106 protein-coding genes (2 of these 106 cut by a window edge) are annotated in these 115,343 nt (G+C 44.9%); 46 read left to right on the top strand and 60 right to left on the bottom strand.

The window, feature by feature from the left end:
• The 4 genes from AQULUS_RS12230 to AQULUS_RS12215 form a co-directional block, all read left to right on the top strand.
• Nucleotides 1-556 carry the end of an MATE family efflux transporter gene (locus AQULUS_RS12230; RefSeq protein WP_148340550.1) on the top strand. 809 nt of this gene lie to the left of the window's left edge, so the window shows 556 of its 1,365 coding nt (coding positions 810-1,365); its start codon lies off the left edge, out of view; the stop codon is at nucleotides 554-556.
• A gap of 187 nt (nucleotides 557-743) precedes the next feature.
• Nucleotides 744-1,685 (top strand): isocyanide synthase family protein, encoded by a 942-nt coding sequence (locus tag AQULUS_RS12225; RefSeq protein ID WP_148340549.1) that lies wholly within the window; start codon nucleotides 744-746, stop codon nucleotides 1,683-1,685.
• 9 nt (nucleotides 1,686-1,694) lie between these two features.
• The gene (locus tag AQULUS_RS12220; RefSeq protein ID WP_148340548.1) at nucleotides 1,695-2,477 is read left to right on the top strand and encodes a TauD/TfdA dioxygenase family protein; all 783 of its coding nucleotides are present in this window, start codon (nucleotides 1,695-1,697) and stop codon (nucleotides 2,475-2,477) included.
• A gap of 7 nt (nucleotides 2,478-2,484) precedes the next feature.
• Nucleotides 2,485-3,702, top strand: coding sequence for a cytochrome P450 (locus AQULUS_RS12215; RefSeq protein ID WP_148340547.1), 1,218 nt, complete (start codon nucleotides 2,485-2,487; stop codon nucleotides 3,700-3,702).
• Nucleotides 3,703-3,795: 93 nt separating this feature from the next.
• Here AQULUS_RS12215 and AQULUS_RS12210 read toward each other — a convergent pair whose 3' ends face one another.
• The gene (locus AQULUS_RS12210; protein ID WP_148340546.1) at nucleotides 3,796-4,401 is read right to left on the bottom strand and encodes a class I SAM-dependent methyltransferase; all 606 of its coding nucleotides are present in this window, start codon (nucleotides 4,399-4,401) and stop codon (nucleotides 3,796-3,798) included.
• A gap of 230 nt (nucleotides 4,402-4,631) precedes the next feature.
• Between AQULUS_RS12210 and AQULUS_RS12205 the strand changes: the two genes are divergently transcribed.
• Nucleotides 4,632-5,099, top strand: a complete 468-nt coding sequence (locus AQULUS_RS12205; RefSeq protein WP_232051924.1) for a glycine-rich domain-containing protein — start codon at nucleotides 4,632-4,634, stop codon at nucleotides 5,097-5,099.
• Between the two features lie 41 nt (nucleotides 5,100-5,140).
• Here the strand turns inward: AQULUS_RS12205 and AQULUS_RS12200 are convergent, their stop codons facing one another.
• Complete coding sequence (locus AQULUS_RS12200) at nucleotides 5,141-5,506, bottom strand: winged helix-turn-helix transcriptional regulator (protein ID WP_148340545.1); 366 nt, start codon at nucleotides 5,504-5,506, stop codon at nucleotides 5,141-5,143.
• A 597-nt stretch (nucleotides 5,507-6,103) separates the two neighbouring features.
• On the opposite strand from AQULUS_RS12200, the gene AQULUS_RS12195 reads away from it, so the two are divergent.
• From AQULUS_RS12195 to AQULUS_RS12180, 4 genes are all read left to right on the top strand, one after another.
• Nucleotides 6,104-7,219 (top strand): NAD/NADP-dependent octopine/nopaline dehydrogenase family protein, encoded by a 1,116-nt coding sequence (locus AQULUS_RS12195; protein ID WP_148340544.1) that lies wholly within the window; start codon nucleotides 6,104-6,106, stop codon nucleotides 7,217-7,219.
• Nucleotides 7,216-8,667: an MFS transporter gene (locus AQULUS_RS12190; protein WP_172622878.1), complete on the top strand. Its 1,452-nt coding sequence runs from the start codon at nucleotides 7,216-7,218 to the stop codon at nucleotides 8,665-8,667. The genes AQULUS_RS12195 and AQULUS_RS12190 overlap by 4 nt, the downstream gene beginning before the upstream one ends.
• A 113-nt stretch (nucleotides 8,668-8,780) precedes the next feature.
• Entirely contained in the window at nucleotides 8,781-10,238 is a 1,458-nt protein-coding gene (locus AQULUS_RS12185; RefSeq protein WP_148340542.1) for a hypothetical protein, read from the top strand.
• 49 nt (nucleotides 10,239-10,287) lie between these two features.
• Complete coding sequence (locus tag AQULUS_RS12180; protein ID WP_148340541.1) at nucleotides 10,288-11,106, top strand: class I SAM-dependent methyltransferase; 819 nt, start codon at nucleotides 10,288-10,290, stop codon at nucleotides 11,104-11,106.
• A gap of 14 nt (nucleotides 11,107-11,120) precedes the next feature.
• Here AQULUS_RS12180 and AQULUS_RS12175 read toward each other — a convergent pair whose 3' ends face one another.
• The 3 genes from AQULUS_RS12175 to AQULUS_RS12165 all read right to left on the bottom strand — a co-directional run bounded on the left by AQULUS_RS12175 (nucleotide 11,121) and on the right by AQULUS_RS12165 (nucleotide 15,115).
• Nucleotides 11,121-11,963 (bottom strand): nucleoside phosphorylase, encoded by an 843-nt coding sequence (locus AQULUS_RS12175; RefSeq protein WP_148340540.1) that lies wholly within the window; start codon nucleotides 11,961-11,963, stop codon nucleotides 11,121-11,123.
• 144 nt (nucleotides 11,964-12,107) lie between these two features.
• Nucleotides 12,108-14,432, bottom strand: a complete 2,325-nt coding sequence (locus AQULUS_RS12170; RefSeq protein WP_148340539.1) for an ABC transporter permease — start codon at nucleotides 14,430-14,432, stop codon at nucleotides 12,108-12,110.
• Nucleotides 14,426-15,115, bottom strand: coding sequence for an ABC transporter ATP-binding protein (locus AQULUS_RS12165; RefSeq protein ID WP_148340538.1), 690 nt, complete (start codon nucleotides 15,113-15,115; stop codon nucleotides 14,426-14,428). Before AQULUS_RS12165 ends, AQULUS_RS12170 begins: the two co-directional genes overlap by 7 nt.
• Here AQULUS_RS12165 and AQULUS_RS12160 point away from each other — a divergent pair.
• The 7 genes from AQULUS_RS12160 to AQULUS_RS12130 all read left to right on the top strand — a co-directional run bounded on the left by AQULUS_RS12160 (nucleotide 15,114) and on the right by AQULUS_RS12130 (nucleotide 23,727).
• Nucleotides 15,114-15,734 (top strand): arylesterase, encoded by a 621-nt coding sequence (locus tag AQULUS_RS12160; protein ID WP_148340537.1) that lies wholly within the window; start codon nucleotides 15,114-15,116, stop codon nucleotides 15,732-15,734. The genes AQULUS_RS12165 and AQULUS_RS12160 overlap by 2 nt on opposite strands.
• A 152-nt stretch (nucleotides 15,735-15,886) precedes the next feature.
• On the top strand, nucleotides 15,887-16,834 hold the full coding sequence (locus AQULUS_RS12155; RefSeq protein WP_148340536.1) for a hypothetical protein: 948 nt from the start codon (nucleotides 15,887-15,889) through the stop codon (nucleotides 16,832-16,834).
• Complete coding sequence (locus AQULUS_RS12150) at nucleotides 16,789-17,622, top strand: hypothetical protein (RefSeq protein ID WP_148340535.1); 834 nt, start codon at nucleotides 16,789-16,791, stop codon at nucleotides 17,620-17,622. Before AQULUS_RS12155 ends, AQULUS_RS12150 begins: the two co-directional genes overlap by 46 nt.
• Nucleotides 17,623-17,857: 235 nt before the next feature.
• A complete protein-coding gene (locus tag AQULUS_RS12145; RefSeq protein ID WP_148340534.1) occupies nucleotides 17,858-18,232 on the top strand; it encodes a glycine zipper domain-containing protein in 375 nt (124 codons plus the stop codon).
• Nucleotides 18,233-18,291: 59 nt separating this feature from the next.
• Nucleotides 18,292-19,125, top strand: coding sequence for a universal stress protein (locus tag AQULUS_RS12140; RefSeq protein WP_148340533.1), 834 nt, complete (start codon nucleotides 18,292-18,294; stop codon nucleotides 19,123-19,125).
• Nucleotides 19,122-21,836 carry a cation-transporting P-type ATPase gene (locus tag AQULUS_RS12135; protein WP_197737350.1) on the top strand — a complete coding sequence of 905 codons (2,715 nt, stop codon included), beginning with the start codon at nucleotides 19,122-19,124 and terminating at the stop codon, nucleotides 21,834-21,836. Before AQULUS_RS12140 ends, AQULUS_RS12135 begins: the two co-directional genes overlap by 4 nt.
• Before the next feature lie 208 nt (nucleotides 21,837-22,044).
• Nucleotides 22,045-23,727 (top strand): hypothetical protein, encoded by a 1,683-nt coding sequence (locus AQULUS_RS12130; RefSeq protein WP_148340532.1) that lies wholly within the window; start codon nucleotides 22,045-22,047, stop codon nucleotides 23,725-23,727.
• Between the two features lie 88 nt (nucleotides 23,728-23,815).
• Here AQULUS_RS12130 and AQULUS_RS12125 read toward each other — a convergent pair whose 3' ends face one another.
• The 3 genes from AQULUS_RS12125 to AQULUS_RS12115 form a co-directional block, all read right to left on the bottom strand.
• The gene (locus tag AQULUS_RS12125) at nucleotides 23,816-24,742 is read right to left on the bottom strand and encodes a universal stress protein (protein WP_148340531.1); all 927 of its coding nucleotides are present in this window, start codon (nucleotides 24,740-24,742) and stop codon (nucleotides 23,816-23,818) included.
• Between the two features lie 238 nt (nucleotides 24,743-24,980).
• On the bottom strand, nucleotides 24,981-26,114 hold the full coding sequence (locus tag AQULUS_RS12120; RefSeq protein ID WP_148340530.1) for a phospholipase D-like domain-containing protein: 1,134 nt from the start codon (nucleotides 26,112-26,114) through the stop codon (nucleotides 24,981-24,983).
• Nucleotides 26,115-26,146: 32 nt separating this feature from the next.
• Nucleotides 26,147-26,848 (bottom strand): endonuclease/exonuclease/phosphatase family protein, encoded by a 702-nt coding sequence (locus AQULUS_RS12115; protein ID WP_172622876.1) that lies wholly within the window; start codon nucleotides 26,846-26,848, stop codon nucleotides 26,147-26,149.
• A gap of 299 nt (nucleotides 26,849-27,147) precedes the next feature.
• On the opposite strand from AQULUS_RS12115, the gene AQULUS_RS12110 reads away from it, so the two are divergent.
• Nucleotides 27,148-27,708 carry an NADPH-dependent FMN reductase gene (locus AQULUS_RS12110; protein ID WP_148340528.1) on the top strand — a complete coding sequence of 187 codons (561 nt, stop codon included), beginning with the start codon at nucleotides 27,148-27,150 and terminating at the stop codon, nucleotides 27,706-27,708.
• A 120-nt stretch (nucleotides 27,709-27,828) separates the two neighbouring features.
• Here the strand turns inward: AQULUS_RS12110 and AQULUS_RS12105 are convergent, their stop codons facing one another.
• On the bottom strand, nucleotides 27,829-28,110 hold the full coding sequence (locus AQULUS_RS12105; RefSeq protein WP_148340527.1) for a DUF3175 domain-containing protein: 282 nt from the start codon (nucleotides 28,108-28,110) through the stop codon (nucleotides 27,829-27,831).
• A gap of 388 nt (nucleotides 28,111-28,498) precedes the next feature.
• Between AQULUS_RS12105 and AQULUS_RS12100 the strand changes: the two genes are divergently transcribed.
• Nucleotides 28,499-28,873 carry a hypothetical protein gene (locus AQULUS_RS12100; RefSeq protein WP_148340526.1) on the top strand — a complete coding sequence of 125 codons (375 nt, stop codon included), beginning with the start codon at nucleotides 28,499-28,501 and terminating at the stop codon, nucleotides 28,871-28,873.
• Here the strand turns inward: AQULUS_RS12100 and AQULUS_RS12095 are convergent.
• The 3 genes from AQULUS_RS12095 to AQULUS_RS12085 form a co-directional block, all read right to left on the bottom strand.
• Nucleotides 28,866-29,363 (bottom strand): Mpo1 family 2-hydroxy fatty acid dioxygenase, encoded by a 498-nt coding sequence (locus AQULUS_RS12095; protein WP_172622875.1) that lies wholly within the window; start codon nucleotides 29,361-29,363, stop codon nucleotides 28,866-28,868. The two genes, AQULUS_RS12100 and AQULUS_RS12095, sit on opposite strands and share 8 nt — an antisense overlap.
• A 78-nt stretch (nucleotides 29,364-29,441) precedes the next feature.
• On the bottom strand, nucleotides 29,442-31,037 hold the full coding sequence (locus AQULUS_RS12090; protein ID WP_148340524.1) for an FAD-dependent monooxygenase: 1,596 nt from the start codon (nucleotides 31,035-31,037) through the stop codon (nucleotides 29,442-29,444).
• 196 nt (nucleotides 31,038-31,233) lie between these two features.
• Nucleotides 31,234-31,761, bottom strand: a complete 528-nt coding sequence (locus tag AQULUS_RS12085) for a L,D-transpeptidase (protein ID WP_148340523.1) — start codon at nucleotides 31,759-31,761, stop codon at nucleotides 31,234-31,236.
• Nucleotides 31,762-32,040: 279 nt separating this feature from the next.
• Between AQULUS_RS12085 and AQULUS_RS12080 the strand changes: the two genes are divergently transcribed.
• Together AQULUS_RS12080 and AQULUS_RS12075 are read left to right on the top strand one after the other, a co-directional pair.
• Entirely contained in the window at nucleotides 32,041-32,940 is a 900-nt protein-coding gene (locus tag AQULUS_RS12080) for an aminoglycoside phosphotransferase family protein (protein ID WP_172622874.1), read from the top strand.
• 214 nt (nucleotides 32,941-33,154) lie between these two features.
• Complete coding sequence (locus AQULUS_RS12075) at nucleotides 33,155-35,623, top strand: HAD family hydrolase (RefSeq protein ID WP_148340521.1); 2,469 nt, start codon at nucleotides 33,155-33,157, stop codon at nucleotides 35,621-35,623.
• On the opposite strand, the gene AQULUS_RS12070 is transcribed toward AQULUS_RS12075, so the two are convergent.
• Nucleotides 35,624-36,976, bottom strand: coding sequence for a chloride channel protein (locus tag AQULUS_RS12070; protein ID WP_172622873.1), 1,353 nt, complete (start codon nucleotides 36,974-36,976; stop codon nucleotides 35,624-35,626).
• A 438-nt stretch (nucleotides 36,977-37,414) separates the two neighbouring features.
• Between AQULUS_RS12070 and AQULUS_RS12065 the strand changes: the two genes are divergently transcribed.
• The gene (locus AQULUS_RS12065; RefSeq protein ID WP_148340519.1) at nucleotides 37,415-39,880 is read left to right on the top strand and encodes an HAD family hydrolase; all 2,466 of its coding nucleotides are present in this window, start codon (nucleotides 37,415-37,417) and stop codon (nucleotides 39,878-39,880) included.
• Here the strand turns inward: AQULUS_RS12065 and AQULUS_RS12060 are convergent.
• Nucleotides 39,871-40,296, bottom strand: a complete 426-nt coding sequence (locus AQULUS_RS12060; RefSeq protein ID WP_148340518.1) for a DMT family transporter — start codon at nucleotides 40,294-40,296, stop codon at nucleotides 39,871-39,873. The two genes, AQULUS_RS12065 and AQULUS_RS12060, sit on opposite strands and share 10 nt — an antisense overlap.
• 239 nt (nucleotides 40,297-40,535) lie before the next feature.
• On the opposite strand from AQULUS_RS12060, the gene AQULUS_RS12055 reads away from it, so the two are divergent.
• Nucleotides 40,536-41,240 carry a hypothetical protein gene (locus tag AQULUS_RS12055; protein ID WP_148340517.1) on the top strand — a complete coding sequence of 235 codons (705 nt, stop codon included), beginning with the start codon at nucleotides 40,536-40,538 and terminating at the stop codon, nucleotides 41,238-41,240.
• 29 nt (nucleotides 41,241-41,269) lie between these two features.
• Here the strand turns inward: AQULUS_RS12055 and AQULUS_RS12050 are convergent, their stop codons facing one another.
• From AQULUS_RS12050 to AQULUS_RS11975, 16 genes are all read right to left on the bottom strand, one after another.
• The gene (locus AQULUS_RS12050) at nucleotides 41,270-42,271 is read right to left on the bottom strand and encodes a KpsF/GutQ family sugar-phosphate isomerase (RefSeq protein ID WP_148340516.1); all 1,002 of its coding nucleotides are present in this window, start codon (nucleotides 42,269-42,271) and stop codon (nucleotides 41,270-41,272) included.
• Entirely contained in the window at nucleotides 42,268-44,325 is a 2,058-nt protein-coding gene (locus tag AQULUS_RS12045) for a class I SAM-dependent methyltransferase (RefSeq protein WP_148340515.1), read from the bottom strand. Before AQULUS_RS12045 ends, AQULUS_RS12050 begins: the two co-directional genes overlap by 4 nt.
• A 78-nt stretch (nucleotides 44,326-44,403) precedes the next feature.
• The gene (locus tag AQULUS_RS12040) at nucleotides 44,404-45,120 is read right to left on the bottom strand and encodes a sigma-70 family RNA polymerase sigma factor (protein ID WP_148340514.1); all 717 of its coding nucleotides are present in this window, start codon (nucleotides 45,118-45,120) and stop codon (nucleotides 44,404-44,406) included.
• A complete protein-coding gene (locus AQULUS_RS12035) occupies nucleotides 45,108-45,974 on the bottom strand; it encodes a MinD/ParA family ATP-binding protein (RefSeq protein ID WP_148340513.1) in 867 nt (288 codons plus the stop codon). The genes AQULUS_RS12040 and AQULUS_RS12035 overlap by 13 nt, the downstream gene beginning before the upstream one ends.
• Complete coding sequence (locus tag AQULUS_RS12030) at nucleotides 45,961-47,199, bottom strand: flagellar biosynthesis protein FlhF (RefSeq protein ID WP_148340512.1); 1,239 nt, start codon at nucleotides 47,197-47,199, stop codon at nucleotides 45,961-45,963. Before AQULUS_RS12030 ends, AQULUS_RS12035 begins: the two co-directional genes overlap by 14 nt.
• Nucleotides 47,200-47,213: 14 nt before the next feature.
• Entirely contained in the window at nucleotides 47,214-49,304 is a 2,091-nt protein-coding gene (flhA, locus tag AQULUS_RS12025) for a flagellar biosynthesis protein FlhA (RefSeq protein ID WP_197737368.1), read from the bottom strand.
• A gap of 31 nt (nucleotides 49,305-49,335) precedes the next feature.
• Nucleotides 49,336-50,466 carry a flagellar type III secretion system protein FlhB gene (gene flhB / locus AQULUS_RS12020; RefSeq protein ID WP_148340510.1) on the bottom strand — a complete coding sequence of 377 codons (1,131 nt, stop codon included), beginning with the start codon at nucleotides 50,464-50,466 and terminating at the stop codon, nucleotides 49,336-49,338.
• A gap of 1 nt (nucleotide 50,467) precedes the next feature.
• Entirely contained in the window at nucleotides 50,468-51,253 is a 786-nt protein-coding gene (locus AQULUS_RS12015; protein WP_172622872.1) for a flagellar biosynthetic protein FliR, read from the bottom strand.
• A gap of 2 nt (nucleotides 51,254-51,255) precedes the next feature.
• Nucleotides 51,256-51,525: a flagellar biosynthetic protein FliQ gene (locus tag AQULUS_RS12010; protein WP_148340508.1), complete on the bottom strand. Its 270-nt coding sequence runs from the start codon at nucleotides 51,523-51,525 to the stop codon at nucleotides 51,256-51,258.
• Nucleotides 51,518-51,961, bottom strand: coding sequence for a hypothetical protein (locus AQULUS_RS12005; RefSeq protein ID WP_148340507.1), 444 nt, complete (start codon nucleotides 51,959-51,961; stop codon nucleotides 51,518-51,520). Before AQULUS_RS12005 ends, AQULUS_RS12010 begins: the two co-directional genes overlap by 8 nt.
• A gap of 15 nt (nucleotides 51,962-51,976) precedes the next feature.
• Nucleotides 51,977-53,332 (bottom strand): FliI/YscN family ATPase, encoded by a 1,356-nt coding sequence (locus tag AQULUS_RS12000; RefSeq protein ID WP_148340506.1) that lies wholly within the window; start codon nucleotides 53,330-53,332, stop codon nucleotides 51,977-51,979.
• Complete coding sequence (locus AQULUS_RS11995; protein ID WP_148340505.1) at nucleotides 53,325-54,020, bottom strand: FliH/SctL family protein; 696 nt, start codon at nucleotides 54,018-54,020, stop codon at nucleotides 53,325-53,327. Before AQULUS_RS11995 ends, AQULUS_RS12000 begins: the two co-directional genes overlap by 8 nt.
• Before the next feature lie 14 nt (nucleotides 54,021-54,034).
• Nucleotides 54,035-55,018, bottom strand: coding sequence for a flagellar motor switch protein FliG (locus tag AQULUS_RS11990; protein ID WP_148340504.1), 984 nt, complete (start codon nucleotides 55,016-55,018; stop codon nucleotides 54,035-54,037).
• A gap of 3 nt (nucleotides 55,019-55,021) precedes the next feature.
• Nucleotides 55,022-56,596: a flagellar basal-body MS-ring/collar protein FliF gene (gene fliF, locus AQULUS_RS11985; RefSeq protein WP_148340503.1), complete on the bottom strand. Its 1,575-nt coding sequence runs from the start codon at nucleotides 56,594-56,596 to the stop codon at nucleotides 55,022-55,024.
• 21 nt (nucleotides 56,597-56,617) lie between these two features.
• Nucleotides 56,618-56,983, bottom strand: coding sequence for a flagellar hook-basal body complex protein FliE (gene fliE / locus AQULUS_RS11980; RefSeq protein ID WP_172622871.1), 366 nt, complete (start codon nucleotides 56,981-56,983; stop codon nucleotides 56,618-56,620).
• A gap of 18 nt (nucleotides 56,984-57,001) precedes the next feature.
• The gene (locus tag AQULUS_RS11975) at nucleotides 57,002-58,210 is read right to left on the bottom strand and encodes a sigma-54 interaction domain-containing protein (RefSeq protein WP_197737349.1); all 1,209 of its coding nucleotides are present in this window, start codon (nucleotides 58,208-58,210) and stop codon (nucleotides 57,002-57,004) included.
• A 298-nt stretch (nucleotides 58,211-58,508) separates the two neighbouring features.
• On the opposite strand from AQULUS_RS11975, the gene AQULUS_RS11970 reads away from it, so the two are divergent.
• Nucleotides 58,509-59,891 carry a sigma-54 interaction domain-containing protein gene (locus tag AQULUS_RS11970; RefSeq protein ID WP_148340501.1) on the top strand — a complete coding sequence of 461 codons (1,383 nt, stop codon included), beginning with the start codon at nucleotides 58,509-58,511 and terminating at the stop codon, nucleotides 59,889-59,891.
• Between the two features lie 49 nt (nucleotides 59,892-59,940).
• On the opposite strand, the gene flgL is transcribed toward AQULUS_RS11970, so the two are convergent.
• The 9 genes from flgL to flgB are packed head-to-tail and all read right to left on the bottom strand — an operon-like array spanning nucleotide 59,941 to nucleotide 68,200.
• Complete coding sequence (gene flgL, locus AQULUS_RS11965; protein ID WP_148340500.1) at nucleotides 59,941-61,185, bottom strand: flagellar hook-associated protein FlgL; 1,245 nt, start codon at nucleotides 61,183-61,185, stop codon at nucleotides 59,941-59,943.
• Between the two features lie 2 nt (nucleotides 61,186-61,187).
• Entirely contained in the window at nucleotides 61,188-63,143 is a 1,956-nt protein-coding gene (gene flgK / locus AQULUS_RS11960; protein ID WP_148340499.1) for a flagellar hook-associated protein FlgK, read from the bottom strand.
• Nucleotides 63,144-63,173: 30 nt separating this feature from the next.
• Complete coding sequence (locus AQULUS_RS11955; protein ID WP_148340498.1) at nucleotides 63,174-63,863, bottom strand: flagellar basal body L-ring protein FlgH; 690 nt, start codon at nucleotides 63,861-63,863, stop codon at nucleotides 63,174-63,176.
• Between the two features lie 2 nt (nucleotides 63,864-63,865).
• Nucleotides 63,866-64,654, bottom strand: coding sequence for a flagellar basal-body rod protein FlgG (gene flgG, locus AQULUS_RS11950; protein WP_148340497.1), 789 nt, complete (start codon nucleotides 64,652-64,654; stop codon nucleotides 63,866-63,868).
• 15 nt (nucleotides 64,655-64,669) lie between these two features.
• Nucleotides 64,670-65,404, bottom strand: a complete 735-nt coding sequence (gene flgF, locus AQULUS_RS11945; protein WP_148340496.1) for a flagellar basal-body rod protein FlgF — start codon at nucleotides 65,402-65,404, stop codon at nucleotides 64,670-64,672.
• Between the two features lie 23 nt (nucleotides 65,405-65,427).
• Complete coding sequence (locus AQULUS_RS11940) at nucleotides 65,428-66,621, bottom strand: flagellar hook protein FlgE (protein ID WP_148340495.1); 1,194 nt, start codon at nucleotides 66,619-66,621, stop codon at nucleotides 65,428-65,430.
• A gap of 54 nt (nucleotides 66,622-66,675) precedes the next feature.
• Nucleotides 66,676-67,359, bottom strand: a complete 684-nt coding sequence (locus tag AQULUS_RS11935; RefSeq protein ID WP_148340494.1) for a flagellar hook assembly protein FlgD — start codon at nucleotides 67,357-67,359, stop codon at nucleotides 66,676-66,678.
• 11 nt (nucleotides 67,360-67,370) lie between these two features.
• Complete coding sequence (gene flgC / locus AQULUS_RS11930; RefSeq protein ID WP_148340493.1) at nucleotides 67,371-67,817, bottom strand: flagellar basal body rod protein FlgC; 447 nt, start codon at nucleotides 67,815-67,817, stop codon at nucleotides 67,371-67,373.
• Between the two features lie 2 nt (nucleotides 67,818-67,819).
• Entirely contained in the window at nucleotides 67,820-68,200 is a 381-nt protein-coding gene (flgB, locus tag AQULUS_RS11925; RefSeq protein WP_148340492.1) for a flagellar basal body rod protein FlgB, read from the bottom strand.
• A 363-nt stretch (nucleotides 68,201-68,563) separates the two neighbouring features.
• Between flgB and AQULUS_RS11920 the strand changes: the two genes are divergently transcribed.
• Nucleotides 68,564-68,923 carry a hypothetical protein gene (locus AQULUS_RS11920; RefSeq protein ID WP_148340491.1) on the top strand — a complete coding sequence of 120 codons (360 nt, stop codon included), beginning with the start codon at nucleotides 68,564-68,566 and terminating at the stop codon, nucleotides 68,921-68,923.
• Between the two features lie 143 nt (nucleotides 68,924-69,066).
• Here the strand turns inward: AQULUS_RS11920 and AQULUS_RS11915 are convergent, their stop codons facing one another.
• The 5 genes from AQULUS_RS11915 to AQULUS_RS11895 all read right to left on the bottom strand — a co-directional run bounded on the left by AQULUS_RS11915 (nucleotide 69,067) and on the right by AQULUS_RS11895 (nucleotide 73,666).
• Entirely contained in the window at nucleotides 69,067-69,378 is a 312-nt protein-coding gene (locus AQULUS_RS11915; protein ID WP_148340490.1) for a hypothetical protein, read from the bottom strand.
• A gap of 18 nt (nucleotides 69,379-69,396) precedes the next feature.
• Nucleotides 69,397-69,774 (bottom strand): flagellar export chaperone FliS, encoded by a 378-nt coding sequence (gene fliS, locus AQULUS_RS11910; RefSeq protein ID WP_148340489.1) that lies wholly within the window; start codon nucleotides 69,772-69,774, stop codon nucleotides 69,397-69,399.
• 13 nt (nucleotides 69,775-69,787) lie between these two features.
• Entirely contained in the window at nucleotides 69,788-71,236 is a 1,449-nt protein-coding gene (gene fliD / locus AQULUS_RS11905; protein ID WP_148340488.1) for a flagellar filament capping protein FliD, read from the bottom strand.
• Nucleotides 71,237-71,318: 82 nt separating this feature from the next.
• Entirely contained in the window at nucleotides 71,319-72,146 is an 828-nt protein-coding gene (locus AQULUS_RS11900; RefSeq protein WP_148340487.1) for a flagellin N-terminal helical domain-containing protein, read from the bottom strand.
• A gap of 128 nt (nucleotides 72,147-72,274) precedes the next feature.
• The gene (locus tag AQULUS_RS11895) at nucleotides 72,275-73,666 is read right to left on the bottom strand and encodes a flagellar hook-length control protein FliK (protein ID WP_148340486.1); all 1,392 of its coding nucleotides are present in this window, start codon (nucleotides 73,664-73,666) and stop codon (nucleotides 72,275-72,277) included.
• 136 nt (nucleotides 73,667-73,802) lie between these two features.
• Here AQULUS_RS11895 and AQULUS_RS11890 point away from each other — a divergent pair, with 136 nt between their 5' ends.
• The 13 genes from AQULUS_RS11890 to AQULUS_RS11830 all read left to right on the top strand — a co-directional run bounded on the left by AQULUS_RS11890 (nucleotide 73,803) and on the right by AQULUS_RS11830 (nucleotide 84,208).
• Nucleotides 73,803-75,011 carry a flagellar basal body P-ring protein FlgI gene (locus tag AQULUS_RS11890; RefSeq protein WP_232051923.1) on the top strand — a complete coding sequence of 403 codons (1,209 nt, stop codon included), beginning with the start codon at nucleotides 73,803-73,805 and terminating at the stop codon, nucleotides 75,009-75,011.
• Nucleotides 75,012-75,023: 12 nt separating this feature from the next.
• Nucleotides 75,024-75,992 (top strand): flagellar assembly peptidoglycan hydrolase FlgJ, encoded by a 969-nt coding sequence (flgJ, locus tag AQULUS_RS11885; protein WP_172622870.1) that lies wholly within the window; start codon nucleotides 75,024-75,026, stop codon nucleotides 75,990-75,992.
• A 97-nt stretch (nucleotides 75,993-76,089) separates the two neighbouring features.
• On the top strand, nucleotides 76,090-76,386 hold the full coding sequence (locus AQULUS_RS11880) for a flagellar biosynthesis anti-sigma factor FlgM (protein ID WP_172622869.1): 297 nt from the start codon (nucleotides 76,090-76,092) through the stop codon (nucleotides 76,384-76,386).
• Nucleotides 76,387-76,392: 6 nt separating this feature from the next.
• Complete coding sequence (locus tag AQULUS_RS11875) at nucleotides 76,393-76,857, top strand: hypothetical protein (RefSeq protein ID WP_148340483.1); 465 nt, start codon at nucleotides 76,393-76,395, stop codon at nucleotides 76,855-76,857.
• A 63-nt stretch (nucleotides 76,858-76,920) separates the two neighbouring features.
• The gene (flgA, locus tag AQULUS_RS11870; RefSeq protein ID WP_148340482.1) at nucleotides 76,921-77,643 is read left to right on the top strand and encodes a flagellar basal body P-ring formation chaperone FlgA; all 723 of its coding nucleotides are present in this window, start codon (nucleotides 76,921-76,923) and stop codon (nucleotides 77,641-77,643) included.
• 43 nt (nucleotides 77,644-77,686) lie between these two features.
• Complete coding sequence (motA, locus tag AQULUS_RS11865; protein ID WP_148340481.1) at nucleotides 77,687-78,568, top strand: flagellar motor stator protein MotA; 882 nt, start codon at nucleotides 77,687-77,689, stop codon at nucleotides 78,566-78,568.
• Nucleotides 78,561-79,508 (top strand): flagellar motor protein MotB, encoded by a 948-nt coding sequence (gene motB, locus AQULUS_RS11860; RefSeq protein WP_148340480.1) that lies wholly within the window; start codon nucleotides 78,561-78,563, stop codon nucleotides 79,506-79,508. The genes motA and motB overlap by 8 nt, the downstream gene beginning before the upstream one ends.
• A 189-nt stretch (nucleotides 79,509-79,697) precedes the next feature.
• Nucleotides 79,698-80,633, top strand: coding sequence for a FliM/FliN family flagellar motor switch protein (locus AQULUS_RS11855; protein ID WP_148340479.1), 936 nt, complete (start codon nucleotides 79,698-79,700; stop codon nucleotides 80,631-80,633).
• Between the two features lie 18 nt (nucleotides 80,634-80,651).
• Nucleotides 80,652-81,005, top strand: a complete 354-nt coding sequence (fliN, locus tag AQULUS_RS11850) for a flagellar motor switch protein FliN (RefSeq protein ID WP_148340478.1) — start codon at nucleotides 80,652-80,654, stop codon at nucleotides 81,003-81,005.
• Nucleotides 81,006-81,013: 8 nt separating this feature from the next.
• Nucleotides 81,014-81,349: a flagellar biosynthetic protein FliO gene (gene fliO / locus AQULUS_RS11845; protein ID WP_148340477.1), complete on the top strand. Its 336-nt coding sequence runs from the start codon at nucleotides 81,014-81,016 to the stop codon at nucleotides 81,347-81,349.
• Between the two features lie 47 nt (nucleotides 81,350-81,396).
• A complete protein-coding gene (gene fliP / locus AQULUS_RS11840; protein WP_148340476.1) occupies nucleotides 81,397-82,170 on the top strand; it encodes a flagellar type III secretion system pore protein FliP in 774 nt (257 codons plus the stop codon).
• 132 nt (nucleotides 82,171-82,302) lie between these two features.
• On the top strand, nucleotides 82,303-83,721 hold the full coding sequence (rpoN, locus tag AQULUS_RS11835) for an RNA polymerase factor sigma-54 (RefSeq protein WP_148340475.1): 1,419 nt from the start codon (nucleotides 82,303-82,305) through the stop codon (nucleotides 83,719-83,721).
• A 7-nt stretch (nucleotides 83,722-83,728) separates the two neighbouring features.
• The gene (locus AQULUS_RS11830) at nucleotides 83,729-84,208 is read left to right on the top strand and encodes a cyclic nucleotide-binding domain-containing protein (RefSeq protein ID WP_172622868.1); all 480 of its coding nucleotides are present in this window, start codon (nucleotides 83,729-83,731) and stop codon (nucleotides 84,206-84,208) included.
• An 8-nt stretch (nucleotides 84,209-84,216) separates the two neighbouring features.
• On the opposite strand, the gene AQULUS_RS11825 is transcribed toward AQULUS_RS11830, so the two are convergent.
• From AQULUS_RS11825 to pilM, 12 genes are all read right to left on the bottom strand, one after another.
• Nucleotides 84,217-84,573 carry a PilZ domain-containing protein gene (locus AQULUS_RS11825; protein WP_172622867.1) on the bottom strand — a complete coding sequence of 119 codons (357 nt, stop codon included), beginning with the start codon at nucleotides 84,571-84,573 and terminating at the stop codon, nucleotides 84,217-84,219.
• Between the two features lie 10 nt (nucleotides 84,574-84,583).
• Complete coding sequence (locus tag AQULUS_RS11820; RefSeq protein WP_148340800.1) at nucleotides 84,584-84,997, bottom strand: type IV pilin protein; 414 nt, start codon at nucleotides 84,995-84,997, stop codon at nucleotides 84,584-84,586.
• 8 nt (nucleotides 84,998-85,005) lie between these two features.
• Complete coding sequence (locus AQULUS_RS11815) at nucleotides 85,006-86,220, bottom strand: type II secretion system F family protein (RefSeq protein WP_148340472.1); 1,215 nt, start codon at nucleotides 86,218-86,220, stop codon at nucleotides 85,006-85,008.
• 10 nt (nucleotides 86,221-86,230) lie between these two features.
• Nucleotides 86,231-87,928 carry a type IV-A pilus assembly ATPase PilB gene (pilB, locus tag AQULUS_RS11810; protein ID WP_197737348.1) on the bottom strand — a complete coding sequence of 566 codons (1,698 nt, stop codon included), beginning with the start codon at nucleotides 87,926-87,928 and terminating at the stop codon, nucleotides 86,231-86,233.
• Between the two features lie 134 nt (nucleotides 87,929-88,062).
• A complete protein-coding gene (locus tag AQULUS_RS11805; protein WP_148340471.1) occupies nucleotides 88,063-88,485 on the bottom strand; it encodes a pilin in 423 nt (140 codons plus the stop codon).
• Nucleotides 88,486-88,767: 282 nt separating this feature from the next.
• Nucleotides 88,768-89,841: a type IV pilus twitching motility protein PilT gene (locus AQULUS_RS11800; RefSeq protein WP_456298088.1), complete on the bottom strand. Its 1,074-nt coding sequence runs from the start codon at nucleotides 89,839-89,841 to the stop codon at nucleotides 88,768-88,770.
• Between the two features lie 28 nt (nucleotides 89,842-89,869).
• Nucleotides 89,870-90,547 carry a type IV pilus biogenesis/stability protein PilW gene (gene pilW / locus AQULUS_RS11795; protein WP_148340470.1) on the bottom strand — a complete coding sequence of 226 codons (678 nt, stop codon included), beginning with the start codon at nucleotides 90,545-90,547 and terminating at the stop codon, nucleotides 89,870-89,872.
• 2 nt (nucleotides 90,548-90,549) lie between these two features.
• Nucleotides 90,550-92,181, bottom strand: coding sequence for a type IV pilus secretin PilQ (locus tag AQULUS_RS11790; protein WP_148340469.1), 1,632 nt, complete (start codon nucleotides 92,179-92,181; stop codon nucleotides 90,550-90,552).
• A gap of 2 nt (nucleotides 92,182-92,183) precedes the next feature.
• On the bottom strand, nucleotides 92,184-92,690 hold the full coding sequence (locus AQULUS_RS11785) for a pilus assembly protein PilP (protein WP_148340468.1): 507 nt from the start codon (nucleotides 92,688-92,690) through the stop codon (nucleotides 92,184-92,186).
• A gap of 1 nt (nucleotide 92,691) precedes the next feature.
• A complete protein-coding gene (locus AQULUS_RS11780; RefSeq protein ID WP_148340467.1) occupies nucleotides 92,692-93,288 on the bottom strand; it encodes a type IV pilus inner membrane component PilO in 597 nt (198 codons plus the stop codon).
• Between the two features lie 6 nt (nucleotides 93,289-93,294).
• The gene (locus AQULUS_RS11775) at nucleotides 93,295-93,873 is read right to left on the bottom strand and encodes a PilN domain-containing protein (protein ID WP_148340466.1); all 579 of its coding nucleotides are present in this window, start codon (nucleotides 93,871-93,873) and stop codon (nucleotides 93,295-93,297) included.
• 1 nt (nucleotide 93,874) lies between these two features.
• The gene (pilM, locus tag AQULUS_RS11770; RefSeq protein ID WP_172622865.1) at nucleotides 93,875-95,011 is read right to left on the bottom strand and encodes a type IV pilus biogenesis protein PilM; all 1,137 of its coding nucleotides are present in this window, start codon (nucleotides 95,009-95,011) and stop codon (nucleotides 93,875-93,877) included.
• A 315-nt stretch (nucleotides 95,012-95,326) separates the two neighbouring features.
• Between pilM and AQULUS_RS11765 the strand changes: the two genes are divergently transcribed.
• On the top strand, nucleotides 95,327-95,866 hold the full coding sequence (locus AQULUS_RS11765) for a DUF4124 domain-containing protein (RefSeq protein WP_148340464.1): 540 nt from the start codon (nucleotides 95,327-95,329) through the stop codon (nucleotides 95,864-95,866).
• Between the two features lie 22 nt (nucleotides 95,867-95,888).
• On the opposite strand, the gene acnA is transcribed toward AQULUS_RS11765, so the two are convergent.
• Entirely contained in the window at nucleotides 95,889-98,573 is a 2,685-nt protein-coding gene (gene acnA / locus AQULUS_RS11760) for an aconitate hydratase AcnA (RefSeq protein WP_232051930.1), read from the bottom strand.
• A gap of 366 nt (nucleotides 98,574-98,939) precedes the next feature.
• On the opposite strand from acnA, the gene AQULUS_RS11755 reads away from it, so the two are divergent.
• Complete coding sequence (locus AQULUS_RS11755) at nucleotides 98,940-99,626, top strand: hypothetical protein (RefSeq protein WP_148340462.1); 687 nt, start codon at nucleotides 98,940-98,942, stop codon at nucleotides 99,624-99,626.
• 89 nt (nucleotides 99,627-99,715) lie between these two features.
• Here the strand turns inward: AQULUS_RS11755 and sixA are convergent, their stop codons facing one another.
• Nucleotides 99,716-100,180, bottom strand: a complete 465-nt coding sequence (sixA, locus tag AQULUS_RS11750; RefSeq protein WP_148340461.1) for a phosphohistidine phosphatase SixA — start codon at nucleotides 100,178-100,180, stop codon at nucleotides 99,716-99,718.
• Between the two features lie 172 nt (nucleotides 100,181-100,352).
• On the opposite strand from sixA, the gene AQULUS_RS11745 reads away from it, so the two are divergent.
• Nucleotides 100,353-101,969, top strand: a complete 1,617-nt coding sequence (locus tag AQULUS_RS11745) for a cation:proton antiporter (RefSeq protein WP_172622864.1) — start codon at nucleotides 100,353-100,355, stop codon at nucleotides 101,967-101,969.
• Nucleotides 101,970-101,984: 15 nt separating this feature from the next.
• On the opposite strand, the gene AQULUS_RS11740 is transcribed toward AQULUS_RS11745, so the two are convergent.
• Entirely contained in the window at nucleotides 101,985-103,046 is a 1,062-nt protein-coding gene (locus AQULUS_RS11740; protein ID WP_148340459.1) for a nucleoside hydrolase, read from the bottom strand.
• A gap of 328 nt (nucleotides 103,047-103,374) precedes the next feature.
• Here AQULUS_RS11740 and AQULUS_RS11735 point away from each other — a divergent pair, with 328 nt between their 5' ends.
• The 5 genes from AQULUS_RS11735 to AQULUS_RS13155 all read left to right on the top strand — a co-directional run bounded on the left by AQULUS_RS11735 (nucleotide 103,375) and on the right by AQULUS_RS13155 (nucleotide 110,547).
• Nucleotides 103,375-104,418, top strand: a complete 1,044-nt coding sequence (locus tag AQULUS_RS11735) for a 1,9-bis(guanidino)-5-aza-nonane synthase (RefSeq protein WP_148340458.1) — start codon at nucleotides 103,375-103,377, stop codon at nucleotides 104,416-104,418.
• A gap of 138 nt (nucleotides 104,419-104,556) precedes the next feature.
• Nucleotides 104,557-106,446 (top strand): biosynthetic arginine decarboxylase, encoded by a 1,890-nt coding sequence (gene speA / locus AQULUS_RS11730; RefSeq protein WP_148340457.1) that lies wholly within the window; start codon nucleotides 104,557-104,559, stop codon nucleotides 106,444-106,446.
• Nucleotides 106,447-106,450: 4 nt separating this feature from the next.
• Nucleotides 106,451-107,521, top strand: coding sequence for an agmatine deiminase family protein (locus AQULUS_RS11725; protein ID WP_148340456.1), 1,071 nt, complete (start codon nucleotides 106,451-106,453; stop codon nucleotides 107,519-107,521).
• Nucleotides 107,518-108,417 carry a carbon-nitrogen hydrolase gene (locus tag AQULUS_RS11720; protein WP_148340455.1) on the top strand — a complete coding sequence of 300 codons (900 nt, stop codon included), beginning with the start codon at nucleotides 107,518-107,520 and terminating at the stop codon, nucleotides 108,415-108,417. The genes AQULUS_RS11725 and AQULUS_RS11720 overlap by 4 nt, the downstream gene beginning before the upstream one ends.
• A gap of 351 nt (nucleotides 108,418-108,768) precedes the next feature.
• Nucleotides 108,769-110,547 carry a patatin-like phospholipase family protein gene (locus AQULUS_RS13155; RefSeq protein ID WP_148340454.1) on the top strand — a complete coding sequence of 593 codons (1,779 nt, stop codon included), beginning with the start codon at nucleotides 108,769-108,771 and terminating at the stop codon, nucleotides 110,545-110,547.
• A 36-nt stretch (nucleotides 110,548-110,583) separates the two neighbouring features.
• On the opposite strand, the gene AQULUS_RS11710 is transcribed toward AQULUS_RS13155, so the two are convergent.
• Nucleotides 110,584-111,552: a TDT family transporter gene (locus AQULUS_RS11710; RefSeq protein ID WP_148340453.1), complete on the bottom strand. Its 969-nt coding sequence runs from the start codon at nucleotides 111,550-111,552 to the stop codon at nucleotides 110,584-110,586.
• A 586-nt stretch (nucleotides 111,553-112,138) separates the two neighbouring features.
• Between AQULUS_RS11710 and AQULUS_RS11705 the strand changes: the two genes are divergently transcribed.
• Nucleotides 112,139-115,343 carry the 5' portion of an acyl-[ACP]--phospholipid O-acyltransferase gene (locus AQULUS_RS11705; protein ID WP_148340452.1) on the top strand. The gene runs 263 nt beyond the window's last position, so only the first 3,205 of its 3,468 coding nucleotides appear in the window; its start codon is at nucleotides 112,139-112,141; its stop codon lies off the right edge, out of view.

The following is a 115,343-nucleotide window of genomic DNA, read 5'->3' as shown; positions in this document are numbered from 1 at the left end:
TATCGCCTCACTTGCAGCTTATCAGATTATCTTGCAATACCAATTCCTGGTATTTGTTCCCATTTTCGCCATTTCTCAGGCGGCTGGAATTATGACAAGCCAGACTTTGCATGGGCCGCAGCCTGACGGCATCAGTACGATAGGTTTGGCAGCCGTGCGTCAGGCCGGTGTAATCAGTTTCGCAGCAGGAATAATGTTTGTCATTTTCCCAATTCAACTGTCAAGGGTTTTTCTGAATAACGCCGATTTGCAGAACCTAGAAATCATGCGCTTTGCCGCACTATTCTTTTTTCTGATGTCCATCTATCAGTTATTTGATGCGGTAAGAACTGTGCTCACCGGCCTTTTACGCGGACTGAGGGATGTCATTTATCCCATGATAATCAGCATCTCATTTTGCTTAATTGGCATATCATTGGGATATTTCTTCACTTTTTGCCTGAAATGGAATGCGGCGGGTTTGCTTCTGGGTTGGATATGCGGCGTCATTCTTGGAACGGTAATATTGTATCGACGCTGGTCTTATGCAAGCAAGAAATTATCGCTTTCCTTATAAATACCATTCATCCCTAAACATGCGCGTGGTCGGCAATGCGATTGAACTTTCTTATGGGTAGACGTATTGCGCGTGTCAAGAATTGTTAAATATAGATAATAATTATGGTAACTATATTATATAAATATTTTACATATCATATGAACTGCACTATGTTTATTTCGCAGCAAGATGAAAGGTGATAAAAATGCCGAGATTCAATGAAGATTCGCGTAAAATAGCAGAAAACATATTTGGCTTGTTGTTGCCATACTTGCGCCTTACGGATTCGACTGATTCATGTGGGCATGCTCATCACGCGCAGTGTTTCTATGGGCATGTCAATCTGATCCAAAAACGTATTATGGAAAGCCGTCAAATCTCTTTTGTGCTTCCTGCGTTTCCGGCAAAATCATCGAATTTCAATAAAACAGTCGGGCCTTATCCGGATATGGGAGAGCGTCTGTCACTGAAATTCTTGAATAATTTATGTAACGAGATGACGCGGTTTCATGCGCCGGGCGCAAAAATTATTATCTGTTCTGACGGCAGAGTGTTTAATGACCTGGTGTTAGTTAGTGATGCTAATGTTTCAATTTACACAAATGAAATTTCCAGGATTATATATAATGATAATTTATCTAACCTTACTACCTATAGTCTGGAAGATCATTACCAATCCACAGATTTTGTAAGCGTACGCGAACAATTGGTGGATGAATATGGAGAGATTGTTGATCTGATTAAAGGAAAAGTTAAGGCAAATCATCACGAAAAAAACATATTTAATGGCATACATCGATTTATCTTTGAAGATCAGTCGGCGGTCATGCAGTATTCATCTAAGAATGAATTACGCAAATCAGCTAAAGAAACAGCCTATAAGGTCATTCAGCGCAGCAATGCATGGAGCCGGTTTGTTGAAAAGCAATTCCCTGACTCGATCAGACTTTCTATCCATCCACAATCTTGCGGCTCAAAAAAGTTGGGTATCATGTTGCTGAAAAGCACCGATCATTGGGCTACTCCCTGGCACCGTGTTGCTATCTATAACGGGGCTGAATATGTTTTGATGAGAAGGATTGAAGCGGAAAACCTGGGTGCCAGGGCTGTTTATTCGAATAACCGATTTAGTCATTATGTCGCATAGGTCAATCACATGTCTTTAACGATCAGTCAATTAAAACCATTTGGTCTTGATATATTCTCAGGAGAAGGCAGCCCGCTCCAGCAAGTCTTGTCCGGCTCCGAATTATGTGAGTTGGTGAAGAAATATCACCTTGTTGTATTCAGGAAATCAAAACTGGAAAACATAAATACCATGATTGATTATGCTAAATCAATGGGAAATCTTCTGGAATGGGAATTTGGTACTGTCATGGAAATGCAGGAACACGTCAATCCAAAGAATTACTTGTTCACAAATGGACATGTTCCATTTCATTGGGACGGTGCGTTTCATAAGGTACCTCGGTATCTGCTTTTTTATTGTGTGCAGGCACCATTGCCCGGCTGCGGCGGTGAGACCATTTTTACTAACACACAGAACATCTATGCCTCGGCATCTAGAGAAGAGCGGCATGAATGGGAGTCGTTGGCATTGACTTACCATACTGAAAAACTCGCTCATTATGGAGGATGCATTTCAGTTCCGCTCGTCGATTATCACCCGGATGACGGTCAGAAAATATTGCGGTTCGCAGAACCTGTTCCTGATACCATGCTAAACCCTGTTCATGTTAGCGTCAATCAGCTTGACGCAGCTGAATCCAGCCGATTTATTGAAGAAATGTCGCGCCGCTGCCACCTTGATTCGAATTGTTACACACATCAATGGTGTGAGGATGACTTTCTTATCGCTGACAATTATACGCTCTTGCATGCGCGACGGCCGTATATCAAGGAAGCTCCGCGACACCTGCGAAGAATACAAGTGGTGTGAGGACAAAATGAGAAAGATGACTTTGCTTGATATAAAAATGCAACATACACCTGAACAATTCGGCCATTATTTGAGGCAAATGGGGGATGTGTTCTGGTGGGAAAAAGATAAGTTCTGGGTTGTGACGTCGCATGAGTATGCGAAATCCATACTGATCAGTAATGATTATACTTGCGACCGTTCTCCATTTTTTATCAGCCAGATGCCGAATATCGGCCCGGATGTCATCATGGATTTTTTTTCTGTTATCAGTAAAATGATGGTAATGAGTGATGCGCCTCAGCATACTGTCAGAAGACGTATTTGTTACGATGGGTTCACAAACCGCACCCTGCATGAATTGGAACCCTTGGTTCAGAAGACTATTGAGAAACAGATCAGGATATGCATTGAAAAAGGCCGTATGGATGTGGTGGAAGACCTTGCCAAGGTAGTGCCTTCAACAATACTGGCCGACTTTTTTCATATTCCTGAAGATGAGCGGAATTTGTTCTATGAATGGTCTAACAATATGACACAGTTTTTTGGCGGTTCTTCTCAATATCGGAATGAGGATGGCGTGAAAGTCAATGAAAGTGCAAAAAATCTGCGAAATTATTTTATTGATTTGATCATTCAACGCCGCAGAGAGCCAAAAAATGATTTTTTAAGCATATTGCTCGCCAATCAAAAGGCATTTCAACTTTCTGACGATGAAATTATTTCACAGGCTATCATGATGCTGGTGGCTGGCCAGGTTACGACAACCGATCAATTTTGTAATAATATCTATACGATAATGATTACACCTGGCGGACTGGAATCATTGCAATCTGACCATATTCAACTGGATTTAGCGATCAATGAGTTAAACAGATTGGATCCGGCTGTATCATTTATTTTCCGTGTCGCCAAAATTGATACCTTAATCGGGACGCAGCGCATCAAAGCAGGTGATGTCATCTTCATATCGACGCATGCGGCTAATCGGGACCATCGAGCTTTTGATAATCCTGATTTATGCCTGCTTTCAAGAAAGAATAACAAACATATCAGCTATGGTTTTGGTTCGCACTATTGTATTGGCGCTAAGCTTGCTCAACTTGAAATGATAAATTGTCTTCGTTGCATGATCAGAACTTTTACCAATCTGAGATTCGCGGACGATGATAAGCCGGTTCGAAAACATCATAGCCTGGCTTTTTCGGGATTTGAAAAGCTGCCGCTTGTGTTTGACATAAATTAATCAGATGTGGAAATTTATATGACGGCAGGATGATTATTTCAAATATCATCACAAATCTTTTTTTGAATTTGATTCATACACGGAGTTCATATTTTACGCTTTTTTTGCGACAATATGATATTTATGCCAGTGCTTTGGTTTGTCCAGGGCGCCCGCTTCATTGGGTTCTTCTTCTTCAAAATATTCGATTTCCAGTTTGCTAAACAAATTTAAAATGTCCGCATAAGACAGAAAAGTCATGTTATCTCGTTTATGCCAATCATCTCGGCTTCCAAAGAAGCTTCCAGCGAAGCGCCCGCCAGATGAAATGGAGTTAATGATTTTAGGCCAAAACAAATAAAATTCACTCTTATCTAAGAAGGGAAGACTGAAACTTGCATTCACAAAATGCACTTGCGGCAGAAAGCTTAATCCTTCAAATTTACATAGCTTGATCAACAGCTTTTCGGACAGACTCAGTGGCAGGCTGGATATTAATGCAAGCATTGAATCAGTGCTTGAATCCATTGCGGTCACGCGCCATCCGGACCGCAACAGATAAAGCGAATCCGAGCCGCTGCCACACCCCAGATCAATGGCCTGACTAGGAAGAAAACCTGATTCATTTTTAAATTGATCCAGTGCGATTAACAAGGCTTTTCTTGGTCTTGTGCGTTGACGGGTCATTTGATAGTAATTACTCCAGCGCGAGTCGCTCATATTCAGCTCCTGGTTACCTCAAGGTAACTAATTGACTAAGTTATTCAGGATTAATATATTCAACATGCAATAAAAATGCATCACACTGGAGGTCAAAATGAAATATCAGATCATAAACAGGATTGTGAAAAGAAAGCTGAAAATGAAACGAAAATGCTGGTGTGGACCAGGCACGTGCGTCGGTTAGATGGCGGCAAAATCAGCGCGTCTGTTAACCCGGATGCGCTGTCATGCTTATATATAAATGGTTACTTATCTCAACTCATGCCATGATTCCTGATATCAATGAATTGCTCTCATATACAAATGCCAAGATCTTGTCTCGCTATTCGAAAAATCATCCCGATTCAAAAATGAGCGGTCGCGAGGCTCTGTCAGAATTGATGAAATTCATTTGGCTATGCTGTATCCACAAGGTTGAATTGTCACTGCGGCCTTATGATGAGACGCTGCATTTCTCCTGTCTGATTTATGATGAAATGGCTGAAATTGATGATATGTGGCATATCTTTCTGTTATTCACAAGAGATTACCAGAAATTCTGCGCGGACTATCTGCATGGATATTTTTTTCACCATGATCCAATCGTTTCAGATGAGATACCGCTGAATTTCGAGATCAATCTGAGACGCTATTTGGAGTATATACATGACAAATTAGGAGAGGAAACATTAATCAAATGGTTTGAGAAAAAATAGAATTAAATAGTCTGTATGTTGGCGAAGTAATTGATTGGCTATTAATTTTTCTCGATGAATTTTCTTTCTGCCTTCATGATCTCCGGCATGTTTTCCAATGTCCACTCAGTCAATGTACGAAGTTGCAAACTTAATGATTTTCCAAGAGCAGTCAACTCATATTCAACTTTCATAGGAAGTATAGGATAGGATTGCCGTGACACAAATCCGTATCGTTGCAATTTCTGTAACGTTTGTGAAAGCACTTTTTGCGAAATTCCTTCAATTCTCCGCTTTAACTCGCCAAAACGGCAGGTTTTTGTTGAAAGAAGATTAATGATTAGAATGGTCCACTTATCACATACAACTTTGATAACAGCGCGTGACGGGCACATCTTAATGTAAGGATCGAATTGATTATCGCTCATGAGCATTACCTGAAAGAGTTGTCAATAACGGGTTTTTATTATATTCAGATACGTCGTAATGTAAACCTGTCGTGTCGCGGATGCTCATTGAGCAGTGTCAGTCAATGTGTATATAGAAGGAGGTCATTTATTGCTTGAAATTTATTGCTTGAATAAAATACGTGACAATCAATATAAACTATAACGCCATCTAGCGCGTTGGCGTCATTATACGCACAATAAAAAACTTGCATTAATTACGTCTTATTATTAAGATACGCACAATTCGTATTAATATTCTTTAATATAACCTTCTCATTTTTTGATCAGCTATGGTTTAATCTGGCAGTAATCATCAAACCATACAGTTATAGAGAGATGCCAATGCATAATTACACTAATAATATGAAGCCTGCATCAGCTTGATCTCGTGTCAGCTCACTGGGTTTAAAGGCAGATGAATCTTTACTCTGATATACACAAATCATGAAGTGTTGACTTGAAAGATAAGCTCGATTGTCGTGTCAGAGCAAACCATGATAATGCTGCGAAATTCCTTGTGATAACAGATTTGTTAAGCCAGTCATGCTGTCAACTATAATTTGATGGAGTTCAATCATGCATATAAAGTCAAAAGTATCCATACTGGGTTGTGGACACGGAGGGATGGCTCTTGCGGCAGACTTGAAAATTAAAGGTGCGCAGGTTGCAATCTGGTCTGATCCAAAGCATATTCAAAAATTCAACAAAATACTAGACAAGAATGGCGAAGTGGTCTTGCATGATGGCAATAAAACCACTACTGCCAGACTGGATCTGGTATCGCATGATTTTTCCGAAGTTATGCGTTTCGGTGATGTTATTTACAACTGCACTCCCATGAATGCTCATACTCCATTATTTAAAAAATTGACGGGCTGCATGAGCCTGATCAAATCCAGAAAATTATTTATCAATCTCTCGGGCGTATTTAGTGGTCTTGATCAGCTTTTAAATGTAGGACATCGTGAAATATTTAATCGATTCCGAGTCTTTGACACGTCTACCTTTCCATATGCGTGCCGGGCCGGAGAATCAAACGATGTCACTATTCTGGGAAGAAAATCAGAATTGACCATAGCGCCATTGTTTCCTGCAGACAGTCAGTATATCAATCCGCTTCCTGATAGCGTCAAGCCGGCCAGATTCAATATCATGGAAAACTCGATCAAGCTGGGCCTGACAGGAACAAACGCTGTTTTTCATCCTGCTACCGTATTGTTCAATGCACGTTTGATTGATAATGGATCAAGTTTTCTTTTTTACCGTGAGGGCATTTCCAAACGGACATCACTGCTTCATGAGGCGCTGGACAGCGAGAGGCTGCGCCTTGCTGAAACCATGGGTTACTCATTGAATCCCTGCGTGGAAGATGACAATAAATATTATGGCACGAATTTCATTAACAGCTACGATTTCAGTGTAAACTCGACTGTTCATAAGAAAATTACTGCCCCCACCACTCTCAATCACCGTTTTGTGAATGAAGATATTGCTTATGGCTTGGTCCCTCTGTTAGCTCTAGGCAGGCTGCATAAAATGTCCTTGCCAAATATAGAAAGTGTAATAAACATATTTTCAACCATCATGGGCGTTAATTATTATCAAAGCGGCCGGAATTTATCAGGAATCACCAGAGAATTTATTCGGCATCTGACATGGCATGCGACTATCCTGGACAGGATAACAGCATGAAGAACACATTGATATGGATTACTTCCATTATCTTGTTTATTGAATTACTAGATACTACGATACTCTATTCCAGTATTGTGCCAATAGCCCGCGATTTTGACATCAGCTCATCCAGTATGTCATTGCCGGTACTGAGTTATATCATTGGCACTTGCCTATTTGTGCCCGTTGTTTCATGGCTTTCCAATCGATGCAACCGAATAAATGTCATCATTTATACGCTTGTATTCTTTTCATTTTTTTCATTGCTTTGTGGTATTGCCCCCGGATTGTATTCATTTTCCCTATTCAGGTTTTTTCAAGGGATAATGATTTCGGTGTGCGGTGCCATGGCAATTACGACCATATTATCCATTTGTGAAAAAGACGATATTGTCAGCACAATGGGAATAATCAACGTCCCGGCTTTGCTTGGCACAGCCATTGGGCCGTTTGTGGGAGCTGTTTTTTCATTTTATGCCTCGTGGCGGATGGCTTTTCTTGTAAACGTTCCAATTTGTCTGCTCATGTCCGCCATATTATTCATGAATAAATCAGGGAATACTCATTATTCAAAACAAGAAATCAGTAAAACCCCGTTTGATTTGGCAGGGTTTGTGCTCATGTCTTTATTTCTTGTGGTCATTTCCGCTGGATTTGAAATGCTTTCTCACTCCATGAGCCGGGTTTATTTCATTCTGGTGCTGGCCGGGTTGGCGTTTGGCGTCGGGTATGTCCTGCTCTGGACTTTTAGGCAAACGATACCCGAACCTCGTCGCACAATATCGATTCTGAATTTGAGGGTTTTCACGAACCGAAATTTTTCTTTTGGATCTATAATCAATGTGATAGCAAGGACGGCGATGTGCGGCATTCCTGTTTTACTCAGCATCATTTTGCAGCAGGCGTATGGTTATTCAGTCATTCAGGCCGGCTTGTATCTTGCTATCGTGGCATTGGCAGGCATGATAGCCAAATGTCTCTCTCCCCTTCTCAATCAATTCGGCGTCAGAAAATCAGTTCTCATTTCTGCTGTCATGACTTCCGCCTCCATGTTGTTGATTTCCCCGCTGGATTACCTGATTAATAATGGTGTTTTATGGCTGGTGTGCGCCCTGCTGGGATTTTCGATGTCAATTTTGTATACCTCCATGAATTCTGTCTTGTACCTGACGCTTGATGATGATCAAATGGCAAATGCCAGCAATATCGGATCAATTATTCAGCAATTTTCTATCGGTTTGGGAATTGTTTCCGCGGTTGGAGGGTTTGAGTGGTTGGTGTCGCCGCAAGGTATTACGATGAGCGCCGCAAGCAAGACTGACATTCTTCATGCTTACACTGTCATCTGTGAGTTGCTTGCGTTGATGATGTTATTGAATTTAATCGTGGGGTTGTTATTTTATCTGTACAATAATACTTTTGATAACTCACCTGAGTATCATGTTGATCAGAACTTCGCGGATTAGTTGTCTATATTGCCGCTTTAAATGTCGATGGATCAATATCGCTTCAAAAATCTGGTTGGATGCGGTAAGCTCACATCCACATTATTTAATTAAGCGCGGTTGCAGGTGATAACATGCGTAACTTCCTCTTGTTCATCTTTTGCTTGTCCATTATCGTCTGTCCTGTAGTCTATGCGGCACAACCACAGGAAATGGACATTCAGTCGCTAAGAAAATCCATTATATTAGGAGATGTGCGCTTTGATGTGACCACAAAAAATGCGGCGGCGAAAGAGCACTTTTTACTCGGAGCGGCTTTTTTGCACGCATTCATGTACGATCTTGCCATTCGGCAATTCCAGGCCGCTGAGAAGCTCGATCCAGGGTTTGCCATGAGTTATTGGGGTGAAGCAATGGCTAACAAGCATCCTATCTGGAATTTTGAAAACCTGGCTGCCGGACAAGCGGTCCTCTCCAGGTATGAACAGCACAAGGATCAGCGGAGTTTAACAGAAAAAGAAAAATATTATTTGGACTCCGTCAAGAAGCTATTCTCTGATCAGTCGTTGCTGGACAGAGATCGCGCGTATTATTCAGCGATGAAAGTATTTTATGAGCATTATCCAAAGGATCCTAATGTTGGTGCATTTTATGCGCTTTCTCAATTGGGTCTTGCTTCTGATTTTCCAGATGATCCATCCAGCCCTGGTTATTTGAGAACCGGGAGAAAGCTTATCGATTACTTGTTCACTCAGTTTTCAGACCATCCGGGAGTAGTGCATTATTATCTGCACTATCACGACACCTCCGATCGCAAGCTTGCTGGACAAGCATTGCCGGCGGCAAGGATTGCGCTCACGGTAATGCGCTCTTCATCACATGTTACACATATGGCTGCCCACATATACCGGCGTCTTGAGTTATGGGATGATTATATCTTGGCAAACCAGATTTCTGTCACAGCAGCTGATACATTATGTAAAATGCTCAATGATTATCCTCTCTATGCGTGCAACGCTGAGAATAAATACCATTCACTGGAATGGCTGCAGGACGGGTATTTGAAAAAAGGCAAATTCAAGCAGGCTCAAAAACTGGTAGACCGAATAAGAGATGCCGCAGCGAGAGATAAATCAGTGCTCTATAAGCAGTGGTATTATCGTATGTGGGCGCGCCAGGTTTTGGTGTCACAAAACTGGAATATCCCTGCATTAAGGATACAACCCATTACCAAGCGGGACGAGCAGATTTACTGGTCAGCTTATTCTGAATGCGGCGCTCTGCTTGCATCCAGTTTTCTGGCGATTCACAAAAATCAACCTGTAGAATCGCAGTTAAAACGTCTGAATAAGCTCATCAAATATGCAAATGGCATCCCTGATCCCTATATCAGGCAGGCTTGCCAGATTGCCAGGCTGGAAGTAAAGGCCGAATTTTCCCGTTGCCATAACGACAAAGAAAATGCAGCGTATTTCACCAATAAAGCGCTTGCACTACAGAAGAAACAGATTTCTACCGAATTGACACCCTCATTGTCATTTCTGTCTGCAAACGAGTATTATCAGAATTACGTTCTGGCGCATAAGAAATGATATTGGTGAATAAACAAGGTGTTTCCCTAGGGTAAAGCAGAGACCGCCTATGCCTGGCAAGATCAAGGTTAACCTGAAAGGCGTTCCGCAGACATTGTTACTGCCGCTACTCGGCAGGGCTTTATTCAGCCAGGAACCTTATTCTCCCATACATGACGAGCGCGCCGTTCAACTAGTCAATCGGCTTGATTATGATTTTACGCAACTGAATGAGCAAATTGGCCAATCTACGCTGTTCTGGATGGCCAGGGCGTATCAGTTTGATGAAGCTATCAAGCAATACCTTCAGCGTCATCCCCGTGCAGTCATTGTTAACCTGGGAGCAGGTCTCGAAACCGCGTTTTACAGAGTGGATAATGGCACGCTGACGTGGATAGATCTTGACCTGCCAGAAGTAATGGAATTGAGAAGGACTTTGCTGCCGCCGCCTGATCGTGAGTATTATCTTGAAAAATCTATTCTGGATTTTTCATGGATGAATGAGGTCAGACAGTATGGCGATAATATCTTTTTCTTTGCGGGTGGATTTTTCATGTATTTTACCGAAACACAAGTCCGTTCCGTCTTGACCGCCATGGCAGCAATGTTTTCAAAATCTGAATTGGTATTTGATACCATCTCTATTCGCGGACTTAAATATGCCAACCAAATGCTGGAAAAGGCAAATATGACAAATGCGTTATTACAATGGGGCCTGGATAACGCCAATGATCTGGAAAAATGGTCTGACCAGATACAAGTGTTATATCAAATCCCCTATTTCAAAAAACTCAAGACCAGGCTTTCATTTCCAGTGTTTTTGCGCATGAAAATGTGGGTTTATGATCTATTCAACAGCGGCGGGATTGTTCATATCAGATTCAAATAAATGCCGCAACGATATCATGCATGGATTTCACTGGCTGAAAGTGTCTTGATGCTTTCCAGGGCAAGCCCAATCATTGCCGTTTCAATTTTTGCTTCTTGCGCGGGCGTGGCGAAGTCATGCGGCGGCATGCTGATGATGCCAAGTATCGCACCGCACAAAACACGATATTGCGGCCCTTTTCCGCGCTGTAAAAGCTGATAATTATAAATCTGGGATTGAACAAACAATGCCGCTGTTTCCATTTCAGTGGCGAGCACGCCGCAATGTGTTAATAAGTCTATATAGGATTTATTAATTGCTCCTTCCGGGCCGGCGCCAAATTCACGCGCATATAATGAGCTTTTGCAATGCACCATTCCGGTATGGATTTGATGAATGATTCCCAGCTTTTTTGCCGCTTCCATGATGGCTAGTGTGAATTCAAACGAAGAAATAGCCGGAATGGAGATGGGTTCATAATCGGTTGTGGTTTTTTCATCACGAACGGATGCCTGCGCATTCACGATGCCACCGATTTTGACAATGCCCGGTTGCAATGAACCCGCTGTCCCGACGCGCAAAAACCGTTTGCCGCCCAAATGATATAATTCATGAAGAATGATTTCCATGCTGGGACAACCCATCCCGGTCGAGATGACCGCAACATCGATTACGGTTTTGCCATTAGCTATGGTTCCGATGTATAGATGATGGCCCCGCGGATGCGGCTTGATCACCAGATTATCAAAATGACCTGCGATAGCTTTTGCGCGGCCGTCTGACCCGGGGAGAAGTATATAGCGACCTATTTTGCCATTCCCCTTCAGATCGTGTGAATCCGCGTTGATATGATGAGGTTTGAACGGTTGTTTGCTCATGGTTGGCCTGTCATTCACCCTGCCTAGTATGAAGTATAGTGCATGTCACGATGAACGGCGGTGCGGCGCATGCCGCACACTGATAAATATTATTCATTATTACAATAAGTTAAGATTGATTTTTTCATAACGTGCCACGACCAGTTAGAGATTAAAAATCGTCGCTTCCAGCAGATAGACAAGCAACAGAGAGAAACTGATGGTTGTGATAATAAGAATCAAAGCCAGGCTTGAAAACTCAACCATGAGACATTTCATAATATATTTTCTGTCAGCGCCTAGAATGCGGAACAAGGAGTAAGTTTGTTTCCTCTCATCCATGCTGGATTGCAAACTGGTTATAAAGATTAATATACCGAGCGCCAAGGCGAAGAAAAAAAGATATTGCAAGGCAGCGATAATCTTGCCTACCAGATCCTGGATCTGGCTCAGCAGGCTGGCCATGTCAATAATGGTAATATTTGGAAATAATCTGGCGAGGTCGTTTAAGAAGATGGTCTGGTCTTTTTTCAGGTGAAAGCTTGTGATATATGTCGCTGGAAATTTATCCAGCAATCCCGGCGGGAAGATCATGAAAAAGTTGGGATGTATTGAGGACCAGACCAGGCTGCGGAAATTGACAATAGAAGCTTTAAACTGTTGTTCTCCGATCTGAAAGGTCAATTCATCGTTAATACGCAGCTGCAGGTTTTCAGCCAGGTTTTTTTCCACAGATACCATCGCCTTGGCATAATCCTTTAGTGTCCAGGAATGACCTTTGACAATTTTATTGTCTGACGGGTATTGCCACATCCAGCTAAGATTCAAGTCACGATGCAGCGCATTATTATTCACCGCATCGGCAGGTACGGCTTTCATGATGGGTTTACCGTTCAACGCTATCAACCTCCCTCTGACCATGGGATAAATCCCTTCCACAGGAACTTGATGATCCTTAAAAAACTGCCCGAGCGGAACAATATCCGTGCGTGCGATGTTAAATGCAAAATAATTGGGTGCTGAAGCGGGTAAGGTCGATTGCCAGTTTCTGACAATATCCGTTTTAATCAGGCTGGAGGTCAACAGTGCGGTTAATATCAGGTTAAATCCAATGAATTGCAGAATGAAACTGCTGCGATGATGAAGTAATTGATTGAGACCGCTGCGCAGTGTCCCATCCAGATAGGGAAGTACCGCGGCGATCAGACGCAGAATAAGCTGACCGATCGCGTACATGAAAATGAGAGAAAGAAAGAACCCGAGAAAATAATAAATAGCCAGCATGGAAAATTCCATGGACCAGACAATATAAATGAGAGCCATAAGGAAAAAAATGGAAAAAACCAGATAATATTGTATGGTATGATTGGTTATTTCATTGCGCCAGATGAATAATGGCGATGTCTTGGGCAGCTGGCTGATAACAGGAAATGAAAATGCGAACAGGATTAATGTGCTGATCCCGAACCCCATGATGACCGGCGCCCAGCCTGCTGGCGGCAATGGAAATTTGATAAAATCCCGGAACAGGCTCACAAACATTTCCTGGGCTAAATAACCTGCTGCGACACCCGCTGCGCCCGTTACAATAGCGATCATGAATAATTGCAATGCCAATATGGCCGTGATTTCCTTTTCCCGTCCGCCAAAGCAGCGCCATAAGGCGATGTGTGCATAGTGGCGGCGCAGATATTGCTGGATACTGAGTGAAATGGCGACTCCGCTCATAAGAAGACAGACCAGCAGAATGAGTTGCAGATAATTTTTCGTGCGTTCCAGGATATCAGAAAGCGGAAACCTCTGGTTATGCACGTCAAGCAACACCTGCCCCGGATTCAGCCGCGGGGTGACCCACTCGCGAAATTGCCGTAATTGTGACGGGTCGCCTGTCATTAATAACCGGTAATCCACCCGGCTTCCCGTTACGACGGTACGGGTTGAGGGGACATCATCCAGCCGCATCATGACGCGAGGCGCAATTGTCCAGCCTGTCGTCAGGGCATCAATGTCTCCGGTGAGGATTTTTTGTATTGTGAATTCAGCCGCCCCCAGCGTGATTTTCTCATTCGGTTGAACCGATAGCAGCGGCAGCAAACGCCCTTCAGCCCATACACTGCCGTGTTTTAATGCCAGCGGCTGGCTGTCCAGTATGGGATAGCGGTCTGAAACAGCTTGCAGATTGACCAATTGCAGGCGGTTATTCACGCTGACGACTGAAGGGTAAGACCATACTTGCGCTGTACGCAGCTTTAATGACTGTGCTTTCTGCTCCCAGGATTCGGAGATGGGCGCCGAACTGCTGATCACAAGATCGCCGCCAAGAAATTTTGCGCTTTCCCTGTCGATTCCTCTCAAAATCCTGTCCGTATAAAAGTGCATGGATGTGGTGGCGGCAACGGCAAGAAGCAAGGCAAAGCAGACTATGTACCATTCACCGGCCCGCCATTCGCGCCATAATTGTCTGCTTGAAAAAATCAATAGCTTTAACATGGCTGCAGCACGCCTTCATGAAGAAACAAGCGCCTGTCGCAACGGTCGGCAAGAATCGTGTCATGTGTCACCAGCAGCAGCGTTGTGCCTTGCTCCCGGTTGAGTTCAAAAACAATGTCAGTAATCAACTGGCCGGTATGAGTGTCAAGATTGCCGGTCATTTCATCCGCGAAGAGGATTTGGGGATGATTCACAAAAGCCCTCGCGATGGCCACGCGTTGTTGCTCGCCTCCGGACAGTTGGGCTGGATAATGATACAGGCGATTACCAAGCCCGACCCGGTTCAGCCATTCCACTGCCCTGGATTTACATTCTTGATGTGCAACATACTGAATTTCCAATGGCAGCATGACATTTTCCACTGCATTCAGGGAGGGTAAAAGCTGGAAGGATTGAAAAATAAAGCCCACGGATTCTCTGCGGATTTGCGCGCGTTTATCTTCATCCAACAGGTTCAGATGCTGCTCCTGGAAATAGATTTCCCCCGAGGATGGCAAATCCAGTCCGGCCAGCAAAGTCAGCAAGGTGGTTTTTCCCGAACCGGAAGCGCCTAATATGGCAACACTTTCACCTGTAATGACATTTAAATTTACGTCATTCAGAATATGAATCACACTATCGCCGCTAGGCACCTGTTTGTTAAGATGTATGACTCTCAGAAAAGCAGAGGTTTCCTGTCGCATGAAAAAAATCCTTGTCATCTTACTGCTGTCTATTTTTACTTTACCGGTGCTGGCGGAAAATACAATACTCATTCTGGGTGACAGCCTGAGTTCAGGCTATGGCATAGAACCCGGAAAAAACTGGGTTGCCCTGCTGAAACAACGTCTGACTGACAGGCATTATCCCTATCAGGTAATCAATGCCAGTATTTCTGGCGATACCACTAGCGATGGCTTGTCCCGTCTTCCCGGCCTGCTCAAACAATACCATCCCGCCGTGACAATCATAGAAATGGGCGGCAATGACGGCTTGCGTGGCCTGCAAATAACAGTCATAAAAAGCAACTTGCTAAAACTGATACAATTGGCCGTACAAGCCAAAAGCCAGGTTTTGCTGCTGGGCGTACGTATGCCGCCCAATTACGGTCACGTTTATACCCAGGGATTCAATGATATTTTCAGCGGCCTGGCCAAAGACAATTCGATTCATGTCATACCGGAATTTCTGAAAGGCGTGGATGAAGATCCGAATCTCATGCAGCCTGACGGGATACATCCCAATGCCCTAGCCCAAGCAATCTTGCTCGATAACGTGTGGCCTGTTCTAGTCAAATTGCTGGGCCCGCCAACCCGGAACTGACCAAAGCTTAAAATTTATCCTTATGAAAATACAGGGAAAAAATGTTATAATCCTGAATGTATGTTAATAATACATTAATGATAAGATAGTATAATATTTAATAAAATACCTAGATGACTAGCTGTTATTTCTAAACAACATAGGCGGCTTGAATGTTAAGGCGAAAAGGTTCCCATTCCGGATCTCCCTCAGCTTCGTTTGAAAATAACGATACGTTTTTTAAAAAACTGCTTCCGCTTGCTTTAGAGGGAAAACTCGCTATTCAAACGAAAGAGATTGATGAAAATCCGTCACTGATCATTCGCACCGCCCACTCCGGCCTGATGGCTGATCTTGAATCTAACATCAATAAATACTTGCAAGAACCTGTGAAAGCAACGCACAGTGAATCAGAGCATTCCATTCAGCTTGATCAAACGATGCTTGATCAGGTTTGTGCCGCGCTGCGGCTTGAAATCCAGGGTCGCGATCTTATTGCCGAACTGGAAGAATTTAACCAGCAAAATGCCAGAAAATCGATCCCGCAGCCCGTGGCAGGCTTTGAACTGGATTTTGCCTTGGCATGGCCGGACTTGGGACGCGATTCGGCCACCCCGAAATCAAGAAAAACAACCAGGGCTTCTGTTTCCCCCATCATGCGGCCTCTTGTAACAGATTCTTTAACCAAAGCACAAAGCCAGTTTATTCATCGCGAGGAAGCAAGCAGAGAAAGAACTGTTGTTTATGATAACCGTGATTTCAAAGCCTGGTATGATATTAACAGTATAGATCATTTATTCTATCTGCTGCCCGCTGACGACCAGCGGTTACCCCCTTATGTGATTGCGGAACATGATAACGCGAATGCGTATTTTCTTTTTCAATTGGCAGAACTCAAAGAGCGTTTCGAATCCAGCGAAGCTGTCATTCAGACCTTCACTACCAAACCCGAAACAGGCAGCGCGCATTATTATGCAGGCGTAATTTCCGCCCTGATGCTACAGATCCTGATAATATTTCCCTGTTGTTGTTCAATCCTACCGGCAATTACAAGAAACTTGAAAGAGTCCTGGAAGTGCTGGAGGGCTCCACGTTATTCAACAGCTTATACTTATCAATAGATCCGGTTCAGACTGAGAAAAAAGACGGCGGCGGATTGGTGTCATGCGGGCCGATTTCTGTAGAGTTTGTCAAACATGTGCAATGTCATCCGGAAGTGCTCCAGAAACTTCCGGTAGTCACTACTGATGAAGAATGGGTTGAAACCATCCCTGTTACGCGTGTCAGTCTGCACGAACTAGGCATTTTGCCTGGTAATCTGGGTTCCTTGCTGACTGACGAACCTCGTTACATCCCGAATGTGGAAGCTATCCGTCTGAGTCATTGTCAGGAATTGGGCCGATTGCCTGATGATCAATTTAATCTTGCCAATGAAGGAGCTCAGCTGGGGTTCGACAAAGATTCTCATAAGAAACTTCAAGAATGGGAAGATGAATTAAACCCGCCAGAACCGGCAGATGATTCTCTCTTGCAGGATTTTGAAGAAGACATTCAATCCCGTGAGATTCGAGACAAACAATCCAGTGACGCCGCTCCGCGCGATGAGCCCGTTTCTGTCCAGCCTGCCTCATCATATTCGGGAAATCGGGCAGTTTTTTTCCAGCCTCCACAAACCAGTGCACGCTCTTCTGTGGATCCGGAATTAACACAGCAAGAAGCCTTGCAACGCATCAATAATGTAGTCACCACCCTGAATGATATCTCTGACCGCCTGCTGGAATCATTGAATAGTATTAATAGAAATCTGAGCCGCTTGTCGATTCTCAATGAAATGAGCATAAACAAGAAACGGGAAGAACACGCATCGTTTGATCTGTCTAGTCACGATTCTTATCGTAAAGCGTTTTAGATGCGGCGCGCGAACATAATATTGTTCGCTTTTCGAGAGTGTTCATCGAACTATGCCCGTCCTCGTTTTTTCTGATTTACCTGCTATATTGATATGATGCAGGATTTATAGCCAGACATCATGGTATAATCATTCCCATCTCGATTCAAACCGCCCGCGCAATTGATTTGCCTGGCCGGTACAAAGGCCTTGCCAGCTTTATCTTCGCCACGGCGGTGTAAACTTTGGGGGAGCCATGTTACAAGTTATTCGTGTTCTGTTTCTTTCCAGCCTGTCTCTTTTGATGACAGGTTGCAATCCCTATACCCAAAATGAAGATGTGGGTACTTTTTCTGGCGCGCTTGCGGGCGGTCTGATAGGCAGCACGATTGGAGCCGGCTCGGGCCAAGCGCTGGCCATAGGTGCGGGCGCCATCAGCGGTGCACTTATTGGCAATTCCATAGGCAGATCCATGGATGAACAATACTACTATCATGGATATTACCCACGACGGTATTATTATCAGCCATATTACCCGCGTTATCATTACTATTATAAGAGGCCTTATTATAATCATCATTCGCATTACCATAGGCCTTATTACTATGATGCTGATGCTGGTGGATACTAAATCACTTGCTTTATAATGAAAATTATCCATGAGGATTTTTATGGAAAAGGAAATATTCCATGAGAGAAAGACTTAATATTCTTTTTGCAACTGATTTTTCACTAGGATCGAAAATCGCTTTAAAAACATTAAAGCTTCTTCAAAGAAAATATCAAAATAATGTGTCTTGGATTCATGTTGTTGAATCTTTCTGGAAGGACTGGGTAAACTCTGGTGCATACCAAAAAGAAGCGGCACAACGATTAGAATCATGGTGCAATAAATATTCAAACGGAAATAAAAAAAACCTATATGTCAAAGCAGGCAATCCCGCTGACATCATTCTTGATGTATCTCATAAAATAAAAGCAAACCTAATTCTCATGGGCGGCAAGATAACAGAAGAGTCAAGCCGTTATAAATCAGGTACCGCGGTTGAATCTGTTGTCCGCTTTTCCACCAGATCCGTTTGGATTTGTCAACGAGCTAAAATATCCAAAATATTATGCGGTATCGACGGCTCACCGTCATCAGCAAAAGCGCTTGAATTTGCTATCGATTTGTCTAAGCGATTTTCAGCGAAACTCTGCATCATTCATGCTATTCCTGGTTACTTACCAGCTTTTGGCATGACGGAAAGAACAATAAGACAGGAAGAAGATAAACTTAAACTGGAAGATACTGATAAAATGAAGAAATTTCTTGATGCTTTTGATTTAAGCAAAATTAAAACCGAAATCCATTTCCAGTGGGGAGCATCAGCAAACGTGATTCTTGATCATGCTGAAGATTTTGATTACGACTTGATTGTCATAGGAGCGAAAGGCCACAGTTTGCTGCATCATGTATTGATTGGCAGTACTGTTGAAAAGATTCTCCGTTATGCCCCTTGCTCGATGCTTGTTGTGCGATGAATGGTGAAAAAATGATGCCCGCGCAGAGTCCGTCTCAATATGCCTGGCATGCTTTTACTATTCATGAAGTATTTAACATACTCAATACACAATCCGATGGATTAAGTATTGATGCGGCTAAAAACCGTCTGGAAATTTATGGGTTGAACGTACTTAAACCGCCGAAAAAAAACAACCTTATTATTCGGTTTTTTGCACAATTCAATCATATTCTGATTTACGTTCTGATGGCTTCAGCTTTTGCGGCGTTGATGCTTAAACACTGGATTGATATGAGTGTCATTTTAGGTGTCGTCATCATTAATGCTGTAATTGGTGTGATTCAAGAAGGAAAGGCGGAAAGAGCGTTAGATGCCATTCGGCATATGCTATCCCTGAAAGCAACCGTCATCCGTGATGGTGAACGAATGATTATACCGGCAGAATCACTTGTCCCTGGCGATATTGTATTATTAAAATCGGGTAATAAGGTTCCCGCTGATTTACGTGTGCTTGATAGTAAAAACTTACAAATTCAGGAAGATATTCTTACTGGCGAATCTCTTCCTGTCGAGAAATCAATTTCACCTATCCCTGTTCACGCGGAATTAGGCGGCCGAAGTTGCATGGCTTATTCAGGCACCCTGGTTACTTATGGAAAGGGTATGGGTATTGTCGTTGCAACAGGGGAAAATACAGAGGTTGGACGTATTGGCGCAATGCTCGCTGAATTACCGCTCATGACTACTCCCTTACTGCGTCAGATGAACGTATTTTCCCGCTGGCTGACTATTGCCATTCTCATTATTGCCGTCTTCACTTTTTTATTTGGGCTATATTTTCGTGATTACGGCATGAGCACGATGTTTATGGCTGCGGTTGGGTTGGCTGTTGCTGCCATTCCTGAAGGATTACCAGCCATTATCACCATTACATTAGCTATCGGTGTTACACGTATGGCTGAACGCCATGCAATTATCAGGCGTTTGCCTGCTGTCGAAACTTTAGGCTCTATTACAGTCATTTGTACCGACAAGACAGGAACGCTTACCATGAACGAAATCGCGGTACAAGACATCATCACGTCAGAACATAGGTTTATTGTTACTGGTACGGGTTATAGTGATGCTGGAGACTTTAAGCTGGATTCAACCAGCATTGATCCTGACAAATTTTCTGTACTTAAACAAATCATCAATGCTGCTATTCTTTGCAATGACGCAGCATTAATAAGAAAGGATGAAAAGTGGCATTTGCATGGCAACCCGGTCGATGGAGCATTGCTAAGTCTGGGACTAAAGGCAAAAAGAGATTTGCATTTTGAGAAACAGTCTTACCCGTTGGTCGATCTCATTCCTTTCGAATCTGAGCATAAATTCATGGCAACCTTGCATCATGACCATATGGGTAATGATTATCTTTACGTGAAAGGCGCGCCTGAGCGTATTATATCCATGTGCAGCTCACAGTTATCAAACAATCAAATCGTTCCTATAGATAAAAATTATTGGCGTAAGGAAATTGAATTATTGGCGAACCAAGGAAGGCGCGTGCTAGGCATCGCAATGAGATTAACAGCTGCTAAAAAAAATGACTTGCGTTTTAGTGATGTCGAGGGCGGATTAACCATGCTGGCACTGCTAGGGTTGCTAGATCAGCCGCGTAAAGAAGCTTTTACCGCGGTTTCCGAATGTCACTCCGCAGGCATCCGTGTCATTATGATCACTGGCGATCATGCGGCGACTGCAAAAGCAGTTGCCAGGCAAGTCGGCATAGAAAACTGTGAAAATGCATTAGATGGCCGCGAGCTGGATGCGCTTTCTATCGATGAATTAGCAGCCATAATAGATCAATTTAATATTTACGCTCGCACCTCTCCCGAACATAAGCTAAAACTGGTAGAAGCATTACAAAACAGAGGCCACATTGTCGCAATGACAGGAGACGGCATTAATGATACGCCCGCATTAAAGCGTGCTGATGTTGGGATTGCAATGGGAAAAAAGGGAACGGAAGCCGCCAAGGAAACTGCAGAAATTATTCTTACTGATGATAATTTTGCATCCATCATCTCTGCGATCAAAGAGGGACGTACCATATATAATAATTTACGAAAGACCATTCTCTACATTCTGCCAACCAACGGCGGAGAAACGCTTGTCATTATGACAGCTATCTTCTTGGGCTGGATATTGCCTATTACACCAGTGCAAATTCTATGGGTCAACATGATCACGGCCATTACTTTGTCGCTGTCATTGGCGTTCGAACCCGCAGAAAAAAATGTGATGAAAAGACCGCCGCGAAAAACTGACAAGCCCATTCTTTCGCCTTTGCTTGTTTGGCGTAGTATGTTTGTTTCATTTTTGATGTTAATAGGGAGTTTCGGGCTTTTTTTATTGGCACGAGAATCGCAAATTGCCATTGATACTGCCCGCACCATTACCGTTAATACATTAGTGATGGGAGAGATCGCTTATCTATTAAATAGCCGTAGAATTTTGGGATCAGTGTTCAACTGGGAAGGATTTTTCGGCAGCATTCCTGTGATCGTGGCTATTGGCATTATATTAATCTTCCAGATATTTTTTACATACGCGCCATGGATGCAAAAGCTTTTCGGAACAAGTGCGATAGACTCAATTTACTGGTTATATATTGCGGTTTTTGGAATATGCCTGTTTTTATTAGTAGAACTTGAAAAAGGATTAATACGTTTATTAAACCCCTGAGAATCACGTAGAGGGGATCTTCACAGAACCCCATAATCTGTCATATGATTTAATGACAATTTATCCATGGTATCTTTATTTGTATGTTCACGACGCGGACATTCTGGGCCAGCATGGCAATCACCTTTTCTGACATTTTATACGGAAACATTCACGATCAGTCAGAATATGCGTTATAATCTTATAAAAATAGCACAATAGAATAAATATGCTGCGAAAACTTGAAGAATTTCATTATTTTAGAAAAAAGGAAAAGGGCAATAAGCCTGGAGCTTATTATAAAGACGAAAATGGCCAAGAATGGTTGATTAAATCATTAGAAAGCTTAAGCTCTGTGGAAGAGGCCTTTTCGGGCGCACTTTTTAAATTGTTTGCTGGCGACGAATTTTCTCCTGATATAGCTTTGGTCATTGATAATGAAGGTAAATTACTGGCTGCCTCCAAAATCAATCCTGGGTATACGCAATTTGATAATGTTCAAATGGAAGAATCGGAGAATAAGGTAGTCATTTCAGGCAAGCCTGTTGCAGGCCTGGAATTAGTAATACTTATTTCAGCACTGCTTCATGAACGAGATTTCTATGGAAATGGCAATGTTGGTTTTGACCTTTCTGCTCAGGAAAAATCGACTCATGTCCCTGCATTTCGCATCGATTTTGATGATACTTTTAAATCTGACCGAATCAAGACCTTGAGAGGTTACAATTCATTAGGAGAAATACTGGAGGATTTGGTGGCAAATCCCATGTTAATTTGGAGGCTTTATGATAAGGAAAAAATAAAAAGTGCAATTGAAAAAATTTCCAGCGTTGATAATTCTGATATTGACAAGATTTTTCAGCAATTTTTTCCCTATTTTGAAATAGCGGTTAAAGCAAAGATTAAAGAACATCAAAGGCAATCTGATGAAAATCATGAAATGGCTTTTTATTATGATAAATTAGTTATCGAGCTCAACAATTATATAGATAAATTTAGGTTATCATTAGAACAATTAAAAACTGATAAAGCCCAGTTAGCTAGGAAATTAGTCAAGCTTTCGGATGCAAATGTTACTCCATCCGGTTTTTATCTTCCTAGCAAAGAATTATCCAACCCATTAACGGATACGTTTCAAAAGTTGAAGAATTTTTTTAGTGTTTATGATGGTTTCTATGCGGCATTCCGGAGTGATTTTTCTCAGCGTTCAGCAAAAAAATTGATAGCAGATACCCAGAAACAAGGAGAGGCATGCGAGTCTTTCAAGGAATATATAAAAATGCGACAACGTTTAATAAAAATTATTGAAGAAGATGAGCGTAAACTCCAATATTACACTAAGTATATTGAATACGTAGAAAATAACCTGATATCCAGTCCTGATTATGAAGATCGACATGATAAAGCATTAAAGAATATTGAGATCTTAAAAAAAAGAGTAAAGCAACACGTACACTTTAAAGAAATTATTGCGGAAGCCGATATATCTCTGCAATCAATCATAACACCTTCCCAGAGATATTTTCACAATAGTGGTAATTATGCTGTTGTACGAGATGTGAGAATTAATGATGATCAAGTCGTTTTCACTGTAAATACATCATTTCCAGGTTCGATTTTTTCTGAAAAAGAGAATAAATATTTAGATGAGGGAGTTTGGCAACAAATGCTTGATTTCTGTGATATCGCTATGCAGCTGTCAAAGGCAAATGTAGAACGTGTTACAACTCCATCTGGTAGTTTTGAAACTGTTACTTACACTATTAATATTAAAGATGCCATTAGTGTAATTGAAAATTTAAAACATCTAAGCGATCAGTTTGAACCCTATGCAATCCATACATTTTACGATGATATCAAGTCAAATTTGATAAAGCAATCCATTCTCAATGAAGCTTTCAGCCTAAAGTAAACAACGCTATCATAAAGCATTGATGTCCTATTTGTAGCCAGTCGGTTTGGAGGGAGTTTGTAAAATTCCCCAGAATGAAATGAGTGCTTTACCTCTTTGCAGGCGGAACCAGTAAAATGTCCTTGTTTGCTTCGGTCAAGACCCTGTTCGCGACACTGCCCTTGAAATCATAATGCATTTGTCCGTGACCTTGTGTGCCCATTAGAATAAGATCGCTTCTGAATTGATCAGCCGCGTTAATGATCGTCGGCCCGGGATAGCCCAGGGTGATGCGATAAGGCAATTTTACTGACGTTTTTCTGCAATGTCTAATGAAGTCCTTCATTTTGTTTTCAAGATAAAACAGGATCGCCTTGCGTATACTGGCAATTTTTTTTTCTGGCACTTGCTCTTCCTTTTTCTCTCTCATCAGGATATTTTCGTATTCATAATCACCAGCATGGAATAGGCGCAAATCTGCTTTGGGAAACGATCGGCATGCATAAACAAGAGCATTCTTGCTCGTATCTGAAAAATCAACCGGAACGAGTATTTTTTTGTAGGGTTTTCTAGGTGACTTCTTTACAATTAATACCGGGCAGAATGTTTTCTCCGCGATGTATTCCGCTGTAGTTCCTACAAATGAATCATGTATGGAATAAGTTCCATGCGCGCCCATCACTATCAAATTGACTTTATTTTTCCTCGAGTATTTCAGTATTCGAGTCGCAGGATTACCTGTATTAATGATTGTATAGTTCACTTTGAGGCCAGGGACGGTCCATTTGGCTGCCTGCAGCCGGATCATGGCATTTATCTTTTCTTTTGTGAGCAAAAGAAATCTTTCAGGAAGAATTTTTTTTAAATTTTTATGCAAAAATGAATTAACCGGCTGCGATTTAACAACATGCAAAATAGTCAGATCCGCATGAGCTGCTTTTGCCATTTCCATCGCCCTTTTAATGGCATAACCTGATGTTTCGGAAAAATCAGTTGCAACCAGTATTTTTTTAAGTATAGACTGATCTCTGCTCATGCTGAGTTAATCCTGTTCTGTTAAAATTCGACATTCACATCATCAACATCAATAAACATTTGCATGATACAAATACATTGAGTCATAAGATGATAATAGCATGATTGTTTGTTTTTTAATCCTTGCCCCGTTTATCCGCCCAATTGGTTATATCAACTTTATGCAAAAAATATTAACGTGCGTATATATTAATCAATACACCGGATTTATGTATGCACATAGCGTGCCTACGCATGAATTATATCCAGTATCGTATTAATAACATCAGATAACCTGCCAGCTTCCGGTATAACGGCTGCCTTTGAACATCCATTTCATTTAACTGGTGTGATTGCATCAAATCAGACAGGAATTGTTTATCAATAATGGCTTTTGCTTCAATACCCTGGATAGTGACATTAACTTCCAGGTCATGTTTCATAGACCGGTAATTCAAATTGCCTGATCCAATCGAATACCAATTATCCAGGATTAGCACTTTTGCATGTAAAACATCAGGAATATACTCGTAAATTTTGACGCCATGATTCAGCAAGATTGAATAAAATGTAGCAGAAGCCAGTGGCACAATGAATACATCCGATTTTTCTGGCAGCAGGATTCTAACATCAACACCCCGCTGACTTGCCTTGATCAAGTGTTTTAGCAAGTGACTGTCCGGTACAAAATAGGCATTGGTCACCCAGATACGTTCTCTGCATTTTGAAATCCGGTCTAACAACATTTGATAATATTGATGTCTGCGCCGCCATGAGTCATTCAAAATAAACCTGGATTCAATATTCATTTTATCAGGCATATCACGTTTGCGGATTTTATTCATGGGATATCCCCAGGCTTTATTAAACGCAGCCTGTAGCTCATCAATGTTCACGCCAATAAGCCTGACATTCATTTCACGCCAGATTGTGTTTGTTACCGGATTTCTTAATAAATGATCATTGAGATTGGCACTGCCAACATAGACAATTTTTTTATCAATAATGCAGACTTTTCTGTGATTGCGTGAATTTATTTTTGTTATCAGATATAGGATTTTTGAAAAAAGAAAATTTGATTTGATGTTAACCAGCCTCCAATGCGAAAATTTCCATGGCAAAGGATGATATACCTTTACCCGGATACCTGCTGTTTCTAGTTGGTTAGCGATTTTTCCTCCCCATGAAATCGAACCCACACCATCTACCAATATCCGTATTTTCACGCCTTTGCTAGCCGCGCGGCAAAGCACATTAGCTACCTGGTCGCCGACCGAATCATTTTCAAATATGTAAACTTCAATATCAATTGTGCTCTCTGCATTATCAATATCAAGCAAAAAGGATCGGAGATATTCATCATCAATCAATATGTCTTCCTGGTATTCATGCATAACTTGTCACCCTATCCAGTCTGGTTGACATTCTATTCAATATTGAGTAACACATTTAATGCGATATGATCAGACAGATTCCGCCAGGGAGATTTTGTCATTCTGTTAGCTGAGACAACTGAAAATCCACGGAAATATACACGATCGAGTTGGAGCACGGGCGCCCATGCCGGATAGGTTTTAGCGTATTTATTTTTACAAAGTTTAAAAGCTTCCTGTAAGCCAAAATGATTAATTAACGGTTTGGTTGCATATCCGCGCCAGTCATTAAAATCGCCGCCCAGAATAAGCGGATCACTGGAAGATATGTTGTTTTCCAGGTATCTGACTATGATATCCAGTTGCTTGCGCCTGTCTTTGGCGAGCAGCCCCAAGTGTACACACAGCAAATGCAACACTCTATGATGTCCCGGGAGCTGCACCATGGAATGAAGCAAACCTCTGCGCTCATAGCGAGTCATGGAAAGATCGATGTTATCTGAATAAATAATGGGATACTTGCTCAATATCGCGTTTCCATGATGCCCTTTTTGATACACCGCATTTCTTCCGTATGAAAAGTGAGGCCATAATTCAGATGCCAGGAATTCAAATTGAGCGCCGCGAACTTCCTGTAATAATATGATGTCGGCATGGGATTCGTGAATCTGATGTTTAATCCTATGAATAGTGGATTTGTGAACGCCCCAGCCAACGCCCTTATGAATATTAAAACATACGATGTCCAGATTCACTCCGACATCCTCGATATAGCGTTAAAATTCATATAATGGTACTTATTCTTCATTATGGTCTCATATCATCTCCCATTCAACATGACATGAATAGACATACAGGGAAGCTATGTTACAATACATTGACTAATTGAATATTTTTTAAAAAAATAGTTACAGGAGTTACTCTGGCCATTTAAAGATTATCTGGTCAGCGGCAATGTGAAAAATCTTGCTGTGCATGATGATGCGCATCCGCTTTACGCCATGTCATCAGGAGTAATTCGAGATTTGGGAGTGAAATATTAAAGGAGTAATAAATGGCAAGGAAAATAGGTGTGTTAATAGGCAGTTTAAGAAAGGAATCCTGGAACAGAAAAGTTGCCCTCGCTCTGATAGACATGGCGCCTCCGGATCTGGATCCGGAAATTATTGAGATTGGCCAGCTTCCTTTATACAATCAGGATCCGGATGATCAAGACAACCCGCCGGATGAATGGAAAAAATTCCGCGAAAAGATGCGTAATATTGATGGCGTCTTGTTTGTCACGCCCGAATATAACCGTTCGGTTCCAGCGCCATTGAAAAACGCCATTGATGTCGGCTCAAGGCCCTATGGGAAAAGCATCTGGAGTGGAAAGCCCGGCGCGATTGTCAGCGCCTCTCCTGGCGCCATAGGCGGTTTTGGATCTAACCATCATTTACGCCAGTCCCTGGTTTTTCTGGACGTACCATGCATGCAACAACCGGAAGCGTATATCAGCAACGTTAATCAATTGTTCAAGGAATCTCACACCATCGCAAAAGACGAGACCAGGGATTTTTTAAAGAAATTCATGGAGACTTATGCCAATTGGGTCAATATGATATTAAAAAAATAATCAGAACGGCATAGAAAAACATTGCTCAAGCAGTAAAAGACGCCTGTTTTGACGCTGGTCAAAACAGGTGCTTTAATGATATAAAATTTCTATATTCGCAAATACTTGTCAAGCTTCCTGTTAATCTTTTTTAAATAGGGTACGCAGAAGTGTCTTGGCATGAATGAGAATTTCTTTTTGCTCGGGCGGCAGTTTTTTTCCAGCGCGATTAATGTAAAAATTCAGCATGGACATGGCGGATTGATAAGGTGATCCTTTGCGTCTGTGACTGCTCAATGCCGATTGTTGTAGCGATTTGGCGATTTTCATGGGATCTTTCCAGGTAAAAACGCCCTCTTCCAAATCCAGCGCACGACTTTCCCTGGTTACTTTTGCCGACCACTTGTTCGAGCGCTTTTTCATTTCAACACACTTCTATTGCCAGTGCTGATCCCATTTTTACAAGACCTATCAAAGCAACCTTCATGGTGGTTTTTTCCCCTTTGCCAGTAAGAATCATAAAGCCAGCAAGCATATGTTTATAGCCTGACTTAAAATATCGATAATGTCCAGATTAGAGTCAATATTAATGTTAGTATTTAATTAAATTGTGACGAACGCCCGGCTTGAAAATGCATTGGTTGTAACCAGCAAGAGGCGTCATCAATTAATTCCATCCAGTAAACTCTTTCACTCTAACTGTCATAATATATGGCCTTCCTTTATTATAGACAGTAGTGCGCCGGTGAATAGACGTATCACATGTTTTTTGATATGTTAAATAGAGTAAAGGCCAGAAAGAAGACAATCCATGTCTATCCAGAATAAGCTCCGTGTTATTAACCGCGTCATAGACACTGTGGACGAAATCAAAAAAAAATATGCACAGAATGAAGCAGTATCGCCTGATTTATCCAAACTAAGTCAATCTCTGCAAAACCTGAAAGATTATTTGTCCAAGCTTGATCAACTGCAGCCCAATTACACCACAAATGAAATTGATAGATATGTTGTTGCGATTAATCTTGACCTGGATTTGCTAAAGAACGAACTGGAAAAACAAGATTTCATAAGACTTCAAAAAGGAGCAAGAGTCATCAGAACAGTCCTCAAGTTCCATCCTACGAAATATTCTTTTATAGAATATGTGCTCATTTGGATATATGAATTCTTTTATTTTATCTAATAGCGGAATCAATTTTCCGCTGCAATTCCTTTCTTAATCCCAGGGCAAACAGCAATTCAGCAGTCAGAAAAATTGGCGCAATTAAGAGCTGGAAGGCGTTATGAAGAAACGCGGGGCGTTTCCCTTCGAAATAATGGCCGACCAACTGCAAAACCCATCCAAGTATAAATAAAATCAGAAATAATAAAAGACTGCCGCTATTAAAGTGACCCTTGCCAAGGATATGTCCTGCATAAGTCAGCGGCACAAGAAATAATACGGCCGCCAGACTTAAATAAACATCCAGAAATGCGTAATAGATCAGCAAAATGCTTACGGCTATCCATGCCACAGTAATATGTCCAGAATGCAGAAAAGGCACATGCAACCAGTCAAGCACGATTTGTATGGCAAGAATAATCGCAGGGATGCCTATAAAATGGGTCACTTTGGTAATCAGTTTTTGATGATGACTTGTGTAAATACTCATGTGCTGAACTATGTTTTTCATAACATCACCTAATATAGGATTATCCATGCTATTGATTATGGGTAAAGTGCCAAACTAGAAATTCAGAAAAATGATAAATCATTGCTCAATGAAAAAATACCGGTTAATAAAGGATGTGATCGAATCCAAATTCAATTTGGTTGTACAATATCCTATATAATTGTCAGGTCTGGCAATATAGACAGCAGGCTTATTAATATGAAAGCATTCATGCACACTGCCGCTGGCGTCATGTATGACGTTTTTCAATTCCCGGACTTCGTCTGTGGCAACCACATGCGTCCTGAGAAGATCGCCATATTTTTGTTCGAGCTGTTCCTGGATATGCGCTAGTTTTTTTATGTCACTATTTTTGGAAGAGATTCCCGTGAACATAAGCACGTTATGCATGGGATGCCGCAGAAAATCATAAAGCCTGGTTTTTGGATCTACCTTTGCATCCGGCATGCGCTCACCTGGCCCGGGACATTTTGCCCCAACGATCTCTTCATAATTAATGACAGGGCTGGACTGATAACGTATGCCTGTCTGTGAAATAATCTTGCCTGTGTGTGAAATGGTTTTTTCATCGCCATTCATGATTTTTGCACTGAATTTTTGCAGTTTCGTCAGAAATGTCGTATCGTACAAAGCCAGCTTGGTGAAATGTTCGGTCAAATTCACGATTTCATTCACGACAGGATGCCTCTCCTCCTGATAGCTGTCCAGCAGAGAAAGCCTAGCCTTACCCTGAATCACCATGGCCAGTTTCCATCCCAGATTATAGGCATCCTGCATACCGGTATTCATGCCCTGGCCGCCTGCCGGCGAGTGTATATGCGCAGCGTCGCCTGCGAGAAATATCGAACCCTGCCGCATGTTTTTAACCACTCTTCCATGCACCCAGAATGAAGAAATCCAGGAAATATCCTTTACATAATAAGCGCCATGACCGCGTTCCTGCACCAGTTCAATGATTTCCTTTTCATATAAGGTACGCCGCGGATGTTCAAGATGCAGGTTTGCCGCAATGCGATATTTGTTTGATCCTAAAGGTGACGCGGAAAATATGGTACCTTCATCAAAAAAGAGGTGAGCCTCATTTTTTGCCATAAATGAATCGATGTGTGCGTCAGCCACCATGAATTGTTCTGTCAAATCTTCTCCTGGAAAAATAACGTTGCATCGTTCACGGACAGTACTGCTTGCGCCATCACAGGCGATTAACCAGCGGCATTTGACGATTTCGCGTTGCTCCCGTGAGTTCTTCAGGACAGCAGTCACGCCGCTTTCATCCTGCGTGACATCTGTCAATTCAGTGGACCTTTCCACGTTTTTATTCATTTCATGAATTCGATCTGACAAAATTGATTCTGTTTCACTTTGCGGCAGCATTAAAATATAAGGATAGGAAGATTCAATGTGATTTAAAGGTATGGTAATCAGGTGTTTGCCATTAACATATAAATTGATGCCGTCACATTGATGACCAGCCTTGATAAAGGGAGATACCAGCCCTGCCTGGTCTAATAATTCCAGTGTCCGTGTCTGAATCCAGGTGGCATTGGACGTCGCCACCGGCCCGGATTTTTTATCTATGATTCTAAAGTCAACCGCGCGACGCGCGAGCTCGCACGCCAGCATTAGCCCGGTAGGACCGGCGCCTACAATCAGCACTGGAAGCTGCGCATTCATTTGGTTATTCCAATTTTAATCCTTGATAAATAGATCATAACAAATATGAGAAAGGACATGAAGTTAAACTGACCGCCAATCAGCCACTGCAATCCACTACAATAAAATACTGAGACCATACACTCATACCGGAATGAGGCTGTTCTCAAGCCACTAAAGCAATATCATGCAAGACATCAACCACTAATATACCTGGTTAATATGGGCGTACTATCACCCTGGTTCCGCGATACCCATTGCTTGCACTGGGACCTTGAACAAAATGATAACGCAGCCACTTCGCGTCTGCGACATGCAAGCGCACGCATCCATGGCTGATATTTCCATATACCACTTGATACGACCCATGCAAGCCCTGACTGCCATTAAAGAACATGCAATAAGGCATGGGCGCACCGCCGTGCGGCAAAGGATATTTGTGCGACTTGCAACCGGGACCGCCTAATGAATAAATCCTGAAACTGCCCGCTTTAGTGAGACACCGGCGTTTAATATCCTTGCACCAATACCCACCTGCCGTCACCATGCCTGACCGTACCAATACGCCATTGGCATTGTATGCGCCAAACGCATGTATGTTCGGATCAATGATAATGACTTTTTCGCCCAAAGGCGCAATCTGGCTGGGAAGGGAGCGATGATGGATTTTTTTACTGTATGCGCTGAATGGGTATAAAAGCATGGGAATGGTAAATAAAACCGCAAGCATCCTTAGTGTTTGCATAACCCGTACTCCTCATTTATTGCTTTTATGCTTATATTTTACTCCAAAATCACCCGCAAAAATTAATCCCGGTTCATTTTTTATATATATTCGTCATATCAAAGCCTTACACAGCCATAAATCTAGCAAGTTTACCCGATGAGGAAGGATGTCCCTGTATTTCCAATCTTATATAACCTCCTCATATGCGAGCAGCGGCGCGATTGACACGACATAGTCCATTAAAATTAATATAATCAAGCCAAAGTCAAAGCTGAGAGATAAATTATCATGGGAAAAATGCATGAAAAGGAATTGGAAATAGATGAATATCTTGTGCACGCACTGCTTGAAGCCCAGTGCCCTCATTGGGCAAATCTGCCGCTAACATCTGTTTCATCAAGCGGCACAGACCATGCGTTATATCGCTTGGGCGATGAATACATTGTTCGCCTTCCCAGAATCGAATGGATACCCGGAAGCCTGATTAAAAGCATTAACAAGGAATACGAGTGGGTTCCCAAGATTGCCCGATTCCTGAAAATACCCATATCGGAACCCGTGTTTAAAGGTAATCCCGATAAATTCTATCCTTGGCCCTGGACCATAACCAGGTGGAATAAAGGGCATAATCCTGATTTTGAAATAGAAAGTGAATATGAACAGCTTGCTGAGGATATAGCCTGTTTTCTTAATGACATGCACGGAATCAAACTGACTAACGGACCTGTTTCCAGGCGCGGGATTCCTTTAAAAGAACTTGATGTGGAGACAAGAAAGGCGATCGGCGAATTAGAAGGAAAAATTGATACTTACTTCATCGCGTCATTATGGCGTCAGTTATTAAATGTTCCCTCTTGGAATAAAACCCTTGTATGGTTACATGGAGATTTATTACCTGGAAATATCTTGGTTCAAAACAATCGGCTAAGTGCAGTGATCGATTTTACTGATGTGGGCATAGGTGATCCCGCTTGTGATCTCATCATTGCCTGGAGTTTATTCAACCCGAATTCGAGACAAATTTTTAAAGAGAATTTAAAACATGTCGATGATGACACATGGGAAAGAGGCAGGGGTTGGGCCTTATCAATCGCTCTCATCATGTTGCCGTATTATATTCATTCAAACCCTGTTTTGACTGCATTGGCAAGACGAATGATAAAAAACGTATCATGCGACTATGAAAAAAATAGATAAAATGAGAGTGGAATAAAAAACTCGCATTTTCACAAAAACTGATCAATACGAATATTAATGGTTATTTAATAATCCTTATATTATAAGTAAGTTTTTTTTGCACCCTCGCGGTTGCACCACTCAATGCCATTCTTCATGCAACAGTAGTTCAGAGTTGCCACACATTTGCGTCTCACTTATTCTACCCATACATGAATGGAATCAGGAATTATTTATGCAAACGGAACAAACCAGGACACCGCCTGCCGGCTATTACCCCAATCTTCAGACGCAGATTGATGCGAACGCCCTGGCTACTGTTTTGGATCACTACGCGGGAAAGATTAAAATCCTGTCGCTTGACTGTTTTGATACTTTGTTATGGCGAAAAACTGCGACGCCAGCAGACGTTTTTTTTGATTTACAACAACGTCCATTGTTTAAATCTATGGGTTTCACAGCGAGGCTGCGGCGTCAGGCAGAGTCGATAGCCAGGGAAAAAATCTATCTGCATACCGGAAGCAGCGAAGTCAGTCTGAATGATATTTATCAGGCGCATCACTCTCATATCTTGACGGAGCAGTCTGCCGGCTTGTCAGACGAAGAGCTCTCTGTGGAAAATAGCATCTGCTACGCATTTCCTCCTGTGGTTGAATTGATACGCCAGGCTGACAGACTGGGCCTGAAAATCATTATCGTGAGTGACACCTATTTAAACAAACAGCAACTCTCGGATCTATTGCGGGAAAAACTCCCGCAAGACGTTATGTGCAAAATTTCGCATATTTTCTGTTCATGCGAGCATGGCAAATCAAAAAAGTCCGGGTTGTTCAGGCGGGTATTAGAAAGTCTTCATGCCTCACCGCAAAACATACTGCACATCGGTGACAATCAGACTGCGGATTTCAATGCGGCGCGCTCGCTGGGCCTGCATGCATTGACACTCATTCATCATCACCCTGCTGTCGCTGAATTACTGCGTATGTACGCTCTCGCCGGAAGTTTTATCGATCCCGAAATACGCAATACCCGTTCACTTACCCATCCGTTTCGAGGTTTGCTGGCATTGCGCGCAGGACCGCATGGCAATCCTGAAAACACCATCGGTTACGCCACGCTGGGGCCCATCTTGTACGCATTCGCGCACTTCATTCTTAAAGAAATTAATCGTGCATCACATTCCGGAACACGTCCCAAGGTGTTATTTTTGATGCGAGATGCCTATTTACCGTCACTTGCCTGCGAAGCCCTGGCGGGCTGTGAAATCGGCAATCGGGTCAGAATCAGCCGCTTCGCCGCTTATGCGTCATCCTTTCGACACCAGAATGATATCGATAGTTATCTTGCTGAAAGAGTACAATCAAAACGGTTTCAAGAAATCTGCAGACAACTGCTTTTGCCAGAAGCGATAAGCGCTTCCATTCTTAAGAAAACTGAAAATGCCCGCGATTCCATATCCGAGTTTATCAGACAAATCCATCAATCCTCTATAATGAAAATGATATTTGACGCTTCCGCTGCTTATCGAAACAGGTTATTCAAGCATTTACAAAAAGAGATCGGCCTGGAATCTGGTAATACGCTGATATTTGTCGATTTGGGATACTCCGGCACCGCGCAGCTTCGCCTTGCTCCCGTGTTCAAAGATGAATTTGGTATCCAGATAGAAGGCTGTTATCTCATCGCACTGCCAGTTAACGACCCGTGCTCGCGCCGCCGAGGCCTTCTGGATACATCACATTTTGACGAAAACGCGCTCATCATGCTGGTCACTTATATTGCGCTGCTGGAACAAATGTGCACTTCCAACGGGAAGAGCGTGATCGATTATGATCAGGAAGGAAACGCGTTGTACTCTGAAACAGGGTTGGCAAGTGACCAGCACGATAAGCTTCTTTTGCTGCAATCTGAATGCATTCGGTTTATTCATGATGCTGTCACGTTTATTCAACAAGCCCAAACTGAAATTTCTGATGATATGCTTAGAGACGTTGCCGCAATCAACTTATGCCGTTTATTGTTTCTTCCATTGAAACCCGAACTGGATTTCCTGAAAAACTTTCATTTCGATTTCAACATGGGATGTGACGACATCATTCCTGTTTTTGATGTCGACAAAGGCCTAGAGGGCTTAAGACGCCGCAGCTGGCTGCACTGCTCAAAGGAAATCAATAAAAACATGCGCACCAATTATCCGGCAGAATGGCGTTCAGCCAGTCTTGAGCTAGCCCTTACTTTGATGTCGCAGCACCGCTTTGGTCTCGAATTCGCATTGAATGACCTCAGCCATAGACGGGAATCTCTGGAAATCCTGGTATTCCAGGGGCAACAGGTTTCATCGCTCTCTCTGGAAGCCATGCCTACACACGATGGTTATTTTTCATTGATGATTCCTGTTGTCAATCCTGACTGTCCCCTGGGCGTGCGATTTGGCGGCGCATACAAATGGGTTGAAATTGAAAGTGCTGAATTGATTCAATTGACTGCCTTGTATTCCGCCAGGGAGCATGAGCACACACAGGACGCAAGCACTTACATGAGCATGAATGAAATGAGCCATAAGGATTCCGGCTTATTTGAATGTTTGACGAGCAACGCCTTATTGGTTTTTGACCCTGCCGGAAATGTCGGCTCGTCGCGCCAGATCTTGCGAATCATCTTCAGGCCTATTGCACGACATGAAAAGATAATGCAAAACGGTTAATCATAATGGCTGGCTGCGCCATGTGTCGGGCACATGACTACCCTTGCGTGTCAACCGGTAGGTATAAATACTTTCTTTTATCAAAGTACGCCTCACCCCATAGGCAATCGCGACCATCATCATTAACGGCAGAACAATCCGCATGTCATTGGTCAGCTCCGCTGTCATGATAATAGCCGTAAGCGGCGCACCGGTACTTGCGCCCACCATTCCTGCCATCCCAGCCACTGCGCCCAACTGTAAATTCATACTCATTTCACCTGGAAAAACCAGTTTGTATACCTCAGCAAAACCTCCGCCCAGCGCCGCTCCTATGAACAAGAGCGGAGAAAATATACCGCCAGAACCGCCTGATCCCAGTGTCAGACCCGTACTCAACAATTTGAGAGCGGCGAGAAAAATCAAAAAATAGGGATCCGTCAGGGTCGATGTCATGACATCCATGATGGTCGCGTAGCCCAGGCCCTGAATATAATAGTGGCCGAATACTTTAAGCATGAAATACATGCTCAACCCCACTAAAAACATTCCCGCCATATGACGGAAATAATAATTGTCCGGGAGTTTTTCGAATGCCTCTTCAATCAAATAAATCCCCCGTATAAAGAACGCGGCAGCCAATCCGACGATCATGCCCAAAAAGGAATAACTCACTGCTGTATAAGCTGATATGTGAGCTATTACACTGGCATCGACCGGTATCAAGGGAACATCCCCGTATAAAAAGTATGTCATGTAAGTTGAAACCGCCGTTGCGATGCTGACAGGGATAATAGTGCGCGCACTGATTTCCGGAAGCAGGATTTCAATCGCAAACAATAATCCGCCCATGGGCGTATTAAACATCGCGGCGATTCCTCCGCTCGCTCCGCAGGCAATCAAAGTCATACGCTGCCAATCAGCCAATTTAAACGCTTCTCCTAACGCTGACCCCAGCGCACCGCCCATCTGGATAATGGGTCCTTCACGGCCAATGGAGCCGCCCGAGCCTATGGATAATGAAGATGCCAGCGCCTTGATAATGCCAGCCATGGGACGGATGCGCTCATTTTCATAATAAACAGCGTAAATGACCGCTGGGACACCAGTGCCCCTCGCCTCTGGCGCATAATTTTTGATGAGAAATGCCACAATCACGGCCGCCAGCACTGGGACCAGCACAATGCCGGCTCCCCATCGGCTGGGTGCCGCATGCTGGAGGACATCATAATGGGAAGAAAGCTGGCCATAAAACAGCAGATTATGAAGCAATCCTATCAATTCACGGAAGAAGATCGCACCGCATCCCGTCACTACTCCGACAACCAACATAAGGGAATAAAAACGTATTTGATTCAAATGAAGCATGGGCATGTCATAGTCACTTCTATCCAGGCCAGCAGTCATCTTAAACCAAGTTCAAGGTGATGAGAAGATAAGCACAGGGACACGTAGGTCAAGAGTGTTCATTGAACTGTGCCAGTTCTTTGCCATGACGGATAAGCGACTGGATTTCAGGATGAAATCCGTTGCCACATAGATGTGGCGTTTGGAGCGAAGTAGTCATGGCAAAGAACTGGCACAGTTCAATGAACACTCTCCAGAGGTCACTTTAGTTGCGGTAAACCCTGCCGTGACGTATGCTAGAGCTTGTCATCATTTCCATGATATTGACGCATCATCCTCAGGTTTTTCAGGCTTCGTTTTCTCTAACCGACAGGCATGCTGCGATGCTCAACCCGTCATGGCGGGACAACTCACGACTAAAGATGTCAAGAACCCTGTATTTATGGATTGAATAGCGAGGATCGCATGGAAAGTGCCGTTACCCCTGATGTCACCCATCAGTCTCAGATTAAAAGCCAGGCCAGAGCAGAAGAATTGATTTCCATTCTTGAGCATTATGCCCAGCGCATCAAAGTTCTTTCTCTGGATTGCTTTGATACCCTTATCTGGAGACAAACCGCCACGCCATCCGATGCCTTCTTTGACATGCAGAAGCGACCGGCTTTTCAGGCTGCCGGATTGACTGCCCGTTTACGTGCGCAAGCCGAGGAAAACGCCCGCCAGAAAATGTTGATTGATCATGGCAGCACGGAAGTCAAACTGACGGATATTTACAAGGCGAACAATCCTTCCTTGAGCAACCACGCATTAGCCGCTCTGGCTGAAGATGAACTGGCGACTGAACAGGAAACATGTTTTGCCTTCCCGCCTGTTGTTGAACTGATACGGCAAGCCCGCGCGCGCGGTCTGAAGATTATCATTGTCAGCGACACCTACTTTTCAGAACCCGAATTAAGACGCCTTCTCGAATCCTGTCTGCCTCAGGACGTCTTGCAGTCAATCAGACAGGTATTTTGCTCCAGCGAACATGGGGTGGCGAAAAGCAGCGGTCTGTTCAGCAAAGTCTGTAACAAAATTCATGAAAATCCCCATTCCATCCTGCATGTGGGAGATAATCTCCTTGCGGATTTTGTCGCTCCCCAGACCATCGGGATACACTCGATTCATTTTATACATAATGAGAAAAAGGTAGGCGAGACAATACGCATGCAGGCCTTGGCGGGTGGATTCATCGATCCGGCGATTCGGCATGAACGCTCCTTGGTCAATCCATTCCGGGGCATTTTCGCAGCCTCTAGGCTTTCAGAATGGCAGACCGAAAGCCTGATAGGGTATTTATCCGCAGGTCCGGTGATGTACGCATTCGCCCGCTATATCTGCGCTGAAGTTGAAAAACTGCAGCTTCAAGGCAAGCGCCCTAAGGTATTATTTCTTATGCGGGACGCCTACTTGCCTTCACTGGCATGTGAAACGCTGGCGGGCAGGGAAATAGGCAAGCGTGTGCGCATCAGCCGTTTCGCTGCATTTGCTTCTTCCTTCCGAAACAAGGACGATATCGACAAATATTTATGTGATAATGTTGCGTCCTTGCGCTTTTACGATATTTGCAGACAATTGTTACTGCCTGAAGCTATCGCGGGTGAAATCAGTGAAAAAGCGGCAACATTACCCAATCCGGCATTGGCATTCATAAAACTCATTCATCAGGATCATATACTGACGCATATTTTCAAAGCTTCCAAAGCATACCGCCAGCGGCTTATCAGACACCTGGAACGCGAAGTCGGGCTGGAGAAAGGCGATACGCTGGTGTTTGTCGATCTTGGCTATACCGGCACAGCCCAGCGTAAACTCGAACCCGTTTTTCGTGATGAGATGGCTGTGGAAATTGTAGGCCGATATTTGATTTCACTCAGCGTACCCGGATGGGAAAAATCACGCGGCGGGTTAATGGATCCATCCTGGTGTGACGACCGCACCTTGCAGACACTGGTAGCCTATATCGCCCTGTTAGAACAAATCTGCACTTCCAACGAAAAAAGCGTTGTGGATTACGACACGGACGGATCACCCATTTATTCAGAAACTTCTGTCAGCAAGGCACAACACGCCAAACTGGAGACTATTCAGTCAGAATGTCTGCGTTTTATCCAAGATGCCGTCCAATTTTTCTCACAGGCGCGAATACAACCTTCCAACAGGGTATTACGCGACACCGCCATGGCGGAATTGGCCAGGATGTTATTCTTTCCCTCGGCGGCAGAGCTCGATTATTTGAAATCATTCGAATTTGATTTGAACATGGGAACCAAGGATTTGCTTAATGTGCTTGATCCGGAAAAAGGCTTAACGGGCCTGCGCCGCCGAGGATTGTTTTTCATGGAAAAAAATCTCAAATCCATGCGCACCAATTATCCGGCTGAATTGCGGTCAGCAGGCATGGAACTGGCATTGACACTGATGGCCCAGCATCGCATCGGATTTGATGTGAGAGTCAGTGATCTGAGCCTGAGGCGTGAAAACCTGAATGTCATCGCTATTCGCGCTGGTAACGCATCTCAAACCATGGTCGCGGCCCTGCCGACACACGACGGCTACTTTTCCCTGATTGTTCCTGTCGGCACGGGAGATTTTCAGGTCGGTGTCCAATTTGGCTTGAATTACCAGTGGGTACAGTTGGAAAGCATTGAACTCATCGTTACAAGCGCCTTATACACTTCAAAAGAGTCCGAACATACCGTAGATGCCTCGGAAAATATTGTAGTGGATCAAATGGAGAATAAAGGCCAGGGGTTATATGAATGTCTGACTGACACCAGTCTGTTAGTCTACATCCCTACTCGCAGATTGGGTGAACATCATCATGCCCTGCGGATAGTATTCAGGCCAATCATTGGCAAAAAGAAAAACAGGCATGGAATTCAGGCGTAGCTGATAATCAACACGCCCAGCAATATAAATCCGCCTCCTATCATTACAGGAAGATTGACATGATTTTCTCGGAATAATACCCAGGTGAACAAGATGGTGAACAAGGGATAAATTAATTCAATAATACCCGCCACGGTTGCATTTTTACCCTGTATTGATGCAACAATGAAAAAACTGGCCGTCAGCACTACGATAATCTCAAGAATTGTCATCCATAGAACAGACGGCCGGGTTGTCAAAGTCACCCAGTCCGCCCTGAGATTCATGCAATAGGAAATGATAAAAAAAAGAATCGCCCCCGCTAACATTTCCAGCGCAAGTAAAGTAATCGGAGAAATACTCTGAAGAATTTTCTCCGCCAGGGAATAGTTTAATCCCCATAAAACCGCCGCCAGCAACGCATACGCAAACCACATATACCAATTCTCCTTCCCTGGAAATTTTACTATAAAATACGCTGTTTTAGTAGCAGGTTACGATAGCCAGTTAAAGTATTTTCTTGAATAAGGCCGGGAACGTAAAATCATTTCATGGCTGAATTTGACACAATGGTACCGTGCCTGACTCATTCTCACTCCGCCATACATGAGAAGCTCTATGATGCCGCCGTAGAAATGCGGTAAACTACATGAATGATTCAAGCCAGGGAGGGCCTATGCAATCAATTCTAAACCGTTTAATAAACAAGATTCATGCATCCGCAATCGATCCTGACCCATCAGATAATTTTTTCATTGAAGACGTATTCCCTCCTGAATTGTATGCGCAAATTCTCTCCCGCCTGCCATCTGATGATGAATACGAATTTATTGAACATCCGGATGCGGTATTGCCTGATGGCACCCGAACACGCAAACTGCTGGATTTGACCGACGAGTCAATTAAAAATCTGAATCCCGACCACCAGGCTTTCTGGCACGAAATAAAACGCATGCTCGTTTCCGATGTCTTGCAAAAAGCTCTGGTGCAAAAATTCACCCGGCGCATCAAGGAACGGTTTGGGGAACAATGGCAGCACTGGCCAAAAATGATAAATGTTCCCATATTTTATCGTGATTTTCCGGGGTATTTTATCAGCGAACATACTGATGCGCCATTTAAAGTCATCACCATGCAATTCTATCTTCCAAAAGACGAATCGCAAATCCACCTCGGAACATCGTTTCATAGAAAGAAAAACCATGGGTTTGAGTTGCTTAAAACCAATCCATTCAAACCCAATTCGGCTTATGCGTTCGTTCGTACAGATAACAGCTGGCATAGTGTCAAGCAAATGGCAGCGCACGAATCAAAACGTGACTCACTCGCGCTGACTATTTATCAAAAAGGCTTTGAATATAAGTCAGGAAAAACTTATTGAGTTCCATATTACAAATACGTATTGCCAATTCAGGCTATTCCTGCGCGCAAAATATCATGCATGTGGATAACGCCCACAGGTTCTCTTTGTTCATTCACGACAACCAGAGAGGTGATCTTATGCTGTTTCATACGATCCAGCGCGCCCGCCGCGAGTGTTCCGGGCGGAATAATTTTGGGGTTCCGGTTCATGACTTCGTGAATCAAAATCTTGTGAATATCAACGCCAGTATCAAGCACCCGCCTGACATCACCGTCAGTAAACACACCTGCCAGGATGCCGTCATTATCGACGATGGTTGTCATCCCCAGCTTTTTGCGGGTCATCTCAAGCAATACTGTTTTTAGCAACGCTTCCTTTCCCACCCGTGGAATATTCTCTCCCTTATGCATAATCTCATCCACCGTCAGCAAGAGCCGCCGGCCCAGCGTGCCGCCCGGATGAGACAGGGCAAAATCTTCCATAGTGAAACCCCGCTCATTTAGTAAGGCCAATGCCATGGCATCACCCGTGGCAAGCGCGACCGTGGTACTGGAGGTAGGAGCAAGACCCAGCGGGCAGGCTTCTGTTTCTATACCCACATTGATATTGACATCAGCGTGCCGAGCCAGACTGGATGCGCACTTGCCGGTCATGGAAATCAGAGGGATTTTCAACCGCCTGATGACAGGAAGAATCGAAACAATCTCTTCCGTCTCCCCAGAGTATGAGATGGCTAATACAACATCACTGGGTGTGATCATGCCGGCATCCCCATGCTTGGCCTCGCCCGGATGCACAAAAAAAGCCGGTGTCCCGGTACTTGCAAACGTCGCCGCGACTTTTCTGGCAATATGTCCGGATTTGCCTACCCCCATCACCACGACATGTCCCTTGCAATTCAGAATGATATGGCAGGCATGAGCAAATAAATGATCGATGCGCCCGCTCATGGCTATTAATGCTTCGGCTTCCTTTCTGATCACACCGCGGGCTGTTTCACAGAGTTGGTCCGAGGCTTGTGCTGTTTGTCTGAGGGGTTCCGAGATCATACGGCCGCCGCGCTCCTTGTTATCTGACGTTGAGACAGGGTCCGCCTGAGCGCATCATTTTCGCGTTCCAGGCTTTTGTTCCATTCCACCAGGCCAAAGCGTTTCAGACTGATTCGCTCCCAGATGAATCCCGGAACACTTTCATGCCTGTCCAGACAGCGCAACGCCTGGGCACACTGGCTAGCAATATCCAGCACTTCAGCCGCTTCCTGCAGTCCGAATGATAGCGGATTGTCCAGGGTGCCTACTATATTCGTCCAATCTCCCTGAAGTACACGATGGGCTTCCTTGACTCCCCTACGGAATTGCTCACGCGCGTCATCCACCCGAGATTGACCAAGATAAAGCAAACCGGCATACATCCTGGAAGAGATAGTCTTGGTGGCAAGCAAGGGACAAAATACCATGGGGTCCATCTCTGCGCATGTGATAAATGCTTTTAACGCTTCATCACGCTGACCGATAGCCAACAGCAACCTGCCGCCCAGAAAATGGAGTGACACCGCCCATCGATAAGCATGCGGATTGTTGCGGTCATAAGTCCGATCAAATTCATTAATCAGATTGGTTAATACCGACAAGTCTTTTAATGTCACATTGCCAGACTCGAGCAGCTGATACCCGATGACACAAAGCGCCGCGCCCTGATCCGCTGATCCAGTTTTGGCCTCAAGCGCGATACGCGAACAGAAATCAGCGAGAACCTGCCTGTCAACCAGACGTTCGCCTAATTGCACCATTACCCGGTATAGCCAGGGGTTGTCATAATATTTTTCAAATGAAACGTGTACAGGCGGCGGTGAGCCCTGATTCTGATGAAACGGATTACTGTATGCAAGCGCAGCTGAATTCACCGGGTTGCCGCAGGCGGAGATCAACCACCATTCGGTTTCCACCGCCCCGTTATAATGCAGGGGGACATTTTGCATGACACGCTTGCCATTGCTCAGTTTATAACCTCCTCCTGCAATTTGAGCCCAGCGATCATCGACGATAAAATGTTTGCTGATCGCAGAATTGAGCTTGTCCCAGTCGAAAACATGGAAATGATACGGGTTAGGATCCCGTCCTGTTTCATCACACCATAGATGCGGGACGCTTCCCAACAGACGTCCATCAGGCTTGAGCACGCGCTTCACTTCTACAAGAAATGCCTCGTAATCAGGCACATGTTCTATCGTTTCAAATGAAATCACGGCGTCAATTGAATGATCTTCTAAAAATGACATGTTTGTCACATCGCCGGCATGATAAGTGACCGCCGGATTTCCAGCAGCGTAATTTGCCTCTGCGTATGCGATCGAATCATGATCAATATCAACACCGATAAATCGACTTCCCGGGCTGCAGGCCGCGAGAACGGCGGTACCATATCCCATGCCGCACGCGGCATCCAGCACCGTATCACCCGGACGTATTCGTGACGCAGCATGAATATACCGCGACACGTGCGCATCAGAACGCCTCCCGGCTTCGCGCAGCATATCCATGTGTAAATCACGGGTGGCCAGCAGCCATTGCAGTGAAAATTCCTGATTGGCCTGCGTTGGAACACGTTCAAAAAAGGTAAATCGACCGGTGCGTTCATCTTCAAGTTCGCCATAGGGAATAATCAGCATGCCGCGCGGATGTTTTCGATATCCCGCCTGTATGGCTGCCTTTTCCCAGAAAATCCTGCTATGCATAGGATTATTCGCCCCAATGGCGCGGGAGGCATCCGGCGGAAAGTAGATGACGAGATTGCGTCGCGTCATTTGTTGAAATACGCCTAGAATGGCGGTAACTTCTTCCGGCCTGTAAGGCAATAATTCGTATCCTATGATGATAGTGTCAAATGAGGCTGGCTTGAATGGATAATTGGTTAATGACCCCAAAAACAGCCTTCCTGGCGCGCGATCATGATGCGCGGCAATCCACTGCGAGGAGGAATCCATGCCATAAGCATCGATTGACCGCTTCAACAATTCAAAAACAAGAGTGCTATTCTCGCAGCCAATCTGCAGATAGGAACCCATTCCGCACACCTTTAATATCGATTCAGCGTCTGCGATCATTATTCATCTCCATATGATAGAAATCGTTATATGCAATGTAAGCGGGTCAATCCACATCTGACAATGCGACTCTCCAAGCTACAGCCTGTCTCTGTCTAATTTTACCTTGATTTTGGATATCGCCTGACTGTGCAGCTGACAAATTCTTGCCTCGGTCAATTCAAGAACCTCGCCAATTTGTTTGAATGTAAGCTCCTCTATATAATATAGAGATAATACCAATTGCTCTCGTTCCGGCAAAGTATGGAGAATATCCTTGATATGCTGGATGATATTTTCTTTCTGGGTGATTACTGAGGGATTATCATCCTCATCGCTGGCCAATAGGTTTTCATCATCCAGCATATCAATGCTGACAATATTATTGATGCTGATTTGCTGGCAAATCAGCACATGTTCATCCATCGAAATTCCCAGCTCCGCGGCAATCTCCTCTGACGTCGCCTGTTTTTGTCCACGCTGCTCGATGCGTGAAATCGCTTCCGTGATGCGGCGCATGTTGCGCATCGTTTCACGCGTTCCCCATGAGTTTTTGCGCAATGAATCAATGATGGCACCGCGTATGCGAATACTCGCGTAAGAATCAAATGCGGTGCCCATGTCGGGTTTATATTGCTTGCGCGCTTCCAGCAAGCCTACAAAACCCGCCTGCAATATGTCATCCAGTTCAATGTGGGACGGCAGTCTTTTCTTGATATGAAGAGAAATTTTTTTTACCAGCGACCTGTGCTCAAGAATGAATTGCTCAAGCATCAGCCGATCGGAATTCTCTTCATAAATCTCTATGCCTTGCACAACTGCTCCTTGACTGCGAGATTGCTTTCAACCAGGCGCTCAAAAAAGAAATGTATTCCGCCAGCCACGGTGGGGTCCTGATGCCAGTGATTAATGCCGTGACACAATTGATGAAATGAAACCGCCGAATCAGAAAATGGAAATTTATCCACTACCGGAACCCTTTCGCGGGCAGACATGCCAATATAGTCATCATGTGGAACATGTCCAAGATAATGCATGCTGACATTAATAAACCTGGCGATCACATCCTGGAATTTGCTGAATACATCAAACGCTTCCTGCATGTTTTTTGCCTTGTTCACCACAATGCCGAACCGGTCACGGCCATATTTTTGATGCAGGATCTTGATAACAGCATAACTATCCATCAAAGAAGCGGGATCGTTGCAGATGACGACCAGAATATCCTGCGACGCATGGGTAAAATCAATAACCTGGCTGGATATACCCGAAGCCATGTCAACAATCATGACATCGATGGCGTCCGTCAGTGTCGAAAACGATCGTATCAGCTCAACAGCTTCCATTGAAGAGAGTTCAGCCATTTTTTGCACTCCGGAAGCAGCCGGAATGATTTTTAATCCATGCGGTCCCGTGATGCATATCTCATCAAACGCACAGGCTCCGCACAAGTAGTCGTGCAGATTTTTTGCCGGTTTCAGTCCGAGCATCACATCAACATTGGCAAGACCCAGATCTGCGTCGAACAACAGTACTTTTTTCCCCATTTTTGCATAGGCTATCGATAGATTGACAGATATGGTGGTTTTACCAATACCGCCTTTCCCGCCCGTGATAGAAATGACCCGCATGGGTCTGTTATTGCTGTTTGTAGGATTAGCTTCTTTCATATCTACCTTCGCTGAATTGATTCGATATTCTCACAAGATTTTGCAATAAATGTTCCTCAGTTGATTTTTTCTTGTCCTGGCTTTCTGTCATGATCTGATATAACATCGCATCCGGATCAGCTATTTCTATATCTGTATTAATGTTCTGGCCATTACAGATGTAAGCTATCTTCATCCCATAATTGATACACACGCTCAAGACTGGCGCCATGCTAATACACTCATCCGCCTTGGTCAGAATGCATCCGCTCATATTAGTGGTTTTGAATCCGCGTGCGATTTCATCCAAAATGGGTTCTTGCACATTGCATGGAAGCACAAGATGGGTAGTGAGCCTCTCACGTTGGCCTTCCATCAGATCTCGCAACCTGGCGACGTTATCTGCATCTCTTTGGCTGACGCCGTGTGTGTCAATCAAAACCAGGCGTTTATTGCGCATAGACTTAATCACCATTGCAAGCTCCACGGGACTGTCAGCGTACTCCAGATCAATGTTATAGATATTTTGATAATGCAAAAGGAGGTTTTTTCCGGAAATATCATGATAATCCGTCGTAATAATCCCCAGGGAATCAGAACCGTATTTTGACAAATAGCGCTTGGCAAGCTTCAGAATAGTGGTCGTTTTACCAATTCCCGTCGGCCCGATTAGCGCACAGACGCGATTGTCGTCTATCAATTCATCATCCATTGTCTGAATGAAATGACGCAAATCTGATTCAATATTCGCAAACGAGACTGGATCAGATATGTTTCTAGACTGGAAATACCGGTTAATAAATAACTGGCAAAATTTTCCGCGGAATCCTAGCTTGGTCAGATGATAAAACAATAAATTCCGTTTTGTGGTATGCTCATCGTCTGATATGTGAAACCCCTCGTATAACTGACTTCCAACCTGTTTTGACAAATTCTCAACACGTTCATTCATGATTTGTAACTGTTTGTTGAGTTTTTCGATCAGGCTGAAATCGGGGAATTGATTGGCTGGGCGCTGGAGGAATTCATTTTTTCCCTGTCCATGCCGCGGCAGCGTATCCTGGCTTGAAAACTCACTGACAGGATATTCACCGTGCTGCTCGGTCTCATCGGGCAAACCAGCTATCATTTCTATCCCTTCCGGGACGCTGCGCGTTGAATAGACCAGCGCATCCGGTCCCAGGGCGTCCTGAATCATGGAAATGGCCTTATGATTGCTTGATGCTGTAAATCGGTGTAATCGCATTTTTTATCACTCCATTACCCTATTTTGGCAACAATATTCAAATGCCTGTCTTCCGGAATTTCATTGTGTGACAGGAAATGTATGCTGGGAATACCCGGCTTGAACAATTTTTCAAGCAATCCCCTTAATTCGCTTGTCACCAGCATGATCGCAGGCATGGAATCCACCTCGCATTTCTGAACGTACTCAAGCAGCCGTGAGTAAATTCTCTCTGTCAGTGTCGGCTCCAATATCACTACTCTTTCCCCCGCATCCGTATTCTGTTGTATAGACTTATGCAAGATTTGTGCCAGGTCGTTATCCAGCACTGCGACAGGAACCTCTCTTTTGTTGCTGCAAATGCTATAGATGATTAAATGCTTCAATGCGATTCGAACAGATTCGATAAGATGATCTATATCCTTGGATTTTGACCAGCTATCAATCATTTTTTCGGCAATTGTTCGCATATCTATTATAGGAATATCTGATTGAAGCAACCGTTGCAAAACCGTCACGATGATACTTAATGGCACAGCCTGTGGGCCTGATGTTAAGGTTTCAACCAGTTTCGGCGTTGTGGACGCCAGCTTGTTTAAAAGTTGCTGCACTTCATCATATCCGATCAAATGGCAGGCGTTCGTACGAATGATATGATTTAAATGGGTTGCAACAACTGTACTGGCATCGACGACCGTATATCCGAGACCATGCGCATAATCACGCTGATTAGCAGCTATCCAGCAGGCATCCAAGCCAAAGGTGGGATCCTTGCATAAAATGCCTGACAAGATATGTTTGATATGACCCGGATTGATCGCGAGATTCATGTCCGGATGAATTTCAGCTTCCGCGATAACAACGTTTTTCAGGTACATGCGATAGTGATTTGCGGACAGATTCAGATTATCTTTGATGTGGACCGTGGGAATTAAAAAGCCGAGTTCATGCGACAGTTTTTTACGAATTGCCTTGATGCGGTTTACCAGCACACCATCCTTATTGACGCCGACCAGACTGATCAACCCATAACCGATTTCCAGGGCGATACGGTCTGACGAGACTACCTCATCCCAATCCAGCTCGGTATTCTCATGTTTACGCAAGACTTCGTTTGGCTTAATGTTATGCGCCGTGCCTTTTGGATTTGCCTTGAGAGTATTCTTGCGCACAGACACCAAATAGGCGGCAGCGCCAGAAAGAAGAGCAAGAACGATGAATGGAAAATGCGGCATGCTGGGAATCATGGCGAGAATCAGTAAAACAGAGGAAGTCACCATTAGCGGTTTAGGATCACTGAATAATTGTGAAAGCGTTTGTTGGCTGATGTCTTGCTCATTATTAACCCTGGTTACCATGATCGCTGCCGATATGGACATTAATAATGAAGGGATTTGCGCGACAAGACCATCACCTATCGTTAACAGGGAAAAATTTTTCACTGCCAGACTGAGAGGTAAATGGTATTGAAACACTCCAATGATGATGCCTCCTATCAGGTTGATAAATAGAATCAGCAATCCTGCGATAGCGTCTCCACGCACAAATTTACTCGCACCATCCATGGCTCCATAAAAATCCGCTTCCTGGGTTACTTCCAAGCGGCGCTTTTTTGCCTCTTCCTGATTGATGACCCCTGCGTTCAAATCCGCGTCTATCGCCATTTGCTTGCCAGGCATGGCATCCAGCGTAAAACGCGCACTGACCTCAGAAACGCGACCGGCACCTTTTGTGACAACAACAAAATTGATAATCATCAAAATGGCAAAAACAATCATGCCCACTACAAAACTTCCGCCAATGACAACTTCGCCAAATGCCTTGATCACCTGTCCTGCGGCTCCCGGCCCCTGATGACCATGCAGCAGCACGACACGGGTGGAAGCTATGTTCAATGTTAATCTAAGCAAGGTCGTCACAAGAAGTATGGTGGGGAAAATACTAAATTCCAAAGGACGCGACACATAAACACAAACCATCAAAATCACGAGAGACAAAGTGATATTAAAAGAAAACAGCAAGTCCAACAGAAATGGCGGCAAAGGCAAGATGGTCATTGCCAGCATGGAGATAATTAATATCAGTATGCCAAAATTAAATTTACGGAAATTTCCTAAAGAATGCATATTCATAGTTCAACCTTCTTCATTTCAGTCATCACTCACTATAAATAAATTGTTCAGGGATTTTCAGGTCGCTGATATACTGAGGCTGTTGCGCCAGCCCATGTTGGTAGTGTTTTAACTGGTGTACATAAGAAAGCACAATGGCGACGGCCATATATAACCCTGGATTAATTTCAGAATTCAGTTTGGATGTATTGTAAATCGCACGGGCAAGCAGAGGCGCCTCATAGATTGGCACACCATTCGAGACTGCAATCTGACGAATCTGCTGGGCAATGTAATCCTTGCCCTTCGCAATGACTTTTGGTGCCTTGTCCTTGTTCTCGTCATATCTGACGGCGAGAGCATAATGCGTAGGATTGGTGATAACGACCGTAGCCTTAGGCACAATCAATGTCAATCTCTGTTTCAGCATTGCCATCTGCATAGACTTCAGCTTACGCTTTATGTCCATATTACCTTCCGTTTCCTTGAACTCGTCCTTGAGCTCCTGTGTCGTCATCTTGATTCTATTGCTGTATTCAATAAAATTAGTCACAACATCATACAGTATGATAAGGACCAGTGATGAAGAAACAAGCAGGATGAACTGCCTGCCTATCTTATAGCCGGCCACGATAGAAACATCCAGAGGGAAAATCGTCAGTTTCATGATGTCTGATTGATTGTTCAGAGCGAACATGACAAGAACACTCATGATGACAATCACCTTCAGAATGGATTTAAGCACGTTCAATACCATTTTCTTGGAAAAGAGATTCGCCAGATTAACGATAGGGTTCAGTGTTTCAAACTTGAAATGTAACGAGTGAAGCGTAAAATTCCATCCGCCAAAAATGAATGGAGACAAAAAGGCGACAAGAACGACCATGATAAATAGCGGCAGCATCACCAACAGCGTATTCAGGACGATCCGCTCAATAAAGTCGGCCGGGAAATCCTGATTTATCAATACACTGCCAATGCTTCCAAACGACTCGATAAAATTGTCCTTAAGCGTGTCTTTCAGATCGGTGGAAATGACCATGAGCATGATGACAGCCACCATAAACACCAGCCCGCTAGTCAGATCACGCGAGCGCAAGGTCTGGCCCTTTTTACGCAAGTCCTCTATGCGCCTTCCGGTCGCCTGGTGCTGCTTTTCGGCTGATTGATCCGCCATATTACTTCATCTTCATAATGGATTGATAAAATAAACTCAACGATTCGCGTATCAGATCGCCGCTTTCAGCCACAAAAAGCTGGTACGTGACATAAACACAGAACAAACCAATGACCAATTCCATATTGAGACCGATAGAAAACAGGTTGAATTGCGGGGCAAATTTCGTCATGACCGCCAAAGCAATATTTGTCATGAGCAACACGATCACGATTGTGATGGATAACGTGACCGCGCCTGAAAAGAGGATGCTGGAATAAGACAACACCTGAGCCATCATATGGGAGGGAAGGAAAATCTGATCTACCGGCATGACAGAAAAGCTGTCGGCCAGCGTTTTAATTACAAACAAATGTCCATTCAGCAGCAGAAACAGCAAAGTAACAGTGATGATATAAAAGTGGGTCAGACTGGTGATAAATCCAAATCTTTGATCTATAAGACTGGCAACACTCAGTCCAGCCTGAGTTGAAATCACCTGGCCTGCCACCACAAAAACTTCAAAAATCACGTTCAGAAAAAGGCCTGAAATCAATCCTATCACTGCCTGAATGAATATTTGCACAAGCATGGATATAGAAAACAATCCATACTGAACAGACATGTTTGGATAAAGTAGCAATATGTAAAGAGAAAGAATGGAAGCCAGCGAGATAATAATCCTGCCGGTTATCAAGTCGCGCCTGAACAACACGAAGAAAGTCAACAAAGCGGAAATGCGCGTGAATATCAACACAAACAGAATGAATTTATTGTATACAAGCGGTATAAGCTGAATGATATCCATGATTATCTTATATATGCCGGTAAATTTGTCAAAAATTGGCGCATGATTAATACCAGTTGATGCATAAGCCATGGGCTGAGTATAAACAGAAGTGTGAACATCACCAGCATTTTTGGTATGAATGTCATGGTCATTTCATTGATTTGCGTTGCAGCTTGAATGATGGAAACAATCAGACCCACAATCAACGTCGGAATAGTGATGATACAAACCGCTATCATCGTGTAATATAGCATCTGCTGCATGGCATTTAACATATGAAGGTCATTCATTGTCACCTCGTGAACGCTTATTGACGGACATCTCATCCATGATCATTTGCTCAATATTTTCGGTTTTTATGGCCTGTTCCAGGCGAATATTTTCTGAAAAGTGCGTCATTATCTTGAGCTTGTTATCTAACGCTTCAATTTGCTTCAATTTTTCTCCGCGCGCCTTCATCAGCTTGCCAATTTCCATCTCCTCGGCATGAATGATATCATTCATTTTTTTCGTGAAGGAATCCAGGTTCTTGGACAGGACCGGAACAGACCGACTGATGGATAAATGCGTGCCATTTGTATATTCATTTTGATACGCAATAATTTTCTGCAATGAATCCTCCTTCTTACGTATATGGACATTAATCCTGCGTAAATCAGTCATCAGCGCCTCACGCTGCCTGTGAAGCGCGTCATTGACCACTGATATCTGGCTCAGGTTTTTCATTCCGCTTTACCTCTATTATCGATATGCCGCCTGTGAAAAAACCGTTTCAAGCTGTTGACTGCTTGTATGATAATCGGCCGATTCATTCATGCCCTGCTTAAGGAATTTTTCCATGGCATCCCGGTAACGGAGTGATTCATCAATGACCGGATCAGCGCCATGCTGATACATGCCCACATTGACAATTTCGCGATTTTTTGAATAGGCACTGTACAACTTTTTGAACCGCACGGCGCAATTCAATTGCTGCTCAGTCGCAATGGCAGGCATGACTCTACTCACAGATTTTTCTATATCAATTGCTGGGTAATGACCCGCATCGGCAAGATGGCGCGATAAAAATATATGACCATCAAGAATTGAGCGCGCATGATCAGCAATGGGATCATGCTGATCGTCACCTTCCACCAATACTGTGTAAAATGCTGTTATAGAGCCTGTCCCGTCTATCCCGTTTCCGGATCGCTCAACCAGTTGAGCAAGCCTGGCAAAAACGGATGGCGTATATCCTTTTGTCGCGGGCAATTCACCCGCTGTCAGCGAAATTTCTCTCTGCGCCTGTGCGTATCGAGTAAGCGAATCCAGTATCAACAAAACGTCAAATCCCTTGTCCCGGTAATATTCAGCAATGGCCATGGCCAATGCCGCTCCATTAACTCTCATAATTGGAGACGTATCCGCAGGAGAGGCGATAACGACAGATTTCGCCAGTCCATTTTCCCCGAGGTTTTCCTCTATAAATTCCTTGACTTCTCTTCCTCGTTCGCCAATTAATCCAACAACAGCAATATCCGCGCGAGTAAAACGCGACATCATTCCGAGCAACACACTCTTTCCTACCCCGCTGCCGGCAAAAATACCCAGACGCTGTCCCTTTCCAACTGTTAGCAGAGAGTTAATGACGCGAATTCCGACATCGAGCGGCTCGGATATACGCTTTCTCGCCAGCGGGTTAATGGCTTGCGCGGTCAGCGGATAATATTCATCAGATTCAATCACGCCCTTTCCGTCAATCGGATTGCCAGAGGCATCAATCACTCTTCCTAAAAGCGACATCCCGACTCTGGCGCTGTGTGCCCGCACAAGCGGTATGACAGGTGTTCCCTGTTTGATGCCAAATGTATCTTCAATCGCCATTAAATAAGTAACACTTTCCGAAAACCCGATGACTTCAGCATTAATTGATTTCACAGGTGAAATCACGACCGCGCAGATCGTTCCCATGGGAACGGAAATACCAGCCGCCTCCAATTTGCTGCCTGAAATTCGCACAATGCTGCCCGCCACAGTTGCTGACGGGTTATTTTCAGCCGCATTTGCCATTTTACGCAAATGCTCCATAACAGATTTTTTGTTAAAGAGATCAATCATGCTGGATCCTGACCAACTGATCTATTCTGTCATTCAAGAGAGCGCGCACTTCCGCAAAGTTGGATTTGATGACCACGTCACCCTGCTGCAAGGAACTATCAATGCTCGCCAGGCCCTGGGATCCGGTCTGATCCGCATTCAAGCGGTGATAGTCATCGGATGAAAGATAAATCGTGATCAATCCATTTTTGGAATCGATCATTTTTTTTAATTCATCAAGCATTCTTATAAAAACGGACGGATCCGTTGAAATCTCCTTGCAAATGATGCGTTTTGTTATTTTTTTCACGACATCCTGCATCAGCTCTATGACTTCTTCATCCACCATTGATAATGGTGCTTTGAGCTTCCCCAGCAACTGGTTAACCGCATTAATGCGTGATTCATATTCGAGTTTCAAATTTTTAACTTCATCATGCAGAATTGCAGCCTGATCATCGACCTTGTCAGTCGATTCGGCTTGAGCTTCCCCTGCTGGAACGGCCTTGTGCCCCAAATTTTCATAGCTTTCATTCAATTTCTCCGCATGTTCAATATCATCCTGATAATCTTGCTTGTTTTCAATATCGACATGCTCAGGCGTGAATAGGGAATTCAGATCAATTTCATCACCGCCTGACAGGGAGTCCAATTCAGGAAATATCCAGTCGCTGAGTTCAAGTACATGTTCATCGTGCAACGTATCCATTCTTTCCTGTTTCCTCAAAAGATAACATCAGGATCGCTTTTTGTAGATAGTATAATTTTCTCTTCCTTGCTGAGTTTTTTGGCCAGCAAGACAATCTTTTTCTGCGCTTCTATGACGTTGGACAGCTTCACCGGGCCTTTAGATTCCAAATCATCTTTGAGAATTTCAGCTGCTTTGGTTGACATGTTTTTCATAAAGGTTGATTTCACGTATTCATTTGATCCTTTCAAGGCAAGAACCAGATCATCAGGAGTGATTTCTTTCAGTAGTATTTGCAGACTGCGAGTATCCAGATAGGCGAGTTTTTCAAACGGAAGCAGCTTGTCCTGGATTTGTTCAGCCAGTTTTTTATCCGTATTTGACAAATCAGCGATGATTTCCCTCTCTGTTTCACTATCCAGATATGAAATTAGATTCGCCGCGGCATCCACGCCATCCACCGTGACAACGCCATATCGGTCTGATCTTGAGAGTTCATTTTCAAAAAATATGGAAAGCGCTTCGAGCGCATACGTTGATATAGGACCAATATAAGACATTCTTTTAATGATTTCATTCTGCATCTCCTTTTTTTGCCCCTTGATAATTTCAGAGGCGCGCTCACTCCCCAGCTGAGTCAGAATGACGACAAGCGCCGTGAGCACCTGCGGATGCTCGTCCTCAATCAGCTCAAGAACGCTGCTTAGAGGTTCGTATTTCAATAATTCAATCCACTTGGATTTTTCAATGTCAACTTTTTCCATTCCTTTGATGCCCAAGGCGGAAACAAGGGTATTTTTGATGTTTTCTTTGGAGACAATGTCAATTCCAGTGTTATCAGAAGCGTTAAAAAATTCGTCCATGGCATGTATGACATCATCTTCAGACACATTATCAATGGTGTTAATTACTTCCATAATCTTATGCACTTCAGCTTTTGTCATGTTCTTCAATATCTGCTCGGCATATTCTTCACCTAATCCCAGCAGTATGATTGCAGCTTTACGAATTTTATCCATATATCATTTTCCCACCCAGTTCTTCATGATTAAGGCCACGCGATTTGGATCCCGGCTGGCCAGCTCCTTAAGCTTATTCATTTTTGTCTGTTTGAGCTCATGTAACTCCTTGGTTAACTTGCTCATGTCTTCATCATCTTCTTCTTTTAAAATAAGCCTTTGTGGAACCTGTGGAGAAGATTTCATATAGCTCGCCAGTTTTTTATAAAGAATAAACAGCAAAACAAACCCCAATGTACTGCCTATGATTTTTTTCAAGACGTCCCAAAACCACACTTGATCCCAAAAATGCAGCGGTGGCGCCGGAATATCCTTTGGAAGTGGAATAAACGAACTGTTTACCACGGTTACTCTGTCACCGCGTTTTTCATCATAGCCGATGGTTGCCTTGACAAGATCCGTTATTTTGCTGATTTTATCCTGGTTGAGCGGTTTGGTGACAGTTTTATTGGTCGCCGCATCGATTGATACTTCATTGTCTATCACCACAGCGACTGATAATGCGTTGATCTTGGGATGCGTCACTTTTTTATAAATTACCGATTTGGTGATTTCGTAATTCTTGATGGACTGACTTTTCCCTTCACTTGAGTTCGACTGTTGCGCCACTCCTTTGTCAGCTGAGGATTCCGGCGGGGTGTTTGAAAGCGAGCCAGGCGGTCCGGAAGCGCCAGAACTGCCGACCTGCTCGGACATTTCCTGCTCACTGCGAACAACTCTATTTTCCGGGTCGTATTGTTCCTTCGCTTCTTCTTGCTGGGTGAAATCGATATTGGCATAAACCCTGACATTGACCCGGCTGTCTCCAAGCAGAGGTGAAATCATGGATTCAATGCGTTTTTCATAATAATTCTGGATATTGTTCTGATAACTTAACTGTTCGGCATTATTAATGGAATCCTGATCCAATGTGCCTGATAGATAATGTCCATATTGGTCCGTGATCGCCACGTTTTTCGGATCCAGCCCTGGAACACTGCTGGCGACGACTTGAACGATTGCCCGGATTTTTTCCTTGTCTGATGACAAACCCGGCGCCATGTTGACCACAATGGATGCCGTAGGCCGCTGGTTTTCATCCGCAAAAATATTATTCTGCGGAATGGCAATGTGTACGCGCGCCGCAGATATCCCCTCGATTTCACTGATCGTTTTCGATAAATCGCTTTCAAGCGCGCGTAAATACCGGGCATTCTCTTGAAATTGACTGCTGCCAATTGTGTTTTGCTCATTCAGATATGAAAAATTGAAATGGTCGTCCTTCGCGATTCCTGCCGCTGACAATTTGATTCGTGCCTGTTGCACATCCTTTACTGGCACGAATAATACACCGTCTTGTTCGTTTATCTTGTAGGGAATGCCAGCCTTGTCCAGTGTATCTGTAATAGAAGCGATATTCTGCTGTGAAATCTGATAATTCAGCGGCTGATACGTCGGCTCCTGAATCGACATATAAATAAAAATTCCCAAAGTGACGCCGCCGGCTATCCCCAGTAGAAATACCAGCTGTCTCACGGCGGGCGCAAGGAAGATCGCGCTTAAACTTCCCAGATACTTGTTATTTTTAGTCGTTGTCATAAGTTTTTATTCCATTGGTTGTCAAACCGGCATATTCATGATTTCTTTATATGCCTCTAGTATTTTATTTCTTACCGTCACCAGACCCTCAAAAGCCAGCTTGGATTTTTGCGAGGCGATCAATACTTGCGACATTGAGACATGTTTGTCCCCCGACAGATAGGCATCTTTCACTTTTTCACTTTCGATCTGGATGTTATTAACATTTGAAAATACATCTTTTACCGCTGACATGGTTTCCTGAAAGCTTGCGGACTTTGGCGCATTGACGCCTGGCGTGACACTGCTGTTCTCAGAAAACACCTTCGATTTATTGGAAATTTCACGAATTTTTGACAGCATTTCGTTGATATCAGAGCGGACACCGCTCACGTTATTGATACTCATCATCATCTTCCTTAATAACTATGGCACTTTTAATCCAATCGCACGCAGCTTTGCTATTTTATATCTAAGCGTTCTTGGGCTGATATTGAGCCTTCTGGCCGCAATATTTCGACAACCGTCTGCTTCATGAAGAACCTCCATGATCGCTTTAGCCTCGGATTCCTCGAGTTTAGAACTGAATTGCTCGATGTTAGAGGCATACCCACCCTGACCATCTGTTTGCTCGAAGTCATACAGACCCTCTTCCAGGCTAATATCACCTGCGTCGATGACCGCACCTTCTGTCATAATCATGGCGCGCTGTATTACATTTTCCAATTCACGGATGTTTCCCGGCCAAACGTGACTCACCAACTTATTCTTTGCCCCTTCAGTCAATACAGGCTCATTTTTATCCAGAATCTTTGCATGATGCCTGATAAAATATTCTGCCAAGGGCAAAATATCGTTCAATCGCTCTCTCAAAGCGGGGCACCTGACAGAGAGAACATGCAAGCGATAATATAAATCCTTGCGGAATAATCCGTTGATGACCTGGTTTTTCAAATCCCGGTTGGATGCCGCGATCACTCTCAAATTCAATCTGACGACTCTTTTACCGCTTAAACGCTCCAGTTCCCTTTCTTGCAACACTCTTAACAGCTTGGCCTGCAAACCTATCGGCATTTCAGCAATTTCATCCAAAAGCAGCGTCCCATTCTGCGCCTGCTCGAATTTACCCACATATGTGTTGACAGCACTGGTGAAGGCCCCTTTTTCATACCCAAACAATATTGCTTCCATCATGTTTTCCGGCAATGCGGCACAATTAACCGTGATATACGGACCATCATGAAAGCTGGAGTGTTGATGAATATATTTTGCCAATACTTCCTTACCTGTTCCTGTTTCTCCGCTGATTAATACTGTTGCGCTGGTTTTTGCGGCTTTACGGGCCATTTCCAGCATGACCTTGCTGCGCGCATCGTGCGCGATAGGCTGCAATCTCGCGCTGTCCAAATGCCATCCGTCTATTTTCGCAATAACAGACTCTTCAACGTCATTACTTTCTTCCGAGTTGATAAAAATCATGTTTTGACGGTTCACATACCGCGTGAATGAGGAAATATGCTGATTGAATATACATTTAATCGGCTGGTTCATGATCTTGGCCAGTATGCTTCTTACCACTGCCTCATCCTGGTCTAATACCACCAACACATCGTGGCTGGTTAGAACGCTATGCATATTATCCATACTAATCATATACATAGATGATATAATCCAGCCTCGGTCACGTAATCTTGCCGTAATTGACTTTCTGCGGTTGTCGATGGTGTCAATGACCAATACCTTCACTGTGCTTACCTCATTCAATCCATTACAGAGACCTGCATTCAAGTAATATGCAATTTTCGTACCAAGTCTTGATCGTGTTAGTGAGATTTCTCCGTTGCACTGGACAGAAACCATGAAGCACATTTGACATCCAGCAGCATGATTGCTATTTTAACAATTGGTTAGCTTCTTGTTATGAAGGCGGCACATGCACTCTGAAAGGATTCAGGGCTCCAAAGAAGATTCGCTCAGCCGCTACAGGCTTGTAGGCGATGACTGTGATTCTTGCAGATACCTAGCAAATGCGTTTGCCCTGCTTAAATTACCTCTTGACCGGCTTTCTGTGCGCCACCTGATTGACAGTGATCATGATAATCCTCAAACCACCGTGTTTATCTTCTGCAAAAATATTGAAGAAGAACAGGGCAAGCGGCTTTATGAGATGCTTGCTTCAGATCACAGACATTTCATTTCGATGTTGCCTCCAGAACAGCGAATTGTGCGAAGCAAAAGCCTTGTTCATTTTTTAAAATCATCTTTCTCCGCGTCAGAACTGATTAATATTCTTGCCAGATGCGGCCAAACTGACAGTGAACTGAATACGCCCACGAATCTGACTTCTCATCCCGTTTTTGAGCGTCTTATTGGCAGCAGTCTTCGGATTCGCAAAATACGCTCCATGATTCATCAAGTTGCCTGTACTGACAGCACCGTACTCATATTGGGTCAATCTGGAACAGGAAAAGATGTCATCGCATCCTGCATACATTATCTGTCCAAACGCTGTGAAAACGCACTTGTCCCCATCAACTGCGGCGCCATTCCCGGCGAACTGATAGAAAGCGAATTGTTTGGACACGAAAAAGGCGCTTTCACCGGCGCATTAACACGCCGGCCCGGCCGATTTGAAATCGCGAACGGGGGCACCTTGTTCCTGGATGAGATCGGTGATATGCCTTTATCCATGCAGGTCAAATTACTACGGGTCATTCAAGAACGCAAAATTGACCGGGTTGGCGGAAATACCAGCATTAATGTAAATGTGCGGTTGATTGCGGCAACAAACAAAAACCTGGAAGATTTGATTCAACAAAACAGATTTCGTGAAGACTTGTTCTACCGGCTCAATGTTTTTCCGATTCAAGTTCCCAGTTTAAACGAACGCAAGGAAGATATTCCCGTTTTGATCGACTATCACCTGAACAAGATACATGAACGCCTTGGACATCGTGTTGCGTTTACGGAAACAGCCATGCAGACACTGTGTGACTATGCCTGGCCAGGCAATATCAGGGAATTGGAAAATTTTCTTGAGCGCACGGTTATTTTACACCGGGATCAGGTGCTCGATGAAAAAGACATAGATCCCGCCTATAAACAGAAAAAGAACCCAGCTCCCGCTTCCGTCACCGCACTGTCGGAAGAAACGCCATTAAATATCAAAGACTATATTGCCAACATAGAAAAACAAGTCATACAGTTCGCGCTGAACCGGTCAAACGGCATGATTCAGTCCGCGGCAGATTATTTATCGCTAGGTAAAAACGCTTTACTGGAAAAAATGAAAAAGCACAATCTGATTGACGCATGATATTGATGGTTTTTAACGTTCATCCCCGTGACTTTTACAGTCACATTCATCAAAATCCTTTTAACAACTGCATGAACGTGGCCTGTATCAACTTATAACAATCCTGTGTTGCCTGCAGATAAACAAGCTGTTGTGAAAGATCAGACGCAACTTTTTCCAGTTTCACGTTGGAAAGCTGGTCATAGATTGCCTGCTGATTCAGTTCGATATTGTCGTTAATCTTGATTTGATTCTGTATTACCTGCATTCTTGTTCCCACTTCACTGCGGTAATTCACAAAATGAGAGTAAACATTCGCGAAATATTCACTGGATTGAGATAATTTTTGATGAAATTGGGCGCGCTTTACCGGATCATTTTCCACCGGTGTTTGTAAGATGGAAATGAGCTCCTGCAAACCGTCAAACACATTTTCCTTTTGGCTGGGCGCGGCAGTAAATGAGTCCCCCACTTGCGGATCACCGCTCATATGGATATTCATTCCGTTAAAGCTGATATCTGAATTCGGAATATATTCCGGCGCATCATCAGGCAAGGTAGCAGGCGGCGGCGGGATAACTTGCCCGCTGGCAGATCCGGTGACTTGATATGCCAGTTTGCCGGCGCTGTTAGTGACGAAACTAATCGTATAATTGTCCTCGACATAACTTGTCTTGTCGGTAACTGTGCCTGGTGTGCTCGAAGCAGTGCCAGTATTCGTATCGGCGGCCTTAATAGTAAACGAACCGTTGCCGTTCAGGACATCACCGAACACCTTGAATCCTGATTCGCTGTAAAGCACGCTGGTATTGTTGCCAATGTTGATTTCAATTGCCCCCAATCCTCCCTGGTAATAATAAGTTCCGCCCTGGAGAATGTAGGGAACAGTGCGTGTATTGTATCCTGAATAAATATATTCGCCGTTGCCATCGCGTGTATTCGCATCATTCAACAATACATTCATATATCCTTTCAACTGTTCCGCCATCGCCGCCCGTTCATTATCTGAAACGGTATCGCTGCCAGCCCGCTGAATAATCTGCTTGATCTGATCAACTGTATTAACAGCGTCTTGTATGGAGGTGTCAAATAATTGGGAACGGTTTTTACCGATAATCGTATTCTGGGAGTACGCCTGAATATTGTTCAGAAAATCATAAGTCATATCAATACGGCTGGCCAGGACCGGATCGTCTGAGTTAGCCAGTAATTTTTTACCCTTTTCCTGCTGCAGCATCAAGCGTGCAATGCTGTCGTATTGCTGCGAAAGTATAGCCAATTGCTGCTGAAACATACTATCGGTAGGTATGCGCATGGTTAACTTCTTCCTATGCTGATAATAGTGTCAAACACAGTTTTTGCTGCCTGTAAAATCTGTGCGCTGGCCTGATAACACTCCTGGTACATGGCCAGGTTTGTTGTTTCTTCCTGTATACTGACTCCTGACACCTGGCTGAATTGCATAAATGCCCGTTCACGTACCGCGCCATAACTTTTCAAATTGATTTTGGCCGAATTTACCTGAATGGCGATATCTCCTGACATAAGATTATAGCCTTGCGTGAATGACAGGGAACCGCCCTCCAATATTCCTTTCTGATACGCTTCTTCCATAACCAAGCCATTGCGATTATCCCCAATCGCGTTCGAGTTATAATCAAGGTGAAACAAGTCTCCAGGTTGCACAATTCCTGAAATCGAAACCCGGTAACCAGGATCGTAACTTCCCGGTGTTGGGAAAATATCCGCTCCCGTCGACGGATTATAAGTAATAGGGCCTTCTATGACACTGCTGGTATTGGCATCAACCAGTTGATAGCTGGTTGCGGTCAGAAACTGAATCATGATGGGCGGGTTCAATTGCTGCGGCAGAGAGAACGCGGAATTTCCGGTATCAATAATCGATTCCACCTTGACGGCCCCGGTTCCCTTGTTGGCGATATCTGCCTCGCCCTTGACTGGCCATCCCAACGCCAGTAATTTCGGATCGGTGACCGCCATTTTCATTTCATTCGCGGCACCGCGATTAGGCGATATGGTAAATTGATCGCCAGCAGAAATAGAGCCGCTATTAATATTGATAGTAAATCCATCAGCACTGATCTGCTGTGGCAATGACGAAATTGTTCCGCTCCCCATAACATTGTTATCAGAAATTCTTGTCAGTGTGTAATGAGTGGGAGTATCGAACACCAATTTATAATCCGATGTTTTTAACTGTCTTACATCTGTTATATTAACAGTCATGGCCGCATTGCCGGCATTATTCGAATTCGTCAGCACACGTCCATTGACCGCGCCGGCGCTGTTAATATCATTAAATATATTACCGCCCAGGCTGCCATTATAATCAATTCCCAGTTTGTTTTGAGCGTTGATTGTACCCATGATACCCAATGACAGACGTCCCAAGGCGCTTTGTGCTTGTTGTAAAACTGATTGCGCCTGATATAATCCGGCAATCTGGCCGCCATGAACAAGATTGGTCACGTCGATACTGGATGTGCCCATTGTCATTTTTAAAATGAGATTATCCGGATTAGCGGGATTTGATTCTGCGGACAGCGCCGCGGCGTCACCTCCGAAAACAATAGGCGTGCCATTGTTGATCAGGATATTTAACTGCCCTGACTCGTCCACTTGTGTATTGAAATCCAGATACTTTGATAATTCCTGCACTTGCGCTTCGCGTAAATCGAGAAGCGCGGATACATCCTGGCCATTGGCGTTCGCGATTTGTTTGTTCAAATCGGCAATCTGCCGGGTAATCTGATTAACCGTACCGACAGTCGCATTGAGCGACTGGTTAATATTAGCCTGGCGCTGGCTGATCTGTCCGCCTATGTCGTTGATCCGGTTAGCTAACGCGGATAATTTGTTTAAATAGGCTGTCCGTGACTGCAGGGAGCTTGTGTCGCCATTCAACTCGCGCAGCGCCTTCAGCGCATCATTCAGGTAAGTGGCGATGGTGTTTTTATTTTCATCGCTGATGTCATTGCCCAGCAGGGATTCTAGTTCCGCTATCTGCTGAAAATAAACCCCGCTCATTTCAACCAGGTTGTTACTTTGTTGCAAGAATTTACTCGCGGTTTCATCATAAACACGTCTGACATCCGCTATATTGACTCCGCCGTTGAACAAATCTTCAGCCAGGGTAATCTCACGGCGGCTGTAATAAGGTGTTTTGACATTTGCAATATTCTGGCCGGTTACCGCGATCGCGGCCTGAAATGCCAGAAGCCCTCTAACCCCGATCGTGAATATGTCACTCATATATGACCTCGCATATAAATAGACTATCGTCTAATACGGGAAGAACTTAAACAGGAATTGTGTAATGATTCCGCCTCTGGCGGCGTTTGAAACTTGCCCGGTTCCGCTATAACTGATTCTGGCATCCGCTAGCCGTTGAGATGAAACAGTATTGCTTGCATCTATATCTTCACGTCTTACAATACCCGTCAGGCGAATGTATTCGCGTCCCTGATTGATCGTCAGCCAGGATTCTCCTTGCACAACCAGATTGCCATTAGACAAAACACGAGTCACTGTCACTGAAATGGTTCCGTGTAATTTATTTTGCTGGTTACTTTCACCATCGCCGTCAAATTGCATATCTGAATCGAGGCTCACATCCCGGCCGTAAATATGACCTTTTTCAATGGAAGGCAGTGTGAAAGTATTGGCGGTTTTTTTGTTGGTCTTCATTTTCGCTTTCTTTTCACCCTGTGTGGATTCTTCCAGGCGCACTGTCAAAATGTCGCCGATGCGGCCCGGCACATGATCCTGATAAAGTGAAATTTCATGGCCGGCTTGGTAAATAGAGCCATTGGTTTTGGGAGGAGGCGGATTATCAATGGGAAAGGTTGCGGGATAAACCGTTTCATCACGCAGCCCCGCCTCATCCATCCAGTGCGGCGAGCAACCGCATAGCACGCTCGTCGCAGCAAACGCCAACACCCATGCACAAAACTTGTTATTCGGCCTGATCATGCTTATGTTGCCTGGTTAAGATATTGCAGCATATTATCCACCGCCGACACAGCCTTTGACGTGACTTCAAAAGCTCTCTGGGCCTCAATCAAATTCACCATTTCCTCGACGACGTTCACATTGGACCCTTCAAGAGCGCCTTGCTTGACCAGGCCCATGCCATCCTGGGCTGGATTACCCAACGTGGGTGTTCCGCTCGCGGTTGTTTCCTGATAAAGGTTTTGACCGATTGGCAGCAGGCCATCCGGATTAATGAAATCAGCAAGCTGCAGCGTACCAATGGATTGTTCCGTGGTAGAACCAGGAACGATCACATTCACGACACCGTCTTCACTGATTTCAATGCGCTCAACACCAGGCGGGATGGTAATTGGCGGCTGCACGAGATACCCGTTAGGAAGCGTAATCTGACCCTGGTTATTCACGCGCAGGCTGCCCGCGCGCGTATACGCATAATCACTGCCATTTGGCATTTGTACCTGTAAAAAGCCTCTGCCCTGTATGGCTATGTCCAGGGCCTTGCCAGTAGTAATAAGAGATCCATCAGTTAAGATTTTGGAGTTATTGGATAATTTAACCCCTGTTCCAATAACAATTCCCCCTGCATTGTTGATGTCATCGGATTCTTGGGCACCAGGCTGCTTGATCACTTGATACGGTAAATCTTCAAATTCTGCCCGGTTCTTTTTAAACGCGGTCGTATTTGCGTTTGCCAGGTTATTACTGATGACTTCAATGCTCTTGTGATGTGCATCCAAGCCTGACTTCGCTATCATCAATGCCAGATCCATTGCAAATTCCTCCTGTTAACGCCCTAATTCCAATACCTGATTTATTTTGGCTGTGTCATCAGCTATCGTTTTCATAAAATTGGTGTGGATTTGATACTGCCTGGTCAATTCGATTAACTGGGTCATGGTTTCAATCGCGCTGACATTGCTTCCTTCCAGCCCCCCTGATATCACTGTCACATTCGGGTCGTACGGCGCAGTACCGTTGCCATTGAGATAAAACAATGTGTCCGTGCCCTTCTGCAGCTCCGCAACTTTTGGATTGGTCAATTTGATCTTATCGACGGGCACAAATTCGGTTTCTCCGATAAAACGGGCTGTCACTGTTCCATCCGGCGAAATGCTGATTTTCTCAGCCGGCGGAATATTGATAGGACCTCCATTGCCCATGACGATTTCACCAGTCTGCGTAGTCAAAATTCCATTTCTGATCTGCAGACTGCCGGCCCGAGTATAACCTTCTCGTCCTGATTTGGACTGCACGGCAATAAATCCATCCCCGTTAATTGCCACGTCCAGGTCGCGATCCGTATTAAAGATATTCCCTTGTTTAAAATTGGTATAGGTTTTATCTAATCGGGAATACACCCGGCTCTGTTGTCCGCCGCTATTGACTTCATGCGCACGTATAAACGTGGAATCAGCCCGAAACGCGGTTGTGTTCACATTGGCAAGATTATTGGTGATAATCTCTAGCTGGCGCATCGAGTTGTATGCGCCATTCATGCTGATAAATAAGGACTTATCCATAACACTGCCTCTTTGTCATCGTCTTAGAGCTTGATCACTGTCTGCATGACTTCATTGTAAGTATTTTCCACCTGTGCATTGGCCTGGAAAGTGTGTTGCGCACTGAGTAGATTCACCATTTCCGTGGTCAAGTCCACATTGGAAAGTTCAACGTATCCGGTGCGGATGTTACCGATGCTATTATTCTGGTTAACAATCGCGGAACCCGAATCGGCGGAAGCAATCCAGGACATATTGCCAATGTCAATCAGTCCTTCAGGCGACTGGAAATTTGCAATGGCGACCTGTCCCGCCAGCAGCTTTTGGCTATTCGTATACTGCATATACACCTTGCCGTCACTATCGATATTCACGCCTGAAAACAAGCCTGGCGCATATCCATTCGCCTCAGTCAGGTTTACTGAATTGGCGCTCCCGTATTGCGTGGAGCCGGTCATGTCGAGCGCAAACGCTTGCGGCGATGTCGCGCCCGTCGTTGGAGAATAGCTCAGACTGCCTAAGCCGGTAGAGGACGAAAGCTGGCCGCTGGTTGTAAACGTCATTGATCCGGAACCGACCGACACACCATCAACATAGACATTCACATTCCAGTTATTGGCAGCTGTCTTCACATAATATGACGTCACGGCATGTGTGTTGCCCAGGCTGTCATAGATGTTGGCGGTGGACTGATAGTTATAACTTGTGGAATCATTGGGATCAAAAACACTGCCTGGTACGGTGGAATTTGAGTCAAGATTGACCTTGATCTGGACGTTGGTCGTGGCGCTGGCAGGCAATGAAGCGTTGCTGATCTGTAAATCCGTGATGCTGCTGCCGGCAGGTATGGTGCCATTGACCGCGGTAAATCCCTGTAGCCTATGATTGCCAAAAGTGATATAGCCTTGCTTGGGTTCAAAGCGTCCCGCCCGGGTATAACTGATTTGTCCCGATGAAGGATCCTTGACAATGAAAAATCCGTTACCGTTAATTCCCAGGTCCAGAGGCTGATTGGTATAAGTGTAACTTCCCGTTGCGAAATTCTGGTTCACGCTGGATACGTCCACACCCAAGCCGATCTGATTGGACGCGCCGTTCGCTGACGGATAGATGTCTGCGAAATTAATGAATGATTTCTTGAATCCTATGGTGTTCGCATTTGCAATATTATGACTGATCACTTCCATGTTGGACATGGCAGCCCGCATACCCGTATCTGCAATATTTCCAATACCCATGACATGCTCTCCTTGTATTTTAAAGTGCGTCACCTCACTCAGGCAGTGACGTGACTACAATATTTTGATTATTTCACCCATATCCACGCCGCCGAGACCGTCAACATTGAGTATCACAGCGCCATTGGTAGGGTTCATCGCCACACTTCCCACTTTAAAAGTGCCCGCCGTGGGAACATCAATTTTTTTCCCGTCCATGGTCGCGATGGCCGATATTTTATAAAAATCCGGCTTCAAATCATTTCCATCCGCATCTTTCCCATCCCAGTCGAAGTCCAGCACACCCGATCCGGACGAACCTTTGTTTATCGTTTTCACGACCTTGCCATCCTTGTCCTTGATCGTAATGGTCACGTCAGATACTTCGCCGGGCAGGATGACCGAGCCGCTCAATCCCTCACCCGTTACCAGAGGACTGACGCCTGATGGAATTTGCACTTTTTTCCCTATCAACTGTGATGCAGACATGACTTGCGACTTTGAGATGCTCATGCCAAGACTTTGTATGGTTTTTTGCAGTTCTTCCGTTGCCGTCAAGGATGTCAGCATGGACATTTGCTGAAGCATTTGTGCGCTGTCATACGGCTTTAGCGGACTCTGCATGCGCATTTGCGTCAAAAAGATGGTCATGAAATCATCTTTTGACAATTCCTTTTTTCCGCCCTGCGCTTCACTTTTCATTCCGTTAAGATCGTAACCCATGCCGTCCGAGCTTAATGAATCCTTGATAATTGTCATAAAATTTCTCGCTATTTAGTATTGATTACACTCAATGTCTGCATGATCAGGTTTTTTGTCGTATTCATGATTTCAACGTTGGCCTGATACTCCTTGGAAGCAGAGATCATGTTCGTCATCTCTGATATGGGATTGACATCCGTCATGTATACATACCCGTCCTTGTCTGCGAGCGGATGACTGGGTTCATAGCGCTTTTCAAGCGGTTTCTGGCTATCCTTGACGCTTGAGACCCTGACCCCTCCAACAGGCTGATCATCTTGTCCCATCCCTGCCAGACCCTGTTTGACTTCGCTGAACACCGGATATTTGGTATGATAAGTGCTTTCTTCAGTGGACCCGACACTTCCCGCGTTTGCAAGATTACTCGCGATGGTATTCATGCGAATGCTTTGCGCGCTCAAACCGCTTGCTGCATTTGTTAACACCTGCTCAAGGCTTTTAATCGGTGCCGACATGGTTATTCTCCCTTGATCGCTTTCATGAGTTCATCTGATTTATTCTGAACAAATGTCAAACTGACTTGATATCGCAGCGCATTTTCAATAAAGTTTTTACGCTCAATCTCATCATCAACCGTGTTTCCGTCGAGACTCATTTGCATGGGCACACGATAAAGAATCGGCTGTCCGCTGACCTGATTTTCAGGCTCGATGTGATTGGGATTGGTTCTGTTGAGCGAATACGCCTGATTGGCATCTTGCAGCGCCTGGTGAAAATCAATGTCTCGCGCCTTATAATGCGGCGTACTGCTGTTAACCAGGTTATTGGTCAGCATGACGCTGCGCTCTTCTGTCAATTGCAAGGCTTTTTCTGAAACCCCAAAAATTGAATCTGCCATATCAGTTACTCCTGTATCCGTACAAGACTTACTGCAAGATTCGTGCCAATCAAAATCGGGAAGCAGCAATCCCTTTAAAAAGAAGACATAAATGCAAGCGCGGGTAAAACAACCGGTGCATTCAGTCGCAATCACTCCACATTGAATTCAAGATGCCTGTTCCGCTTTTTGCCGCTGATGGCAATTCTTTGCCGCACCGACTACGGCATTCTGCCATTTTCCGCCAGGACAGCGATCACCCGGGATGTGTAATTTTTAAACACGCCCTGCCTCTGATGACGGTTGAAATCATTAGAAACCAAACCTTGGTGTTTTCTGCAATGATATAATAGTAAAAGCAGGATCTGACACGAGGGCATTCTCATGATAAAAACAACCCAAGGCAGCTATGCGTGGTTAGCCGCAGCTTTATGGATGTCGGTGAACTGCCAGGCATTCGCGGATCAGACCATCATTAATAATAATGGCCAGGCTCCCGCCAGTACGCCGCCGACATGCAATGGTTCTTACAGCACATCCGGCAACGGACTGCCTCCTGGCGCCTATAGCATACCCAATGGCGACGGCACATCGGATCGCCTCTATACCACGGGAGATAAACAACCTTATATAGTAGATAACAACTGTAATCAGTCACCGATTATCCAGCCATACGTTTATGCACAGCCGCCATTTTCCGGACCGGCACCCGGACCAGGACCTCATCCCGGACCCAAACGCTGAAACCAGTGTGACAGTCAGGCACGGGCGAATCACTGACACACATACTCAGTCCACACGATCGATGGAATTCCCAACGCCCCGCCCTCAAGCGCGGATGTCATGCGCAACTTGCGTGACGATGCACGCGAATGGTGAAATCAATGCTAGGAAAGACTGTATTTTCTGACTTTATGGAACTGAGACAGGGCATTTTTTACTTTTTCGTTCTCACTCTTGAGCGCATGCATTATTTCAGCATCCTGTTTGCGAATCTGATCAAGATATTGATAATGATTCATTGCATTATTCAAGTCGGATGCGAGTTCAGCCACCAGCTCAATGATCTTTTCCTGGCGCCGCGTCATCATAGCTTCCAGATGATCCAGATTCCGGTCAGATATTGCAGTCAGCAGATCATGCGCCAAACCGTCGATGACCTTCAGCTTGCTAATAATACGGCTACAGGGTTCCATCATGCGGCCCGATACTCCGGATCATCCAATGCCATCCCATCCTTCTTTCAAGGTTCCCAGTATTTTTTTCGCTTCATCCAGGCAATGAATATCATTTTTGATATTTGCCTGGACCAGGTTTTTTTGCAGATACGCATAAAGCGCATCCAATAGAGAAGACAAGTCTTTTGACCGTTCATCATTGTGATTGAGGCAAATACGCAGGTATTCAACAATGTCGAGCGCCTTCGCTATCGACTGACATTTTTTTTGTATATCACCGGCCAGCAGGTGTGTTTTTGCCAATTCAATGTGCTGCAGGCATTTATCAATCATGAGTTGAATCAAGCGGTGGCTTGAAGCTGTCATCACATCTGTCGTTGTTTCTATTTCAGCATAGGCGTCGTTTGAGCTTTTCATATGAATCCCTTCATTATTTTCCGCTGCGAATCAGATTATCCAAATAAGCATACTGTTTTTCAAGAGCGTCACTGATGTTTTGATAATAGGAAATAACGCCATTCAACCGGGAGAACTGGTCTATCAGTCCCGCTTTCACCAAATCAAGCCGGTCTTTTTCTGATGTGATCTGCTTATCAGTGTATGCCGCCTGTTTCTGCACGGAATCCATGGCATTCTTGATAATCCCGTCGCTTTCGCTGGAAATGATATGATTATCAATCATATCATTCACATTCGCGAACAAGCCCGAATCTTCGTTGGTGAAGAAATCCTTCAGTGCGTTGAAGTCATTATTCAAAAGCCAATCCATCGTAGTGCTTCCATCATAGGCATCCTGCGGTTTGATATCGATCATCAGGCTGCCAATGGACGTAGATTCTCTTGCTGTGTCATATTGATCTGTTACTTTGGTTGACGGGCTGATCACAATCCCGGCGTCTCGCAGCGTATGAACGCCGCCCGCGCCATTGAATGCGGTATTCATGGCTGTCTGCAGCCTCGACTTGATAAACCCGAATACATTATTGACCAGTGTGGTTGACTGTTTGCTGTTTTCATCTTTGGAAGTGACATACTGATTGCCGTCCAGAAAGGTAATGATCTGGTTATAGGCAGCCAGCATATCAATCAGCGCTGATTTCACTTTCTCGCCCACGTTGACATTGTTAGAGCTGGTGGTGACGGTCGCCGTTCCAAGCGCAGACAGGGTAAAGCTTAATCCATCCATCACACCATCGACAGCATTGGAGGAGCGTACTTCATTATATCCGTCAAAAGTAAACTCCGCGTCTGCCGCAGCCACAGTTTCAGTAAAATCAAAATGATTCCCCGTGTCTCCCGTGATGGCGACCTGGTTCGCCGTGCCTTCACTCGCGGTCAGAACCAGATTATATTGAAGCGCGCCGCCAGTTCCCGTGGAAGTGACAATCGCGGCTGAGACACCGATGTTGTCTTGCGCATTGTTAATTTTGTCGCGGATTGCTTCCAGTGAATCACCGCTGTCAATGTCGATGGAAAAATTTTCCGCACCGCCATTCGTGAATGTCAGTGTCTCATCGAATCCCAACCCGGTCGATCTCGATGAAAAAACAGCCTGGGAGGAATAGCGCTGTGCCTGTGCCAGCTGCGTCACCGTCAAGGTGTGACTGCCCGAACCAACGCCGTTACCCGTCACAACCGCATTAACGATCGCGCTATTTGACGACACGGCTTGATAAGCAATGGTATCAAACGCTTCACCCAGGCTTTTCATTTTTTGCTGGAACGTCGTGAACAAGGATTGCAGACTCCCGTAAGCGGTCAGCTGTATCTGTTCCGCGCTCTTCGCCGTCTGCAATTGAAAATACTTGATGTATTGCTTGGCCATCAATTTGTCTACAGTATCTGTCACATCATAAAGATTCAATCCAATACTGCTCATATAAGTCCCATTCCATAGTGCATATTGATGGTCTGCTGGTCAAAATCCGGGGCGTCAACCCCGGATTTCGTACGGCCTGCTATTATTGCCTTAATAACTGCAGCACAAGCGACGGTGCAGAATTCGCCTGTGACAACATGGCAACATCGGACTGGCTTAATATTGTGAATTTCGCCATGTTCGCACTCTCAGCGGCATAGTCAGCATCCATGATAGCTGATTGCGCTGCGGTGAGATTGGTCGCATAGGCGTTATTGCTTTGAATAGCCGCTTGCAAGTTGGCTGAATCCGCACCAATGGTCGCCAGACCGGTGGTCAATGCAGCAATGGCGAGATTGAGGGAACCAATTGCAGTGCTGGCATTCGTCGCGCTGGTCAGGTCCGTGCCGGCAATATTCAGACCTGCTGAACCCGTGCTGGTATTGGTCAAGTTAACGGTAATTTGATCATTTGAAGTGTTACCTGAGCCAATCTGAATGGAAATAGAACCGCCGCCCAAGATAGATACGTTGTTGAAATTGGTCTGAGTAGTGATGCGGCCAATTTCACTCAACAATGCCTGATATTGAGCATCCAGGTTTGCGCGGTCTTGGGATCCATTCGTACCGTTAGCCGCCTGAACAGCGAGCTGGTTCATCGTCTGAAGGTCATTCAGAATAACCTGCATTGCGCCCGCAGCGGTTGCCACGAGGTTAACGCCATCCTGACCATTACGAGAGCCCACATTCAAACCGTTAACGTTTGCCAGCATGGTAGATGCGATTGCCAAACCTGCCGGATCATCGCTTGCATTATTAATGCGTTTACCCGACGAGAGGCGTTGCAGAGTGTTCGATAAGTTCGTCTGGTTTTGCGCCAGATATTGCTGCGCAAACAGTGAACTTACATTCGTGTTAATAATAAGTGCCATATGAATCTCCTTAAGATTTAAATTCAGCTGCTTCCTTACTGCTTATCGCCGCTGAACGCATATCCTTAAATTTATTTTCAGGAATAAATCAGGCACAAAACCGAGCATAGGCGCGAGTGAAGACCCATTTAGGCGTAGGTATCTATAAGTGAATTGACGTGCTTGACGGAAGAAGACGATATCTCAGGCTGCTTGTCTATACCTGCCTGATCTTGATCGCTTATAAACAAATCAGGAGTCTTCCGTTGTTCTGTATTTTGATCATTTGTACCGGAAGATGAAGATTGGACATCCACTTGTATGTGTGAAATCTGTATGTCCATTTTCTGGAAACCTTCCCTTAAATGTGGCAAATTTAATTCAACTATTTCTTTTACACGCTGATTTTCTGCAAGCAAAATCAATTGGGCGCCATTTTTATCTATTTTTAATTTGGCCATGACTGAACCCAGTTCAGGAGGATGAATCTTGATATTGGCGATATAGGATTCTTCGCCCGGCATATCGGCAGAAGCCGGAAACCAATCAATTTTTAATTCATGATCAGGATCATGTGTTTCACGGGACGCAGGCAGCGACTGCAGAAATGACCGATCCTCACTCAAAGTTTGTGAAATCTGATTTTGCATCACACTTCCCATTTGCACCAGGGCGTCTGCATATCTGTTTCCTGTATCCAGTGTGTACAAGCTCGGTCCTTTATCGAAATGGTAAACGGTCACGTCCCCTGTACCGTCATCTTGACGGGACATTGTGGCAGGTGCCCGACTGACAACCGCTTCCAAGCCGTGAGGTCTGAGTAAACCCAAATCCAGGTTATCGGACTCAACCCTAGGGAAGTCAGCCATGGGCTGGCGCAAGCTCTCTTCTCCTGCTATCCGCTGCAGGTCACGAACAACATTTATCCTGGAAGCTGCCGGTTTCACATCATCGCTCGCTGCCGATTCAGGCACGACATAGGCGAGATCGGATGCGGATACCTTGTCTGAACTTGCCGCCATAGGTTTTGATAAAGACGGATCAGCCGCGCTTTGACGGCTTGCAAAGCCGGGTTCTGCGGCCGGCACTTTTTCCCGCAGGGAAGCGGATGTCATCACGGTTTTTTGCGCGAATGACGCTCCCCCAGAAATGCCGGGTTTATAAGCTGGATCAGCCTGAAGCGCCGTACCCTGGTTTTGCAACGGCGTCCGCACTTGCATCTCGCCTGAATGGGCCTGTGCATCCCGCCCCGCAGCAAAAGACGCGGCTGCCAGACTGGTCAATATGTCTGATAACAAACCAGAGACACCCTCAACAGGCGCGGGCACCTCCTGGGCATGATTTTCCTTATTCTCAAGCAACGCTTCACCCGCCGGCCGGGATTCGGATTCTTTGTTCATTTGTGCGGCGGATACTGATAACATGCTGGTGATGATATCCGAGAAAAAATCTGTAGGCGCAGAGAGTTGCGACAGAGTGGCGGAATCAGTGTTTGATAAAAGCTGATTTTGTTTATCGGAACCGGGTGTTTGCACCTTCATGTGACATCCTGTCTGCACGGATTCGCGCTTGATTCTCTCATGGTATCACTACACCCATTCAAACAAAAGTGTGCGGCAACGGAATTGTGGCATGAAATTTGCATATCTGATATCAAGTGTGCTCTCAAGGTGGGCTATGATGCGCTTGACCAGATATCTGTTTTTATTTGCCGGTCTGATATTGCCAATATCTATTTCTTATTCCACGCGAATCAAGGACATCACCAATCTTGCCGGTGTCCGCGACAATCAACTGGTAGGTTATGGCCTTGTTGTCGGTTTGGACGGCACAGGAGATCGTGTGAACCAGACACCTTTCACCCAGCAAAGCTTCACGAACATGTTGCTGCAATTCGGCATACGCCTGCCCGTTGGCGTCAATTTGCAGCTCAAGAATGTGGCCGCCGTCGCCTTGAGCGCGTCTCTGCCCCCATTCGCCAGAATCGGCCAGAAACTGGATGTGACCGTGGCATCATTAGGTAACGCGACCAGTTTGAGAAGCGGTGAATTATTGATGACACCGTTACGCGGTGCCGATGGTCAGACGTATGCCGTAGCACAAGGGAGCGTGGTGGTATCCGGATTTGGAGCACAGGGAAGCGACGGTTCGAAAGTCATTGTCAATTCCACCAGCAGCGGCCGCATCCCTAACGGCGCCACGATAGAAAAAACCATAGATATGCCGTTTGTCAAGGACGGCGCCATCACCTTCGAACTGTCAAACCCTGATTTCACCACTGCTGAGCGCATTGAACAAGCCATCAATCATGAATTCGGACGCAAAGTAGCCCACGCCCTGGACGCGAGTTCCGTACGGGTCAAAATCCATAATCTGCGTTTAGACCCCAATGACATACCCGTCTATCATGGCGACACCGCCTCTTATAAAAGTGAAGAAGACCACTATCAAAGCACTTATTACGACAAACGCTTGATGAGCCAATATGTCCCCATTATTTCACGAATTGAAAATATCAAAATGCAGCCGGCAGACATACGCGCACGTGTCATCGCCAATTCCAGAACCGGCACCATTGTGGTAGACCAGAATGTGTCTATTTCTCCCGTCGCCGTCGCGCATGGCAATCTATCCGTAGTCATTTCAGAGCGGCCTTATGTCAGCCAGCCCAATGCATTCGCGTCCGGCAAGACTGTGACAGGCAAGGCGTCTGATATCAGTATTAACCAGACACAAAATCATGCGTTCCTCTTTGCGCCGGGAGCTTCCCTAAATGACCTGGTGAATGCGATTAACAGCGTAGGTGCCGCTCCGGGCGATATCATCGCCATTCTGGAAGCCATCAAAGCCGCAGGCGCGCTGCATGCTGATCTGGAGATCATATGAGGAGCCATGAATATGATTGATAAAATCGCTAATGACGCGAGGGTTTACACCGACATTCAAAGTCTTGAACGTCTGCGTTACGCGTCAAACAAAAATCCGGATATGGCGAAAAAAGAAGTGGCGCAACAGTTTGAATCCATGATGATGCAAATTGTATTGCGCAGTATGCGTGATGCAAACAAGGCATTTTCCAGCGGATTGCTTGATAATGATCAAATGGATTTCTATCAGGATATGTTAGACAAGCAATTATCCATGCTGACCTCCGGCAATGGAACCGGGTTCGCGCAAATGGTGGAAACGAACATAAACCAGCAGTACAAGGCCCAGCAGCCCGCTGCAGATTTGATTGCGAACCAGCGGGCTGAAGCAGCCATGCATGAAAACATTCACGTCAAGCCATTGTTTGATATCGACCGCACCAGCAATAATCCGGGTTCGGCAACTATTGTTTCGAAATATGAGAAACTTCCCCCCGCATCGCACAAACAGACCCCGTTCAACTCCCAGGACGAATTCGTCAAGACCTTATGGAGCGCCGCAAAATCAGCCGCCAAAAGCATAGGCGTTGATCCCAAAATACTACTGGCACAAGCCGCACTGGAAACAAACTGGGGCAAAAAGATATTGCCTGGCAATCATGAACAGTCCAGTTTTAATCTGTTCAACATCAAGGCAGATCCATCCTGGAACAAGCAAACGACTCTTATGTCCACCCTGGAACAAAAAGATGGAATTCTGACTCGGGAAAAAGCTGCATTTAGAAGTTACGATTCATTCATAGACAGTTTTCATGATTATGTTCAATTTCTGAAGCAGAATAGCCGTTATAGTGACGCGCTTAACAAAGCCTCGGATCCGCATCGGTTTATTCAAGCCCTGCAGGAAGCCGGGTTTGCCACGGACAAAAATTATGCAGACAAGATATTAAAAATTTTTTCCAGTCACACATTCAAGGCCATCGTCGCGAAGCTGGAATAAAGTATTTAAGTTTTGGCAAAAGAACAAGATATAAAGAATATAGGGAAAGCGAATTTTTGACTGGATAGGTCAAGCATGAATGGCAAGGAGAATTCTAATGGTAAACGAAGTAAAATTAGATTATGTTGAAAATCTGAACAATATTTTGTCTAACAAAAAAGCCGACTCTAAAGGGGAGCAAAATGCATCCCTCCATCAGGCAAAAGAAGACGGGGTCCACATCCGGCTTAGAACATTCCAGGATTTAATGGTTGCCGAGACTTCAACTGATGAAATCACCAAACTATCTGACATCAAGCGAAGAATTGACGCCGGTCATTACAAAGTGGACACGGATGAATTAGCCAAAAAATTATATCGTCATCTTTATCAAAACAATTCAACCATTGGATAACACGCGATGCTGAATAAATCCGCCGCTTCCCTCTTGTCATCGCTCAAGCAAATGATTCTTTATTGTCGGGACATACAGTTACTTCTGGATTCAGACGTCGCCCATTTCTCCAATAACGCTGTCCAGGACATTGCCATTAGCAATGACAGAAAAGCCTTGCTGATTGAAAAACTGACTCACCTGGTGAATGAAATTAATTCAATATCAGCTCCACAATTTGCCAACACCCATACCTTTCTGGAAAAAATTGAAAAACATGCCGAACGCCTTGATTCCGCAGCCAGAAAAGCGGTTGAGCAGGCAACGACAGAGCTGAAAGCGGAAATCGCAAAAGCTTATCAGAGCATCGCAACCAACAGTACGATCGTTTCCACCAATATGCTGCAAGTCAAATTAGTGTGGGATAAATTGCTCGCCTTCCGTTCCGAGATAGAATATGTGTATGATCAGAATGGCAATCCTGGAAAATAATCGGCGCCGCTTCCTTTTCCAGGCCGCGTTTCGACAAGGGAGTCAAGATCAGGGGAAGAGTTCATGTTATTCAAATTCGAGATTAGACGCGTCACGGGATTTGTTTTTTTAGCTATCATGTTATCTTGCGCTCAGCTGTCTTTTTCTGCAGGCTACGAATCCCAGGAGCGGTTAAAATCCGCGGCCAGGACTTTTATCCTGACAAATATCCAGACGGGCCCGGGTGAGTCCATCGAAGTACAGGTAAATCAGTCGAATACCCCTCTCCAGGTCAGCGCATGCGCGCGGGAAATTGAAGCCGCATTTCCTCAAAACACGAATTCGGAGCAGATCACCGCGGTCGAGCTTTCCTGCGGTTCGCCACAGCCCTGGCGTATTTATGTTCCGGTTGACGTGCAAATATTTTCAAAAGTGATCATCGCAAAACGCACTATACCCGCCAGGGATACCATTACTGAAGATGACATCGGATTCTCTGTCTATAATAAAAACAGGCTTTACTCTGGTTTTTTCACCGCCAAGGAAGATGTCATAGGTAATGAAGCGGCTCATCTCATCACCGCTGGCTCAATTCTGACAAAAAAGAATTTGCAAATTCCCTTGCTCGTGCACCGAAATCAGGTGATCAATCTGATTGCACAGAAAAATGCCGTTATCGTCACCATGCAGGGCATCGCCAAATCCGACGGTGCGCTGAATGCGACAATAAAGGTTTTTAATCCATCATCCAAACGCACGCTGGATGCGGTTGTGATTGGCCCTAACAAAGCACAAGTATCGGCTTGAACAGATAACTTGTCTTAACAGGGATTATTGCGGGGACGCGATCATGCTGGTAATCATAGGATATCTGATCATCCTGTTTTCCGTATTTGGCGGATTCGCGCTCGCAGGAGGCCACCTGTATGCCTTGTTTCAGCCAGTCGAGTTTGTCATTATAGGCGGCGCGGCGCTTGGGTCATTTATCATCGGTAACAATGCAAAAGTTATCAAGGCAACCATCCTTGGCTCGCTTTCCACCCTGAAAGGTTACCCTTATTCCCGAAAATTCTATATTGAATTGCTTTCAATGTTTTTTGAATTGACCAACAAAATCCGCCGCGATGGCGCGCTTGCGATTGAAGCAGACGTGGAAAATTACAAGGAGAGCCCCTTATTCAGCAAATACAAGCTCGTGCAGAAACAACCAAAAATCATGGAATTTCTCTGCGATAATTTGCGATTAATCATTACTGGCAGGGTAGATATTCATAATCTGGATACCATCATGGATATTGACATCGAAACATTTGAAGGGGAAGCCGAGCTGCCAATCAGCGCCATCAACAAGATCGCGGACAGCATGCCCGCGTTTGGTATCGTCGCCGCCGTCATGGGCGTTGTGCACACCATGGAATCCATAGGCATACCTCCGGAAGAATTAGGCGGATTGATTGCCAAAGCCCTGGTCGGAACGTTTCTGGGCGTACTGATCGGATACGGCTTTACTGCGCCTATCGCTGTTTCACTGGATAATCGCAGGCTGGCCACGATCAAAATCCTGCATTCCGTGAAAGTCGTGCTGCTTGCCTCTACCAACAATTTCGCCCCGACGATCGCGGTTGAAATGGCGAGAAAAGTCCTGTATTCCGATTCGCGCCCAAACAGCAAGGAATTGGAAGATATTCTCAGGGAAATCAAGGCGAACAAGGCGACCGAAACCAATGGATGATGAAAACAAACGCGCGATAATCGTCAAGCGCATCAAAAAAGTCCACAACACACACCATGGCGGTTCATGGAAAATCGCTTATGCGGATTTCGTAACGGCAATGATGTCGTTTTTTTTATTAATGTGGCTGTTGTCGATGTTAAACAAATATCAGCTGCAAGGTATCGCAGAATATTTCAAAAAGCCGCTGAAGGAAGTATTCAGCAAGCAGGATAATATCAGCAGGACAAATACTCTCAAACCTGACAAGCTGGGGCCGTCCACTTACAAGGAAACGGGATTAAAGGAAAAAACTGAAAATACCGCGGATAAAAATCTGGGCGTGCTGGATAAAGCTCAGAATCAGAGCGAGGAAACTCAAGGAAATCCACAGAATCCGGTTAAGGATATGAAAGACCAGCAAGACACTAGTGGAACACAAAAGCATCAGAGTCAAAAGGAACAATTGGAAAAGTTGATGCAAATGAAAGCTGAATTAGAGACAAAAATGAAGAACGACCCTGAAATCAGCCAGTTCAAAAATCAGTTGAATTTCGTAGTGACGTCAGATGGCTTAAAAATCATTATCAATGACCTGAAAAACAAGCCCATGTTTTCGCTGGGAAAGACTGACTTTGAAAAATATGCCAAAAATATTCTTGCCTGGCTAAGCAAGCAAATCACTGTCTATCCCAATAAAGTCATGATCATTGGACATACGGATACCATTCCATATCCAGACACGGCCAATTACGGTAATTGGGAACTGTCCGCTGACAGGGCCAATGCCACGCGCAGGGCACTGATCAAATATGGTGTCAACGTAAAACAGATATTGCGAGTGGTAGGTGGAGCAGACACAGACAGCCTGGAAAACTTGCAGGGTGACAATCCCGCGAACCGGCGTATCGAAATCATATTGCTGACAGATCAGGCAGCGGAACATATGCAAAACCTTTGAGCCGCACCGCTTGCTTATGTTGCACACACAAATAATGACAATATCTATTCATTTATATTTTTTTTGTTTATAAAATATCCTTTCTGTTGCCAAAACCGCAAACCCCGAATCGCGAGACGGAGAAAAGCCCAATCTTTTATCCGAGTCTGATTTAATATATGATTAATATAATAATTAGGATGATTGAACATGAGTGATCAAGTCTTATCAAGTGAAGAAGTGGATGCAATTTTAAAAGTCACTCAGGAAAAGCAGCAAGACTTAAGCAAGATAGTCGGCGAAGGTGACGCGTCCAAACAGGAAAAAGGCAAGCACTATACTTACGCGCTAACCAATATTAACGAAATTCTTAGAACCGAGTTTGAGAAAGACATTACTTCATTTCTCAGAAAAAGAGCCATATTAAAGACTAAAACATTTCAGTTAACTCAAGTCTCGGAAGTTTTCAAAAACCAGACGGACAAATACATTTACTCCATCTTTCGTCTCTCCCCTAACGAATATTATGGAATGGTCTGCGTAGACATGCCGCTGCTCGATCAGACAATCAACCTCCTTTACGGAGGAAAATTAAATAGCAAGGAACAAATGCGTGAAAATCCAGGAAAAATCGGCATTATTATCGCGGAAAAAATAGCGCAGATGTGCCTGGCAAGTTTTGCTACCGCCGGCCATGAATACGGCGCCGTCAATCATGAAATTATCAAAACAACAGCTTCCACGAATCTGGCGACCAACCTTGGATTGAATGAGGATGATCAGATTTACCTGATGGAATTATCCATCTTTTTTGATGAAATTGAAACGACCTTGAAACTCATGATAGCCGAAGACTTCCTGATGCAATTCATTCCCGTCAAGGCCGAAGGCCATAGACACAGGGAGAAAGATTTCTGGCGTACCGCCATTAAATCCCAGGTTGTTGACTCAATTGTGACAATCAACGTTTCATTGCCCGACGTCAGCATGAAAGTAAAGGATTTCATGGCTTTAAAAGATGGCGATCTTGTTCCCATCGGTGATCCTACCGTCGTGTATGTCTGTTTGAATAATTTGAAACTATTCAGAGCGACCGCTGGACAAGCCAATTCCAAGCGTGTAGCTAAAATCATTAACCAAATTTAACGAAGCAACAGGAGTCTTATGGCTGGCACGGAAGAAGAAACCATCGACAAAAGCGTAAAAGATGTCATAGATAAAATTTCGGAGCAATCCGCGGCCGATACCCCGGCAAAAACCGGCGAAGCACTTTTTGATCCCAACAAATTAGGCATTTTGAATGACGTTACCATTGTTCTTACCATTGAAATTGGACGGGCACAAATCAAAATAAAGGATTTGTTGAACCTGACAAAAGATTCCATTATTGACCTGAATAAACTGGCAGGTGAACCTGTCGATATTTACGCCAACGGCAAAATGATCGCCAAGGGAAATATCATCACGGCGAATGGAAAATATTGCGTGCGTCTGACATCTATCCCTGAAAAAAGTTGAGGTAACCCATGAATCTTGCTGAAATTAGCACAGTCTACGGACAAAACGCATTCAAGCTGGCCGTCGTCGTTTTACTTCTGGTGCTGATGTATGCTTTGAGAAAACTCAGGCTGCATAAATATGCAGACAGCCCGGCAATCAAAGTCGTCAACTCTGTTTCCATAGGCGCAAAGGAAAGAATCATTCTTCTGGAAGCCAATCAAACCATGCTGCTGATTGGCGCCACGCCCAGCCATATTACAACATTACATGTGTTCAATGAACGCGAAACAGAAAAGGCCATGGCGGATGAGTTTGACAGCCTGAAGAGCCTGCTATCGGAAGATTATGCACCTGTAAAGTAAGTGATATTTGACGACACCAGTGACATCTTGCTCATGGATGAGAATGTATGTATACACGAAAGCCAGTAAATTCTTGCAGCGTTTTTTGTAGGCATCTTATTGTTCTTATACTTTTAGTCGCGCCTTTTACCCAGGCTTTCGCCGAAATACAATCTATCCCCTTGCTCACGGCGCAGCAGACCGGCTCGACGATATCCTACAGCTTGAGCATTAAAATCATAGCTGTGATGGCGATTTTGACCATTTTGCCGGCTCTGCTTATCACCACCACCGCTTTCACCCGCATCATTATCGTCATGTCCATACTCCGGCAAGCCATCGGCATTCCCAATGTTCCCAGCAACCAGATCATGATCGGATTGTCACTCATCATGACCTTGTTCGTCATGATGCCAATAGTCCAGAAAGCAAACGATGTCAGCATCCAGCCGTACGCGCAGGGAAAACTGTCTGAACAACAAGCATTTGAATCCTCCATCACCTTGTTAAAAACATTCATGATGAAACAGACGCGCAAATCTGATTTAAAATTATTTACCGATCTTTCGAAAACAAAGATTGATTCCAAATCCGATTACCCGCTTTTAGTTTTAATGCCGGCGTATATTACCAGCGAACTCAAGACAGCTTTCGAAATCGGCTTCCTCATTTTTTTACCGTTCCTGATCATAGACCTGGTTGTATCCAGCATTCTGATGTCTATGGGAATGATGATGCTTTCACCCATGGTAATTTCCCTGCCATTTAAATTGTTATTTTTTGTTCTTGTGGATGGCTGGAGTCTGGTCGTCACCAGCCTGATATCAAGCTTCAGGACATGAGATGGCAGCGTAAGGCGGCAACTGTTTATAGGTCTAACGGCTTGGATCAAACCAAGCCTGGCATTGTAGCCGCTGGCAAGGCTAACAATATTGGACAAGCTCATGGAATAATCTTGATTAAAGGATGCGTCGATGAGTACGAAAATGCTTTTAACGACCAAACTTGATCAGCGCCTGGCGATGAATCAGCAATTATCCCAGGCGATCACCCTGCTGCAATATAACACGCTTGAGCTCAAACAAGTCATTCAACAATATATTGAAACCAATCCCCTGATTGAAGTCGTTGAAGGCGAAACGCACGATGACACTGATACCGTGACTTCACACACGCAGGATGAAGAGGAATTATCCCAATTGTTCAGGTACTCCGCTGATCTGGCCAGGAATAGTTATTCTTATGCCGATGATAGCACACTGGAAAATTACTCAAACCCCAAGACGCTCAGGGAACATTTGATTGAACAGACCTGGCTGTGCAAATTCAATGCAAGCCAGCAGTTAATCGCTGAAGCAATCATTGACGCAATCGATGACAATGGATGGCTGTCAGCTTCAATAGCCGAAATTCAAGTGTCGCTTAGCAAGGAATACGCCCAAGACACCGGATCGTTTTATAATGTGCTTGGTAAAATCCAGACGTTCGATCCTCCAGGCGTCGGAGCCAGGGATTTGCGCGAATGCCTGCTCTTGCAGCTTGACCAGTATCCCGACAAGCATAACGCATGGAACCACGCCCGCACTATTGTCAGCGCTTATTTTGAATTGCTCGCATCCGGACAATATAAAAATCTCATGAAAAAAATGAATCTGACAAGCCGGGAATATCACGATGCGATGAAAATTATCCGGTCTCTCAACCCGAAACCAGGACTGTTATTGTCTTCCGACAACAACATTCAGATAGAACCGGAATTATATGTAAAAAAATTTCGGAACTCATGGCGGGTATTCCTGTCTGACAGTATCATGACCCGCATTCGAATTAATCAGCATTACCATGAATTGATCAAAAAAAACAAGAAACAGGATTCATTCCAGTCATTGTCCAAAGAATTGCAGGAAGCACAATGGCTGTTAACAGGCTTGAAAAGACGCAATGAAACCTTGCTTAATGTGGCTTCTCATATCATCAGGCTGCAAAATGAATTTCTTGATCGCGGCCAGGCATTCATGAAGCCTCTCAATATAGTTGATGTTTCACAAGCCCTAGACTTGCATGAATCAACTGTCTCTCGCGTGACCACAGGAAAATATATTGCAACACCAAGAGGCGTTTTTGAGTTGAAATATTTTTTCCCCAGTTATGTCTTGACACATGATGGCGACAGTTGTTCGGAAATTGCCGTCAAGGAAATGATCAAGGAAATTGTGCGAACAGAATCCGGCGGCCATATACATAGTGATAGTGAAATTGCGTCATTGCTAAAGCAAAAAGGCATCAAAATCGCGAGACGGACTGTCGCGAAATACCGGGATGCGTTGAAAATATCTCCATCATATCAACGTTCGCATGAATACGCACAAACCAGTTTTAACAATGATTCCTAGGCTGCTCATGCAAAGATTAGGCTTGTTACATAAGTGCGATATCCCGGTAGAAGACCTGCTCGAAAATACTGACTGGGTAAATGATTTCATACAAAATCAGATAGAACAACTGGCGGGTTATTTCCAGCCATATCTCGCTCCAGCCGGAACCTTGATAATGAAAGAACACGAATCTACAGATTACTTTTGCCTAATATGCGAGGGCAGTGTTGATGTAGTAAAAGAAAATGCTTCAGGCCGGTTAAAACAGTTGAAAACACTGGGTGCGAATAAAATAATAGGAGAAATGGCATTCTTTGATCGTTGCCCATCCTCAGCAAGCGTGATTGCCAGAGAGCCTTCCACTCTGCTAGTCATGGATGAGCAGTCATTTGAAAAACTCTCCTCCCTGTTTCCTTATATTGCGATGAAAATCACCATCAAACTCATCAAAACCATCAGTTCCCGCCTGCGCGAAACCGACGGGAGGCTCATGGATTTATTATAATATATTCATTAACTTACCTGATCCCCGCTCAAGCCATACACATAACCGCCCACATCATGAGTATTATCAATATTGGCCTTGATGGTCTCATGGAAAGATTTTGCATTATCTCCGACAAATTCCACACCAATACCAGGATAAATCTGGTAAAGCGCGTTTTTAGGATTGATCCAGACAACTCTTCCATGGACTTTTTGGCTTTCATTATGGCCCGGCAACGTTAACTCGATAAGGACGTGTTCACCCAGCGAATATGTTTCGTTCGTGGGTATGAATATTCCGCCATTTTTAATGAAAGGCATATATGACAGATTCAGTTCCAGCTGGGTTTGTATGTTATAAGTGACAACAAGTGAATCGCTCATGGAAGCCTCTTCAGTTTGGCCAGCATGCGGCCGGTGTTTGTGTGGTGGCACCATTGCTGACAGCCAGAGTCAACGTGGCGCATGAAGTGCTGCCTTCCGTGTCATTTGCCTGGTTTCCCTGCGCTGTCGCAGTAATGGTGAATGTGTTCGCTCCGACGTTTGAAATACTCAAGGTATAATATCCCTGAGGCGAAGTCGCAAACCCGCCTATCTGGGCGCTCGTCCCATATTGGGTATTGTTAGAACGATAACGCTCTTCCGCCAGCTGCAGCATCAAAATGGCATTGATTCCGTCAGCCCTTCTTCCCTTCAGGATAAATGGCCTGTACAGCGACACAGCGACTACCGCGATAATTGCCATAATAGCGATAACAATTAACAATTCGATGATGGTAAAACCGTAATGCGCGTGATGTTTTCGCATAGAAGTTCTCAAATTGTCGTGCCCAACTTGAAAATCGGCAAATACATGGCAATAACAAAACAGCCAATAATGACACCTAACAACGAAATAATGAGAGGCTCAAGAATCGTTGTCAAATTATCCGCGATGCTGTCCACTTCATCCTCATAATAGGACGCGATGTTATTCAGCATGTCTCCCAATGCTCCCGATGCCTCTCCAACGGCGATCATTTGCACGACCATGCCCGGGAAAAGGCGGGTTGACTCTATCGAGGATGCCAGCTGATTGCCATTGGTGATATCATCACAGATCTGCACCACTCCTTTGCTATACCGTTTGTTCCCCATGATATTGATCATGGATTTCATTGAATCGACAATAGGCAATCCTGCGTCAAGCGTGATTGCCAGTGTTCTGGTGAACCTGGCAATGATTGATTTTTTAATAATGGGACCGATGATATACATTCTTAATATGAAGGAATCAAATTTATCCGAAAAATATTCATTCTTCTCCCGCAGGATTTTTGTTCCCCAAATACCGCCGACAATGAGCAATATGAGCAGCCACCAGTACCCTCTCACAATATCAGATACATGAATCACAATGCGGGTAAAAAGCGGCAGCTTGACGCCCGCGTTGCTAAACATGGATTGAAACTGCGGGACAACAAACAGCAGCAGGATGAGACTGACGACGATAGCGATAAAAACGATGGTCACTGGATATATTAATGCGGTTTTTACTTTACTTTTAATTCGTTCAATTTTTTCCAGATATCTGACCAGCCTTCCCAGCACCTTGTCCAGGGTTGCCGATTTCTCGCCCGCCCGTGTCAGGTTACAGTATAATTCATTGAAACACTCCGGAAACTGACGCAGGGAATCAGACAATGACGCCCCGGAAGAAATATTATTTCGCAGCGATACGACCATGGATTTCATCACGGCATTGTCCTGGTCACGCGCGATCACGTCCAGCGCCTTTAGTATGGGCATGCCCGCATTTAACATGGTGGAGAGATAACGTGTAAACAGGATAATTTCTTTTTGTCTAATTTTACTCTTACGCAGAAACGGCATTGAAAAACCCTGCTTCACAGAAATGCTAATCACCTCGACTTGCATGGCTTTCAGCTCTGTTTCGGCGCTTTTCACATCTTGCGCCTGGATGACTCCGCGCAGGCGCTGGCCTTCCTTATTTATTCCGGTCCAGCGAAATGTCTGAATACCACCTTCCATGATTTTCTGCCTATTTAAACGTTCTGTTTAATTCCGCCAGGCTGGTTTTACCCATTTTGACCTTATCCAGTCCTGCTTGCCGCAAGTTTCTGATATTTTCCTTTTTGGCCTGCTCATTCAATTCGATGGCGTTGGCTCCACGTATCATCAAAAATCGCATTTCCTCGCTGATAGGCATGACTTCAAAGATGCCTGAGCGTCCGGTGAACCCATGTATGCAGCGTTCGCATGAGCCCGGTTTATAAAGTTGAAACGTACCGATTTCTTCAGGCTTGAATCCTTCTTTTATCAGTATGTCCTCCGGCAATTCTTCCACCTGTTTGCAGATCGGACAAAGCATTCTCAATAAACGCTGCGCAATGACTAAAATAAGCGAACTCGCGAGGTTATACGGCTCAACTCCCATATACATCAATCTTGCAATGGTTTCCGGTCCGCTGTTGGTGTGCAGCGTGGATAATACCAGATGTCCTGTCTGGGCAGCCTGGATACTGATCTGGGCCGTCTCCAGGTCTCGAATCTCGCCTACCATGATAATATCGGGATCTTGGCGCAAAAACGAACGCAAGGCTGATGAAAATGTCAATCCGACTTTTGGGTTCACATGCACCTGGTTAACGCCGTGCAATGGAATTTCAACCGGGTCTTCAACCGTCATGATATTATCGTCAGGAGAATTGAGGTAATTCAGAGCAGAATACAGCGTCACCGTCTTGCCGCTGCCTGTCGGGCCTGTCACCAGGATGATCCCTTGTGTGTGACCCAATGAATCCAGAAGAATTTCCTGTTGTTTTTCTTCCATTCCCAATTCATTCAAATTATGGAAGATCTGTGTGGGATCCAATAATCGCAGCACGATTTTTTCACCATATAAAGCCGGGCAGACACTGACACGAAAATCGATGGTTTTATATTTCGACAGCGTCAGTTTAAACCTGCCGTCTTGAGGAATACGGTGCTCGGTGATGTCCAGGTTTGACATAATCTTGATTCTGGCAAGCAGATAATTCGCCAGCTTGATAGGTGGAGTCGCAACTGGATAAAGCACCCCGTTCAAGCGGTATCGAATTCTGTAATCATTGTCATATCGTTCAAAATGAATATCAGAAGCGCCTTTTTCAATCGCGTCGATAATTATTTTATTGACATAATTGACCACCGGAGCGCTTTCAGCGTCATAAGTTGCCAATTCAGACGTATCTTCTTTATGCGGCTCTTCTCCAAGATTTTCCCTGATCAGACTGCCCGGCCTGCTTATCTCTGAAATAATTAATTTATTCAATAAGTTATCAATTACTTGTGTCAACTGGTTCCCATCGGTGACCAGCAGCCTGGTGTCAAGGCCTGTTAAAAAGCGTATGTCATATAAATTTTCTATAGTCGGATCAGTGATCGCCAGGTAGAGAAAGCCATTTTTAACGAACAGCGGCAGCGCCATTCTTTTCCGCACCAAATTGATGTTCAGGTATTCCGTGGGAATCAGGCTGAAATCAAACGCTGTGATATCACAAAGTGGCAATCCAAAATATTCAGAAGTCGCCTTGGCGACTCTTGCGGCGTCCAACAGTTTGTGCTTGACCAGATAATCAAAATAGGAAATCTTGTCCAATGCTGCTTGTTTGAGTGCTTCCAGTCCCACTTGCCTATCCAGCATCTTGTTCTCGAATAGGTAATAGGCAAACCCGCTCATGGAGCTTTTAGTTGACATGTCATCCATAACAAATTACCGCCGGTCTATTTTTCTGCCATGAATCGAACATCATAAAACATAAAAACAACACCCCTTACGGGATGTTGTTTTTACTTAAACAGCAATAAACTTCCGCCATGCAGACTGAAGCGTTAATTACATGTGCCTGCAGCTAAACACGTCCCTGAAGTAGTCCAAATCAATACTCCATTGGTCGGCGCTGGTGTCAGGATATACGTGTCCGTACCCGCTTTATTTTGTCCCGTTGCGGTAATCACACCCGCGCCAGTAGTAACAACAGAGGCTACATTACCTGTTGCTGCGGGAGCTGCCGGAACGCCATTTGAACCATTTCCGCAATTGGCGACAGCGCCACCGCCGCCTTGTGCCTGATAGCAGGATTCCACCGCGAGTTTGTATGGCGCAGTTGCCTGCACAACTTCACTAAAATAAGCTTTCTTGGTGTAACTCAGGTAGGTAGGAACTGCAACGGCAGCCAAAATACCGATAATTGCCACAACGATTAACAACTCAATAAGGGTGAAACCGGCTGTATCATGTCTACACTGTCTCATTGAAAAACTCCTTTATTTCAAAACTCGATAGATAAGCGATCTTAATCAATAACGAGTAACATCCTTATATGATAAGCATAGTACATAAAACATATAATGAAAAGTCGCTCATGAACAGCAAGAAAATCCTTTAAGTTGTGGACCAGTCAGCTTCCGCATCCTGGCCAGCTCTCTAGCCTGTGCAGCCAGCAGCCCATCGATAGCACTCATTGAATTGTGTCAGGTTATGCCTCTACCGTCACATTAGCCTTCAGGCCACCGTCTTAATAATAAAGCAAATAGCTACTTTTCAAAAAGTTCCCGCTGAAAACCGCTTTCATGTGCCGCGTTGGGCGTCGTGATTTTCCTGTTCACCAATTCCTGCAAAGATTGTTCCATAGTGCACATTCCCAGACGGCCGCTGGTCTGAATGACGGAATACATTTGCGCGGTTTTGTCTTCTCGTATCAGGTTGCGAACCGCCGGTGTGCCAAGCATGATTTCAAAAGCGGCGACTCTGCCCCCTGAAATTCTTTTTACCAGCGTCTGGCAGATAACAGCTTGCAAGGATTCGGAAATGAGGTTTCGGATTATATTTTTTTCACCTGTCGGGAAGGCATCAATGACGCGGCTGATCGCCCGCGGCGATGAACTGGTATGCAATGTCGCCAGCACCAGATGTCCTGTTTCCGCCGCCGTCAAAGCCAGGCGTATGGTTTCCAGGTCACGCATTTCACCCACTAGTATCACATCAGGATCTTCACGCAAGGCGGAGCGCAGGGCGGTAGAAAACGAAGCCGAATCCCGGTAAATTTGCCGTTGATGCACGAGACTGCGTTTGCTTTTGTGCACAAATTCAATGGGGTCTTCGATGGTGATAATATGACATTGCTGGGAGTGGTTAATGTACTCTATCATGGCGGCCAGTGTCGTGCTTTTTCCACAACCTGTGGGCCCCGTGACCAATATCAACCCTGAAGACAAGTCCAGCAATTCCTTGATGACAGCAGGCGCACCCAGCGAATCCAGCTTGGGGATCTCGGCAGGAATCACACGAAACACGCCGGAAATACCGTTTAACTGGTGGAAAATGTTCACTCGAAACGCATCGGCATTTGGCAGCACGAAAGCGAAATCCAGTTCAAGCGCAGATTCGAATTCACGCTGCTGCTCTTTGTCCAGCACGCTGTAAATTAGACGCTTGATCGTCTCCGCATCAAGCAACGGGAGCTCCAATAAGGGCATGAGATCGCCGTCAATTCGTAGAATGGGAGGCTGGCCGGGAGAAAGATGCACATCAGAAGCCCGCTGTTCTATGCTGAATGTGAGCAGATTGGTGAGGTCAATTTTAAATTTTTGATCATAATCAGATTCCATTTTTTCTGCTCCATGTTCACATAAGCGGTCAAGCAGGCAGCTTTTGATCGAGCTTTTTTTCCAGCATATAAGATTTCATTGATGGAGAGGCCAGCTGTAAATGCTGATCCAACTGCTGACGGGATAATTTATAATCTCCTTGTTTATAATTCAGCTCGGCCAATTCAATCAGAGACGCGGGGCGTTGCGGGTCTTCCGCCAGCGCTTTCGTAAAGTATTTCTTGGCATCTTGTTCGCTAGGGATCTTCAAAGCACAGATTCCGGCATTTTCATAAGCAGACGCGGCTTGTAAATACTTGGGATCCTGCGTCGCCTTGACAAAGTAATTGACCGCACCTCGGTAGTCCCCCGCCCTGCACAAATACGTGCCGTAATTATTGAGCGCATCGCCCCTTCCGGGAGCGACTTCAATCGCTTTCAAATAATATTTTTTAGCTTCCTCCTTATTGCCCGTGCTTTCCATGAAATAAGCCATGGAATACCAGGTTTCTGGGATATGCGGCGCCTCATCCAGGGCGAGGATGAATTTTTGCTTGGCGCGCTGTATGTCATTCCGTTCCAGGTAAGCCATCCCCAGACGATCATTGATCTTCGCCGCAGACACCATTTTGGTGTCTGTCTGGGAAGATTCCCTGGTTGTTGCGCACGCAGCCAGTAGCAATGTTATCAACATAATCCACGTATAACGGGAGATTATCAGCGGCATTCTTAATCTCCTTTGTATGCCATCGCTCTGCTTTGTTGTTTAATAATTTTCGGCGTCAGAAATATGAGCAATTCGCTTTTTTCATTTTTAATGCCCCTATGCCGGAATAATCCGCCCACAATCGGCAAGGAGCCAAAAAACGGCACACGGTCAAAGGTGTTGGATTTCGTCAATTTGTAAACACCGCCAATGACCACAGTTTCATTATCATTGAGCAGGACATAAGATTGCACTTCTTGGGTATTAATGGTCGGAGGACCAAAAACAGCCGGGGTCGTGGTAAGCGAGGCGGTTGTGGTAGTCGTGCCTGTCGTGTCAGCCCCCTGCGCAACCAGTAACTGCGGGCCGCGAGTATCTTGTGTGGCTTTCAGCTTGAGAATAATTTTGTCATCCGGCGTAATCTGCGGAATGATTTCCAGACTTAATACCGCTTTTTTGAATTCCACGGAGGTGGCACCGCTGGAGGTCGCCTGTTGATAGGGAATTTCTTCACCTGTTTGTATCATGGCCTTTTGCTGGTTGGCGGTCACAACACGTGGTTTGGAGATGATTTGTGTATGTCCCTCTTCTTCCAGGGCCGAGAGTTCCAGATCCAGAAGCACAGGTCCCAGTCTGGCGAGCGCCAGCCCGATACTTCCGGGCGTTGCGCCGGTAGACAGAAGATTGGCGGGCAAATCAAAATTAAGGCGCTGGGACAGCGGTGACACTGACGCCACATCTATTCCCTGGGCCAGCTGGTTAGCGCCTGAAAGTGTGCCAGACAGGCTGCGGGTATTGCTGACGCCAAAGCGCACACCCAACTGCGCCTCGTAAGAAGTGTCAATATTCACAATGCGCGCCTCGATGGATACCTGCCGCGCGGGTATGTCCAATCTCCTGATATAGCGCCGCACTTCAGACAGATTTGATTTCACATCTCGGACTATAATCGTATTGGTCGGACTGTTGACGGATATTTCACCGCGCGGAGTCAGCAACGAGCCTTCTGAAGATTTTAATACTTTGGCTATTTCTGCCGCATCGGAGTATTTCAAACCTATGATTGCCGTAGACAATGGCGAAAGATTAGCCGCATCTTGTACTGCCTGATATTCTTTGGCTTGTTTTTGAGCTATATCCTCAGTTGTGCTTATAAACAGTGCAGTCCCTATCTGCCGTGAAGACAAGCCTTGTGACTGCAGAATAATGTCCAGAGCCTGACGCCAGGTCACGTTTTTCAGATTTAATGTTGTGTTTCCTTTGACATCGTCGCTGATAATAAAATTCAAGCCCGAATTTTTAGCGATTAATTGCAGCAATGTTTTCACAGGCACATTCTGAAAATAAAAGCTGACCCTGCCATTTAATGGTTTTATCCCATTTTGAGCAGCATTACCCTGCACCTGCGGATCCAGAGACCTGGACTCAGGCCCGGAAGAATTGTTATCGGAGGAATCAGCCGGCTGCTGTGGCAGTGGTACATTTATCACTTTCGCCGTACCGGAAGTCGAGGGTTGAATCACAACCGGGCTCGTTTCGGCCGCCGCGAACCCCTCTGCCGTCATCATGAATGAAAAAATGATAATCGCTGATATAAGAGACATGACGCAGTGGAAACTGCTAATCACCCAGCCATTTTCTCGTCTTTTAGACATTCTTAATCCTTTAATTCCAATGTTACAAGCTGTCCCGATGACTTATTATTACTCGAGGGCAGTGATCCTTCCATAATCTCAATATGTCCCGAATCAATTTTCATTATCTTACCAGATTTATCTCCAATGACATCCCCCACCTTCAGCAGGTAAATCATGCCATCCGGTGTCATCACATAAGCATAAATACGGTTATCCTGCGTCAGTGTCCCGACAAACTGCAGCGATTTGACGGGATACATAAGCACAGGGTTGGTCACGCCTTCCTTGCTGATGGCAACATTTCCGCCGGCCGGGGCGTGATAACCCCGAGGCTGGTATTGCACCGGCTTGGGCAGGGCGAACTGCGCGTTGGCTGCCTCGATATTATCCTCCTGCAGGGTTTTCTGCTTGGTTAGCGAGATAAACTTCTGTGTCTCACGCAAGCGCTGATTATCGCCGCATGCAGACATTAACAAAGTTAATGTCGTAACAATCAAGATATGATCAAGTTTCAGTTCTCTCATCATATTATTTTCTATATATATCAATGTCTAATACAGCTGACAAAATATCATTAGAATTCAGCGGCCTTGAATCAACTGATGCGGCCGGGTCATTTTGCGCATCGTTATTCAAAATAAACGCGTCTATGTTTACCATTTTGGGCATATTAGCCAATTGACTGATAAACGTGGCAATTTGATCGTATGTTCCCGATAGATTGATGCTGACCGGCGTCTTATAATAAATGCCGTCTTTAATTTCAGCGGCAGGATCAAATGTGGTGATTTTCAATTGGCTCGCTGTTCCAGCTTTCAGTATGTCATCCAGAAGATCCGGCAATTCGTTTTTGGTGATGATGTTCTTTTGCCACTCCGAAAGCAGCGCCTTTGCCTTGGGCAGCTGTTCCACGTCCCGCGTTACTTTCCTCTGATTTTCATGCATCAGCTGTAACTGGCGCTTGAGATCATCTTCCTGCAGCACACTGTTTTTGATTTGCAGCTGGTAAGGCGAGATATCCAGCTGATACCCCAGATAAAAAACAAACACAAATATCAGACCATAGACAAGCGCGCGCATTCCCAGCGGCCACTCATATATTTTCTTGATATCGAGATTTTGCATACCGCCCTATCCTTTCTGGTCAAACTTCAGAATGAAACGCCTTCTGTTCGCAGTTTTCGGATTTTTTGCCAAAGCGATTGAAACCAGCACAGGCTGGTTGAAATAAGGTGATTCTGCAATGGACTGAATCAGATGCGTCACTTCATCTTCATTATTAGCCAAGCCTGACAAGGTAATGGCATTACCATTGCGCTTGATCTGGCTTATGAAAATATCGGGTGGAACGAGCGAGACCAGTTCATTCAGAACGCGAACAGCGTGATAGCTTTCATTATAACGGTCGATAATAAATCGAAGCTGGATGTCTGTTGCCTGTTTTTCTCCTTCCTTGCTGCTCATCTCATTCAGAACAGACTGTTCCTGACTGATCGCTGACTGCAAGGTAGCATTTACTTCCTGTTGTACTTTTGCAACCCTGCTTAAATGGAGATGAATGATAAGTATCAGTATCAATGGCACACAAACACTGATTGTCAACGCACTGACAAACTGCGCCTTTTTTATTCGACGTGCCTGCTCTCTCCATGGCAACAGATTAATTTGTATCATTGATTGAACGCCTGTTCGATCTCTGATTGTTTCCATGCTAAGTCGTTCTACTCAAAGCCAAACCACAGCATAACATAAGTGAGGGAGCGTAATGCATCAGTTTATTCTTATCCACATTGTTTCCCACGCGCATGTTTTTAAAAGGATCAGCAAGTGTGACTGTCTTACCGACCTCCTTGTAAACATACTCTGGCAGCCCGGGTATTTCCGAGGCACAATCCCCGGCCAAAATAATCCGGTCTATTCTAACGTTCGGCTTGCTGGAATAGAAAAATTGCATTGCATGTTTCAGATGTGATCCTAATACATTTTTTAATATTTCATACGAACCCTGCTCGATCTCCGGTATGGATTCTCCTTCAGGCACCCGGTCCGGATTGATAAAATCCGCTTCCGTCCTGGCCAGTTTAACCAGATTGAGGCCGTCGTATCCGACTTCATGCGTATATATCAGCTTGCCTTCATGCATTACCAGCAAATCAATCAATCGGTAACTGATATTTAACATGGCTATCGTTTTAAGTTTGGGGACTTGTTTGACCACTATCGACATGGCCCGCTCAAAGGCATAATAATTGATATCCACAACCTTGACCGTTAATCCCGCCATGCGCATGACTTCCAGATAAGGTTTGAGCTGCTCCTTGCGGCAGGCGACAATCAAGACTTCATTTTGAGAAGAATCTTCTGAGGAAGGCCCGATAACGGCAAAATCCAGATAAATATCGTTAATCAGATTAGGAAAAAGCCGATTAGCCTCTACCCACACTCTCGATTCCACCTCATCAGCATGCAAGCGTTTGTCTACCGTGATGTGCTTCACAATCGCAGAAGAACGGGGAATGGTCAGGGCAATATCTTTAGTGTCCAGACCGGATTCACTGATCACATTCCTGAGAATTTCAGCCAGGGCGGTGCTGTTTTTAATCTCCGTATGCACCACTAATCCTTCGGGAATAGAAATCATTTTAAAATATTCCACTTCCTGAGGTTCATTGGCGGATTTGATTTTTAGCAGCTTGATATATTGGGGATTGATGACCAGACCAAGTATATTATTATGAGAAGCGGCTTGAGTCTGTATAGCAAACAGTTCTGAAAAGCGTTGTTTGCCCGTAAGCAGCCATTCAGAAATGGATAATTGAATTGATTTCCTTGTGATTCCCGCTAGCAAGCATCCCTCCTTGGCAGAATACCAATCCATAGCCCCATGGAGATGGTTAGTATCTGTCTCCGCGTACATTGCCCCTGTTTGCAAATATTAAAACATATCTGATTTGCTAAACATTATTTGTACTATCAAATTACTCACTTTTCTACAAGTAAATTTCCAAACTGGTATCAATTTATATAATTCATACTTATTAGTATTAATATTACACAAGCGCATGCGGCGCGGATAATACTAGCAGGCAGCACAATGACCACTCCAGCTCCCCGCACTTGTCATGTTATAGTTTCAGGTGTCACAAATAAGGGATGCCTGTAGATGATGAGGGACAGCGTGTTTTTCGCCGCGACATTTTTTTTAATACTCACCGCTCTGAATGCCCATGGTGAAGAAGTGTATGAACATATCAACCAGGATGGCAGCATTACGTACTCCGACAAACCCATAGGAGAGAACGCCGTCACCATCACCGCCCCGGTTGTGAGTACTGCACCTGCTATGGCATCGCCCGCCCCCCAGCAAAAATCCGCAGCCACCCTTTCTGCAGACACTGAGGCACGAAAGCCCTATACTGCATTTGCGATCAGCTCCCCCGGTGACCAGGAGACCATACAGAATCAGCCGATCCTGATTGTTGATGTGAAATTGGATCCGCCTTTACAAGCGGGTGATCGTATCCAGATTTACCTGGACGGGAACCCCTTGGGCAAGGCAGCTGCCGACACGCATTTTGAATTCACTATTCCTTATCGCGGCGAACATACCCTCTCTGCGGCCATCTTTGACAAAAATATGAAATTACTTAAACAAGCCCCGACATTTACCATTTACGTTCACCAGGCACATTTAGGAGGGTGAATTAATCGCATTTTTATCCCCTTCACTTTAACATGCCGCGCAAGACATGCTGCAATATGCCGCCATTTTTGTAATAATCAATTTCGTTCAATGTATCAATTCGAGAAAGAAGGGTGATTTCTTCCGTGCTTTCTCCTCTGTGTATGACCGCTTTCACCTGCATGCGCGGGGTCATGTTCTCGCTCAATCCAAGAATATCGAACTTCTCATCCCCGGTCAGTTTTAATGTTTTGCGTGTCATTCCATTCATGAATTCAAGAGGCATGATGCCCATACCAATCAGGTTTGAACGGTGGATACGCTCGAAACTTTCAGCAATGACTGCAACCACACCTTGCAATTTGGGCCCTTTTGCCGCCCAGTCGCGGGACGAGCCGGTTCCGTATTCTTTACCCGCGATAATAATTAAAGGTATGCCTTCGTTCTTGTATTTCATGGCAGCATCATAGATAGGCAGCACTTCACCCGAATCAACATGCCTGGTAAAACCTCCTTCCACGTCGGGCACCATTTCATTTCTGATACGGATATTCGCGAAGGTTCCACGCATCATGACTTCGTGGTTTCCGCGGCGTGAACCATACGAGTTAAAATCCTTTACTGCCACCCCTTTGGATTGCAGGTATTTTCCCGCGGGACTATCAGGCTTGATCGATCCGGCAGGTGAAATGTGATCCGTTGTGATGCTGTCTCCGAACAAGGCCAATATTCGGGCCCCCCTGATATCGCTGATTTTATCCGGCCGGACGCCCATGGATTCAAAAAAAGGAGGATATTGAATATAAGTTGAGTCCTCGCGCCAATGATAGGTTTGTGACTCCGGGATTTTCATCGCCTGCCACTCGTCAGATCCGGTGAATATATGGGCATACGTTTCGTTAAACATGGCTCCTGTAATTTTAGCCACCTCAACGGCAATTTCCGCATTCGTGGGCCAAAGATCCTTGAGGTAAACAGCATTGCCTGCTTTATCCATTCCAACCGGCTCTCTGGTCAAATCCACCATGATGGATCCGGTTAGCGCGAATATCACGACAAGGGGAGGCGAAGCCAGCCAGTTCGCCTTGACCAGCGGATGTATGCGGCCTTCAAAATTGCGGTTGCCGGACAATACCGCCGAGACGATGAGATCCTTATCCGTTACAGATTTTTCAACAGGATCGGGCAACGGCCCTGAATTACCAATGCAGGTTGTGCAGCCATAACCAACCAGTGTGAATCCCAGCCTGTCAAGATAAGGCTGGAGTCCGGTTTTTTCCAGATACCGCGTCACTACTTGCGAACCGGGAGCAAAAGAAGTTTTGACCCAAGGTTTTCTATTCATCCCTTTTTCGACAGCTTTCTTCGCTACCAGCCCCGCCGCCACCAGCACGTCGGGGTTGGAAGTATTAGTGCAACTGGTAATGGCTGCGATGACCACATCGCCGTGATGAAGGTCGAAACCCGCTTCCGTTCTGAATGCCTGGTTTTTTTCCTCCGCGCGCTTGCTGTCGGAAAGGAGCTTATCAAAGGCTGACGTCAACTCGGAGAGTTCCACTCTGTCCTGTGGACGCTTAGGCCCGGCTAGACAAGGACGTATGGTAGCAAGATCCAACTCCAGTATGTCGGTGAAAACCGGGTCCGGCTGTTCGGGGTAATGCCAAAGGCCCTGGGTTTTGGCATAGGATTCAACCAGCGCGATAGTCTGCTCATCCCGGCCGCTCAAGCGCAGATAATTCAATGTCGCTTCATCAATGGGAAAAAAGCCACACGTTGCACCGTATTCAGGAGACATGTTGCCTATGGTAGCCCTGTCCGCGATTGATAGATGATGCAGTCCGGGACCAAAAAATTCCACAAATTTACTGACCACACCTTTTTTGCGCAACAGATGCGTCACGGCCAATACCAGGTCGGTTGCGGTGATTCCTTCCTGCAGTTTTCCTGTCAACTTCATGCCTATGACTTCCGGAATTAACATGGAAATTGGCTGGCCCAGCATCGCCGCTTCCGCTTCGATTCCTCCTACTCCCCAGCCTAGCACGCCCATGCCGTTGATCATTGTCGTATGACTGTCCGTGCCGACCAGAGTGTCCGGATAAGCATAATGTTTCCCATCTGACTCATGCGACCAAACAGCTTTGGCCAGATACTCCAGATTAACCTGATGGCAAATCCCGGTATCGGGAGGCACAACGCGGAAATTCTGAAATGCCTTTTGTCCCCATCTCAGGAATTCATAACGTTCATAGTTTCGTTCCATTTCCATCTTGGCGTTTATCATGAAAGCATCGCTTTCAATAAATTGATCGACCTGGATGGAGTGATCAATGACCAGATCTACCGGAGAAAGCGGATTGATTCTTTCAGGATTACCTCCCAGCTTTTTTATCGCGTTGCGCATGGCCGCAAGATCCACAACAGCCGGAACCCCCGTGAAATCCTGCATTAATACCCTGGCTGGACGATAGGCAATTTCACGATCCGAGGATTTATGTTTAAGCCAGTCAATGAGCGCGGTAATGTCTTGCACGGTTACTGTGTGCCCATCCAGATGCCGCAATAAATTTTCCAACAGGATTTTTAAAGTCACAGGTAATCGTGACAACCCCTTGAGGCCTGCTTTTTCAGCCTCAGGCAGGCTGAAGTAATAATAAGACTTTCCGTTGACATTTAGGATTTGCTGCGTCAGCTGATGAAAATTGGTCTTCAGTTCCAGTTTCTCCATTTCATGATGCTTCAAAGGCTCATGACCAACCGCAGCCCAGGAAGGAGGATCGCTGGCAGGAAAAGATTCTTCCGATGCTTCATCAACGACAGCCTGATCATGTTTTTGATTGCGAATAAAGCGGTTGATCCAGTCTTTAACCATGCCCATTAGAATTCTCCATTTCAGCCATTTAATATCCCAAACAGGTCATAACGGTATTTTAACTCTTTTTCGCAAGCCTCACAGCGAATTCCAGACTCCAACAATCATCACGCGGTCCTAATTAATTGATTTATCGGCATTAACCTCCTGCCTTGTTCTGCCGGCACGTTGAACTTGATCTATAATTAAATCGAGGAAATGACAAAAAACAGTCGGTCTTGAATGCAATCTCGCATAGCGCAACAGTATCCGGGTGAGGTGACTGAACCAGTGACAGACAAGAAGAGATTTTTCATATTACTGGGGTACGCCCTGGTCACAGGCGCAATCATCATTTTATTATTGATGGGCGAAAGCGGCAGTTATGCCTCGCAATTAAAAGACTCCAGGGGATTCCCTATTACGCAAACGCCAGGGTCCTCATTCGGCATGCCGCCAGTCAACACCCTTTCACCAATAGGCGCACCCCTGGTGACACTTCCACCCGTTATCAGTCAGCCGGGACAGACAATCAAGGCAAATAGCCACGCCAGCCCTTACCGTCATTCAAACGCGCTTTTCTTTTATTTCAATGCCGATGGATATCCTTATCTTGCCACGCCGACAGAAGATGACTTTTTTTACTATTCCTCTATGACAGGCTATGCCGCGGGTGGAAATGCACCCGATCCGGAAAACAGTACGTTTGCGCCGCCTTACGGCAAGTGGGTTGCCGCCAGCAACGGCTTTGTTCCGGATAAAGCATTTGTCTACCAGGCGGAAGATCCGGTGCCTACTTTCTACTGCCGCGGGCAGTATAGATACAGGATATTTTACGGGGTTCTCACTCCAAACGCAGGCTGTTTCATTGAAGATCAGTCAGCCATTATCCGCTTGAATGACTACGAGGTCTTGATAAGCAAATACTAAGCATGGAACCATATCAACTGTCAGCTCATTTTTAATGCGCCATATCATGTTCGTGAACGCTGACACCGCATCATATTGACGTCCGTTGGCTACACAAACATACGTGGACACAAGACCCAATCGACCATCCACCGATCCGTATCATATTGCTCCAGGCAGACAAGAGTACCAGGATCAAAATGAATGACTTCCCTGTTTTCATTGCCTGTCAGCAGCTTGCCCGTCAACCTTCCCATAAACGGCAAGTGGCCCACCACCAGAACGTCATCACTCCATTGGCTGATTTCATTTGCAAACGCAATCACATCATCTTCAGGCTTCAGGCCGGCATGCGCCTGGGGCAGTTGATCGCTCTGGATTCCCTGTGATATGAGTTCAGCAGTTTGCTGCGCCCTGAATTTGCCGCTATGAAGGATATTTGAAACTCTCAACTGCGAAGGAATGAGAAAATTGGCAATATTCATTACCTCTCTCTTGCCCGCATCCGACAGCACATCCATACGTTGATTCGTGTCCATCAGATAGTCTCCATGACGCATCAAATACAATTTCATGCTTCACCTCTTTGTTATGACGCGAATGTATCCCTCGTCAGTTTTGAACTCCAAATCCGCCTCACTTGTCAGAATACTCTTGCGGAAAAAACGACAAAAATCAATTCAGATTTACACCGCCCCGCCCTTGGGTTAAAAATGAGGGTACAAACAGAACGTAATGGACATACTAATGGGCCAATATGTCGTCTATATGTGGCTGCTGGGCGTCATCGTTATTGTCGGCATGGCAGCGAAAAAGACACCAGCTCCGGCACCGTTGATTCTGGTTATCACCGGCATGGTACTCAGCTTTGCTCCTCATTTTTCAGATATCCGGCTTCATCCCGACATCGTGATGAATATATTCCTTCCCCTATTAGTCTATGAAGCCAGTGTTTATCTCTCCTGGCCGGATATCAAACAAAATCTGCAGCCGATTATCCTGTTGTCAATCGGCCACGTCGTTTTTATCACTATTTTGGTTGCCATTGCGGCGCACGCCTTGATACCGGGATTAAGCTGGCCATTGGCGCTGGTTTTGGGTTCCGTGATTTCCCCGCCCGATGATGTCGCCATCATTTCCATTGCGGAAAAAATTCAGATACCGCAAAAAATCGTCACCATTCTGTCTGGCGAAGGCTTGCTGAACGATGCGACAGCATTGATCATTTTCCGGTTTTCACTGGCGGCGGCGCTGACAAATGAGTTTTCCGCAGTTGACGCAATATCTGATTTTTTTACCGTGATCGCCTTGGAGTCATTATACGGAATTGTGCTGGGCAATATTCTGGGCAAAATAAAATTGCAGCTCCTGGATCCAAAAATCCATGTTCTGTTATCTATCTTGTCGCCATTTCTGGCATATCTGCCAGCCGTCAAACTTGGCGGCTGCGGTGTGATCGCGACTGTCGTGACCGGCTTTGTGGTCAGCCATCATTATCAGGAGCGCTTTTCACCGGAAGTCAGATTGCTTTCGCGCGCCATCTGGGAAACCCTTGGTTATGGGTTGTCCAGCGTCTTGTTTCTCCTTGTAGGACTGCATTTTCAGATCACTCTGGACAAGATCGCCCTGATTCCTTTTAAACAGCTTTGGCTATATGCGACTGTTATTACCCTGATCGTCATTCTTGGCCGTTTTGCCTGGGTATTTCCCACAACTTATTTGCCGCGACTCCTCTTTCCTTCACTGGTGAAAAATAACCTTCCCCCCTGGCAATTCCCCTTTATCGTGTCATGGTCAGGGATGCGCGGCGGAATTTCTCTCGCCGCAGCCCTTTCAGTTCCTTATCTCGCCACCCATATTGGCGATACAGACTTGCGCTATCTCATCATCTTTCTGGTTTTTTGCGTGATTACCGCGACATTACTCCTTCAGGGCATCTCATTACCCTGGCTGCTCGAAATAATCGGAGCCAGCCATATCCGCAGCCGTGAAAAAGGAGATGAGCATTTATGTGAATTTATAGCCAGGAGTGAAATGACCAACGCCGTCCTGCGCTGGCTGACAGATTACAAAGCACAACTAAAAGAAGATCGCAACACGCTGCACGAGGTCAATCTGCAGCTACTTGAGTACCGCGCACTGAAAAAGCGCCTGGAAGAAATCATTCATCACGACGATGCCGATTATCATCTGCGCAAAACATCCAAATACAACGCAGCCATGTTCGTCTTCGCCCAAATAATCGAAGTCGAACGCACTGCGCTTATTCAACTCTGGCGTGATGGCAAGGTAACTTTCAAAATCAAGAATAAGCTTCTGGAACAACTGGACTTGCGTTCGAAACGCTACGCCCAATCGGTTTGATGCCTCTTTGCATGATTATCCGCCGCGGTTTTCGCTATAAAGTAAAGTGGACGGCATCTTGTTCAACGTGCTGACCAGCAAGTACTTGAACCGGGCGCTGTCGACCTCCCCGGCTACCCGTATATTTTGACCCGTTGATTTATCCACCATGGTTGTCCCTGAGCGGATTTCAGGAGCCAAAGCCACCTTAAGCGGCAGCATATCAAACGAGGCAATGGATTCATCAGCGGCGATAACTGCCGCCAGAGGATCCCAGAAATACCACTGGTTGGACTGCAAAAATTTCATGTTTCGTTTGAGCAGGGCATAGACAAATTTAGCCGCCTCGGAATGATGCCGCTTCTTCAGCATATTATAGAAATCCATCGCTATGGGAAGCTTGTTTGAAGCATCCAGCGGCACGAGAATGATAGGAATATTCTGGTTGAACACCATGGATGCCGCCTGAGGATCCAAATAAATGTTCCATTCGGCAGTCACGTTCTGATTGACTGACCCGGAGTCGGATAAATTGCCAGGCACCCTCACGGCTCCGCCCATGATGTAAATTGCCTGGATGCGATTCTTGATTTCAGGTGCTTTCTGCAAAGCTTCAGCAATGTTGGTCAACGGACCAATCGCAAGAATGGTGACCGGCTGCCGGGACGCTTTAATCGTGCTGATCATCAAATCAACGGCCTTGAGATCCGAAATGGCATCCACTTTGGGCAACAGGCTGGCAGCGCCGGCAAGTGTATCGGACTCATCCAGCACGGATTGCGGAAAATGATGCTTCCCGCCCAGGGGACTTAACCTGCCGCAATCCACCGGAATCCGGGTCCGGTTCATCAGTTTGAGCAGCCCCATCATGTTGCGCAAGGCCGGAAGACAATGTGCATTGCCCGTACTGGCGATAGTGATGGCTTTTATGTGGATATCCGGTCGCTGCAGCAAATACATAATGGCAATGACGTCGTCAACACCTGCATCCGTGTCTATGATAAAAGGCCGCGCCGCATGAGCAGTGGCATTCATGCACGTCAACAATAAAAAGCCCGTGAAAACCCCCTTGATCCAGGAAACCATTCGGTTCAGCATGACTCGTCCGCCTTTGCTTCAATAAACAAACGCGTTAGTTTGCCATGAAATGAGAAATATCCCTAGAAAAATGCTCGCTGAAATGATGCTTGGCGCGCCGAACTTTGTCTGAAACCCGCCGGATAACGCATGCCAATCCTGCATACCGGCGATCTCGCGTATCTGCCGGCAGAAAACTCGCCAGACATCCGCCGCCGGCCATGCCTGGCAAAAAATGCCGCTGAATGAGGGACAGACATGACATTTTTCTTGCAAATGAAATCGATTTTTGCATAATACATTTTTTGAACTTTTACATGATTATTAACCAGATTTGGAGAGCATCTTGATGGGAAAAAACAAGACAGAATTACTGTCCACCGAAGTGCGTCACCTTGACATCAAAAAATTTGATTTTGTTACTTTGATCGATCAAATGCAGGATACTGCCTTTCAAGCCAGGAATTTAGCTCGGGCTGCAAAAATATACGAGCAGATGTTGACGGATCAAAATTGTGGAGTAATTCTTTGTCTTGCCGGCTCGCTGGTCAGCGCGGGCCTGAAAAAAGTCATATTGGATCTGATAGATAACAACATGGTTGATGCCATTGTCTCCACCGGCGCGAACATTGTGGACCAGGACTTCTTTGAAGGCCTTGGTTTCAAGCACTATCAGGGATCACCTCATCTTGATGACACACAGCTGCGGGAAATGGCCATTGACCGTATCTACGATACGCTCATCGATGAAGACCAGCTTCGAATCTGTGACGATACCATATGTCAGATCGCGGACAGCCTTCCTCCACGCGCCTATTCTTCTCGTGAATTTATCAGTGAGATGGGCAAATATCTGGAGAAGCATGGCAAGAACAAGGACTCCATCGTCTTGCGCGCCTATCAGAAAAGCATACCCGTTTTTGTACCCGCTTTTAGTGATTGCAGCGCGGGCTTCGGGCTGGTGATGCATCAGGTGGCGAAGCCGGACAGCCATGTCAGCATCGATTCCGTCAAGGATTTTCGTGAATTGACCCAGCTCAAGATTCATGCCGGGGATACCGGTTTGCTCATGATAGGCGGCGGCGTGCCCAAGAACTTTGCTCAAGATGTTGTCGTGGCGGCTGAATTGCTAGGCGCGGAAGTTCCCATGCACAAATATGCCATCCAAATCACCGTAGCGGACGAAAGAGACGGTGCCTTGTCCGGTTCCACTTTGCGCGAAGCCTGTTCATGGGGCAAAGTCTCTGTGGTCCACGAACAAATGGTATTTTGCGAGGCAACCATTGCCCTGCCGCTTATTGCAGGCTACGCCTATGGTAAAGGATCCTGGCAGTCACGCCAGGCGCGCTCGTATAGCAGCTTATTTACCAGCAAACAGCGCGAGCTAGCGTAACATTAACCACTTAACGCCTGGCTTTACAACCGTCTGCTCTGCACGGCCTCTTCGGTGTTCCCGGACTGGCAATAGCGGAGCAGGCGGTATGGCGCATTTGGCGGCCAGGCTGACCTTTACTAACAGGCAGTAAACACTATGACTGAATGGTCCATACAACAAGCCCGGGAACTTTACCATGTCGCCCATTGGAGCGACGGCTTTTTTGATATCAGCGAGCATGGCACCCTGCGCGTACAGCCCAATGGTTTAAACGATCAGACCAGCATTGATTTAAACGAACTTGCTCAAACGATCAACGCTTCCGGAATCAGTTTTCCTATTTTGCTCCGATTCACTGATATTTTGCGCAAGCGCATCCAAGTCCTGAACGAAGCGTTTGTTAATGCCATCAAAAGCCACGACTATCAGGGCAAGTATCTGAGCGCCTACCCTATTAAAGTCAACCAGCAGCGTCATGTGGTCGAATCCATCCTGCAAAACGGCAAAGCGCCCGTTGGGCTTGAAACCGGCAGCAAGCCGGAACTGCTGGCTGCATTAGCCATGCCCTGCGAGCACATGCCAGTCATTATCTGCAATGGCTACAAGGACCGTGAATATATCCGCCTTGCCCTTATCGGGCAGCGGCTGGGGCATCAGGTTTATATCATTCTGGAAAAATTTTCCGAGCTCGGACTCGCGTTGGAAGAGGCGGACAAATTGAACATCGAACCCTGTCTGGGTGTGCGCGTCAGGCTTACATCAGTCGGCGCCGGCAAATGGCAGGAATCCGGCGGTGAAAAATCCAAATTTGGATTCTCGGCACCCCAGCTGCTGCAAGTGGTTGAAACGCTGCGAGCAAAAAACCGGCTGAACTCGTTGCGTGTCCTGCATTTTTTCATGGGATCACAACTGGCCAATATTGCGGACATTCAACGCGGCATGCACGAAGGCGTACGCTATTATGAGACTCTGCGAAAATTGGGCGCGCCCATTGATACCATTGACGTTGGCGGCGGATTGGGCATTGATTACGAAGGCACCCGCTCACGCAGTTTCTGTTCGATGAATTACAGCATCCAGGAATATGCCAATAATGTTGTCTATACCATTTCCGACATGTGTAACCAGCATGATCTTCCCCATCCGCAAATTGTGACCGAGTCCGGCCGCGCCATCACGGCGCATCATGCCATGATTATTACCAATATCATCGCCAGCGAACCTCCCTGCGAAGCCGCGAATCTATCATCTCCGGAAGAAGATCAAGCCTCTATCCTGCATGATTTGTGGGAGAGTTATATTAATTTGTCCGAAAAAACCGCCCTGGAAAGCTATCACGACGCCTGTCACTGGATGTCAGAAGTCCATACCATGTACATTCACGGCCTGATGGATCTGAAAGAGCGGGCTTATGCAGAACAAATCTATTATGCCATTTTTTCCAGACTCCGCGGGGTATTAAAGCCTTCCATCCGTGCTCATCGCGAAATTATTGATGAACTGAATGAAAAGCTGGCGCACAAATTTGTATGTAATTTTTCATTATTTCAGTCTCTGCCCGACGCCTGGGCGATCAATCAAGTATTCCCTATCATTCCATTGTCAGGACTGGACCAGCAACCGACGCTGCGGGGCATCCTGCACGACATCACATGCGATTCGGACGGCCGCATTGACACATACGTCAATAATTATGGGCTGGAAAGCACCTTGCCGCTCATGCCGCACGATCCCGCCAAGCCTTATTTGCTGGGCATATTCCTGGTTGGCGCTTATCAGGAAATTCTGGGTGACATGCACAATCTTTTCGGCGACACCCACTCCATTCACCTGGAATTGCAGTCTGACGGAAGCTATCAGCTTACCAATGCCATGGACGGCGATACTGTCGAATCCTCCCTGCGTTACGTCGATTTTAACGGCGATGACCTTCTGCAATCCTACCAACGACAATTACAAGCTGCCAAGCTTACTCCCGCCGAGTGCGAAGAATTTTTGTCCGATTTGTCCACTGGATTGAAAGGTTATACGTATTTTGAGGAGTAATCGCATGCTCAATATCATGTCTGAGTCCGACCTGCACTGTTATTTGCCTCCTGAATGGGCGCCGCAAAGCGGTGTCATGATTACTTGGCCGCATGCTGAAACCATTTGGGCTGAGACACTGGATGATATTGACCAGGTACTGGCTTCTGTCGCATATCATGTTACACGGCAGGAAAAATTGGTGATCAGTTGCTATGACCAGAATCATGTCAGACATATTCAAGCGCTGCTGCTGAATGCGGATGCCAGACTTGACCAGGTATCCATGCACATTTCACCGTGCGATGATATCTGGGTGCGCGACCACGGGCCAATTTCGGTTTTCCATCAACGCCATCACGAACCGTTGCTGCTAGACTTCCTATTCAATGGATGGGGAAACAAATATCCGCATGCCAACGATAATGAAATTACCCGCTCCATCCACGCGCAACACGCTTTTGGCGGCACCTTGCTCCAATCCATCAATATGGTGCTGGAAGGCGGCGCGATTGAGGTGGATGGTAAAGGAACGTTGCTGACAACAAGCAGCTGTCTGTTGTCAAAAAGCCGCAACGCCCACCTGACAAAAGAAGCCATTGAGCACAATCTGCGGCAGCTTCTTGGCGTCGAGCGTATTCTGTGGCTGGACCATGGCTATCTGGCGGGTGATGACACGGATGGACACATAGACACCCTCGCGCGATTCACCGACCCGCACACCATCTGTTATATTCGTTGCAATGATCCCAACGATGAGCATTATTCCGCTTTGAAAAAGATGGAAGAACAGCTGCGCACGTTTACTGATTTCCAGGGAAATCCCTATCGTCTGGTTCCGCTGCCATGGCCCCGGCCACGGTATGCTGATTATGACGGAAGGCGCCTGCCGGCCACTTATGCCAACTTTCTCATCATCAATGGCGCCGTCCTGGTGCCCACTTACGACGATCCGGCTGATGAAGAAGCACTGGCAACACTGGCTGACTGCTTCCCCGACAGGAAAATCATTGGCATTCATTCTTTACCCGTCATTCAGTGGTATGGAAGCATACACTGCATGACCATGCAGCTGCCTCTTGGAGTATTGTCATGAAATCTTCTCCCTCTCAATTACGAGTCGCGATCGTTCAGCAAGTCTGTGGTTCTGAGCGCGAAAAAAACCTGGCGGCGACACTGGACGCCATTCATAAAGCGGCGGAGAGCGGCGCCAGATTGGTGTTACTGCAGGAGCTGCACACAAGCCTGTATTTTTGTCAGACTGAAAATCCGGCATTATTTGACCTTGCAGAAGCGATTCCCGGCCCAAGCACACGCACGCTGGGTGAAATCGCGCGCAAGCTGAACATCGTCATTGTCGCGTCATTATTCGAAAAACGCGCGGTTGGACTCTATCACAACACGGCTGTCGTGATTGAGGCCGATGGTGAAATTGCCGGATGCTATCGTAAAATGCACATACCGGATGACCCCGGTTATTATGAAAAATTTTATTTCACTCCGGGAGACCTGGGATTTCAACCCATTCAGACTTCCGTTGGCAAACTAGGTGTTCTGGTTTGCTGGGATCAGTGGTACCCGGAAGCCGCGAGACTCATGGCGCTGGCCGGTGCGGATTTATTACTTTATCCAACCGCTATAGGCTGGGGCACACAAGAAAGTGACGAATCAGAGAAACAGCGCCAACGCAGCGCCTGGATGCTCATCCAGCGTGCTCATGCGGTTGCGAATGGCCTCACTGTACTCGTTGCAAACCGCACAGGATTTGAGCCTTCCATCCCTGGTTCCTCTCAAGGCATTCAATTCTGGGGATCAAGTTTTATCGCCGGTCCCCAAGGCGAAATTCTGTCGGAAGCAAGCCAGGATCACCCGGAAATCCTCATTGCCGACATTGATCTGCTAAGACATGAGAGTGTCAGGCGCGGATGGCCGTTTCTGCGAGATCGTCGGATCGAAAATTATCAAGGCATCACACAGCGCTATCTGGATTAATCACACCGCCAGCATGAGTGTTGTGTCAGGGATAAAATCCCTGATCACATGGATGAGACGTTTTGATAAGCCTTCCCATTTTAGTGCACCTCGTCAGCAGGCATTCGTAATTTATCAAAAATTTTACTAATGCAGTATACTCATTCAGGAAGCGTTTACCGAGGCGTTGAAACATTTACCACTCAAGAAGCTCATTTAACAGCAGAAAACCAATTTGATTAATTCTGACCAACATGGGCAAGATATGAGCACCCTCTTAAATAATTAGTTTTCAGAGTATTTCAATTAATCAATTGCTGTATAATCAATGTGGACATAATTTACTTTAGACAAGGACAATTGCAACAGGTTATGTCAGCTGACAATTTGGTAACACAATTGAAACAATGTCATCTTTTTTCATCCCTGCCAAAACATGAATTTAATTCATTATCAGACTTCATGCAAAAAATTCATCTGAAAGAGAATGACTTTTTATATCGCCAAAATGAACCTTCAAATTTTTTATATATCATCGTGAAAGGTAAACTCACAACATTAGTCAAAGGCATTGATAGTGAATATTCCAGCATAGATGTAATACATCCTGGTGAGGTTATTGGCGAATTGGGAGTTTTATCTGGCGAACCTCGCAGTCTGTCTGTCATGGCATTAACAGATGCTGAAATCATCAGTCTTCCAGGTGAAATTTTCAGAAGTCTGTGCGAACGGTATCCATCCATGTTGATGACCATCATGAGTCCTGTTTTAAAACGCGCGCATAAAGCCATTCAAGTTATTGAAGGGAATTTTTCTTGTAAATATGTACTTATTTTTCCTATTCATACCAACGTCAATCTCAATGAGGTAATAACTGTTTTAATCAAAAACCTCAAAAATCATAAAAATATTTATTTTGCGGTAGATACACATGAATCAGTGGAAGAAATGTTAAATCAAAATAGCCATCTTGAAGGAAAATATGAATTAATTGTCATCCTTTTCAGAAAATTCATGCAATTTAATAATCCCTTGTTAAAAGGTAAGTTAAATAAGGTTTATTTCGTTACTCATGAAAGTTCTGACACAGGCTTTGATCAGGAAAATATGCGGCATCTAGTGGATACGGAAAAGATATTTAATGTTAAATACGAACTTATTCTGCTACATAATAAAATACTCAACATCGCTGAAAACACCAAACATTGGCTGACTCTTGCTAATTTTTCATCTCATCATCATTTTCATCTTGGCGATAATGATGATCAATTACGTTTTACTCGGGTCATTTCAGGAAAAAGAATAGGCCTGGTCTTAGGTGGCGGCGGCATTAGAGGATGGACACATATTGGCGTGTTAAAAGCCCTGGAAGAAATGAAAATTCCAATCGATGCTATTGGCGGCACAAGCATAGGGGCATTAGTGGGCGCATGTTATGCCATGACGCGCAATTATCAGATCACTCATGATCTATTTCAAAAGCTCACCAATATTATTTCTCTTATGACATTCGTAAAAGAAATCACATATCCTCTTATATCATTTTTTAACGGCAAGCATGGGACAAACATTTTACAGGAAGTATTTAAAGAACATTATATAGAAGATTTATGGATACCATATTTTTGTATCTCTGCTAATCTTTCAACACGTGAAGACGTGATACATAGCACCGGTCTGTTATGGGAAAAATTACGGGCAAGTAATTCATTACCCGGAATTGTTCCGCCAATGGTGATAGACGGACAGTTACACTTTGATGGCGGCCTGGTAAATAATCTTCCAGTCGATCGTATGAAAAATTTGTTAGGAGCAAATTGCAAAACCATTGCCAGTCTGTTAACAAATTTCAAACCAGATGAAACTAATTATGTATTTCCGCCTATATTAGGATTAACTAGCAGCATATTTTATAAAATGGGTCTAAATCATGGCGAATATGTGATTCCGCCAATACTTGATACTTTTATTCAATCAGTATTAATGGGTTCGTCATTAAATGAAAAACATACACTTGCGCTAGCAGATGTTGTGATCAACATGGATTTTATTAATAATTCAATTTTATTTCTCAAAAATCTGAAGCCTGATCAATTAATCCAATCAGGATATGAAGCGGCATGCAAGAAGTTATCTGGTTTTTTGAGATAACTGACAGAATCGCAATAGTGATCTGATTTTTATTTTTTATAATGAATTATCCCCACTCTGGCGGGCACGAATAATCAATTCATTATATAAAAATAAAATAATTTCAACCAACAAGAAACCAAGTACGACATATTGACCATATTGTGATATCGCGATCGTAGCTGAGGTTTCTAATAAATGATAATTCAAAATTGAGAATGTAAACGTATAATACATACAATAAGTAAAAATACGCGACCACTGTGATACCTTATAAACAAAAATACCGCCCTTCCATCCTGCAATTCTTATCTGGTAAATTACCTTTATTAAACTTATTCCTTCAACTAAAACGAATAGGCATGTGGCTGACAGCCAGGTATAAATAATGATCTTATCGTTAATTGAGTATGTTAATGTGCTTGCTAGTCCTGTTATGGATAAAGCGCCATGAATAATACTGTTAGTATTGCTCCAACCTAATATCAGGCGCTTGAATTTTATTGATAAAAAAAATCTCGAAATCATCACGATGCCGATCAAATAAAAAAAATACCCAAATATAATTAGAATTTGATTAATAAAAATTGGAATCTTATGTGACAGGGAATTAATCAATAATACAATTGATTGAGTACTGACAGCGGATAATAAAATAACTCCATTACATATTTTCTTTTTCTTATACAAAAGAAGAGCGCCATTGGCAAATACCAGTTTTAAATAAAATAACCAAATAGCAAATGCTAATAATGCAATAACCCATATAATAATATGCCATGAAGGCAGTTCTGCTAAAAATAAAATAGCCAGCACTGAACAACCAGCAACCCAAGTGCCAATACCGAATTGATTGGTTATGGATTTAATGAAATAACTAAAATTTCCGTCCAAATAACTGCCAATATAAAACCTGACCAAATGCAGCCATATAATAAATAATTCCAAGGTGATTAATTGCGATATTAACTTATTAGAGAAAGGCAACTGTTTTAATGCATCTAATGAAAATACTCCAATTGTCATTACAATACTTCCACTTGCAGTATTAAAATGCGCTGTCTTAATAAAGCGGCATATTATTTCTGACAAGACAAGAAGAATAAAAAAATAAATGACAGGATTGTTTAACGATGCAGTATACAAGATAATATGCTGCCGTTTTTTATGACGTTTTATGTAAAATTTTATTACCTTTGCCCTTTAATCGCATCATGACCTCCATTTTTTTATGATTTCACATGGTTCATACCTAGATAATGTATGCAAAAATGTGGTTATGCCGCTACCTCTTGTTTTTAATTGCTTCGGATATTTTTAATGTTATATCACGGATTGCGTCATTACACATTTTATTCCATTCTTCAATTGCCTTGATTCAGATCTGGATAGTTTATGAACTGAACATAAATTAATCTGCAGTAAGATTAGGCATCTATAAACCCTGTCACTTAACGCCGCCGTTACAGCATTCCAGTCCGGCCGCCAGGATTGTCCACAACTTGAACATCCCGGGCTTTCTCCTGATATACCGTTTTTTAATCGGTTTGATATAATTCGGCCAATAAATTAAATAAAGATCATCGCGAGCAAATACATCAGGAACCCTTTCATGGCCATTAATCAGTTTAATCTGCTTAAGATCAACCGCTTTTTGCCCCTTTTTCTCACCCAGTTTCTGGGTGCTTTAAACGATAATCTATTCAAGAATGCGTTGGTCATCCTCATTATCTATCATCCTGTCATGTATTCAAAAATGAATGCCGGCGTTTTGACGACTCTCGCAGCAGGAGTTTTTATCCTACCATTCTTCTTGTTCTCAGCCACCGCTGGCCAGCTTGCGGACAAATATGAAAAAGCCGGTCTGATTCGTTATACAAAACTGGCAGAGATAGGCATTATGCTGTTGGCATGCGCTGGATTTTACCTCCAGGATACCATTCTTTTAATCAGTGTATTATTCTTGCTTGGCACTCAAGCCGCCATCTTCGGCCCTTTAAAATACTCCATTTTGCCTGATCATCTCCATGCCGATGAATTGGTGGCCGGAAATGCGTTACTTGAAAGCGGAACTTTTCTTGCTATTCTCCTGGGCACCATTCTGGGCGGGATGCTTGCATATCTGCGTATAGGGCCAACACTGGTCTCCATAGCATCTCTCGTCATCGCAATCGCCGGTTATGCCGCCAGTCTGTCCATCCCTCTCGCCAAAAGGAACGCGCCGTATATCAAAATGAGCCGAAATATTATCAATGAATCATGGAAAATGCTGCGGCATACCTTTTCAAGCCAGGATTTGTCTCTGGCAGTCCTGGGCATTTCATGGTTCTGGCTCATAGGCGCGACTTATCTTTCGCAATTTCCCGTGTACGTGAAAAATGTGTTAAACGCGCAGTCATCCGTGGTCACGCTATTCTTGTTTTGCTTTACCGCGGGCATTGGCATCGGTTCGCTGGTATGCAATCGCATGCTGAAAGGCAGAATACACGCGACCTATGTGCCGCTCGCGGCGCTGGGCATGACATTGTTCGGTGTAGACTTGTATTTGGCCAGCCTGCAAATAAAATCAAACTCGATCGCGCCTATCACCTGCCTCGAATTTCTATCCCACGTTTCCCATTACCGCATTCTGATCGATTTGCTTCTTCTCTCCATGTGCGGTGGCATTTACATCGTTCCCTTGTATGCCATTCTGCAGCATGAAAGCGACCCTGAACATCGGTCACGCGCCATCGCCAGCAATAATATCATGAACGCCTTGTTCATGGTTGCCGCCTCCCTTGCCACCAGTCTGATGCTGTTCCTGAATTTTTCTATCATAACCGTGTTTCTCATTATCGCCGTGGCGAATTTTTTCGCGGCGGTTTACATCTGTAATCTCCTTCCGGAAGCGTTGATCAAATCCTTTCTGATCTGGCTGTTAAAATCTCTTTACCGCGTCGAGATCAAGGGCATGGATAATTATTATCAGGCAGGGAACCGTGTGTTGATCATAGCCAACCATACTTCGTTTCTTGACGCCGCTCTTCTGGCCACGTTTTTGCCCGACAGGCTGACTTTCGCTATCAATACGAATGTGGCGAAAACCTGGTGGATCCGTATAATGATGAAATATGTAAATACCTATACCATTGACCCTACCAATCCCCTGGCCGCCAAATCACTGATCGAGTATCTGCGCCACAACCACCGTGTCGTAATTTTTCCCGAAGGCAGAATCACTGTCACGGGAGCATTGATGAAAATTTATGAAGGCCCCGGACTCATTGCAGACAAGGCTGAGGCCAAAATCCTGCCAATTCGCATCAATGGCGCGCAATACACGCCATTTTCCTATCTGAGAGGAAAAGTCAAAATTCACTGGTTCCCGAAAATCACCATGACCATTCTGGAGCCGCGATCCATAGACTCGCCAGAATCACGCACCAGCCGCGACCGCAGACAACTGTTCAGCTCAAAGCTTTATGACATGATGTCTGACATGATTTTTCTCAGCAGCAATACCATCGAAACCCTGTTCCTATCCTTGCTGAACGCCGCGGAAGTCCACGGCGCAAGAACGAAAATCCTCGAGGATATCGAACGCAAACCCATCAGTTACAAGCAACTGATTTTGGCCAGTATCGTCTTAGGCAAAGCCCTCGCCAAAACCACAAAACAAGATGAGTGTCTGGGTATTCTCCTGCCAAACTCGATTGGCAACGTGGTAACCTTTTTCGCCATGCAGGCGTATCACCGCATACCTGCCATGATTAATTTCACCTCCGGCCTGCAAAATTGTCTGTTAGCATGCCGTACAGCCAATATAGGCAAGGTATATACCTCCCGAAAATTTCTCGAACTCGCCGGCTTGCAACACTTGGCAGACAGCTTGTCAAGTCACGGAATTCAGATTATCTATCTTGAAGATGTGCGCAGCCAATTAGGGACTTTAAACAAGCTGTCAGGCAAATTAGCCGCCATGTTTCCAAGATTCTATTATCATGCGGTCAACGGAATCAAAAAAGAAAACCTGCAGACGTTCGCGTCAAAACCCGCCGTGGTGTTGTTCACCTCCGGCTCGGAAGGCGCTCCCAAAGGCGTTGTATTAAGTCATCAGAATATTCAGGCGAACCGCTTTCAATTGATCGCGCGTGTAGACTTTAATCCATCGGACAAGGTCTTCAATGCCCTGCCGATGTTTCATTCATTTGGGCTGACCAGCGCAACCTTGCTCCCCATCATTTCCGGTATGCGGGTATTCATGTATCCTTCTCCGCTGCACTATCGAATTGTGCCTGAACTCTGTTATGACACCAATGCCACAATTTTCTTCGGAACAGATACCTTTCTGTCAAACTACGCCAAATACGCGCATCCTTACAATTTTTACAGCATGCGTTATGTGTTTGCCGGAGCGGAAAAACTGCGCGACGAAACACGCAAGATCTGGATGCGTAAATTCGGCATTCGGATCATGGAAGGCTATGGAGTGACAGAAGCTTCGCCTGTTCTTTCAGCGAACACACCCATGCAATACAAAATCGGTACTGTGGGCCGTCTGCTTCCCGGCATACGCTATCAACTCCTGCCCGTCGAAGGCATACAGAAAGGCTATCGCTTGCTGGTGGCGGGACCCAATATCATGATGGGGTATCTGTTTTCTCATGCTCCCGGTGTTATTTCTGCCCCTGACGACGGCTGGCATGATACCGGCGACATCGTTGACTTTGACGAGGAAGGCTATATCACTATCCTGGGGCGCGCAAAACGGTTTGCCAAGATCGCGGGTGAAATGGTCTCGTTAACCGCTGTTGAAGAAGTCATCCACGCCTTGT

It is taken from the genome of Aquicella siphonis, assembly GCF_902459485.1.
GTDB lineage: Bacteria > Pseudomonadota > Gammaproteobacteria > DSM-16500 > DSM-16500 > Aquicella > Aquicella siphonis.
The sequence above is the reverse complement of the archived record's forward strand: the minus strand, read 5'-3'. Positions and strand labels throughout refer to the sequence as shown.

What these genes read in the sequence shown, in the direction of transcription:
- AQULUS_RS12225 (WP_148340549.1), top strand. Translation starts at nt 744, where the DNA reads ATGCCGAGATTCAATGAAGATTCGCGTAAAATAGCAGAAAACATATTT.
- AQULUS_RS12220 (WP_148340548.1), top strand. Translation starts at nt 1,695, where the DNA reads ATGTCTTTAACGATCAGTCAATTAAAACCATTTGGTCTTGATATATTC.
- AQULUS_RS12215 (WP_148340547.1), top strand. Translation starts at nt 2,485, where the DNA reads ATGAGAAAGATGACTTTGCTTGATATAAAAATGCAACATACACCTGAA.
- AQULUS_RS12210 (WP_148340546.1), bottom strand. Translation starts at nt 4,401, where the DNA reads ATGAGCGACTCGCGCTGGAGTAATTACTATCAAATGACCCGTCAACGC.
- AQULUS_RS12205 (WP_232051924.1), top strand. Translation starts at nt 4,632, where the DNA reads ATGCTTATATATAAATGGTTACTTATCTCAACTCATGCCATGATTCCT.
- AQULUS_RS12200 (WP_148340545.1), bottom strand. Translation starts at nt 5,506, where the DNA reads ATGAGCGATAATCAATTCGATCCTTACATTAAGATGTGCCCGTCACGC.
- AQULUS_RS12195 (WP_148340544.1), top strand. Translation starts at nt 6,104, where the DNA reads ATGCATATAAAGTCAAAAGTATCCATACTGGGTTGTGGACACGGAGGG.
- AQULUS_RS12190 (WP_172622878.1), top strand. Translation starts at nt 7,216, where the DNA reads ATGAAGAACACATTGATATGGATTACTTCCATTATCTTGTTTATTGAA.
- AQULUS_RS12185 (WP_148340542.1), top strand. Translation starts at nt 8,781, where the DNA reads ATGCGTAACTTCCTCTTGTTCATCTTTTGCTTGTCCATTATCGTCTGT.
- AQULUS_RS12180 (WP_148340541.1), top strand. Translation starts at nt 10,288, where the DNA reads ATGCCTGGCAAGATCAAGGTTAACCTGAAAGGCGTTCCGCAGACATTG.
- AQULUS_RS12175 (WP_148340540.1), bottom strand. Translation starts at nt 11,963, where the DNA reads ATGAGCAAACAACCGTTCAAACCTCATCATATCAACGCGGATTCACAC.
- AQULUS_RS12170 (WP_148340539.1), bottom strand. Translation starts at nt 14,432, where the DNA reads ATGTTAAAGCTATTGATTTTTTCAAGCAGACAATTATGGCGCGAATGG.
- AQULUS_RS12160 (WP_148340537.1), top strand. Translation starts at nt 15,114, where the DNA reads ATGAAAAAAATCCTTGTCATCTTACTGCTGTCTATTTTTACTTTACCG.
- AQULUS_RS12165 (WP_148340538.1), bottom strand. Translation starts at nt 15,115, where the DNA reads ATGCGACAGGAAACCTCTGCTTTTCTGAGAGTCATACATCTTAACAAA.
- AQULUS_RS12155 (WP_148340536.1), top strand. Translation starts at nt 15,887, where the DNA reads ATGTTAAGGCGAAAAGGTTCCCATTCCGGATCTCCCTCAGCTTCGTTT.
- AQULUS_RS12145 (WP_148340534.1), top strand. Translation starts at nt 17,858, where the DNA reads ATGTTACAAGTTATTCGTGTTCTGTTTCTTTCCAGCCTGTCTCTTTTG.
- AQULUS_RS12140 (WP_148340533.1), top strand. Translation starts at nt 18,292, where the DNA reads ATGAGAGAAAGACTTAATATTCTTTTTGCAACTGATTTTTCACTAGGA.
- AQULUS_RS12135 (WP_197737350.1), top strand. Translation starts at nt 19,122, where the DNA reads ATGAATGGTGAAAAAATGATGCCCGCGCAGAGTCCGTCTCAATATGCC.
- AQULUS_RS12130 (WP_148340532.1), top strand. Translation starts at nt 22,045, where the DNA reads ATGCTGCGAAAACTTGAAGAATTTCATTATTTTAGAAAAAAGGAAAAG.
- AQULUS_RS12125 (WP_148340531.1), bottom strand. Translation starts at nt 24,742, where the DNA reads ATGAGCAGAGATCAGTCTATACTTAAAAAAATACTGGTTGCAACTGAT.
- AQULUS_RS12120 (WP_148340530.1), bottom strand. Translation starts at nt 26,114, where the DNA reads ATGCATGAATACCAGGAAGACATATTGATTGATGATGAATATCTCCGA.
- AQULUS_RS12110 (WP_148340528.1), top strand. Translation starts at nt 27,148, where the DNA reads ATGGCAAGGAAAATAGGTGTGTTAATAGGCAGTTTAAGAAAGGAATCC.
- AQULUS_RS12105 (WP_148340527.1), bottom strand. Translation starts at nt 28,110, where the DNA reads ATGAAAAAGCGCTCGAACAAGTGGTCGGCAAAAGTAACCAGGGAAAGT.
- AQULUS_RS12100 (WP_148340526.1), top strand. Translation starts at nt 28,499, where the DNA reads ATGTCTATCCAGAATAAGCTCCGTGTTATTAACCGCGTCATAGACACT.
- AQULUS_RS12095 (WP_172622875.1), bottom strand. Translation starts at nt 29,363, where the DNA reads ATGAAAAACATAGTTCAGCACATGAGTATTTACACAAGTCATCATCAA.
- AQULUS_RS12090 (WP_148340524.1), bottom strand. Translation starts at nt 31,037, where the DNA reads ATGAATGCGCAGCTTCCAGTGCTGATTGTAGGCGCCGGTCCTACCGGG.
- AQULUS_RS12085 (WP_148340523.1), bottom strand. Translation starts at nt 31,761, where the DNA reads ATGCAAACACTAAGGATGCTTGCGGTTTTATTTACCATTCCCATGCTT.
- AQULUS_RS12080 (WP_172622874.1), top strand. Translation starts at nt 32,041, where the DNA reads ATGCATGAAAAGGAATTGGAAATAGATGAATATCTTGTGCACGCACTG.
- AQULUS_RS12075 (WP_148340521.1), top strand. Translation starts at nt 33,155, where the DNA reads ATGCAAACGGAACAAACCAGGACACCGCCTGCCGGCTATTACCCCAAT.
- AQULUS_RS12070 (WP_172622873.1), bottom strand. Translation starts at nt 36,976, where the DNA reads ATGCCCATGCTTCATTTGAATCAAATACGTTTTTATTCCCTTATGTTG.
- AQULUS_RS12065 (WP_148340519.1), top strand. Translation starts at nt 37,415, where the DNA reads ATGGAAAGTGCCGTTACCCCTGATGTCACCCATCAGTCTCAGATTAAA.
- AQULUS_RS12060 (WP_148340518.1), bottom strand. Translation starts at nt 40,296, where the DNA reads ATGTGGTTTGCGTATGCGTTGCTGGCGGCGGTTTTATGGGGATTAAAC.
- AQULUS_RS12055 (WP_148340517.1), top strand. Translation starts at nt 40,536, where the DNA reads ATGCAATCAATTCTAAACCGTTTAATAAACAAGATTCATGCATCCGCA.
- AQULUS_RS12050 (WP_148340516.1), bottom strand. Translation starts at nt 42,271, where the DNA reads ATGATCTCGGAACCCCTCAGACAAACAGCACAAGCCTCGGACCAACTC.
- AQULUS_RS12045 (WP_148340515.1), bottom strand. Translation starts at nt 44,325, where the DNA reads ATGATCGCAGACGCTGAATCGATATTAAAGGTGTGCGGAATGGGTTCC.
- AQULUS_RS12035 (WP_148340513.1), bottom strand. Translation starts at nt 45,974, where the DNA reads ATGAAAGAAGCTAATCCTACAAACAGCAATAACAGACCCATGCGGGTC.
- AQULUS_RS12030 (WP_148340512.1), bottom strand. Translation starts at nt 47,199, where the DNA reads ATGCGATTACACCGATTTACAGCATCAAGCAATCATAAGGCCATTTCC.
- flhA (WP_197737368.1), bottom strand. Translation starts at nt 49,304, where the DNA reads ATGCATTCTTTAGGAAATTTCCGTAAATTTAATTTTGGCATACTGATA.
- flhB (WP_148340510.1), bottom strand. Translation starts at nt 50,466, where the DNA reads ATGGCGGATCAATCAGCCGAAAAGCAGCACCAGGCGACCGGAAGGCGC.
- AQULUS_RS12015 (WP_172622872.1), bottom strand. Translation starts at nt 51,253, where the DNA reads ATGGATATCATTCAGCTTATACCGCTTGTATACAATAAATTCATTCTG.
- AQULUS_RS12010 (WP_148340508.1), bottom strand. Translation starts at nt 51,525, where the DNA reads ATGAATGACCTTCATATGTTAAATGCCATGCAGCAGATGCTATATTAC.
- AQULUS_RS12005 (WP_148340507.1), bottom strand. Translation starts at nt 51,961, where the DNA reads ATGAAAAACCTGAGCCAGATATCAGTGGTCAATGACGCGCTTCACAGG.
- AQULUS_RS12000 (WP_148340506.1), bottom strand. Translation starts at nt 53,332, where the DNA reads ATGATTGATCTCTTTAACAAAAAATCTGTTATGGAGCATTTGCGTAAA.
- AQULUS_RS11995 (WP_148340505.1), bottom strand. Translation starts at nt 54,020, where the DNA reads ATGGATACGTTGCACGATGAACATGTACTTGAACTCAGCGACTGGATA.
- AQULUS_RS11990 (WP_148340504.1), bottom strand. Translation starts at nt 55,018, where the DNA reads ATGGATAAAATTCGTAAAGCTGCAATCATACTGCTGGGATTAGGTGAA.
- fliF (WP_148340503.1), bottom strand. Translation starts at nt 56,596, where the DNA reads ATGACAACGACTAAAAATAACAAGTATCTGGGAAGTTTAAGCGCGATC.
- fliE (WP_172622871.1), bottom strand. Translation starts at nt 56,983, where the DNA reads ATGAGTATCAATAACGTGAGCGGTGTCCGCTCTGATATCAACGAAATG.
- AQULUS_RS11975 (WP_197737349.1), bottom strand. Translation starts at nt 58,210, where the DNA reads ATGCATAGCGTTCTAACCAGCCACGATGTGTTGGTGGTATTAGACCAG.
- AQULUS_RS11970 (WP_148340501.1), top strand. Translation starts at nt 58,509, where the DNA reads ATGCACTCTGAAAGGATTCAGGGCTCCAAAGAAGATTCGCTCAGCCGC.
- flgL (WP_148340500.1), bottom strand. Translation starts at nt 61,185, where the DNA reads ATGCGCATACCTACCGATAGTATGTTTCAGCAGCAATTGGCTATACTT.
- flgK (WP_148340499.1), bottom strand. Translation starts at nt 63,143, where the DNA reads ATGAGTGACATATTCACGATCGGGGTTAGAGGGCTTCTGGCATTTCAG.
- AQULUS_RS11955 (WP_148340498.1), bottom strand. Translation starts at nt 63,863, where the DNA reads ATGATCAGGCCGAATAACAAGTTTTGTGCATGGGTGTTGGCGTTTGCT.
- flgG (WP_148340497.1), bottom strand. Translation starts at nt 64,654, where the DNA reads ATGGATCTGGCATTGATGATAGCGAAGTCAGGCTTGGATGCACATCAC.
- flgF (WP_148340496.1), bottom strand. Translation starts at nt 65,404, where the DNA reads ATGGATAAGTCCTTATTTATCAGCATGAATGGCGCATACAACTCGATG.
- AQULUS_RS11940 (WP_148340495.1), bottom strand. Translation starts at nt 66,621, where the DNA reads ATGGGTATTGGAAATATTGCAGATACGGGTATGCGGGCTGCCATGTCC.
- AQULUS_RS11935 (WP_148340494.1), bottom strand. Translation starts at nt 67,359, where the DNA reads ATGACAATTATCAAGGATTCATTAAGCTCGGACGGCATGGGTTACGAT.
- flgC (WP_148340493.1), bottom strand. Translation starts at nt 67,817, where the DNA reads ATGTCGGCACCGATTAAAAGCCTTGAGCAGGTGTTAACAAATGCAGCA.
- flgB (WP_148340492.1), bottom strand. Translation starts at nt 68,200, where the DNA reads ATGGCAGATTCAATTTTTGGGGTTTCAGAAAAAGCCTTGCAATTGACA.
- AQULUS_RS11920 (WP_148340491.1), top strand. Translation starts at nt 68,564, where the DNA reads ATGATAAAAACAACCCAAGGCAGCTATGCGTGGTTAGCCGCAGCTTTA.
- AQULUS_RS11915 (WP_148340490.1), bottom strand. Translation starts at nt 69,378, where the DNA reads ATGATGGAACCCTGTAGCCGTATTATTAGCAAGCTGAAGGTCATCGAC.
- fliS (WP_148340489.1), bottom strand. Translation starts at nt 69,774, where the DNA reads ATGAAAAGCTCAAACGACGCCTATGCTGAAATAGAAACAACGACAGAT.
- fliD (WP_148340488.1), bottom strand. Translation starts at nt 71,236, where the DNA reads ATGAGCAGTATTGGATTGAATCTTTATGATGTGACAGATACTGTAGAC.
- AQULUS_RS11900 (WP_148340487.1), bottom strand. Translation starts at nt 72,146, where the DNA reads ATGGCACTTATTATTAACACGAATGTAAGTTCACTGTTTGCGCAGCAA.
- AQULUS_RS11895 (WP_148340486.1), bottom strand. Translation starts at nt 73,666, where the DNA reads ATGAAGGTGCAAACACCCGGTTCCGATAAACAAAATCAGCTTTTATCA.
- AQULUS_RS11890 (WP_232051923.1), top strand. Translation starts at nt 73,803, where the DNA reads ATGATGCGCTTGACCAGATATCTGTTTTTATTTGCCGGTCTGATATTG.
- flgJ (WP_172622870.1), top strand. Translation starts at nt 75,024, where the DNA reads ATGATTGATAAAATCGCTAATGACGCGAGGGTTTACACCGACATTCAA.
- AQULUS_RS11880 (WP_172622869.1), top strand. Translation starts at nt 76,090, where the DNA reads ATGGTAAACGAAGTAAAATTAGATTATGTTGAAAATCTGAACAATATT.
- AQULUS_RS11875 (WP_148340483.1), top strand. Translation starts at nt 76,393, where the DNA reads ATGCTGAATAAATCCGCCGCTTCCCTCTTGTCATCGCTCAAGCAAATG.
- flgA (WP_148340482.1), top strand. Translation starts at nt 76,921, where the DNA reads ATGTTATTCAAATTCGAGATTAGACGCGTCACGGGATTTGTTTTTTTA.
- motA (WP_148340481.1), top strand. Translation starts at nt 77,687, where the DNA reads ATGCTGGTAATCATAGGATATCTGATCATCCTGTTTTCCGTATTTGGC.
- motB (WP_148340480.1), top strand. Translation starts at nt 78,561, where the DNA reads ATGGATGATGAAAACAAACGCGCGATAATCGTCAAGCGCATCAAAAAA.
- AQULUS_RS11855 (WP_148340479.1), top strand. Translation starts at nt 79,698, where the DNA reads ATGAGTGATCAAGTCTTATCAAGTGAAGAAGTGGATGCAATTTTAAAA.
- fliN (WP_148340478.1), top strand. Translation starts at nt 80,652, where the DNA reads ATGGCTGGCACGGAAGAAGAAACCATCGACAAAAGCGTAAAAGATGTC.
- fliO (WP_148340477.1), top strand. Translation starts at nt 81,014, where the DNA reads ATGAATCTTGCTGAAATTAGCACAGTCTACGGACAAAACGCATTCAAG.
- fliP (WP_148340476.1), top strand. Translation starts at nt 81,397, where the DNA reads ATGTATACACGAAAGCCAGTAAATTCTTGCAGCGTTTTTTGTAGGCAT.
- rpoN (WP_148340475.1), top strand. Translation starts at nt 82,303, where the DNA reads ATGAGTACGAAAATGCTTTTAACGACCAAACTTGATCAGCGCCTGGCG.
- AQULUS_RS11830 (WP_172622868.1), top strand. Translation starts at nt 83,729, where the DNA reads ATGCAAAGATTAGGCTTGTTACATAAGTGCGATATCCCGGTAGAAGAC.
- AQULUS_RS11825 (WP_172622867.1), bottom strand. Translation starts at nt 84,573, where the DNA reads ATGAGCGATTCACTTGTTGTCACTTATAACATACAAACCCAGCTGGAA.
- AQULUS_RS11820 (WP_148340800.1), bottom strand. Translation starts at nt 84,997, where the DNA reads ATGCGAAAACATCACGCGCATTACGGTTTTACCATCATCGAATTGTTA.
- AQULUS_RS11815 (WP_148340472.1), bottom strand. Translation starts at nt 86,220, where the DNA reads ATGGAAGGTGGTATTCAGACATTTCGCTGGACCGGAATAAATAAGGAA.
- pilB (WP_197737348.1), bottom strand. Translation starts at nt 87,928, where the DNA reads ATGTCAACTAAAAGCTCCATGAGCGGGTTTGCCTATTACCTATTCGAG.
- AQULUS_RS11805 (WP_148340471.1), bottom strand. Translation starts at nt 88,485, where the DNA reads ATGAGACAGTGTAGACATGATACAGCCGGTTTCACCCTTATTGAGTTG.
- AQULUS_RS11800 (WP_456298088.1), bottom strand. Translation starts at nt 89,841, where the DNA reads ATGGAATCTGATTATGATCAAAAATTTAAAATTGACCTCACCAATCTG.
- pilW (WP_148340470.1), bottom strand. Translation starts at nt 90,547, where the DNA reads ATGCCGCTGATAATCTCCCGTTATACGTGGATTATGTTGATAACATTG.
- AQULUS_RS11790 (WP_148340469.1), bottom strand. Translation starts at nt 92,181, where the DNA reads ATGTCTAAAAGACGAGAAAATGGCTGGGTGATTAGCAGTTTCCACTGC.
- AQULUS_RS11785 (WP_148340468.1), bottom strand. Translation starts at nt 92,690, where the DNA reads ATGATGAGAGAACTGAAACTTGATCATATCTTGATTGTTACGACATTA.
- AQULUS_RS11780 (WP_148340467.1), bottom strand. Translation starts at nt 93,288, where the DNA reads ATGCAAAATCTCGATATCAAGAAAATATATGAGTGGCCGCTGGGAATG.
- AQULUS_RS11775 (WP_148340466.1), bottom strand. Translation starts at nt 93,873, where the DNA reads ATGGAAACAATCAGAGATCGAACAGGCGTTCAATCAATGATACAAATT.
- AQULUS_RS11765 (WP_148340464.1), top strand. Translation starts at nt 95,327, where the DNA reads ATGATGAGGGACAGCGTGTTTTTCGCCGCGACATTTTTTTTAATACTC.
- acnA (WP_232051930.1), bottom strand. Translation starts at nt 98,573, where the DNA reads ATGGAGAAACTGGAACTGAAGACCAATTTTCATCAGCTGACGCAGCAA.
- AQULUS_RS11755 (WP_148340462.1), top strand. Translation starts at nt 98,940, where the DNA reads ATGCAATCTCGCATAGCGCAACAGTATCCGGGTGAGGTGACTGAACCA.
- sixA (WP_148340461.1), bottom strand. Translation starts at nt 100,180, where the DNA reads ATGAAATTGTATTTGATGCGTCATGGAGACTATCTGATGGACACGAAT.
- AQULUS_RS11745 (WP_172622864.1), top strand. Translation starts at nt 100,353, where the DNA reads ATGGGCCAATATGTCGTCTATATGTGGCTGCTGGGCGTCATCGTTATT.
- AQULUS_RS11740 (WP_148340459.1), bottom strand. Translation starts at nt 103,046, where the DNA reads ATGCTGAACCGAATGGTTTCCTGGATCAAGGGGGTTTTCACGGGCTTT.
- AQULUS_RS11735 (WP_148340458.1), top strand. Translation starts at nt 103,375, where the DNA reads ATGGGAAAAAACAAGACAGAATTACTGTCCACCGAAGTGCGTCACCTT.
- speA (WP_148340457.1), top strand. Translation starts at nt 104,557, where the DNA reads ATGACTGAATGGTCCATACAACAAGCCCGGGAACTTTACCATGTCGCC.
- AQULUS_RS11725 (WP_148340456.1), top strand. Translation starts at nt 106,451, where the DNA reads ATGCTCAATATCATGTCTGAGTCCGACCTGCACTGTTATTTGCCTCCT.
- AQULUS_RS11720 (WP_148340455.1), top strand. Translation starts at nt 107,518, where the DNA reads ATGAAATCTTCTCCCTCTCAATTACGAGTCGCGATCGTTCAGCAAGTC.
- AQULUS_RS13155 (WP_148340454.1), top strand. Translation starts at nt 108,769, where the DNA reads ATGTCAGCTGACAATTTGGTAACACAATTGAAACAATGTCATCTTTTT.
- AQULUS_RS11710 (WP_148340453.1), bottom strand. Translation starts at nt 111,552, where the DNA reads ATGACAATTGGAGTATTTTCATTAGATGCATTAAAACAGTTGCCTTTC.